The organism is Streptomyces sp. NPDC042100, assembly GCF_055582325.1.
Genome location: NZ_JBVJDK010000014.1, coordinates 133,320 through 222,251 on the forward strand (window position 1 = coordinate 133,320; position 88,932 = coordinate 222,251).

Genomic DNA, 88,932 nt, shown 5'->3' on the forward strand with positions numbered 1-88,932 from the left:
CGTGGACTCGCAGCTGACGAGTGAGCGGTCGCCGGACGGGCGGGTGGAGGTCTTCGCGATCAACGGGACCGTCGCCCAGCACCTCTGGCAGAGCGGCGTCAACGCCCCGTACGGCCAGTGGGTCGACTACGGCGGCGGCGGTACGGAGATCACGGCCGCCACGAACGCCGACGGACGCATCGAGGTGTTCGGAACCAGCCACGCCGGGGTCTACCACAAGTGGCAGACCGGCTTCTCGGCCTGGTCCGAGTGGGCCTGGCTCAACAGCACCTCCGGCCCAGCCGTCGACTGAGCCGTGAACCCGTGAACCCGTGAACCCGTAGGTCTGTAGATCCGTAGACCCGCGGTCCCGCAGATCCGCAGATCCGCAGACCCGTTGAACCGACGCCCCCGCGATCGGCCGGAGCAGCCTCGTACGCCCCGGCCGGCCGCGGGACCACCAGGAGACCCCGTCATGCATCCCCTCAGCCGCCGTGGACTGCTGCGCGCGGGCGTCGTGGCCGGTGCCCTCGGGCTTCCCGGTCTCCCCGGTCTCCCCGCCCTCTCTGGTCTCTCCGGCCTCGCGCCTGCCCCGGCCGTCGCCGGGACGATCCCGCCCCGCCGGTGGGTCGGCGCCGGCCCCTTCAGCCCCGTGTACGACCCCTCCGTCCCCGGCCGCCGCCGCTACCTCAACGACCACACCCTGATCCGGGCCGGAGGGCGCTGGCACCTGTACTCCATCGTCGGCGACAGCGCGGCGCCCGGCCGGAACCCGGACAGCTCGGCGGAGACGGCCTTCGCCCACGCCTCCGCCCCGGACCCGTACGGCCCCTGGACCGCCCACCCCGACGCCCTGACCCTCGACCGCGACTACTTCGGCGAGGAGCACCTGTGGGCGCCGCACGTCATCGAGGTCGACGGCGCCTACCGGATGTTCTACGCGGCGGGCGGCGCCGACGGCGCGGCGATCTGCCTCGCCACCTCCACCGACCTCGCCACCTGGACCCGGCTGCCCTCGGGCCCGCTGTTCCGGGGGCGGGCGGCCCGCGACCCGATGGTGACGCGGATCGACGGCAGGTGGGTCATGTACTACACGGAGGTTTCGGCGACGGACGGCCGGCACCTCGTGTGCCACCGGGTCTCCGACGACCTGCTGCACTGGAGCGAGCCCGGCACCGCCTACGCCGACGAGACCACCGAGGCCACCGGGGTGTCGGTCACCGAATCGCCCTTCGTCCTCGAACAGGACGGCTGGTACTACCTGTTCATCGGCCCCCGGGTCGGCTACGAGGGCACCGACGTGCTCGCCTCCCGCGACCCGTTCCGCTTCACCCTGGACGGGTATGCGGGGCACGTGCCCGGACATGCCGTCGAGATCATGACGGACATGACGGACATGACGGATGTTGCGGACGTGGCGAATGGGGCTGGTGAGACTGGTGGGTCCAGCAGGTCCGGTGGTGTCCAGCGGTACGCGAGCGCGGCCGGCTGGTTCGGGCGCGGCCTGTCCGTGGCCCCGCTGCTGTGGCGGACCACCCCGCCCTCGTGGCAGAGTCCGGACAACCCGGCCGTCTCCCTCGACGTCGACGGGCGGCTGAACGTCTTCGCCCTGGACGCCGCCGACCGCTCGATGCTGCGGCGCGTCCAGCTCGGCCCCGGCGCCGACGCCTGGTCGGAGTGGGAGCGCTTCGGCGGCCCCGCCGGTGCCGTGCCCACGCTCGCCCGCGACGCCGACGGACGCCTTGAGGTCTTCTCGCTCGCCCCCGGCGCGGTCAATCTGCACCACCGGGCGCAGCGGGCGGACGGGAGCTGGGGCGACTGGGAGGAGTTCGGCGGTCCGGCCGCCGCCGCGCCCGCCGTGGCCCGGAACGCCGACGGGCGCCTTGAGGCGTTCGCGCTCAGCCCCGACGGCTCCGTCGTGGCCCGGCGCCGTCAGACCGCCGCCGGGTCCACGGCCTGGGACCCCTGGGACGCGGGATTCGGAGGGCCCGCGGGCGCGCCGCCCGTGGTCGCCGCCAACGCGGACGGGCGCCTGGAGGTCTTCGTCCTCGCGCCCGGTGGCACCGCGATCCGGCACCGCTGGCAGCTCGCCCCCGGCGGTGCCTGGTCGGCCTGGAGCGTGTTCGGCACCGCCGCGGGCAACGCGCCCCGGGTGGCCCGGGACGGGAGTGGCCGGCTCAGCGTCGCCGCCGTCGCCCCGTCCGGGGTCGGCTCCTTCCAGCGCCGCCAGTCCGTGCCCAGCGGCGGCTGGGACGCCTGGCAGCCGCTCTTCGGCTGGTCGGCCGCCGCCCCGCTGCTCGTCGCGGGCGCCGACGGGTGCCTGGACGCCTTCGTCCTCGCCCCCGGCGGCGAACGACTCGACCGCCGACGCCAGTCCGCGCCCGGTGGATCCTGGGGACCCGCCGAGGAGTACGGCGAGCCCGGCGTCCCGCTCGCCGCGACCCCGGCGGGCGCGCTCGACGCCTCCGGCCGCCTCCACCTCTTCGCCGTCGCCTCGGACGGCCGGATCCGCTGCCGCGTCCAGGGCGGGACCGGCGGGGCACCGCTGCCGTGGGCCGCCTTCGGCGACCGCGCGGTCGCAACGCTCCGCTCCGGCACCCCCACTCCCTGACTGCTCGTCACGAACGGCACATGCGGGGCGAACCCGCACGTAGGGGCCGCGTACCGGGCCGTGGAAGTGGCCGATGCCACTCGGTGCATCACCGGTTGCACCCGGTAACGTTCGGGGTGTCGGACAGCGACAGCGGTCGGCACGCGGGACGGGGGACCGGTGAGCGGAATTGTCATCCACCTGCCGCAGGGCAGCGGCGGAGGCACGGACGGGACAGCGGACGACGGCGCCGTGACGCTGCGGCTCGGGCCCGGGCAGCGGGCCCGGTTCGGCCGGGGCTCGGCCGGCACGCCCGTCGAGCTCCGGCTGGCCGACGCCGCCATCTCCCGTCTCGCCGGAGAGATCCGGGCGACGGACGACCACTGGCAGCTCAGCAACCTCAGCACCACCCACAGCTATCTCGTCGAGAACCCGGAGGGCGCGGGGGAGTACCTGCGGGTCCCGCCGCGCCGCTCCGGCGCGCCCATCCCCTTCGAGTTCTCCCGCGTGGTGCTGCCCACCCGAGGCGACACCGCCGTGTCCTTCCAGGTGTTCGCGCCCGACCACGTCTACCTGGACCCGAGGGGCATGGGCGGACCCGGCGGCAGCCGCACCCTCACCGCGTACTCGCTGGACGAGACCGCCACGTACTTCCTGGTGCTCGTCGCGCTCTGCGAGCCCTGGCTCCGCGACCGCTCGCCCGCCGCGGTGCCGACCACCCCGCAGGTCGTCGAGCGGCTGCGCGGCCACCCCGCCTGCGCGCGGCTGACGGCCCGCGCGGTCAGCTCGCACATCGACTACCTCGCCGACGAGAAGCTGCGGATCGGCGGCCCCGGCACCGACGACGCGGGCCGCGCGGACCGCAGGAACGGCAAGCGGGAGGCCGTCGTCGGTCTCGCCCTCAAGTTCGGCATCGTCCGCGAGGAGCACCTGCCGCTGTTACCCCCGGGCGCCGAACCCGCCGAGCGGGGACGGTAGGGGCGTGGTGCACGTGGAGGAGCGGACCGTCTCCTGGGGCAGCGGACGGCCGGAGCCCCTGGCGCCGGGCCACCGGGTCGGGCCCTGGGCCGTCACCGAGCCGATCGGCTCCGGCGGCTGGGCGACCGTCTACGCGGCGCGGCCCGCCGAGCCGGCCGGGGAAGGGCCCGAAGAGGTCGCGCTCAAGATCATGCCGACCGCCGGGCTCGCCCCGCGCCAGGCCCGCGACGTCGCCGAGGCCGCCGCCCGCGAGGTCGCCCTCGGCCGCCGCGCCGCCCACCCGCGCCTGATCCGGCTGCTGGACTCCTTCGTCCTCGAAGCCGCCGGGGACCCCGTCCTGGACGGCGCGATCGTCCTGGTCATGGAGCGGGCCCGGGGCAGCCTGCGCGAGCTCCTCGACGCCGGAGTGGGGGAAGCGGAGGGGGCCCGGCTCGTCAGCGGGATCTGCGAAGGGCTGGCCCATCTGCACGGGGCGGGCTGGGTGCACACCGACCTCAAGCCCGAGAACGTCCTCATCGGCCGCGACGGCACGGTGAAGCTCTCCGACTTCGGCTTCGCCATCGAGCTGACCGGCACCCACGGCTACACGCCCCCGATGGGCACCCTCGACTACCTGCCGCCCGAGCGGGGGCGCGAGCCGCTCGGCGAGCGCGGCGTGCGGGTCCGGCCCAGCGCCGACGTCTGGGCGCTGGGTGTCGTCGTCCACGAGGTGTTCGCCGCCGGGGCCTCCCCGTTCCCCGGCGCCACGCCCGCCGCGCGCTCCGCCGCAGTGCGGGAGTACGCGGAGGGGCGCGCCCCGCTCCGCATGGACCACGCGGTTCCCGCGTTCTGGCGGGCGTTCGCGGCCGACTGCCTCGCGCCCAGCCACGAGGCGCGCGCCGCGCACACGGCCGAAAGCCTGCTGGCGCGGATCGCGGCCCGGCCCGCCCCCGCCGGGCACCGCCCCCGCCCGGGACGGGGCCCGCGTCGGCCGCTCGGCGCCCTGCTCGCGATCGCGGCCGCGGTCTGCGTGGCGGCGGGCACCGCGCCCTGGTGGTACCCGGACCTGACCGGGGCGGCCGGGTCGGGCGGTGCGGGCGGCCGCTCCGCCGACGCCCCGCTGCCGGTGCGGGTGTTCAACGCCGAGCGCGGCTGCCAGGGGCGCGCGGACCGCGACCGGCAGTGCAGCCTCGGCCTGGCGATCGACCCGCTGCGCCCGTACACCGCGAGGAACGTGGTGCCGACCCGGGTCTGGCACGGCGACGTGCTGGAGGCGGAGTGCCGGCTGCCGGACGGACTGCCCGTCATCGACGAGGAGGACCGCACCTCCACCCTCTGGTACCGCGTCCGCCTCCCGGGAAGGGGTCCGGGGGGTCCGTCAGCGTCTCCCGGGGCTCCCGCGACGGCGTGGCTGCCCGCCGTCCGTACCAAGGACCGGCCCGCGTTGCCCCCTTGTGCGCACCCCGTCCCCACGGGCCCCCGAACCCCCGCCCCGACGACGGCCGCACGCCCCTGACCATGACGAACGTGTGACATTCACGTCCCTTATGCGTGAAACCTTCCTGACGAGTCGGCCGTCCTTCCTTCTGGGATACGGTCAGGAACCTACGGGGAGTGGGCATTCCATGGGAGAGAAGCGCAAGTACACCACGCACATAGCGGTGGTGGCGTCGGCGATAGGTCTGAGCCTGGCGGCGTGGGGCGCCGCCGCGCTGACGGATCCGGGAGCGGCGACGACCGGAGGCGGGGCCGCGCCGGGCACGAGCGCGCCCGGGGAGCGGGGCGGGCAGACGGACAAGGGGCCCGCGCAGGTGCGCCCGGAGCAGGTGCCGGTGAGCATCGCGCACGCCGCCGAGGCGGGCGGCTCCGCCGTCAACATCACGATAGACGACGGCCCCGATCCCCGGTGGACCCCCAAGATGCTCGACATCCTCAAGGAGAACGACGTCAAGGCCGTGTTCTGCATGGTCGGCCCCAGCGCCAAGGCCCACCCCCAGCTGGTGAAGCGGATCGTCGCCGAGGGCCACCGGCTCTGCGACCACACCATGGACCACGACACCTCGATGGACAAGAAGCCCGTCGCGTACCAGAAGAAGCAGATCCTGGACGCGAAGAAGCTGATCGAGGAGGCGGCCGGCGGCGCGAAGGTGGAGTACTACCGGGCCCCGGGCGGCGCGTTCACCCCCGACAGCCGGCGCATCGCCGCGGCCGCCGGGATGCGCCCGCTCGGCTGGAACGTCGACACCAAGGACTTCGAGCGCCCGGGCACCGCCTCGATCGTCCGCACCGTCAAGAACGAGCTGTCCAACGGCCCGACGATCCTGTTCCATGACGGCGGCGGCGACCGGAGCCAGACCGTCGCCGCTCTGGACCAGGTGCTGCCCTGGCTGAAGCAGCGCGGCCACACTTTCAGTTTCCCCGTGCGGACCACTCCCTGAGGACGGTCACCAGCCGAAGCGGCGGTCGACCAGCGCCGCGAACTCCGCGAAGCTGAGTACCCGGTCGCCGTTCTGGTCGGCCTGGTCGAACAGCGCGGACGAGGCGTCGTCGTCCCCCACCCCCCAGACCGGGATCACCCCCTGGGCGGCGAGCGTCGGGCCCTTGGCGCGCAGCGCGCCGATCACCTCGGCCCGCGTGAGCGCGCCGTCCTGGTCGAGGTCGAGCGCGTCGAAGAGGATCCGAGCCTTCTCGCTCATCGTCTGTTCCCGTTCCCTGGTCTGCTCCATGAGCGGCGTGGCCCTGCGCCCCCGCTGAGCGGAAGGACGCGCGGGCCGCCCGGGAAGTTGCCTTCCCCGGCGGCCCGTGTCGTACGGGCTCGGGCGCCCCGTGCGGCGTCAGATGATCCGTACCGCCTCCCGGACCCGCCCCAGCGCCTCGGTCAGCACGTCCGTGTCCGGGGTGTCCAGGGCGCGGGAGCGGCGTCGGCGCGTTGAGGGGCAGGTCCGCGAGGACGGCACGCGTGTCGCGACGGTCACGAGCACCGTCACCACCCTGCGGGGCGGGCGGGCGGGCGGCCGAGCAGGCGGGCGACGGGACGGGGAGGTGGGCGGGGCGGGGCCCCGACGGCCCGGGGCCGGAAGGCCGGGGTCTGGACGGCTCTCTTGCGGACGGCCGTGGTCCGGAGTTATCCACAGGCCGCGGCGGACGGTCCGGGGGTGTCGGTCCGGGCGGCTAGGCTTTTCGAATGGCCCTCACCGACGCTTCCCCCGAGACCTCCGACGCGCTGCGCGTGCTGCACCGCGTCTTCGGTTACGGCTCCTTCCGCGGCGAGCAGGAAGAGATCATCGATCAGGTCGTCGCCGGCGGCGACGCCCTCGTGCTCATGCCGACCGGCGGCGGCAAGTCGCTCTGCTACCAGATTCCCGCGCTGGTCAGAGAGGGTACCGGCGTGGTCATCTCGCCGCTGATCGCGCTGATGCAGGACCAGGTGGACGCGCTCACCGCGCTCGGGGTCCGGGCCGGCTTCCTCAACTCCACCCAGGACGGATACCAGCGGCAGGAGGTCGAGCGGGCGTTCCTCGCGGACGAGCTCGACATCCTCTATCTGGCGCCCGAGCGGCTGCGCACGGAGGGTATGCAGCGGCTGCTCGACCGGGGGAAGATCTCGCTCTTCGCGATCGACGAGGCCCACTGCGTCGCCCAGTGGGGTCACGACTTCCGGCCCGACTACCTGGCCCTGTCGATGCTCCAGGAGCGCTGGCCCAAGGTGCCGAGGATCGCGCTGACCGCGACGGCGACCGAAGCCACGCACGCCGAGATCGCCGGGCGGCTGGGCCTCCAGGAGGCCCGGCACTTCGTCGCCAGCTTCGACCGGCCCAACATCCAGTACCGCATCGCGCCGAAGAACAGCCCGCTCAAGCAGGTCCTCGACCTGATCCGCACCGAGCACGACGGGGACGCCGGCGTCGTCTACTGCCTGTCCCGGGCCTCGGTCGAGAAGACCGCCGCCTTCCTCGTGGAGAACGGCGTGGACGCGGTGCCGTACCACGCGGGCATGGACGCGGCGACGCGCGCCGCCAACCAGTCGCGGTTCCTGCGCGAGGACGGCGTCGTGGTCGTCGCGACGATCGCGTTCGGCATGGGCATCGACAAGCCGGACGTGCGCTTCGTCGCCCACCTGGACCTGCCGAAGTCCGTCGAGGGCTACTACCAGGAGACCGGCCGCGCGGGCCGCGACGGGGCGCCCGCCACGGCCTGGCTCGCGTACGGGCTGCAGGACGTGGTCCAGCAGCGCAAGCTCATCGACGGCTCCGAGGGCGACGAGGCCCACCGCCGCTCCCTGGCCGCCCACCTCGACGCCATGCTCGCGCTCTGCGAGACCGTCGAGTGCCGCCGGGTCCGGCTGCTCGCCTACTTCGGGCAGCAGGCGGAGCCTTGCGGGAACTGCGACACGTGTCTGACCCCCGCGGAGTCCTGGGACGGCACGGTCGCCGCGCAGAAGCTGCTGTCGACCGTGTGGCGGCTGGCCAAGGAGCGGCGCCAGAAGTTCGGCGCGGGCCAGATCATCGACATCCTCCAGGGGAAGAAGACCGCCAAGGTCATCCAGTTCGACCACGACGCGCTGTCCGTGTTCGGCGTCGGCGCGGAGCTGGGCACGTCGGAGTGGCGCGGCGTCGTGCGCCAGCTGCTGGCCCAGGGCCTGCTCGCGGTGGAGGGCGACTACGGCACGCTCGTCCTCACCGACGGCAGCGGCGAGGTGCTCGGCGGACGCCGCAGCGTCCCCATGCGCAAGGAGAAGGCCCCGGCCGCGAGCTCCCGCAAGGAGTCCGGCTCCCGCTCCGCGAAGGGCGCCAAGGTCCCGGTGGACCTTCCGGCCGCCGCCGTCCCGGTCTTCGAGGCCCTGCGCGCCTGGCGCGCCGCGGCGGCCAAGGAGCAGGGCGTCCCGGCGTACGTCGTCTTCCACGACGCGACGCTCCGGGAGATCGCGACCCGCCTGCCCGGCACCATCGAGGAGCTGGCCACCGTCGGCGGCGTCGGTGAGGCGAAGCTGACCAAGTACGGCCAGGGCGTCCTCGACGCGCTGGGGGAGCACACCGCCGACGCCCCCGCGCCGGCCCCTGCCCCGGCTTCCGCCGAGGCCCCGGCGGCCCAGCCCCCGGCCGCCGCGCCCGCGAGCGCCGGGCGGCAGACCACCGCGCGGCCGACGCCGCAGGACGAGGGCCCGTCGTTCGACCCGGACGAGGAGCCCCCGTTCGACGAGGAGGAGCCGCCCTGGGACGACTGGCGCTAGCCGGGGTCCCGCGACGCCACACACGAAGGGCCCGCCCGGCCGGACAGCAGGCCGGTCGGGCCCTTCGTGCCGCGCGGTCGCCGCCCCCGCCGGTCGGGCCCTTCGCGCCGTCCGGCCGCTCCGCCGGGCGGTCCCTTCGTGCCGCGCGGTCGCCCCGCCGATCGTCTCCGGCTCTTGTCCGGCCACGTTCCGGCCACCTCCGGCCCCGCTCCGGCCCCGCACCGCCCCCGCTCCGGCCCCGCTCCGGCCCCGCTCCGCCCCCGCTCCGCCCCCGCTCCGGCCCCGCTCCGCCCCCGCTCCGCCCCCGCACCGGCGCGCCCCGCCGGTGCCCCCGGCGCGCGCCCGCTGTTGGGATGCAGTCGGCGGGCGCCGGGCTGCGGCTCCCCGGCGCCCCGTCCACCGGCTGGTATCGATGGGCGCGGGCCGGTCGGCCCGGAACCTTCCCCGCCCGGCCCACGACCCCCACCCATGGCGTGGCACCGAAGGAGAAGAGCATGGAGACCACCGCGGAGAGGACCCTGGACGTGCCTGTCGACCGGGCCCCGGAACGGACCGGCGGGCAGCCCGCCGGTCCGTTCCGGGGGACCGGAGCCGGAGCGCCCAGGGGGCCGTCATGATGGTCCGCGCCGCCAACGTGCGCCGCATCGACGCCCTGTTCCAGGCGATGGAGACCGACTTCCTGCTGCGCGAGCAGTTCATCACCGGCCCGTCCCGGATCCTCACCGAATACCTCGACGTCCCGCCGGTCACCGCCCCGCAGGCGCTCCTCACCGACCGGCTCGTCTACACCGTCTTCGCCAACCCGCGGCTGGTCCGCTGGCTCCAGGACTACGTCCACGAGCACACCGACCGGGTGCCCACCGCCGCCGCCTTCCTCACCGACTTCTGCGCGGCGACGGTGAGCCACGGCGGCGAGGACGTCGTCGCCGCCCTCCTGGAAGGCTGCGCGGCGGAGACCGGCATCCACGGCCTGACCGAGGACCTGCTGCACTACTTCGTCAACCTGCACGCCGCGCACACCCTCTGCGGCGACGAGCACACCCGGCCCGACGGGGAAGCGGCCCGCGAGGGCACCGCGATCGAGCCGCGCGGCATCACACCGCTCACCTCCATCACCTGGACCACCTGGATCAGGACCACCCAGGTCGAGGAGGTCCACGCGATCGGCACCGACTTCGCGCCCCCGTACGTCACGGTGACCCTCGACGGGCTCGCCCGGTACGCGGTCGAGCTCCGCGCCCGCGGCGCGTTCCGGCTCGGGTGACGCGGGTGGGCGGCACGTGGGAAGCCGGTCCGGTGGTCGCCCGGGTGCGGGCGGCCACCGGCTCCGGCCGCACGAAGGAGCGGGCACGCGCCCTCGCCGACGCCCTGCGGGCCGGACCCGCGGACCCGGCGTCCCACCGAGAGTCCGTCCTGCTCCTGCTCGCCGCGGGACGCTGGGACGAGGCCGCGGAGGATCCCGCCGTGGCGGGGGCGGGCCCGCTGGAGGACTGGCTGCCGGACGCCGTGACGGCGGCCCTGGAGCAGCGCGACTTCGCCCTCGCGGAGGGCTGCGCCCGGCTGTTCGCGCGGCTGCGCTGGGGCGCGGACGATCCGGCGGCGCGTTCGCTGGTGCCGCTGAGCGTGCCCAAACTGCGGCACGACCTCGCCCAGTTCCGGTATCTGAAGGCGCTGGGCGTGCTGGGTCCCGAGTACGCGGAGGTCATCACCGCGTACGAGGACGCGCACGCGCGGCTCGCGGCGCGGGGCCCCGACGCACGGGAGCGGCTCGACCCCGAGGCGCACCCGGGCATCGCCGGCGCCTACAACCGGCTGCTGCACGTCCGGGAGACCCCGCGTGTGGACCGGGCGCTGTCCGCCCGGTGGGATCCGGCGGCCGTCCAGCGGGAGTACCTGGCGAACGCGCCGGGCGTGGTCACCGTCGACGACTTCCTGACCGAGGAGGCGCTGGAGGGGCTCTACCGGTTCTGCCTGGAGTCGACGATCTGGTTCGGCAACCGCTACGACCACGGCAGGCTCGGCTCGCTCATGCAGGACGGGTTCGTCAACCCGCTGCTCATGCAGATCGCCGAGGAGCTGCGGGACGCCCTGCCGCAGCTGATCGGCGAGCGCTACCCGCTGCGCCAGATCTGGGGCTTCAAATGCGGCCCCGAGGTGCCGGCCGACGTCACGACGCACGCCGACTTCGCCGCGGTCAACGTCAACTTCTGGATCACGCCGGACGACGCCAACGCCGACCCGGACTCGGGCGGCCTCGTGGTGCACGACGTGGACGCCCCGCTGTCCTGGGGCTTCGACAGCTACAACGGACGGCAGGACCTGATCCGCCCGTTCCTGCGCAGCCGCCGCTCCCGCAGCGTCACCGTCCCGTACCGGCGCAACCGGGCGGTGATCTTCAACTCCGACCTGTTCCACGCCTCGGACACGGTCCGCTTCCACCCCGGCTACGAGAACCTGCGGGTCAACGTGACCATGCTGTACGGGGACCGCGAGGCCGAGACCCACCACCCCCGCCTCTCGGGCCCGGCGACGGCGGGCCTCCGCCCCGCCTGGCGCTCGGCGGCCTTCTCCCGCAGCCGCGCCCGGGTGTGAGGACGGGTCACACCGCCGACGGGTCCTGGGCCGCGGTCTCCGCGATCGCGGCCAGGGTGGCGCGCATCCCGGCCCGGTTCAGGGCGATCCGCCGGGCCGGGTTCGTCCCGGCGAACACCGTGCCGAGCAGGTCGGCGGCCCGGCCCCGGGGACCTCCGGAGCGCAGGTCCTCCCAGAACTCGGTGACGAGGGTGCCCTCGTCCGCCGGCTCGAAGCGGTAGCCCCAGCGGGCGATCGGCAGCCCGAACACGCCGACGTCGAAGACGAACTCCCGCTCCGGCACCGCCTCCACCACCCGCCCCACGGTGAACCAGACGAACGGCCCCCGCCGGTTGAAGCCGACGAACCGCGTCCCGGATCCCGCTCCCGGCCGCACCCACACGGCACGGCACTCGGGACTCCAGCGCCCCATGTTCCGTAGCTCCGACACGAGCGCGTACACCCGCGCGGGAGAAGCGCCGACCACGGCACTCTCCTCAAGCCTCCGCCGCCGCTCCATCGCCCTCACCCCTCCACCCCCGTACGGGGAAGTCCGAGTGACGGCCCCACCGCCCCTACTCGCCGGTACGGTAGCGGGTCGGCGGCGCGGCCGGGGCGGGACCCGTCAGCTCCCCTCCGCCGCCAGGACCACGAAGTCGGCGTTCGACGGGTCGAGGCAGACCGCCAGGCGGCCCACGCCGGGCACGTCCGCCGGGCCCATCTGGACCGTGCCGCCCGCGCCGGTGGCCGCGGCGACGGCCGCGTCGCAGTCCGTGACGGCGAAGACCGGGTGCCAGTACGGACGTCCGCCCGCGAGGGCCAGCTGGTCCGAGGGGAGCTGGAGCAGACCGCCGTGCATCCGCTCGGCGGGGAGCCCGTCGGGGGTGATCAGGGTGTACGTGCCCTCGCCGCCCGGCATCTCCATGTCGCTGTACCACCAGCCGAAGACGTCCGCGTAGAACCGCTTGGCCGCCTCCGCGTCGCTCGTGTACAGCTCGGTCCACGACAGCGAGCCCGGTGCGTCCAGCAGCTCGGCGCCCTTGATCTCGCCCGGCTGCCAGACGGCGAACTGGCCGCCCAGCGGGTCGCTGTACTGGGCCATCCGGCCCCATCGGTCGAGGTCCCGGGGCGGCACCCGGACCGTGCCGCCTGCCGCCTCGACCGCCCGGGTCGTGGCGTCGGCGTCCACCACGCTGTAGTAGATCATCCACGCCGAGCGCGCTCCCGGCTCGGTGAGCCGGCCGAGCCCGGCGACGACCCGGCCGTCCTTACGGAACATCCCGCCCTGGGCCTCCTCGCCGGCCCCGACGGACTCCGGAGCCTCCATGGGCTCGTACTCCCAGCCGAGCACCGCCCCGTAGAAGGCCGCGGCGCCCGGCACGTCGGGGCTGCCGAGGTCGAGCCAGCAGGGGGCGCCGGGGGTGAAGTCGGTGGTGATCACGGGACAGTCCCTTCCACGGTGCGCGCGGGCGCGCGCGGGTGAGGTCCCCCTCCTCAGCCTGGCACCCCGGGCCGCCGCCCGCCCATCGGACGGCGGCCCGCGGCGGCGGGACGGACTACGGGACCCAGTGGTTGCCGGATGCCGTGATCATGACCTGGAGCTGGATGCTGACCGAGAAGTAGCTTCCGGTGTCGATCGGCGTCGCCACCATCTTGTTCCACAGCGCGTCCAGCCACGCCTGGCTGCCCGGGTCGGTCATCGCGGCGAGCGTGAACGGGGCGAAGAACGCCGCCTCGCTGCCCGAGGAGATCTGTGTCCCGTTCAGCTTGTAGCCCACGGCGATCTTCTTCGGGTCGCCGCCCGTCTTGCTCTTGATCCAGGTGTTCATCTTGCGGGCCTGTGCCAGGGACTTGCTGTCGCCGCTGGTCACGGCGTCGTCCGCGATGCGCCACGGGGTGCGGCAGGCGTTCCACCAGTAGGCGCCGTCGTTCGCGTCCTCCAGGACCTTGCCGGGCGCCGGCTTCGGTGTGCTGTTCGTGTTGACGACGAAGTCGGGCAGCAGGCCCGTGTTCGGGGCGTACGACTGCTGCAGTTTGGTGATCTGGTTCTGGTGGGCGCTGATGACGCCGTCCCAGGTGGAGTCGCCGGAGGCCGTGCGGAAGGCACGGAAGTGGTCGACCATCCAGTCCGAGGTGCGGGAGATGTAGTAGTACTGGTCGCCCGAGCTGCTCCAGTCGCCCAGCTTCAGCAGCTTGGTGGTGGGGTTGAGCTCGTCCTTCTTGATGGCGGCGATGTGCTTCAGGGCCAGCGCCTTGTAGTCGTAGGTGCCGGAGCTGCCCCACTGCTTGTCCGCCAGCAGCAGCCCGTACGCCACGTCCAGGTCGCCGTCCGTGGCGGCGTCGCCGCCGTTGACGCTCTTGCAGGAGGTGTCCTGCTCGGCGGCGAGCAGATCACGGTTGATCGAGGACGGGTGGTCGATCACCCACTTCGTCAGCCCGTCGAAGATCTTCTTCGCGTCCGGGTCGGCCCCGGCCATCGTCGCGGCGATGACCATGCCGTAGCCCTGCGCCTCGGCGACGTAGGGGTGGTCGGCGTCGGGGGAGATGACCTGGTACCAGCCGTTGCCGCAGTTCTGGCGGACGAAGGCCGATTTCCACTTGTTGTAGTAGTCGACCACCTTCTGGTCGAGTGTCGCCTGGGCGCCGGAGGGCTTCAGGATTCCGGCGGCGTAGGGCCGGGTGTGGCTGCCGAACGGGACGGCGGGACCGGCCGTCGGGGCGGCGCCGGCGGCCGGCCCGAGCGCGGAGAGCCCGGCGAGGGCGGTGGTGGTGACGACGAAGCCCGCGAGGGGGCGGCGCCAGCTACGGCCGTGATGTGCGGAGCGGTGCTGATGTGCCTGTGACATCGGACGTCCTCGGGTGAAGTGGTGCACCAGTGGGGGGCTGATCGGGTGCGGATCCCGGCGGGGGCCTAATGGTTAGGAAATATTCCTAACCATTAGGCCGGACAGTAGAGACCCGCGCCCGGCCGCGCAAGACCGCCGACGAGATCCGGTGCCGGGATCCCCTCCCCAGGACGTGGGTCAGCGCTTGGCGGTGCGGCCGAAGGCGGTGCGGGCCCAGAGGAAGCCGGCGAGGCTGAGACCGAGGCACCAGGCGAGCGCGAGATAGCCGCTGTGGCCGATCGGGGTGCCCATGAGGAGCCCGCGCAGGGTCTCGATGACGGGGGTGAAGGGCTGGTACTCGGCGAACCAGCGCAGCCCGGTCGGCATGGTGTCGGTCGGCACGACGGCGCTGCCGAGCAGGGGCAGGAAGGTGAGCGGCAGGGGCGCGTTGCTGGCCGACTCCGGGGTCCTGGCCACCAGGCCCATGCCGGCGGCGAGCCAGGTGAGGGAGAGGACGAGCAGGGTCAGCAGGCCGAGGGCGGCGAGCCATTCGACGGCGGAGGCGTCGGGCCGGAAGCCGATGGCGAGGGCGACCCCGATGACCAGGCCGACCGCGATCAGCGTCTGGATGACGTTGCCGACGACGTGCCCGGTGAGGAACGCGGCTCGCGATATCGACATCGTGCGGAAGCGGTTGACGATCCCCTCGGTCATGTCGACGCAGACCCCGACCGCCGTGGCGACCGCGCCCGCGGTCGCGGCCATCAGGATGATGCCGGGGGCGACGTAGTCGATGTAGGTGCCGTCTCCGGCTCCGGTGATCCCGGCCCCGATGGCGCCGCCGAAGGCGTAGTTGAACATCAGCAGCATCATCACGGGCATGATGACCGTGGAGACCGTCATCGACGGATAGCGCTGGGCGTGCTTGAGGTTGCGCCGCAGCATGGTCAGGGAGTCGCTGACCGCGTAGGTGAGGGTGCCGCTCATCGGGCCATCTCCGTCGTGGAGTCGGGCGTCCCGTGGCCGGTGAGGGTCAGGAACACGTCGTCGAGGTCGGGCGTGTGCACGGTCAGCGACTCGGCCCGCAGTCCCGCCCCGTCGAGCACGTCGAGGACGGCCCGCAGGGTGGGGACGGTGCCGTCGCCGGGGACCCGGAGCGTGAGCTGTTCGGGGTCGCGCGCCGCGGCGCCGAAGTGGCGGGCGGCGGAGTCGAGCGCGTCGAGGTCGGCGAAGACCAGCCGGATGTGCCCGCCGGGGATCAGCCGCTTGAGCTCGTCCGGGGTCCCCTCGGCGACCAGCCGGCCCCGGTCGAGGACCGCGACGCGGTCGGCGAGCTGATCGGCCTCCTCCAGATACTGCGTGGTGAGGAAGACGGTGACGCCCTGGTCGGCGACCAGACCGCGGATGATCTCCCACATGGTGCGGCGGCTGCGCGGGTCGAGGCCGGTGGTCGGCTCGTCGAGGAAGATGATCCGGGGCTCGCCGACCAGCGTCATGGCCAGGTCGAGCTTGCGGCGCATCCCGCCGGAGAAGGTGGAGACCGGCGCGCGGGCGGAGTCGGCGAGCTCGAAGCGGTCCAGGAGCGCGGCGGCCCGGCGGCGGCCCTCGGCGCGGGGCAGATGCCGCAGGTCGGCCATCAGGAGGAGGTTCTCCTCCGCGGTCAGCAGCGCGTCGACGGCGGCGAACTGTCCGGTGACGCCGATCGCGGAGCGCACCCCGTCGGGCTGCTCGGCGAGGTCGTGGCCGGCGATCCTGGCCCGCCCCGCGTCGGGCTCGATGAGCGTGGACAGGATCTCGACGGTGGTGGTCTTCCCGGCCCCGTTGGGGCCGAGGAGGGCGAAGACGGTGCCTTCGGCGATGCTCAGGTCGACGCCGGCGAGGACGGTCTTGTCCCCGTACGCCTTGTGGAGGCCGTGGGCGGAGATGGCGGGCCGGGCCGTGGTGACGGCTCCGCCCGCGGTGGTCGCGGTCATGGGCGGCGCTCTCCCTTCCTGGGAGCTCAGGCGCGGCGGATCACGATGTCGCCGACGCTGGTGCGGGCGTGGATCTCGACGGTCTCCTCGGAGGGGCCGGGGTCGGCCGCCGCGTCGAGGGAGTTGCGGAGGGTGCCGAACTTGGAGTGGGCGTCGAGCCAGGCGGCGGTGGACCCGGGAATGCCGATCTCCAGGTCGCCGACGGAGGTCTGGAGGTTGACGACGCCGCGGGTCACCCGGTGGACGCCGATGGCGCCGTTGGCCGCCTTGGCATCCACGGAGCCGTGCGCGACGCCGACGGTGATGCGCCCGTTGGACGAGTTCGCCTTGAGATCGCCGGTGATCTCGCCGATCACGGTCTCGCCGTTGCCGTTCTTGACGGTCGCGGTGCCGGTGACCTCGCCGATGTCGACCCGGCCGGCCCCGTGGATCTCGGCGTCGCCCACGGCCCGGTCGATCCGGATGTCGCCGAAGTCGGTGCGCAGGTTCACCGAGGCGGCCTCGTCGATCCGGATGTCGCCGAAGCTGGTCCTGATCCGGCACTCGCCCAGCGGCCCCTCCGTCACGTAGTCGCCCATCGGCGCGTTGCTGTGGAGGTGGGAGCCGGCGGGCAGTTCGATGGTGACGTCGATGGAGCCCTGCTTGCCGAACAGGCCGCGCTTCTTGGGGCCCTTGAGGGCGAGGACGCCGTTGGCGAAGGTGACCGAGGTCTGCTGCGCGGCCCGCGCGTCGGCGTCGTCGGCGCCGTTGCTCGGCTGCACCTCGACGACCGTCGTGCCGCGCTTGCTCGCGGTGAGCCGCACCTTGGCCACCTCGAAGTCGAGGACGGCACTGATGGGTTCGGGGGTGTCGTAAGAAGGCATGGCTGTCCCGTCCTCTTGGCTCTGTTGGGTGATTCCGCAGGTGGGGAGGTGAGTGGGGTGAGGTGGTGACGTGGTGGGGCGGGAGGGGCCCGGCCGGGCGGCCCCGGCCGGTGGCCCGGCCCCGGCGGCGGGCCGCCGCTAGCGGATCCAGCCCTGGTAGCTCTGGCCGTGTCCGGCGGCCCGGGGGGCCGGTCCGGCCGCGCCCGCGCCCGGCTCCAGGGCGGCGCCGACCGCCCGGACGAGCCACGCGTTGACCGAGAGGCCGTCCCGGCCCGCCGCCTCCTCGACGCGCGCCTTGAGCGGGGCGGGGAGCCGGAAGTTGATCCGGGCGGTCGTCCCGTCGTCGGCGTCCGCCAGGGACGGCGCCACGGGGGCCGCCGGTGGTGCCACGGGTGGCGCCATGGGCGATGCCCTCGGGGTCGTGAGGCTGGCCGGGTCCACACCCAGGGACTCCGAGCCGGGCGGTGCCGTCACCACGAACTCGGGGTCGAGCCCCCGGAGCCGCACGTCCACCGAGCCCGGGGCCAGGTCACGGGTGATCTCGTCCGAGGCCGCCGACAGCGCGTTGAGCAGGGTCAGGCGCGCGGCCGACTCCAGCGGCGCGGTGAGCCGCTCGGCCAAGGCGCGGGCCTCGTCCCCGCCGGCGTTCGCGGCGACCGCGAGCTCCCGGCGGAGGTGATCGACGAAGGGGGTCAGGTCCATGTGCACCATAGTGGCATCAGGGTGGCGCCATAGCAAGCCCTTCATGGCGCCAAGTGGCGCCATATGGTGTCACCGCTGGTGTCACCCCACACCGCAGTGCCGCAGTGCCGCAGTTCCGCCCCGCAGTTCCGCCCCGCAGTGCAGTGCCGCGCGAGCCCCTCAGGCCGCCGGCTTGCCCGGCTGGTCGTGGGTGGCGCAGTGGATGCCGCCGCCGCCGGAGGCGATCGTGTCGATCTCCAGTTGCACCACCTCCCGGCCGGGGAAGTGCTCCTGGAGGATCCCCTTCGCGCGGGCGTCCGCCCGCGCGTCGCCGAACTTGGGGAGGAAGACCGAGCCGTTGGCGACGTAGAAGTTCGCGTAGGTCGACACGAAGTCATGGCCCTCGCCGGTGATCTTGTCCAGATCGGGCTGGGGCAGCTCGACGATCTCGAAGCGCCGGCCCCGGGCGTCGGTCGCCTTGGACAGGACCGAGCGGGCCTGGTCGGCCGAGCGGGACCAGGAGTCCGGGGGAGTGCCCGGGAACGCCTGGTCGAGCAGGACCACGCCGGGCGCGGTGAACCGTACGAGGCTGTCGACGTGCGCGTCCGTGATGTCCTCGCCTCGGACGCCCGCCAGCCACACCACCTTCTCGACGCCCAGGGTGTCGATCAGCTCGGCCTCGATCCGCGCCCGGCTCTTCCCCGGGTTGCGGTTGGCGTTGACGATCGAGCTCTCGGTGACGAGCAGCGTGCCCTCGCCGTCGGTCTCGAACGAGCCGCCCTCGGCGACGAGCGGGGCCTGCTCCCGGGGGATGTGGTAGCGGGCCAGCAGCTTGCGGCCCACCTGCGCGTCGTTGGCGTGCTCCTGTTTGCCGCCCCAGCCGTTGAAGTTGAAGTCGACGCCGATGAGCTCGCCGTCGTCCTCCACGAAGACCGGCACGGTGTCGCGGGCCCAGAGGTCGTCGACGGGCAGCGGGATGACCTCGACCTGCGCGCCGCAGGCCCGCTGCGCCTCGGCCACCTGCTCCGGGCGGGCCATCATCACCACCGCCTCGAACTCCGCCACCGCGCGCGCGATCCCGGCGATGTCCTCCCGTACGGACGGCAGGTCGTCGCCCCACACCGAGGAGAGCGCCGGCCAGGACATGAACGTACGGGTGTGGCTGTCCCATTCGGCGCCGAACCGGCGCTTCCCGCCGGGCCCGACGGTCGCGGCCGGGCTGCTGGGCGCGCCCGTCGGGCCGGGGTCGGCGGCCCCCTCGGGCCCGCAGGCGGCGGCGCCGAGCGCGACGGCCCCGCCGAGCCCGGCGAGGGCGCGCAGGGCGCCGCGCCGCGACACGAACAGCGGACCGGCGGCCGGAGACCGGCCCACCGCGTCCCGGCCCACCGCCTCCCGGCCCGGCGAGCCGGGCGCCGGAGACGAGCCGGGCGCCGGAGACGGGCCGCGCTCCGGAGACGGGCCGGGCTCCAGGGACGGGCCGGGCGGTTCAGGGGGGAAGGGCAGGGACACCTGGGCTCCGATGTGCTCCGACGTCCTCCGACGTCCTCCGAACGTGGCTCGCGACGCTAACCGACGCCGCCCGAGCGGACGCGGAGACGCGCACGGCGCCCGGCGGTCCGGTCCCGCGCTTCACACGGGCGGAGGTGTCATCGGGATTTCATCGCCCTTCCCTAGCCTGGCCGCGTTCGGACGCGCCCCGTCGAGCGGGCCGCGAAACCAGGCGGCGCCCGTAGGCCGCCACCCACGGGAAGGACGGCTCGATGGCGCGGAGGAGAGCACGGGTGAGGCTGCCGATCGCGGTCATGGCCGCCGTCGCGGTGATGGGCACGACGGCGCTCGCCGGACCGCCCGCGGGCCCCGCCGAGGAGGGGCCGGACAAGCCGACGATCCGCTACACCGAGTACGGCATCCCGCACATCACCGCCTCCACCTGGGAGGGCCTGGGCACGGGCTACGGCTACGCGGCGGCCAAGGACAACATCTGCACCCTGGCCGACACGTACGTCATGGTCAACGCCCAGCGTTCGCGGTATTTCGGCCCCGACGGCAAGGCCAGCCCCGGCCAGAGCCAGAACAGCACCACCAACCTCAACAGCGACCTGTACTTCCAGCGCGTCAACGACGACCGGGTGGTGGAGCGGCTGCTCGCGCAGCCCGCCCCCAACGGGCCCGAGCCGGAGGTGAAGGAGGCCATCCGGGGCTATGTCCAGGGCTACAACCGCTATCTGGCCGAGACCGGCGTGGACGGCATCACCGACCCGGCCTGCCGGGGCGCCGCCTGGGTGCGCCCCCTCACGGAGCTCGACGTCTACCGGCACGCGCACGCCGAGATCATCATGGGCACCGCCGACCCGCTGCTCGACGGCCTGGTGACCGCCGCCCCGCCCGGCGCCTCCGCCGCGGCCGCGGCCGCCGCGAAGCCGCCCACCGCCGCGCGGCGCGCCGAGGACGCGCGGGAGACCGCCCGGAAGATCCGCGACGCCATGGCGGCGAGCCGCCGCGACGGCCTGGGCAGCAACGCGCTGGCCGTCGGCTCCCAGGGCGTCTCCGGCGGTACGGGGATGCTGCTCGCCAACCCGCACTTCCCCTGGCAGGGCAAGAACCGCATGTGGCAGAGCCAGCTGACCATCCCCGGCAAGGTCAACGTCTCCGGCGCCAGCCTGCTCGGCCTGCCCGCCGTGAACATCGGCCACAACGACGACGTCGCCTGGACCCACACGGTCGCCACCGTCGCGCCGTTCGGGCTCTTCGACGTCCAGGTGGACCCGTTCAACCCCACGTCCTACCTGGTCGACGGCGCCTGGGAGAAGATGACCTCCCAACGGGTCACCGTCCAGGTGCGGAACGCCGACGGTTCCCTCGGCACCGTCTCCCGGACCCTGTGGTCCACCCGGTACGGCCCCGTCACCGCCTCCGTCCAGGGCATCGCCCTGCCGTGGGTGGTGAGCGCCCACGCCGTGCGCGACGTCAACATGGACAACCTGCGGGCCCTGAACACCTGGTTCCACCTCGACCAGGCGAAGGACGTCCGGGACGTGGTGAACACCCTGGAGACCACCCAGGGCGTGCCCTTCTTCAACACCGTCGCCGCCGACCGCGAGGGCGACGCCCTCTACGCGGACATCCAGGCCACTCCCAACATCACCGACGAGCACGCCGCGTCCTGCCTGACCGAGACCGGCAAGCTCCTCTTCCACCAGACGCTCCGGCTGCCGAACGTGCCACCGGTCTCGATCTTCGACGGCAAGCGCGCCGCCTGCGACTGGCCGAACGACCCCGCCGCGGTCGCCCCCGGCCTGCTGGACCCGCGCAAGCAGCCGCGCCTGATCCGCTCCGACTTCGTGGGCAACGCCAACGACAGCGCCTGGCTGGCCAACCCCGAAGCGCCGCTGTCCTTCCCGCGCGTCATGGGCGACACCGGCGCGCCCCGTTCGCTGCGCACCCAGGAGCTGATCCTCACCGCGCAGAACCGGATCAACGGCAACGACGGGCTGCCCGGCCGGGGCTTCACCCCGGAGAACATGCGCCAACTGCTGTTCGCGGACAACAGCCGGGCCGCCGACCTGGCCCTCAACGCCACCGTGAAGGCCTGTCAGGACACCCCCTTCGGGCTGGTCCTCGTCGACGGCAACCTGGTCAACATCAGCGAGGCCTGCCCGGTCCTCGCCGCCTGGAAGAGCCACGACTTCACCCTGGACAGCCGAGGCTCCTGGCTGTTCGAGAACTACTGGTACCGGCTGGCCGGCGGCAAGGGCGTCGAGGCGCTGCCGTGGAAGGTCCCCTTCGACCCGAAGGACCCCGTGCACACGCCGAACTCGCTGGACCCCGGCAACAACGCCGTACGCGACTCCCTCGCCCGCGCGGTGCTCGCGATGCGCCAGGCCGGCATCCCGCTGAACGCGGCCCTGTCCGAGGTCCAGACGGTCACCCGCGGCGGCGAGCGGATCCCGGTCCACGGCGCCGTCCACGAGCTGGGCGTACTCAACGTCGTCACCCCCGGCCAGGTCGACGGCCGGATGGACATCACCTTCGGGTCCAGTTTCATCCAGCAGGTCCGGTTCACCGCGGACGGCCCGCCGCAGACGTCGTCCCTCCTGGCCTACTCCCAGTCCGCCGACCCGACCTCGCCCCACTACGCCGACCAGACCCGGCTGTTCTCGGCGGGCCGGTGGGTGACCGAGCGCTTCACCGAGGAGCAGATCGCCGCCTCGCCCGTCCTGCTGACCAAGGTCCTGGACTGACGCCGGACCGACGAAGGGGAACCCCATGAGAAGCACAGCGCACACGTCCGGCACCTGGCGCCCGGTGGTGGCGTGGCTGGTCGCCGCCGTGGCCGTCGTCCTGCCGGCGGCGGGCCCGGCCCAGGCCGCCACCGCGCCCGCCACCGCTCCCGCCACGGGAACCGCCACCGCGCCCGCCGTCTCCGACGGCACCGCGCCGCCGCCGATGACCGACGGCTTCGGCCTCACCCAGGTGGAGGCGGTGAAAGGCGACGCGACCGAGTTCCACCTCACCGTCACCACACCCGAGGTGACGGGCAAGCACCACATCAAGATCATCCTGCCGAAGAGCTACTACACCGACCCGGACCGGCGCTACCCGGTCCTCTACTTCCTGCACGGCTCGCCCGACGACCCGGTCGCGCAGAACTACCCGGCGCTGCGCACCTCCGACGCGATGATCACCGTCATCCCGGACGGCGGCGCCCGTGGCTGGTACGCGAACTGGCTCAACCAGAAGACCGCCCTCGGCGCCCAGAACTGGGAGAACTTCCACCTCAAGCAGGTCATCCCGTTCATCGACGCCAACCTGCGGACCATCGCCGCCAAGAAGGCCCGCGCCGTCGCCGGCGTCTCCATGGGCGGCTTCGGCGCCCTCCACTACGCCCAGGCCCGCCCCGACCTGTTCGGCCAGACCGCGTCCCTGTCCGGCGACATCGACCTGTCGGCCAAGTCCATGGACCTGCGGTTCGCCGTCGTCGCCTCGCTCATCGACGCGACGGGAGCCATCTGCGCCTCCTCGTCCGGCTCCTGCGACCCGAACGAGTCCCCGTACAAGCCCGGCGTGGACAGCGACGCCGCCTTCGGCTCCCCGTACCCGGTCTTCAACGCGGACTGGCGCTGGAACGAGGTGAACCCGGCCGCCCATATGGACCGCCTCAAGGGCGTCGGCGTCTCGATCTACGTCGGCAACGGCGCCGGGGTCCCCACCGAACCCGAGTTCTGGCTCGAAGGCGCCGCCAAGCACGCCAAGGCCGGCCTCGACGCCCTCGGACTGCCCTACTACTACGTGAACTACGGCGACGGATCCGCCTGGGGCACCAACTGCAACGGCGGACACAACGCCTGGTGCTGGGAGGCCGACCTCAGGGACCTGATCCCGCGGCTGGAACGCTCCTTCGCCTCCTGACCGGCGCCCGGCGCGGGGGCGGGGCCCGGATCGGCCCCGTCCCCGGCCCCGTCCCCGCACAGCACCAGTCGCCGCGTCCGCCGCAGCATCCCGCCCGGCGCCACCCCCAGGTCCTCGGCGAGCCGCCGCGACGCCCGGTCGAACACGGCCGCAGCGTCCCCCCGCCGCCCCTCCCGGCACAGCGCCCGCATCAGCAGCGCGGCCACCTGCTCGTTCAACGGGTGCGCGGCGAACAGCGAGGTCAGCTCCGCCACCGCCTCGGCGGACCGGCCCAGCCGCCCCAGGAGCTCCGCCCGCCGCCGCGCCAGGACGATCCGGCGCTCCGTCAGCCGCAGCCGCTCCCGCTCCGCGAGCGGCCCGGGCAGCCCCGCCAGCGGCTCGCCCCGGAACAGGCCCAGTGCCCGCCCGTACAGCCGCACCGCCTCCGCCGCCCGGCCCGCCCGCTCCGCCGCCCCCGCCCGGCCGGCCAGCTCCTCCATCCGGACGGCGTCCACCTCGAACGCGCCCGCCACCAGCCGGTAGCCGTGCCGGTCACGCGCGATCAGCGCCTCGGGGTCCCCGTCACCCGCGCCGAGCATCCCGCGCAGCCGGTACACGTACACCGGCACCACGTTCGCGGCCGGCGGCTCCGTCCCCCACACGCCCTCCAGCAGCTCCGTCCGGCTCAGCGTCCGCCCGCCGCCCAGGGCCAGCGCCGCCAGCACCGCCTGCCGGCGCAGATGCCCGGGACCCAGCGGACGCCCGTCCCGCCGGACTTCCAGCGGCCCGAGCACCGACACCCGGATCAGCGCCCCCGCCGCCGGACCGCCGTCCGCGTCCGCCGCGGGACCGCCGTCCGCCCCCGCCCCCGCCGCCGGACCGCCGTCCGCCGCCCCGGCGGGCCGGGAGCGCGGCCCCCGCCCCGGCAGCACGAGCCCTCGGTCGAAGGCGTGCACGATGGCCGCCGGACGGTCCCGCAGCCCCAGCCGCGCCAGCAGCCCCGCGAGCCGCTCGGACACCGCCGCCTCGGGCACGCCGAGGAAGGCGGCGATCTCGTCGTCCCGCAAGCCGCAGCCCACCGCCGCCAGCAGTGCGCGCTCCCGGTCCCCGAGCGTGGTGACATGCGCCCGCATCGCTGCTCCCCGGTCCGCGGATCGGCCGCCCAGGCGGACGCCGCCGACACCGTAGGGGCGCGGGCACCGGACCCGGCACCCGGAAGGATCCGGAGTGACCGGCGCCGCCGTCGGCCGGTACGGGATCACCCGGGCGGGCGCGCGGTGCCGCCGCGCCGCCCGGCGGCGGCCGGGTTACGGTCGCCACCATGGCGCAGGAGCGGCGGCAGGGCTGGACGAGGTGTCTGCTGGGCGGGCTGGTGTTCGTCGTCTGCATGACCGGGACGACGCTGCCGACCCCGCTCTATCCGCTGTACCAGGAGAAGTTCGGCTTCTCCGAACTCACCGTCACCGTCGTCTACGCCGTCTACGCCTTCGGGGTCATCGCCGTCCTCCTCCTCGCCGGGAACGCCTCCGACACCGTCGGCCGCCGCCCCGCGCTCTGGGCGGGCCTGGCCTTCGCCGCAGCCAGCGCCGGCTGCTTCCTCGCCGCCGACTCCCTCGGCTGGCTGTACGCGGGACGGCTGCTGTCCGGCGTGTCCGTCGGGCTGTTCACCGGCGCCGCCAGCGCCTACGTGATGGAGCTCGCCCCACCCGGCGGCGCCTCGGGCGCCACGCTCGTCGCCACCGCCGCCAACATGGGCGGCCTCGGCTGCGGTCCGCTGCTCGCCGGGCTGCTCGCCGAGTACGCGCCCGAACCCCTGCTGCTGCCCTTCGCCGTGCACCTGGGCCTGGTCGCGCTGTCGGCGCTGCTCCTGGCCTTCCTGCCGGAGACCGTGCCGGACCGGCGCCCGCTCAGCGCCGTACGGCCGCGCCGCCCGGCGCTCCCGGCGGGGGTGCGGGCCGTGTTCGTCCCGGCCGCGGTGGCCTCCTTCGCCGGATTCGCGCTCTTCGGCGTCTTCACCTCCGTCAGCCCCGCCTTCCTCGGGCGCTACCTGCACGTCGACAACCACGCCGTGGTCGGCCTCGTCGTCGCCCTCGCCTTCTTCGCCTCGACCGGCGGACAGGTCGCCGCCGGCCGCCTCGGCACCGCCCGCTCGCTGCCGCTGGGCTGCGTGGTGCTCCTCGCGGGCCTGCTGCTCCTCGGCTGCGCGCTCGTCACCGACCTGCTGGTCTTCGTGGTGCTCGCCGCGCTCGTCGGCGGCACCGGCCAGGGCCTGGCCTTCCGCGCCGCCCTCTCGGCCGTCGCCGCCGCCTCGCCGCCCGACCGGCGGGCGGCGGTCATCTCGGCCCTGTTCGTCGTCGCGTACGCGGGCATCTCGATCCCCGTCATCGGCGTCGGCCTGCTCGCCGACCCCCTCGGCCTGGAGGGCGCCGGACTCGTCTTCATCGGCTGCATGGCCCTGCTGGTCACGGCCGCGGCCGGGTACCTCAGCCGCCGTCCGGCCCCGGCCGGGAGCTGAACGCCCCGGCCGGCGAGGGACGTCGGTCCCCCTCGGCCGGCCGCCATCCCCACACCGTCAGCATCCCGGCCGACAGGGCGGCGCAGCCGTCGGAGGCCAGATAGGCGACCGCCGCGTCGACACCCGCGTCGTCGATCAGGCCGGTGGCCGTCATCGCCTCCCGGCTCCGCGACCAGGTGTCCGCCCAGAAGCGGCTGAGCGGGCTGCCGGGCAGCAGCGGCGGTACGTGGAGTTCGGCTCCGATCCGGGTCAGCCCCGCCTCCGCCAGCAGCCGGGGATACCCGGGGACCCACGACACGTCGGTGCCGATCGTGTCGCCCAGCCCCCGCCACATCGCCCGCATCGCCCGCGCGTACGGCGTGTCGGGCGTGGCGCCCGTCGTCAGGTCCACGGCGTCGCTCAGGACCAGCACCCCGCCCGGCTCCACCAGCCGGGCCAGCGTGCCGATCAGGCGCTCGCGCTCGGCCAGGTGCATCAGGACGAACCGCGCGTGCACCAGCCGGAAGCGGCCCGGCACGGCGCCCGGCGCGGTGACGTCGGCCTCCAGCACCTCCAGGCCGGGGACCGGGTGTTCGGCGAGGAAGCGGGTGTCCCGGTCCACGGCCAGCACACCGGCCACCCCCGCCTCGGTGAGCAGCGCCCGCGAGACCGTGCCCGTACCGGCGCCCACGTCCAGGCAGCGCCACCCCGGGCCGGCCCCCAGCTCCCGCAGCCGGGCCAGGGTCACCGCGTCGTACGCGAGGGCCCCGAAGTCGATCCGTTCGCCCTCACCGGCCTGCTCCGGGCGGAACACGGCCTCGCCGTACCGCCCGTCCGACGACGGTCCGTTCTCCATGCCGGTGGCCCCTCTCCCGTTCCGCGCTGACGTCCGGCCGATCCTGCACCGGGCGCCCGCGCGGCCCGCCCGGACGCGCCGGACCCCGGCGGCCCGGCCCACCGCACGGCTCAGTCCGCGGCCACCTGCCGGACGCCCGTCACCAGGTCGGGCCGGATCCGCACCACCTGGTCCAGCGCCCGGTCCGTCCACGGCTGGATCGCGGCCCGGTAGCGGGCCGCCTCCCTTGGATCGGTCACCAGCCGGCAGAAGCCCGTCACCACCACGCTCCAGCCGAGCCGGGCGTCCACGTCGATCTCGTCCGTCTCGTACGCGACGACCACGCCCCGGTCGTCGTCGGCGCCCGAGCGGGCCAGCACCGCCAGCTCCGTGTCGTCATGGGTGCGGACGAAGATGTCGCCGCCGTCCACGAGGTGGTTGACCGGCCGTACGGTGGGCAACGCCCGCCGGGTGAACACGATCCGGCCCAGCGGCACCGAGCCGAGCAGCCGCAGCGCCTCGGCGGCGTCCAGCCGCAGGGTGCGCCGGGCGCCGGCGGGGGAGTGCGGGACCGGGACGGGGGCGAGAGGGGCGTCGTCGTTCACGGTGCCTTCCAGGGGAGGAGAGGGGGGACTTCTCCGCAGTACATGCCCCAGGAAGCGGCGGGGGAAGGGCCGTTCGGCCCCGCTCGCCCCTGCCGACCGGCCGGTGGACGCCGCCGGGACGCACCGGCCGGCGGCGGCCCGGGGGACGGCCGGGCCGCGCCCGGAGCCGGTGCGTCCGGGGCGCGAGCAGAGTCGACCACGGGCGGCGGCGGCCCGCACAGGGCCTTTCGGCCCTGGGGGCCCAGGGCCGAAAGGCCCTGCCGTCCCGATGCCATACTGACGCCGCCTCAGCTCCCGCCCCTGCCCCAGGAGACCGCCCGTGAACCCCGCCCCGCCCATCCGGGTCTTCCTCCTCGACGACCACGAGGTCGTCCGGCGCGGGGTCCGGGACCTGCTGGAGGCCGAACCCGACATCGAGGTGGTCGGCGAGGCGGCGACCGCGCGCGAGGTGCTCGCCCGGGTGCCCGCCGCGCGGCCCGACGTCGCCGTGCTCGACGTACGCCTCGGCGGTGTCGGCGGCGACCACGAGGGCGTGGAGGTCTGCCGGGAACTGCGGGCGGCCATGCCGGAGCTCGCGTGTCTGATGCTGACGTCCTTCGACGACGACGAGGCCCTGTTCGACGCCATCATGGCGGGCGCCGCCGGATACGTCCTCAAGCAGATCGGCGGCTCCGACCTGGTGCACGCCGTCCGCACCGTCGCCACCGGCAAGTCGCTCCTCGACCCCCGGATGACCAGCCGGGTGATGGCCCGCATCCGGGGCCCCGAGCCCGCGCCGGAGCCCGCGCCCGGTCCGCGCGCCGACGCCACCGCCGACCTCGAACGGCTCTCGCCGCGCGAACGGGAGATCCTCGACCTGATCGGCCTGGGCCTGACCAACCGGCAGATCGCGGAACGCCTCTTCCTCGCCGAGAAGACCGTCAAGAACCGGGTCTCCGCCATCCTCGGCAAACTCGGCGTCGGCCGCCGCATCCAGGCGGCCATGCTCGTCGAACGCCTGCGCACCCCGTAGCCCGTAGCCCATGGTCCGAAGTCCGTACGGCGGCCGCCCCCGGGGCCGGCCGGTCAGTCCTCCTGGTGCGGCAGCGGCACCGTCCACACCAGGCGGGTGCCGACCCCCGGGTCCTGGAGCTCCAGCGTCCCGCCGTGCTGCTCCGCGCGGGAGCGCAGGTTGAGCAGCCCGCCGGTCGGCCGGGCCGCCCCCGGGCCGATGCCGTCGTCCGTGACGGTGAGCACCAGCCGGTCGGCCGTCTCCGGCACCGACAGCACGACGTCGGCGCGGCTCGCGCGGGCGTGCCGGGCGCTGTTGCTGAGGGACTCGGCCGTCACGGCCAGCACGTGCTCGGCCAGTTCGTCCGGGACGGCGGAGTCGACCGGGCCGACGATCCGCAGCGAGGGCGGGAAGCCCAGCGACTGGGCGGCCAGCCGCGCGGTCTCCGCCATGCGGCGGCGCAGCGCGGGCCCGCCCCGGTCCTCGTCCGCCGTGCGCAGCTGGAGGATCGTGGAACGGATGATCTGGATCGTGGCGTCGAGGTCGTCCACCGCCCGCGCCACCCGGTCCGCCGCGCCCCGGTCGGCGATCAGACGGGTCGCGCTCTGCAGGGTCATGCCGGTGGCGAAGAGCCGCTGGATGGCCAGGTCGTGCAGGTCGCGGGCGATCCGGTCGCGGTCGTGCAGCACGGCCAGCTCCTCGGACTCGGCCCGGCGGCGGGCCAGTTCCAGCGCGATCGCCGCCTGGTCGGCGAAGCCGCTCAGCAGCTCGACCTCGGCGGCGTCGAACTCGGCCCGTCCCACCCGCCGCGCCAGCCGCAGCGCCCCGCACACGGCGTCGTCCACGGGCAGCGGGACGGCGACGACAGGACCGTACGCGCCGGAGTCGTACGGGTCGGAGCCGTGCGCCCCGGAGTCGTGTGCCCGCGAGCCGTGTGCCCCGGAGCCATGTGCTCCGGCACCGTGCCCACCAGCACCGTGCGCCCCCGCACCGGCGTCCGCGCGCAGCGCCCGGGCCCTGGTGTCGGCGCGTACGTCCGCGGTGACGGCGGGGCGCCGGGTGCGGGCGGCGAGGCCCGCGAGCGAGCCGTCCGCCGGGAGGCGGGCGCCGAGCACCGCGTCGGCCGCGTCCCCGTCGGCGACGTGCACGGCCAGCTCGCCGGAGCGGCCCGCCGGGAGGAGGACGGCGGCCAGGTCGGCGTCGGCGACCTCCCGGGCCCGGCGGGCGATCAGCCGCAGCACCCGGTCCGGGCCGGTCCCGGCGAGCAGCGCCCGGGTGATCTCCGCGAGCGCCTCCAGCCGGTGCTCCCGCCGCCTGCTGTCGTGGTACAGGCGCGCGTTGTCGATGGCGACGCCCGCCGCTGTCGACAGGGTGGTCAGGACCGCCTCGTCGTCGGCGTCGAAGCCGCCCGAGCCGCGCTTCTCCGTCAGGTAGATGTTCCCGAACACCTCGTCCCTGACCCGGATCGGCGCCCCCAGGAACGTACGCATCGGCGGGTGGTGCGCCGGGAAGCCGAAGCTGCTGGGGTGCCGGGCGAGGTCGTCGAGGCGCAACGGGACCGGGTTGCGGATGAGTTCGCCGAGGATGCCGTGCCCGCAGGGCGCCGGGCCGATCCGGGCGGCCAGTTCGGCGGCCATGCCGACCGGGAGGAACTGCGAGAGCCGGTCGCCGTCGCCGATGACGCCGAGCGCCCCGTACTCGGCGTCGGTGAGGGCGACGGCCGCCTCCACGATGCCGTGCAGCACCTGCGGGAGTTCGAGGTCGCGGCCGAGGTCCATCACGGCGGCGAGCAGCGCGTGCATCCGCTCGGGGACGAGCCGGGGCATCGGCGTGCCCGGCGATGGTGCTGTGTCGGACATGCCTGCCTGCTCCGCCGGGTGCTCATCGTGCCTCTTCCTTCGGCAGGTTACGGCACGGGTGAGGGCCGCTCGCAGGGGCCGTTCGGCCCTGCCGCCGCGCCCCGGAGGGGACTGTTCGACCCTGTCGGGCGCCCGGCGGCGGCGCGCAGCATGGGCGGCGGCCGGGAGGCGGCCCCGTCATCCCCCGTGTGGAGCCTCCCGGCCACCCCGATCGTGATGCGTACAGGGAGGTCGTCGTCCGGTGGGCGAGGCACAGAGCAGGGAACGGCGGACGCGGCAGGCGCGACAGGTGCGCCGGGCGCGGCAGGTACGGCCGGAGTGGCCGGAGTGGCCGGAGTGGCGGACAGCCGGCCCGGCGGCCGGCGAAGGCGCGGCCCGCCCGGCGCGCGCCGCGTGGGTGGACTGGCTGACCACCACCGACCACAAGCGGATCGGCACGATGTACCTGGTCGCCGCGCTGTTCTTCTTCTGCGTCGGCGGTGTGATGGCCCTGGTGATGCGGGCCGAACTGGCCCGCCCCGGCACCCAGATCATGTCGAACGAGCAGTTCAACCAAGCGTTCACCATGCACGGCTCGATCATGCTGCTGCTCTTCGCGATGCCGCTGTTCACCGGCTTCGCCAACTGGATCATGCCGCTTCAGATCGGCGCGCCCGACGTGGCCTTCCCGCGCCTGAACATGCTGGCCTTCTGGCTGTACCTGTTCGGTTCGCTGATCGCCGCGGGCGGCTTCCTCACCCCCGGAGGGGCGGCGGACTTCGGCTGGTTCCTCTACGCGCCGCTCTCCGACGCCGTCCACTCGCCCGGTCTCGGCGCCGACCTGTGGATCATGGGCGTGGCGCTCTCCGGCTTCGGGTCGATCGCGGGTGCGGTCAACTTCATCACCACGATCCTCTGCATGAGGGCACCCGGGATGACCATGTTCCGGATGTCGATCTTCACCTGGAACGTGCTGCTGACCTCCCTGCTCGTCCTCCTCGTCTTCCCCGTCCTCGCGGCGGCGCTGTTCGCCCTCGAATGCGACCGGAAGTTCGGCTCGCACGTCTTCGACGCGGCCAACGGCGGGGCGCTGCTGTGGCAGCACCTCTTCTGGTTCTTCGGGCACCCGGAGGTGTACATCCTGGCGCTGCCCTTCTTCGGCATCGTCTCCGAGATCATCCCGGTCTTCAGCCGCAAGCCGATGTTCGGCTACATCGGCCTGGTGGCCGCCACGATCGCGATCGCCGGTCTGTCCGTGACCGTGTGGGCCCACCACATGTACGTCACCGGAGGCGTACTGCTGCCGTTCTTCTCCTTCATGACGTTCCTGATCGCCGTGCCGACCGGCGTGAAGTTCTTCAACTGGATCGGAACGATGTGGAAGGGCTCGCTGTCCTTCGAGACCCCGATGCTCTGGGCCACCGGCTTCCTCATGACCTTCACCTTCGGCGGTCTGACCGGCGTCATCCTGGCCTCGCCGCCGATGGACTTCCACGTCTCCGACTCGTACTTCGTCGTCGCCCACTTCCACTACACGCTCTTCGGCACGGTCGTGTACGCCATGTTCGCGGGCTTCCATTTCTGGTGGCCGAAATTCACCGGCAGGATGCTCGACGAGCGGCTCGGCAAGATGACCTTCTGGACGCTCACCGCGGGCTTCCACGCCACCTTCCTCGTCCAGCACTGGCTGGGCGCCGAGGGGATGCCCCGGCGCTACGCCGACTACCTCGAAGCCGACGGCTTCACCGCCCTCAACACGATCTCCACGATCGGCTCCTTCCTGCTCGGGCTCTCCTTCCTGCCGTTCTTCTACAACGTCTGGAAGACCGCCCGGTACGGGAAGCGCGTCGACGCCGACGACCCCTGGGGCTACGGGCGCTCCCTGGAGTGGGCGACCTCCTGCCCGCCGCCCCGGCACAACTTCCGCGCCCTGCCCCGGATCCGCTCCGAATCCCCGGCCTTCGACCTGCACCACCCCGAGATCGCCGCCCTCGACCGGGCGGAGAACCGGGCGGGGAACCGTGCCGAGAACCGGACGGCGGAGACGGCGGGCACCCGGTGACCCCCGTCCTCGCCCTCGGCGCCGCCGCGCTGACCGCCGCCGGGTGCGTCTGGTACGTCCCCGCCCTCGTCGACCTGCGCGCCGGGGCCGACCGGCCGGCCTCCCGCCGCCTCGCGGCCACCGCCTGCGTCACCGGCTGGGGCACGGCCGCCCTGACCGCCCCGCTGATCCTCGCCGCCGTCCCCCCGGCGCTCCTCCTCGCCCTCCTGGTGGCCGGCGGCACCGCGAGCGCCACCGTCGGCACCTGCGCCTCGGTCCGGCGCCGGACCGAGGAGCGCGAGGCAGCGGCCTGCTGGGCGGCGCTGGCCGAGACCGCCCCGACCCACCCGCCCACCCCGGACGGCCGCCCCGCGCCAGGGCCGAACGGCCCCGGAGCGGGAGGGGCTTCCGGCCCCCCGGGAGGGCCGGACGGCGGTCCGGGCGCGGTGCGAAACTGACGTGCCTTCAGAAGTCAGCAGGGGAGAGACCGGCACGTGAGCGCCACCACGAGCGACAGCTACGACGAGTACCACGCCCTCCTCGCGCGGCAGGAGGCGATGCGGCTGCGCCGCACGATGCTCGCCCCGGCCCCCGGCCCGTACGACGGCCCCGGCGCCCCGTACGACGGCGCCGCCGACCGGGAGACGATCCTGCGGACGCTGCCGCTCGTCACCCCGTTCGACGCGCTCATCGACCACCTCTACCGGGCGATGTTCGCCGGACACCCCTACCTGCGCGGCCTGTTCCCGGCCTCCATGGCCTTCCAGCGGGCCCACCTGGAACAGGCCTTCCGCTTCCTCATCGAGCACCTCGACCGGCCCGACGAGCTCGCCGCCTTCTGCGCCCGGCTCGGCCGCGACCACCGCAAACTCGGCGTACGGCCCGTGCACTTCCAGGTGTTCGAGGCGGCGCTGGCCGAGGCCCTGCGGCGCAGCGCGGGGGACCGCTGGTCGCGGGAGCCGGAGGAGGCGTGGCTGCGGATGGTGCGGTTCGCCGTCTCCGCGATGCTCGACGGAGCGAACGCGGCGCTGACCGAACCCGCCTTCTGGAACGCCACCGTCACCGGCCACGAGGTCCAGGGCCCCGGCGTGGGCGTCCTCCGGGTCCGGCCCGCCGAGCCCTACCCGTACCGGGCCGGACAGTTCGCCACGGTCGAGTCGCCGCTGCTGCCGCACGCCTGGCGCCCGTACGCCGTCGCCTGCGCGCCCCGCCCGGACGGCGAGCTGGAGTTCCACGTCCGCCGCACCGCCCCCGGCGGCGTGAGCGACGCGCTGGTGACCCGCACCCGCGTCGGCGACACCCTGCGCCTGGGCCCCGCGCAGGGCGGCACGCCCCCGGCCGGGGCCGGGCAGGGGCGGGAGGTCCTGGTCGTGGCGGCCGGGACTGGCTGGGCCGCCGCCAAGGCGCTCCTCGACGACCTGGCGCTCAGCAGGCCGCCGTACCCCAGGGCCCGGCTCTTCCTCGGCGCCGCCGGGCCGGCCGACCTGTACGACACCGACGCCCTCGCCGAGCGGGAGCGGCGGCACACCTGGCTGCGTGTCGTCCCGGTGCTCGGCGCGGGCGCGCCCGACGGCGCGGCACTGGCCGAAGCGGTCCTGCGGCACGGCGACTGGTCGCGGCACCTGGCGTGGGTGTGCGGCCCCCGGGAGACGGTCACGACGGTCGCGGGACGGCTGGCGGAGGCGGCGGACCTCCCCGCCGACCGGCTCCACACCGTCGAGACCGGCTGACGGACCCGGGTGGTCCCGGAGGTGGCTCGTCGGCGCGCCAGAAGGCCAACTCCCTTCTCTCGTCAAGCGGTTCGGAGGTGATTGCCCCCTTCCGGTGAACGCGGCGGACGGCCCCGTGGGCCGGGGCGCTCCGCCCCGATCATGAAACGGCCCCTCACCAACGCTCCCGGACGAGAGAAGGACACCCAGCGATGAGCACGTACGACGACGACCAGACCCAGCCGACCCCGATCACCGACGCGCAGCTGGCGCGGATCGACAGCGCGGGCCTCTGGGCCTCCACCACCTCCGTCTCGCCCGAGGCCACCGCGGTGAGCGAGGCGCTGCTCGCCACCCTGAGCGGCTCCACCGAGCAGGCGCTGCTGCCCGCCGCGTTACAGGAACTGGTCGACGCCCTGCGGCCGAAGGCCGCCATCGGCTTCCCCCGGATCACCGCCGACGACGGGGTCAGGCTCTCCGCGTTCACCATCACGCTCCACGGCGACCAGCCGCGCCCGGTCGTCATCGTCCCGGCCGGCTGGACGCCGCTCGGCTGGGCGATGTTCCCGACGCTCTACCTGAAGCTGGCGCTGCGCGGCTACCACGTCCTGGCGTACTCGCCGCGCGGCATCGGCCAGACCTTCGAGGTCCCCGGCGGCGGGTTCGTCGACGCCCCGTTCACCTCGGGCGGCACCGTGGACGTGGCCGGGCCGCTGGACTGGGCCGACGGCTCCACCGTCATCGACTACGCGCAGCAGCACTTCGAGCCGAGCCGGGTCGCCTTCCTCGGGGAGTCCTACGGCTCGGGCATCAGCCAGCTCGTCGCCGCCCACGACCCCGCCGCCCGCGTCGACGCCGTGGTCGCGCTGAGCACCTGGGGCGACCTGGCGGAGGCCCTGCTCGGCAACGGGACCCGGCACCTGGCCGCCGTCGACGTACTGGCCGGGTTCACCGGCGGGCCGGAGCGGCGCAAGTTCGACCAGGCCACCCAGCGGCTGCTCAAGAACTTCCGCGACGGGGAGGAGCGCGAGGAGGTGCTGGCCTGGGCCCAGGAGCGCTCCCCGTCGGCATACGTCGACCAGACCAACGCGCGCGGAATCCCGACCTTCTTCTCCAACACCTGGCACGAGACGCTGTTCCCGGTCAACGGCCTGCTCGACCTCTTCGAGCGGCTGACCACGCCCAAGCACCTCAACCTGTGGATCGGCGACCACGCCGCCCCCGAGGGCGCCGGGCTCACCCTGCCCGGCCCGAACGTCCCCCTCGACGAGGCCCTCGCCTGGCTCGACCACCACATCCTGGGCACCGCCGACGACGTGCCCTCCTGGCAGCCGGTCAAGAGCCAGGTGATGTTCGCGCCCGAGGTCCGCGAGTCCCGCGCGAGCTGGAGCGACGTGACGGAGCGCGTGGAGCGGCTGTACCTGGACGGGGCCGTGGGCAAGGACGGCACGCTCGGCGCCGAGCGGCCGGCCGCCGCGTGGCGGACCACGGTCACGGCGGGCGAGCTCACCGAGGCCAAGGCCGTGGACGAGCTGCTGGTGACGGGCCAGCAGGAGTGGCGGGGCAACCCCCTGTCCTACGAGACCGGGAAGTTCGACCGCGCCCGCCTCGCCGTCTGGACCTCGCCGGCCGGGGCGCGGCGGGTGCGCGGCGTGCCGGTGGTGCGGGTGACGCTCACCCCGCCCGCGGCGAAGGGCACGCTGGTGGCGTACCTCTTCGACGTCGCGCCCGACGGCACCGCGCACATCATCACCCACGAGCCCTGCGGCTTCGACGGCGTCGAGGCGGGCACGGCGACGGCGCTGGAGTGGCGGCTCCAGGCCGCCGCGTACGACGTGGCCGAGGACCACCGGGTGATGCTCGTGATCAACGCGAAGGACGCCCTGTACTCCGACGACAACGAGGCGCTCGCCACGCTGGAGCTCGGCGGATCGGCGGACGCCGAGGCGTACCTGGAGCTGCCGCTCGGCTGACCGGCGCGCGTCAGCGCTGGAGGCGGACCCGGAAGCGCTCCGGGTCCGCCGGGTCCCGGTCCACCACCTGGACCGGGGCCCAGGCCCACTGCCACACACCGATGCCCGGCACCCGTGCGAAGCGGACCGGCCCCCGGCTGCCCTCGACCGCCACCCGGGGCCACGCGGCGGCGACGGCCGCGCGGTCGGTGCCGTGGGCGCGGAAGACCTCGGCCAGGACGGTGACGGTGTCCCAGCCCTCGTACGCCACGAACGACGGCGCCTCGCCCAGCAGGGCGCCCAGCTCCCGGCCGACCCGCGCGCCCAGGGGCCCCGGATGCGCGGGCTGATAGCGCAGGAACGGGACCCCGGCGCCGTCCGCGCCGAGCGCCGCCGCCCATCCGGCGAACTCCGGCTGTCCGGCCGGGGCGCCGATCAGCAGCTCCGTGAGCCGGGAGTCGCGCCGCACGGCCCGGACCAGCGGGACCGCCGGCTCCGGCTGGCCGGTGAGCAGGAGCAGCGCCGTCGCCTCGTGCGCCACGAGGGCGTCGCACAGGGCACCGGGGCCGAGGGCGTTCGCGTCGAGCTCGACGAGGGAGCCGCCGTGCGCGGCGAGCCGCTCGCGCACAATCCGGGTCCCGGAGGCCCAGTACACGCTCGGCTGGACCGCCACCGCGACGCGGTTCCGCCCCTCGGCGAGCAGGAAGTCCGCGTACGTCCGCCAGCCGTGCGACTGGGCCGGGGGCAGCCGCGCGACCCACTCGGCGGGCTCCTCGGTGAGCGTGTCGAGCACGGCCGACGAGCAGAGGAACGGCACGCCGACGGCCTCGGCGCGGGCGGCGGCGGCCCGCGCGACGACGCTGTGGTACTCGCCCGCCACCGCCGCCACGCCCCGCGCGGCGAGCTCCGTCACGGCCGCCTCGGCCCGCGCGGGATCGGCCGCCGTGTCGCGGACCAGCAGCTCCAGCGGCCGGCCCGCGATCCCGCCGGAGGCGTTCACCTCGCGTACGGCGAGCTCAAGTCCCGCCAGCAGGTGTCGCCCCGCCTCGGTCCAGCCGGGCGGGGTCAGCGGAGCGAGAGCGCCGACGCGGATCGGTGTCGGCTGCGGCGTCGTGGAGGTCATCGGCGGTCGTCTCCCCCGGGGGGCGGGCGGTTCGCGGGCCGGGCGGCGCGCGATCGGATGATCATCACAGAGGCCCCGGGAGCCGCTCGCGAGGGGGTGGTCCGGGAACGGTCAGGATCCGAGAAGCGCCGGGCGCCCCGCGGCTCCTAGCGTGGAGGACATGGCAACCACCACATCCTCCGCGTCCACCGCCGCCCTCTCCGCCGTCACCCTGGAGGTGACCGACCCGGCCGCCGCGGCCGCCTTCCTCGCCGCGCTCGGCCTGGACACCCGGATCGCCCTGCGGGCCACCGAGGCGCCGTCCCGGGGCTTCCGCGGCTGGGCCCTGGCGCTGACCGTCGCCGGGCCCGCCACCGTCGACGCCTTCGTCGCCGACGCCGTCGCCGCGGGCGCCACCGTCGTGAAGCCCGCCGCCAAGTCCCTCTGGGGCTACGGCGGAGTCGTCCAGGCGCCCGACGGCACGCTCTGGAAGATCGCGACCGGAACGAAGAAGGACACCGGCCCGGCCACCCGCGCCATCGACGAGATCGTCCTGCTGCTCGGCGTCGAGAGCGTGAAGGCGACCCGCGAGTTCTACGTCTCCCAGGGCCTCACCGTGGCCCGCAGCTTCGGCGGCAAGTACACCGAGTTCGCGGGCACGCCCGGCTCCGTCAAGCTCGCCCTGTACAAGCACCGCGCCCTCGCCAAGGAAGCCGGCGTCCCCGCCGAGGGCTCCGGCTCCCACCGCCTGACCCTCACCGGCACCGGCACGTCCTTCACCGACCCGGACGGCTTCGCCTGGGAGGCCTGAGAGCCGGGGCGGGTCCGGCCCGGTGGTGACGGGGGGCCTAATGTCCGGAGGGTGGACTGGACGCGGATGCCCGACGCCTCCGGGGACGTCGATCGCGTCCCCGTGCTTCTGGAGCGGCCGGAGTGCGGGGACGACGCCGAGGCGTGGACGGAGCTCGACCACCGGCTGGTCCTGGAAGGCGACCTCGTCTTCCCGGCGAGCTTCGCCGCCCTGCCGCGTCTGATGCGGCTCGCCTCCCGGAGCGCACCCGCGCGCGGCCTGGCGGGAGCGATTCTGCGGCGCGCGGCCGGGCACCACGGCTGCGACGACCTGCTGGCGGGGTGCGCCGACGCGGTCGCGGAGTTCCGTGCCCTGCTGGACCGGCACCTGCGGGCGCGGCCGGACGACTACCCCGCCGTCTTCCTCGACGCGCTCGCGGCCAGGGGCGCGTACCACTGGAGCGCGGTCCTCGGGGACTTCACGGACGACTTCTACGAGCTGGACTGCCCGGGCTGCGCCGCGGAGGTCACGGTCGCCATCGGCGGGTACGGCCGCTACTCGGCCGTCCGGGACTGGGACCTGGGCGACATCGACCGCCGTGCCCTCCGGCCGGCGTCCCCGGAGACGCTGTCCGGCACGGGCCGGTGGATGTACCGGACCACCGTCCGCGACGGTCAGCAGGCACTCGCCGCCGGGATCCTCCACCTCTTCGGCGAGGCGGAGTGCCCGCGCTGCGGCGGTGTGTTCGGCATCGCGGACGAGTACGCGGCCGCGAACCGCCCCGTCCTCGGCCGGGGGTAGGCCGGGGGACGCGGCGGCGGCCTCACCCGCCCTCGTCGCCGCCCAGCCCCGGTGCGCCCCACAGCGGGAACCAGCGTTCCAGGTCCGGTTCGATCGGGAGGTCGCCCGTGAGGAGGGACCTGATCTGGAGTTCCAGGGGGTTGTCGCGGCGCGGGGTGCCGTCCGGGCGGGGGGCGAAGGGGTAGAACGTGCCGCGTTTGTAGAGGTAGACGAGGGCCAGGTCGGGGGCGGCCGGCGGGGTGTGGAAGGCCGTCAGCGAGCACAGCAGGTGGGGGCCGAAGCCCGCCTCCTGGAGGAGGGTGTTCACCGTGTGCAGGTCGTTCACCAGCGACACCAGGTCGTCGGCGGCCCGCCGGGCGCGCAGCCAGGTGTAGCCGTACGCGTCGTGGGAGAACGTGACCGGGGAGGTGCCCGACGCCGGGTCCACGTCCAGGAGTTCGCGGACCTCCTCCTTCAGACGGGCGAACGCGCCGCCCTCCACGCCCGCGAAGCACACCGAGCCCTCGCCGGTCGGCACATGACCGGTGCCCGCCTGGAGGGTCAGCGCGGCGGACGGGAGGGCGAACAGGCGGTCCAGGTCCGGCCGTACCGGCTTGTCGCGGCCGAGGATGCTGTCGAGGAGTCCCACGGGGGCCGCCCCTCAGACCTGCCCCAGCCGCTCCGAGATCCGGGCGAGCTGGTCGAGACGCTGCTCCAGGGGCGGGTGGGTCGCCAGCAGCCGGCCCAGGCTCTCCTTGGAGGAGAAGGCGGGAGCGAACCAGAAGGCGTTGTACGGCTCCGCCTTGCGCAGGTCCTGGGTCGGGATCCGGGCCATCTCCCCGGACACCTTCGTCAGCGCCGAGGCCAGCGCCGACGGGCGGCCGGTGAGCAGCGCGGCGGCCCGGTCGGCCGCCAGCTCGCGGTAGCGGGAGAGCACCCGGGTCAGCAGGAAGCTGAGCACGTACACGGCGCCGCTGACGACCGGCACCAGGATCATCGCGGCGGCCGCGTTGGCGTCCCGGCTGCGGCCCAGCCCGCTGTAGAGCGCCACCCGCGTCATCATCCCGGCCAGCACCCCGAGGAAGGAGGCGATCGTCATCACCGCCACGTCCCGGTGCGCCACGTGCGACATCTCGTGGGCGAGGACCCCTTCCAGCTCCTCCGGCTCCAGGCGGCGCAGCAGCCCGGTGGTGACGCACACCAGCGCGGTCCGCTCACCCCGCCCGGTGGCGAACGCGTTGGGCACGTCGCTGTCGGCGATGGCCACCCTCGGCTTCGGCATGTCGGCCAGCGCGCAGATCCGGTCGACCGTGCCGTGCAGCTCGGGCGCCTGCTCGCGGGTCACCTCGCGCGCGCCCATCCCCAGCGCCGCGATCCGGTCGCTGAACCAGAACTGGGCGACGAACAGGCCGCCCGCGATCAGCAGGACGACCGGCCAGGAGCCGCGCAGCAGCACCAGCAGGACGCCGACGAAGACCACGTACAGCAGCCCGATCAGGAACAGGGTCGTCGCCATACGGGTCGAGAGCCCCCGGTCGGCGGCGTACCGCGACCGGCTCCGGGTACGGGGCATCCGGACACCTTCTTCCGGGCCTGCGGGCGCGCGACGCACGCGCCCCCACAGCCAGTGTGCCGCAGCCGGACGCCGTGCGGAGGCCACGGAGCCCCAAGACGTCCCCCGGCAGTCCCCCCCCGCCGTCCCCCCCTGCTGTCCCCCCCCTGCCCTCCCCCCCCCGCCGTCCCCCGGCCGTGGCGCCGGGTCCAGCGGTCCGATCCTGGGCATAGTAAGGGCGTGATCACCAAACGTGACGAGGCGGCCGAGGTCATCGTCGTGGGCGCCGGACCGGCGGGTTCCGCCGCCGCCGTCCACCTGGCGCGCGCCGGGATCGACGTACTCCTCCTGGAGAAGAGCGGCTTCCCCCGCGAGAAGGTCTGCGGCGACGGCCTGACCCCGCGCAGCGTCCTCCAGCTCGTCCGGCTCGGCATCGACATCGACGCCCCCGGCTGGATGCGCAACAAGGGGATGCGCTGGGTCTGCGGCGGCCATCAGGTGGAGATCGACTGGCCCCGGCTCGGCACCGTGCCCGACTTCGGCCTCACCCGCACCAGGCACGACTTCGACGACCTGCTCGCCGGCCACGCGAGCGCCACCGGGGCGCGGCTGCGCACCCACGTGAAGGTGACCGGCCCGCTCACCGACCCCGCCGGGCGCGTCGTCGGCGTCTCCGCGGTCCGCGGCCCGGACGCGGAGCCGGTCTCCTACCGCGCCCCGCTGGTCCTCGCCGCCGACGGCGCCTCGGCGCGCACCGCGCTCGGCCTGGGGCTCGTACGGGACGAGAAGCGGCCCGTGGCGGCGGCGGCCCGGCGCTACTACCGCAGCGAGGCCCGCACCCACGACCCGTACCTGGAGCTGTGGGCCGACCTGCGCTGCCCCCGGACCGGCGGCGACCTGCCGGGCTACGGCTGGGTGTTCCCGCTCGGCGACGGGCGGGTCAACGTGGGCCTCGGCGCCCTGCCCCAGCAGCGCCGCCGACGGCCCGTGGACCTGCGGGCGGTGCTGGAGCACTGGCTGCCCCGGCTGCCCGAGGAGTGGGGAGTGCGCGAGGAGAACGCCGACTCGCCGCTGCGCGGCGCGCCCCTGCCGATGGGCCTGAACCGGCGCCCCCAGTACCGCCGGGGCCTGCTGCTCGTCGGCGACAGCGCCGGGATGGTCAGCCCGTGGAGCGGAGAGGGCATCGCCCAGGCCATGGAGGCGGCCGAGGTCGCCGCCGAGACGATCGCCCTCGCGCTGGCCCGGCCCGCCGGACCGCGCCGCGAGCACGCGCTGCACCAGTACCCCGTGGAGATCCAGCGCCGCTGGGCGCGCTACTTCCGGCTCGGGAACGCCGCGGGCGACCTGCTCTTCTCCCGCTTCGGCTACCGGCCCGTGCTGCACCCCCGGGTGATGGCCTCGCCCAGGCTCCTCGCCGTCCTCGCCCGCCTGCTCACCCACGTCGGCGACGAGCCGGCCCAGGACGGCGTGGACCGGCTCCTGCACGGGCTGCTGCGGATGGTTCCCGTGTCGCGCCGGTAGGGGGCAGTCGATAGGGGACGGTCATAGGGGACAGCGATAAGGGACAGCCATAGGGGACAGCCATGGGGCACTGCCGGTAGGGGACAGCCATGGGGCACTGCCTGTAGGGGACAGCCGACAGCGCATCCGGCGGCCGGATCAGCGGCGGGCGCGGCGGCGGTAGGCCAGGAACATCCCCATGACGATCCCGACGACGAGCGTCACCGTCAGGACGATCCACAGGGGCAGGGTGACCTCGGGGATCCAGAGGCGGATCGTGACCGAGCCGGTGTTCGCGGCGATGAACCACACGGCCAGTGCCGCGAGCACGAGCAGGCCGAGGGTGCGGATCCGGACGTCCCGCCCCTTGACCGTCAGGGTCGGCGGAGCGTGCGGCTTCTCGGTGTGCCGGGACATAGGTCCAGTATGCGGAGATACGCCCGAATGGGCGACCTCGGCCGCGCCGTGCCGCACCCGGCGGACGCCCGGGTCGCCGGGCGGCCCGGCGTCGAGTCCAATGGCGGGGACCGGTCGGGGCGGGAGAGGCCAGGGAGGCGCGATGTCGTTGGCGGCCCGGATGCGCGGGCTCCGGAGCGCGGCCGAACGCCGCTTCCCGGTGCTCGCGGAACTGACGGGCCGCCTGGTCGGCGGCAACCTCCTCGACGCCGCCACCCGGCTCGCCGCCCAGGCCTTCCTCGCCGCCGTGCCCCTGCTGTTCGCCCTGGCCGCCTTCGCCCCGCTCGGCGTGCGCGACCAGCTCCAGGAGTCGCTGCGCGCCATGTTCGGTCTCTCGGGCGACTCCGACACCCAGCTGCGGCAGGTGCTCGACAGCTCGGCGTCGGACGGCCTGCGCGAGACCACCGGCATCGTCGGCGCCTTCGTCGCCCTGGTCTCGGCCACGAGTTTCAGCCGCGCCATGGCCCGGGTCTGCGAGCGGGCCTGGGGACTGCCCAAGGCGAAGACCCGGATCGCCGCCTGGCGGTGGACCGTCTGGCTCCTCGCGCTCTGCCTCGTCGTGCTGTTCCAGGCCCCGATCCGCGACGGCTTCGGCGCCGGGGCGTGGCTGGGCACCCCCGTCTACTTCGTCGTCGGCGTCGGCGTCTGGCTGTGGACCCAGCACCTGCTGCTCGCCAACCGGGTGGCCTGGCTGCCGCTGCTCCCCGGCTCGCTGCTCGCCGCCGCCGCGACGACCGCCCTCGCCCTCACCGCCCGCGTCTACATGCCGGCCGCGCTGAACCGGGCCCTCGCCGAATACGGCTCGCTGGGCCTGGTCCTGACGATGCTCTCGTGGCTCATCGGGGTGTGCGCCGCCCTCACCTTCGCCGTCACCATCGGCGCCGTACTGGCCCAGGAACCGCCGCTCGACCGCTACCTCATGACCGTGCGGAACCGGCCTCCGGAGGCCTGAGGGGGCAGATTTTGCCCGCCCGTGGTTGCCGCCCCGACGGCTCCGGCGGAGCCTTGGTCACCGTGCCCTCGGGCACCGGTTCTGCTGGTCACGGGGGGTGTACGGGGCCCTCCGCCCTGAGCGGGGAATGGGCATGCACCTCGAGTTCCGGCACCTCCGCGTCCTGCTCACCGTCGCCGAGGCCGGCAGCATCCGCAAGGCCGCGGCACGGCTGCAGCTGTCCCAGCCGGCCACCAGCGCGCAGCTGAGACGCATCGAACACGAGCTGGGCGGCCCGCTCTTCGTCCGCAGCGCCGAGGGCGTGCGGCCGAACGCGAACGGACAGTACGTGCTGCGCTGCGCCCGCGACCTCGTCGGCGGCTTCGACCGGCTCCGCGCGCACGCCCGTTCCGCCGCCGAGGCGCAGGGGGAGACCGCCGCGCCGCTGCGGGCCGGCGGCACCGCCGGGCCCCTGGTCTCCCTCCTCGTCCCCGCCCTCTTCGAGCTCGTCCCGGAGCGCCGGCTCGGCATCGACGCCGGCCGCTCCGTGCACACCCTGGTCAAGGCGCTGGCGCGGGGGAGGTGCGACATCGCCGTCTTCGGGGAGTTCCCGGGCTTCCCGCCGCCCGTCGCCGAACCCGTCGCCACCCGCACCCTGCTGCGCGAGCCCGTCTTCGTACTGCTCGCCGAGGGCCATCCGCTGGCCCGCCGGGACGCCGTCTCGCTCGCCGACCTCCGGGACGAGGAGTGGGTGATGCCGGAGGCGGACGAGAGCGGCGTGCACGCCTACCTCCATCTCACCTGCCAGGCAGCCGGGTTCACCCCGCGCATCGCGCACGTGACCTCGGACCTCTCGGTGGCCCGGATCCTGGTGGCCGGGCGGCGCGCCGTCTGCGGGGTGTGGCCCACCGCGGACGTGCCCGGCGAGGGCACCGTGCTGCGGCCCCTGGCCGACGTGCCGTTCCACCGGCGGCTGCGGCTGGCCTGGCGCCCGGACGCGGTCTCCGGGGAGCTGGCGGAGGCGGTCGGCGAGCGGCTGCTGAGCGCCTATCTGGCGCTGGTCCGGCGCCGCCCCGCCTATCTGGCCTGGTGGGAGGCGGGCGGCGCGGAGTTCGCGCGGGGCACGGACGACTGAGCGGGCGGGCGCACCGGCTGAACGGCCGGGTGCGGCGACGGGGCGGCCGGATGCGCCGGCTGAGCGGGCGGGTGCCCGCCCGAGCGCCGGGGACCCGGCGCCGCCCCCCTATAACTCTCCGGCTATATCCCAACTGGGATCACGTCAGGAGCATGTCATCAGGTGAACACTTCGCGTCGGCGTCCCCGTCCCAGGACGTCGTCACCCCCCACGACGAGCGAAGGAACACCGCGTCATGCAGCGTCCCCTGCTTGCCCTTTCCACGATGGTCGCCGCCGGAGCCGTCGCCACCGGCGTCCTCGCCGCGCCGGCCTGGTCCCAGCCCCACGCCGCGCCCCACGGCATATCCGTCCGCGCCGACGCGATAGCCCGCGCCCAGGCGAACGTGACCCGGCACCCCGACGCCTTCGGCTTCGGCACCGGGCAGGCCCTCCAGGTCAAGGACGTCGTCCTCGACGCCGACGGCACCCAGCACGTGCGCTTCGAGCGCACCTACCGCGGCCTCCCCGTCGTCGGCGGCGACTTCGTCGTCCACCAGAAGGCCGACGGCGCCCTCAAGGGCTCCAGCAACGCCCGCGCCCACCGCGTGGCGCTCGCCTCCGTCACCCCCGCCGTCGGCGCCCAGGGCACCGCGGCCGGCGCCCTCCAGCGCGCCCGGGGCCAGGTCCGCGCCGCCCGCTCCACCCCCGAGCTGATCGTCTGGGCCGCCGACGGCAGCCCGCGGCTCGCCTGGCGCACCACCGTCCAGGGCCTGGGCGACAAGGGCCAGCCGCACGGCGAGGTCTTCGTCACCGACGCCTCCAGCGGCGCCGCGATCGAGCACTACGACACCGAGCGCGAGGCCACCGGCACCGGCCACTCCGAGTACACCGGCGACGTCCCCATCGACACCACCCAGCAGGCCGGCGGCGGCTACGCGCTGATCGACCCGGTCCGCAAGCACGTCACCAGGGACGCCCGCAACGCCAACGCCTCGTCCCTGAACAGCTCCTCGGGCACGCTGTTCACCGACGCCGACAACATCTGGGGCGACGGGCGGAAGTTCTCCACGGACCGCTCCACCGCCGCCGTCGACGCGCACGTCAACACCGCCAAGACCTTCGACTACTACAAGGCCGTCTTCGGCCGCAACGGCATCAAGAACGACGGCCGCGGCGCCACCGTCTTCGTCCACGTCGGCACCAAGTGGGACAACGCCCAGTGGTCCGACTCCTGCTTCTGCATGATGACCGGCGATGGCGACGGCACCACCGACCCCGAGCAGGTCGACCTCGACACCATGGGCCACGAGATGACCCACGGCGTCACCTCCGCCACCGCCAACCTGCGCTACAGCGGCGAGTCCGGCGGGCTCAACGAGGCCACCAGCGACATCCTCGGCACCATGGTCGAGTGGTACGCCAACAGCCCCGTCGACACCCCCGACTACCTCTTCAGCGACCAGTCCACCCCGCCGTGGCTGCGCCGCTTCGACAAGCCGTCCCTCGACGGCGCCTCCGCCGACTACTGGTCCAAGTCCGTCGGCCGGCTCGACGTCCACAACTCCTCCGGCGTCGGCAACCACTGGTTCTACCTCGCCAGTGAGGGCAGCGGCACCAAGACGATCAACGGCGTCACGTACAACAGCCCCACCTACAACGGCTCCACGGTCACCGGCATCGGCAACAAGAAGGCCTCCGCCATCTGGTACCGGGCGCTGACCGTCTACATGACCTCCACCACGGACTACAAGGGCGCCCGCGCCGCGACCCTCAACGCGGCCAAGGACCTCTACGGCGCCACCAGCGCCGAGTACGCCACGGTCGCCGCCGCCTGGACCGCCGTCAACGTCGCCTGAGCCACCGGCCCCGCCACGGCCGGCCCCGCCACGGCCGGCCGTGCCTCAGCCCGGCCCGACCAGCCCGCACTCGTACGCGAAGATCACCGCCTGCACGCGGTCCCGCAGCCCCAGCTTGGCCAGCACCCGGCCGAGGTGCTTCTTCACCGTGGGCTCCGCGAGCCCCAGGGCGGCGGCGAGTTCGGCGTTGGTCAGGCCCCGGGCGGCCCCCAGCAGGACCTCGCGCTCGCGCGCGGTCAGCACGCCCAGCCGCTCCCCTCCGTCGTCCCGCGCGCCGGCGGGGAGCCGGTGCGCGAAACGGTCCAGCAGCCGCCGGGTCACCCGGGGGGAGACCACGGCCTCGCCCCGGGCCACGTCGCGGACCGCCGCCAGCAGCTCCTCCGGCCGGCTGTTCTTCAGCAGGAAGCCCGAGGCCCCGGCCCGCAGCGCGTCGAAGGCGTACGCGTCCAGGTCGAAGGTCGTGAGCACCAGCACCCGCGTCCCGGGCACCTCGCGCAGCAGCCGCCGGGTCGCCTCGATCCCGTCCGTGCCCGGCATCCGCACGTCCATCAGCACCACGTCGGGCCGCAGCCGCCGCGCCAGCTCCACCGCCGCCGCCCCGTCGGCCGCCTCCCCGACCGGCTCCATGTCCGGCTCGGCGCGCAGGATCATGCCGAACGCCAGCCGCAGCAGCTCCTCGTCGTCCACCAGCAGCACCCGGACGCTCACGGCGCGCCCCCGGGATCCAGCCGTACGAGGACCCGCCAGCCGCCGCCCGGCAGCGGCCCCGCCTCCAGCGTCCCGCCGAAGGCCGCGGCGCGCTCCCGCATCCCCGTCAGCCCCCGCCCGGACCCGGCCGGGCCCGGCCGCCCGGCCCCGCCGGCAGCCCTGGTGCCCCCGGCGCCCCTGGTACTCCTGGTCTCTCTGGCCTCCCTGGTCTCTCTGGCCTCCCTGGCCCCTCCGGCCCCTCTGGCCCCTGCGGTCTCTCTGGCCCCTGTGGTCTCTCTGGCCCCTGCGGTCTCTCCGGCCCCTCTGTCCCCTCCAGACCCTCCGTCGTTCGTCACCTCGACCGTGACCTCCCGTCGTGAGCAGCGGACCCGCACCTCGGCGCGCGTGCCCTCCGGCGCGTGCCGCAGCGCGTTCGTCAGCGACTCCTGGACGACGCGGTGCACCGTCAGCTGAGCCGCCGCCGGCACCCCGGCGGCGGCGCCCTCCACCCGCAGCCCGGTCGGGAGCCCCGCCGCGCCCATCCGCTCGCACAGCGCCCCGAGCTGCCCGAGCCCCGGCGGCGACCGCCGGTCGTCCCCGGGGCCGGTGCCGGGAAGCGCGTCGGGCCCGGCGTCCTGGAGCAGGCCCAGGGCCCGCCGCATGTCCGTCAGCGCCTGCCGCCCGGTCTCCGCGATGCGGGCCGTCACGTCGGAGGCGTCGGCCGGCCGGGCGTACCCCAGCGCGTCCGCCAGCGCCACCACCACCGACAGGCCGTGCGTCACGCTGTCGTGCAACTCCCGCGCGATCCGCGCCCGTTCCTCCTCCACCGCCCGCCGCTCCCGCTCGTCGCTGTCCCGTTCCAGCCGCGCCAGCCGCTCCGCCCGGGCGGCCCGCCGGATCCGGACGTTCGCCCCGAGCAGCGCGCTCGCGGCGACCGCCGCCGTCATCGCGGCGGCCGAGGCGAGGAACCGGCCCTCCGGCGCCCAGCGCGCCGCCGCCAGCACCGCCCCGGCCACCGCCACGAGACCGGCCGCCCAAGCGGACCGGCGCGGCGCCCGCGCGGCGACCGTGCCGAGGGCGACCAGCAGCGCCGCGTCGGCCGGCAGCTGGACGCCCAGCAGCCACTGCGCCAGCGCCGCCGAGGCGATCGCCCCGAACACCGCCCGGGGCGCCCGCCGCCGCCACACCAGCGGCAGCACCAGCGCCGTCTGGAGCGCGAACCCCGTACCGTCCGCCACCCGCCCCGGCCCGAGCGTCACCAGGAACAGGCCCGCCGCGAGGGCGGCGTCCGCCACCAGGGGCGGCACCCGCCCCGACAGCCCGGCGACGGCGCCCGGCGGGCCCGTCCCCGTCCGCACCACGGCGGTCTCACCCATCGTGTCCGTCCTCGTTCGTGCCGTCGCCGTCCGGGGGCGCGGTCCCCGATCCAGGGGCGCCGCTCCGGGGCCGGGGCGCCGCTCCGGGGCCCCGTCCGGGTCCCACGCTAGGGCCCCGCGTCCGCGAGGACGTCCCTCCTCCGGCCGACGGCGGGGGAGACCCCGGTACCCCGGGCCTCCTCCGCGCGACGGAGCGGGCGCGCCCCCGGGCGACCCGCGCCCACCGGGCGGATCGTCCCCGGGCAGGGCGCCCCGGGCGCCCCGGCGGCGGAACCCTGGGGACGACCCCGCAGCCGTACCGCCCGAGGAGCCCGCCCATGCCCCCGACCCGCCGCACCCTGCTCGGCACGCTCGGCGCCGCCGCGCTCGCCAGTGTGACCGCCGCCCCCGCCCGGGCCGGGGGAGCCCGCCCCGGCCCCGTCCGGCTGCGGCTGCCCGCGCCCACCGGCCCGTATCCCGTCGGCACCGTCGCGCTGCACCTGGTCGACGACGGCCGCCCCGACCCCCTCGTCCCCGCCAAGCCCTACCGGGAGCTCATGGCCGGGCTCTGGTACCCGGCGGAACCCGCCGCCGGACACCCCACGGCCCCCTGGCTGGCGCCCGCCGCCGCGGCCGACTGGGACGCCCACTCCGCGCCCGCCCTCGGCGTCCCCGCCGGAGCGGCCGACTGGCCGGGGCTCCGGACCCACGCGCGGACCGGCGCGCCCGTCGCCCGCCGCGCCGGACGGCTGCCCGTGGTGCTGTTCTCCTCCGGCGACGGCGGCTCCCGCGCCCTCGGCACCACCCTGGTCGAGGAACTGGCGAGCCACGGGTACCTGGTGGTCGCCCTCGACTCCACGTACGAGGCCGAACAGGTCGAGTTCCCCGGCGGCCGGGTCGAACGGGCCCTCCCGCTCCCCGACGTCCTCACCCCCGAGGTCATCGCCGCCCTCCTCGCCGGCCACGCCCGGGCCCGCCTCGCGGACGCCCACTTCGTCCTCGGCGTACTCGACCGGCTCGACCGGCTCGACCGGCCCGCCTGGGGCCGCCGCCCCGGCGCCGCGCCCGGCCCGCTCCCCGACGGCCTCGCCGAGGCGGCCGACCCCTCCAGGACCGGCGTGCTCGGACAGTCCCTCGGCGGCTCCGTCGCCGCCCAGCTCGCCCACGACGACCCCCGGGTCCGCGCCGCGGCCGACCTCGACGGCGCCCTCCTCGGACCCGTCGCCGACAGCGGCCTCGCCACGCCCTTCCTGCTGATGGCCTCCGGTACGAAGACCCTGCGCACCGAACCGGGCTGGGCCTCCTGCTGGGCGGCGTCCACCGGCCCCCGGCACGCCCTGCGGCTGCGGGACTCCGCCCACGGCTCGTACACCGACCTCCAGGTCCTCCTGCCGTTCCTCGCCCGCCGCCTCCCGGTCCCGGACGCGGCCGGACTCGTCGGCACCGTCGACGCCCGGCGCTCCCTGGCCGCCCAGCGCGCCGCCGTCACCGCCTTCTTCGGGCGGTATCTGCGGGGGCGGCCCACCGGCTTCCTGGACCGGCCCGGCGCCGACTGGCCGGAGCTGGAGGTGCTGCGCTGAACCGGCCCGCCCCGCGCCCCACGCGCCGCCGGGCGGCACGTGCGTCCGGCCGGTAGCGTGGCGCGCGCGGGGCGGGACGGGATACGGAGCCGGCGCGACCGGAGGACGGACGGACCCCTGTGCCCTCCCGCGACCCCGGCGCCGCGAGCGGACCACCCCGGCCGGGCCGCGCCGGTCCGCCCGGCGCCCCGCGCCGCCCGCTCGGCACCTGGCCCGCCGTCGCCCTCGCGGTCGCCGTCCTCGCCGCCGCCAACGTCCTCATCCACCGCTGGTCCGGCCCCGTGGGCGTCCTGACGTCCGTGGCGGCCTGCGCCGCGCTGTTCGGGGTGCTCCGGCTGGCGGGCGGCACCCGCGCCGACGCGGGTCTCGCCCCCAGCACCCTCGCCCGGGGCGCCCGCTGGGCCCTGGCCCTGACCGGCCTGGTCGCCCTCGTCTACCTGGCCGGGGCGCTCCTCCCGGCCACCCGGGGGCTGTTCGAGGACCGGCGGTACGCGGGGATGGACGCCGCCCACGTGGCGCTGCGCGTCCTCGTGTCCGTACCCCTCGGCACCGTCCTGCTGGAGGAGACCGCCTTCCGCGGCGTGCTCTACGGCCTGGTCGCGCGGGAGCGCGGGGCCCGCTGGGCGACCGCCCTGTCGAGCCTGCTGTTCGGGCTGTGGCACGTGCTGCCCTCGCTGGGCCTGGCGACGGCCAAGCCGGCGCTCACCACCGTCTTCGGCGGCTCCGCGGCGGGCGCGGTCCTCGCGGTCGGGGCGGCGGTCCTCTTCACCGCGGCGGCGGGTGTCGTGCTGTGCGCGCTGCGCCGCCGCGCCGGTTCCCTGCTCGCGCCGATGGGCCTGCACTGGGCGGTCAACGCGCTCGGCTACGTCGTCGGCTTCCTGCTCCGCTGACCGGCCCGGCTCACTTCGGCGGCGAGACGATCTCCTTCAGCCGGTCCAGGTCCTGCGGGGTGACTCCGGCCGGGCGCATCACCGCGTTCCAGCCGTCCACGTACGCCGCCCTGTAGACGTGCCCGTGGCCGTCCGGCACCCCGGTGGAGAACGGCAGGTCGGCGGTGACCTGCCAGAAGGTGACGAACGGGATCCAGACCGTCTCGCCGAGCACGTCGGTGCCGGACGTCTCGCGGATCCAGTCCGGTTCGGAGAACGCCAGGTCCGGGCTCCACCAGACGATCGGGTCCGACGGGTGCATCAGGTACAGCACCCGGGTGCCGTCCCACGGGCGGTCCGGCGGGGGGATCGTGGCCGCCGGGTCGTCGGTGAAGCGGACGGTCCGCCCCTCCTGGTACACCGGCTCGATCTCCGGGCTGCCCGGCTCGCGGTGGTCGCTGAACTCGCGGAACAGCGTGTTGAAGTTGGGCGGCCCCGCGAACAGCGTCCCGGCGGTGCGGTTCCTCAGGTCGTACTCGCCGCTGAACGCCGCCTCGCCGCCGAACGAGCCCAGGCTCTCGCCCGCCACGAACAGCCTCGGCCGGCGGTCCTGCGGCAGCTTCGACCAGACGTCGTAGACCGTGTCGAACAGCCCGCGCCCGGCCTCGCGGGCCTTCGACTGGTCGACCAGGTAGGACATCCACGAGGGCAGGTGCGAGTACTGCAGGGAGACGATCGCGGTGTCCCCGCCGCCCAGGTACTCGAAGGAGTCCACCGCCGCCGGGTCGACCCAGCCGCTGCCGGTGGTGGTGACGACCAGCAGGTTCGCCCGCTCGAAGCCGCCCGCCCGCCGCAGGTCGGCGACCGCGCGCTCCGCCCGGCCCTCGGCGCTGTCGGCCGTGTCCAGGCCCGCGTACGCCCGCACCGGCTCCTTGGCCGGACGATGGGTGAACGCGCCGATCAGCTCCGCCGTCGGCCCGCCGCCGGTGAAGGCCCGGCCCTGGTAGCCCAGGGTGTCCCACGGCACCAGCGAGCCCGGACCGCCCGAGCGCAGCGCGGAGACCGGCCGGGTCACGCCCGGCGGCGTCTTGGCGTCCCGCACCGAGAACGCCTCGTTCATGGCGCTCACGAAGCCGCTGAGCAGCACGCCGCTGACCAGGCCCCAGGCCAGGGCCGCCACCAGCGCCCAGCCGACCACCCGGGCCGCCTTCGGGCCGATCCAGCGCCCGAGCAGCCGGGCCGCCGCGTGATAGGCGCGCCGCAGCCCGCGCCCGGCGAACAGCAGGAGCAGGAAGACCAGGACGGCGACGAACGGGCAGGCGACCGTGGTGAGGAGGCTGTAGGCGGTGACGTCCATCAGCTGCCGGATCCGGTGCTGCCAGTACTGCCCGAGCCCGAACGCGAGCCCGAACAGCACCACCGCGGCGACGGCCAGCACCAGCCAGGAGCGGCGCGCGGGGGTGCGGGGCTCCCGGTCGGCGAAGGCCCGCCACACACAGGCGGCGACGACGCCGAGGGCGTAGCCGATGGCACCGCTGATGCCGGCGATCAGCCCTTGCAGGAGGCCGCCGCGGGGGAGCAGCGACGGCGTGAAGGAGAGGCAGGCGAGGAGCAGGGCGCCCCAGCAGCCGGGCACCGTGAGCCGGGGCCACCACCGCCTCCGCCCGCTGCCGGGCGTGGTCTCGGCGGCGCCCCCGTCGGGCGCGGGATCCGGCCGGTCAGGACACATGGGCTTCCTCCGCGGTCATGGTCCCCCGGCCCCGGCACCGCTGCCACCGGGACCGCCGTCGACGGATCCGCCGTCGCCCGCGCGGGCGACGGCGTCCAGGGTCCTGCGGGAGCGCCGCTCGACCAGGATCGGGAGGTACGCCGTCACCCGCGCCCCGGCGAAGTGCCCGTACGCGCCGGCCACGGCCGCCTCGACGGCGGCCGTGTCGAGCGAGGGATAGGAGGCGGCCAGCCGGGCCACCAGGGAGGGGACGGAGAGCGACCCGTCCGGCTCCGGATCCGTGTCCGGCGACCGCTCGTCGACCGTCATGGCCTCATTGTCGGCGGACCCCGGCAAGATCGCCCTCGGGGACGGGGGCCTCGCGGGCGCGGGGCGAGCGGTACCCGTCCCTCGTCGGGCGGAGCGGGACGGCTGCCGGAGGCGCCGTGGCCGGGACCGGGGCTCGCCCGGCCACCTCGGCGTCCGGGTGCGCGGCCGGTGGGCGGCGAGGCTGTCCGGAACGAGCCGTCACACCCGCCCCGCCCGTCCCGTTCACTGCTGGGAAGCACGGGGGCGGGTCGAGGGAGGCGCGGTGGGCAGAGCCGGGTGGCTGGTGGCGGGCGGGGTTGGGGCGGTCCTGACGGCGGGCGTGGTGGCGGCGGCGCACGGCGGCGGACGGCTGCCGCTCGCGGTGGCCCTGTGGGCGGACGGCCTGCTCGCGGCGGGCTGGTGCTGGGCGGGCGCCGCCTGGGCCCGCCGCCGCAGGGGCGGCGCGGACCGCTCCGACGGGCCGTCCGGCGCCGGGGCCCGGCACCGGGCGGAGACCGAGCCGCTGGCGCGGGACCGCTGGGGCAACCGGCAGCGGCGCTGACCGGTCGCCGGCCCGGCACCGACCGGCGCGGCGAGGGCCCCACCGGAACCGGCCAACGTCGGCACCGGGCACCCCGCCCGGGGACGGCTTCTGCCACGATGACCGCGGATTCCCTGGAATACGGCGGAAGCGCGACGGACGTACGGCGGAAGCGCGACGGACGTACGGCGGAAGCGCGACGGACGTACGGCGGAAGCGCGACGGACGTACGGCGACAGCGCGCCGATTTACGGCGGAAGCGTGACCGGAGTACGGCGACAGCGCGCCGATGTACGGCGGAAGCACGGCGGAGGGAGAGCGGCGGTGCCGACGGTGCGCCTGAGTTCGGCGGTCATGACCCATCCCGTACGTCTGGAGCAGGCCCGTGAGCTGGCCGGACGGCTCCGGCTCGACGGGCTCGCGCTCGACCCCGCGCCCGACGGCCCGCCCTCGGCGCTGCGCACCGCCCTGGTCGCGTGGGCCGCCGCGGCCCCCGGGGCGAGCCACCACCTCGTGGTACAGGACGACGTGTCCGCCCCCGAGGAGCTGACGGCCCTCGTCGGCCGCGCCGCCGGACGCTTCCCCACCGAGGCGCTCGTCTTCTACACCAACTGGCACGCCCGCAACGGCGGGGCGGCCCGGCTGGCCGCGCTCGCCGGGGCGGGCTGGGTGCGGGCGGTGCCCGACGAGTTCACGCCGTCCCTCGCGGTCTGCCTGCCCGTGGACACGGCCGGGGAGTTCCGCCGCTTCGCCGGGGACAGCGCCGAGCGGCACGACGACGAACTGCTCTCCGTCTTCTTCCGCGCCCTCGGCCGGATGAGCCTGATCGCGGTGCCCAACGTGGTCGAGCACATCGGAACCAGCAGCATCAACGGCCACGCCGCCCAGGGCATCCGGCTCGCCGTCTGCCCCCTGGACGCGGCCGACGCCGCCCCGCTCCTGGACCGGGGCCGGGTCCTGGAGGAGCCGGGCTGGATCCCGTACATGCGCTACGGGGAGGGGTACGTGCGGCTCGTCGGGCAGGAGCGCGCGCCGGACGGGGGCCGCGGCCACCACCCGTGGCGCCAGGCCCTGCCGCACACCGGGATCGCCGCCGAGGACGTGCGGGGCGCGGTCGCGGACGCGATGCCGAAGGAGCTCGCGGACGAGGTCGCGCACCGCTTCGGGCGGGCCTTCGCCGAGGAGCTGTGGATCCACTGCCTGCTGCTCGGCCGGCAGGCCGCCGGGGCCGCGCGCCGCCTCGGCACCTCGGGCGGCGCCGACGACGGGGTCCCGGCGGACGCCCTCGCCCGGATGCGCGAGGCCGCGGTGGCCACCGCGGGCCCCGCCGGACTGCCCCCGGAGCGGCGCCCCGAGGCCGGTCCGGACGAGGTGCGGCTGATGGCCGCCTTCGCGTGGACGGCGGTCAGCGCGGCGGAGTTGCTTCCTCCGGCGTGACCGGGTGGGTGATCCAGACCCCGGGCTCCCAGTACGAGCCGAGGTCCCGCGAGTGCTCCACCACCAGCGGCGACAGCCCGCCCGGGAAGACGTACGAGCCGTCCTCGGGGAAGGCGAGGCCCGTCCAGCCCTCCCACTCGGCGACCGTCCCGGTGATCCGCGAGGAGCGCTCCGAGGTGCCGGCGACCGTGCCGCCCGCCCCGACCTGGGTGCGGATCCACGGGTCGAGCGGGCTGCCGTCCTCCCGGGTCCAGGTCGCGTACCGGCCGATCGGCACCAGCGGATAGCGGTCCTTCCAGGTGGGCCGCACCGGCACCAGGACCGTCGGGAGCCCGGCCCGCCGCGCCACCGTGCGCATCGCGCCCAGCAGCACCGAGGACAGGCCCCGGCGCTGGTAGTCCTCCGCCACCTCGATGCCCAGGGCGCACAGCGCGCCGGGCGCCCGGCCCGCCGCGCGGTCCGCGAAGGCACGGGCGATGGAGTCGTCGAGCCCCGGGCCCAGGTCCACGGCGGAGCCGTCCCAGCCGCGCGGCAGCGACCGGCCCGCCCCGGCGACCTCCCCGCGCTCCTCGTCGTACAGCACGAACTGGTACGCGGGAAACTCGTCGAACAGGCGTTTCCAGTAGGTGTCGTTGACGTCGCCGTGCAGGTTGTACTCCGGCACCACGCCCGCGAACCGCTCGGGCATCCGCTCCCACAGTTCGGGGCGTTCCTCGTGGGTCACCACCACCAGGGCCATCCGGCTCCTCCTCTCTCCTTCGGCTCTCTTCTTCGGCGCTTCTCCGGCGGACGGTCTACGCGGGGACCTCGACGTCCCAGACGACGACGATCGGCAGGTCCCGCCAGGCGGCCAGGGCCGCGTCGGCGATGAACTCCTCGTACCCGCCGGGCGCCAGCCGCCCGTTGAACAACGGCTCGTGGCAGGCGCGGACCCGGAGCCCGGCCGCCGCGAACGCCGCGAGGTAGGCGCCCGGCAGGTGCACGTGGTTGCGGACGAAGGCCAGCCGGTCCTCGCCGTCCACGAAGACACACTGGCCCTGGAGCGCGATGACGAACGGGTGCAGGTCCGACACGAGGATCCGCCCGCCCGGCCGGACCACCCGGGCCAGCTCCGCCACGCCCTCGGCCAGGTCCGGCAGATGGGTCATGGCCAGCGAGCAGACGGCGAGGTCGACGGAGTCCTCGTCCAGGGGCAGCGCCTCCAGACGCCCGGTGCGGAACGTGCCGCCCGGCACCCGCTCCCGCGCCTTCGCCAGCATCGCGTCCGACTGGTCCACCCCGATCACCCGGTGCCCGCGCGCGGCGAGGGCGGCCGCCTGGCGCCCGGTGCCGCAGGCGGCGTCGACGGCGGTGCCCGGCGGGAGACCGTCGAGGATGCCGTGCAGCACCGGCTCCTCGACCTCGATGTACGAGCTGGGCAGCGAGTCGTACCGCGCCGACCAGGAGGCGTAGCCCGCCGCCGCGTCGAGCTCGCTCACCTCGGTGCCGCCGCCGGGCAGCCGCTCGTCGCCGGAGACGAAGCGCCGGATCTCCTCCACGCGCTCCTTCAGGAACTTCTCGTCACCGTCCAGGGAATGGCGCAGAAGCGCCAGTCCCTCGATTCCCAGGATCAGTTCCCGTACGCGGAATTCACCGCTCATGCGAGCCCCTTGTCTGTGGTGTCGGCAGCAGGATGTGACGGGCGGTTCCGCACTACCCGGAATTTCCGAGACGGATTCCGCCGCCCCGCGCCCTGTCCGAAAGGAAGCTTGGAATGGCCGGTTCGCGGCACCGTTGCCCCGCATTTCCGTGGTGTCTAGCCTGGCGCGATGATCGAAGGATATCTGGGCAGCGAAAGCGTCCGATCCGGCGGAGAACTCGCCCTCCACGTCTCCACCGACGCGGCGGGATTCCGGCCGAGGTTCTACCGCCTGGGAAAGGAATTGCGCCACGTCGGCACCGGGGAGCGGATACCCGGAGGGGAACACCGGCCGCCCGCGCACCCCGACGGCGTCCCCGGCCGCGCCTCGCCCGCCGAGGACTGGAACTGGCCGGCGCACACCCTGCGCGTCCCCGAGGAGTGGACGCCCGGGATGTACCTCGTCGAACTCGTCGAGGACCGGGCCGACGGCACCGCGCCGCCGCCCCTCGACGCCTCCGGGATCGAGGGCCACGGCCGCGAGTTCTTCGTGGTCAGGCCCCGGCGGGCGGGCAGCCGCTCCCGCATCCTCTACAAGAAGTCCACCTTCACCCGGCACGCCTACAACCGCGCCGACCGGCCCGGCGCCGACCGGGGGGCCAGCCTCTACGACCACCCCGTGTACCGCGAGGGCGCAGCCGGCACCCCGCGCGGCCACCAGGTCAGCCTGCGCCGCCCCGGCGGAGTGATCGACCTCGCCTACTGGGACGCCCCCTTCATCGCCTGGCTCGAACGACACGGCTATCCCGTCGAATTCTGCACCGACCTCGATCTGCACGAGGACCCCGAACTGCTCGCCTCCTACGACCTGCTGCTCAGCGTCGGGCACGACGAATACTGGAGCGAGGCGATGCGCGACCACGCCGAGGAATTCGTGCGCGAGGGCGGGAACATCGCCTTTCTCAGCGCCAACACCTGCTGGTGGCGGGTGCACCCCACCGACCGGAACACCGCCTTCGTCTCCGACACCGACCATCATGTCGGAGACGTTTATCCGCACGTTCCCGCCACCGACCAGTGGTGGGCGCCTCGGCCCGACGGGGCGGGCCGGCCGGAGAACTCCCTGACCGGTGTCAGTTTCCGCACCGGCGGAATGTGGCCGAGCACCGAATGGCCCGGCGACCGGCCCCGCGCCGGCTACACCGTCCAGCACGCCGAGCACTGGATCTGGGCCGGCACCGGACTGCGCGACGGCTCCGGCGGGACGGAACCGGACCGGCTCGGCGCCGGCACCCCGCTCATCGGCTACGAGTGCGACGGCGCCGACCTCGCGTACGACGAGCACGGCACCGCCCGCCCCACCGGCGCCGACGGCACCCCCGCCTCCTTCCTCATCCTCGGCCTCCACCTCCTGGAGCCGTTCCACGACGACTTCCACGCCTTCATGTGGGGCCACTGGAACGGCCCGGCCCGCGAACCGCACCTGACCGGCCCGCGCGCCGCCACCATGGGCCTGTACACCGCCGGCGGCACCGTCTTCACGGCCGGCACCACCGACTGGCCCGTGGTCTGCGGCCGCGAGGAGGACCCCGGCGTCGTCCGGGTCACCCGCAATCTGCTGGACCGGCTGCGGCACCGGGCCCCGGCCCCCTGAGCGGCTCCCCGAGCAGCTCCGCGAGTCCCCGGATCCGGACCGCCCCCGGCGGCAGGGGCGGCTCCGGACCGGTCACCGCCGGGTCCGGCCGGCACAGGTGCGCCGCCCGCATCCCGGCCGCCAGCGGACCCCGCACGTCGGGCGCCCACATGTCGCCCACGAACAGCACCTCCGCCGGGGCCGCCCCGCACCGGGACAGCAGCTCCCGGTAGATCAGCGGATGCGGCTTGCGCGCCCCCGCCCGGGCCGAGCCGACCACCACGTCCACGCGGTCGGCCAGCCCGGCGGCGGCCACGCACTCCTCCAGGTCCCAGAACCAGTTGGAGCAGATCCCGACCAGCAGCCCCCGGGCGCGGAGCTCCCCGAGGACGCCGGGGACGTCCGCGAAGAGCTCCAGCCGGACCGCCTTCATCGCCGAGTCGATCTCCTCGACCAGGCCGTCCAGCGCCGCCTCCGGCACCCCGCAGCCCCGCGCCCGGCGCCGCAGCCGGGCCCGCTCCCACCGGGTGTACGCCGCCTCGCTCACCGAGTGCGCCGCGTGCTCCTCGCCCTCGGCCGGGCCCACCGCCCACCGGTCGCCCCAGCGGGCGCCCTGGGCGGCGAGCCCATGGCGTACGAAGATCTCCCGGTGGTCCGGCGGCAGCGGCTCCACCATCCGCACCAGCGTCCCGTAGAAGTCGAACACGACGGCCCGGATCCGCGGCTCCTCCCGCACCGGCCCGGCCTCAGTAACGCCCGTACCGGCGCGGGAAGTAGTCCTGGAGGGTGCCGTCCCGCTCGATGTCCACGGTCGCGCAGTGCAGCCCGCCGCCGAACGGGCCCACGGCCCGGAACGGCACCGGCACGATCTCGAAGCCGTACGAGGACAGCTGCTCGGAGAGCCGCACCTCGTTCTCCTCGACGCACAGCGTGTTCTCGTCCAGGTTCAGCATGTTCCCGGCGAGCCACGGGCTGCAGAACGACAGCTTCGGCGGATGGTCCCAGCTCGCCGGCTGCACCGCCTCCACGATCTCCCAGTCGTTCCGCCTGAAGAACTCCATCAGCTCGGCGTCCGCCAGCCGCTCCCCGCAGTGCAGCACGAGGCCCGGGCGCAGCGGCACCCAGGTCGCGTCGATGTGCAGCGGATGGGTGTTGGTCGAGGTCACCACGTGCACCCGGTGGTCCGGGAAGTGCCGCTTGAGCCACCGGTAGCCGCTCTTGTTCGTCACGAACGACAGCTGCACGAACAGGTCCTTGCCGAAGCGCGCCACGTCGGCCGCGTCGAACAGCGGCTCCGCCTCGGTCAGCACCAGGTCGTAGTCCCGCACCCGGGCCAGCTGCTCCTCGGTGGACAGCTCGTTGTACGTGTCCCAGAAGCCGGTGTTGTACGAGGCATCCGTGAGCCGGGGCTTCGGCGCCGCCTCCCAGCGCATCCGCTCGTCGGAGTCGAACAGCTCCTGCAGCACCGGCCGGTAGCACAGGTACTCGTGCCAGCGGGCCCGGTACGACATCGTGGCCTCCAGGACCTCGTTGCCGACGGTCAGCAGCAGGTCGCGCGGCGGCATGCACCCGAACATCGAGTCGTGCGTCCACTCGGGCGTGCTCACCGGCCGGTCGAAGGCGACCGGGGTCGGGCGGTCCACCCGGACGCCGCGCCGCCGCAGCATCGCGGCGAAGGCGTCCAGCTGCTCGTCGGCCTCCGCCACCATGTCCTCGGGCATCGGCCCGAACGTGCCCAGCGGGAAGCCGTCGTCCGGATAGTCCCGGCGCACCGCGTGCTCCGGCGCCTGGACCACGGTGCCCTCGGCCCGCCCGACGATCACATGGCGCAGCGGGTCCCAGCCGTTCCAGGAGTTGACCCGTACCGGCCGCGCCGGGGTGTCGGGGGTGGCATCGGACGCGGTCGTCGTCTGCTCGGTCACGTACAAGCCCTTCGATCGGGGTCGTGTGGGTGACGCAGAGGCCCAACCTGAGGGTGCGGTGGCGGGGGCGTCAAGGTCGCCCTCCGTTCGCGGGACAGCGAGCGGCTTCTTCCGGCCGAATGTCCGTGTCCTCGCGACTCATCCGTGTCCGCGGGGTAGGCAGGACACCGTCCCCGAAGCCCGCACGGAGGAATCCATGGCCCTTCGCATGTCCCGCAGGCCCGTCGTCCTGGCGCTGCTCCTGTCACTGGCCGCCGCCGGATGCGGGTCGGGGGGAGCGGGCTCGGGAGGAGCGGACGCGGGGAAGGGCGGGAAGCTGACGGTCTGGCTCGCCGTCGACGCCAAGGAGAGCTGGCCGGAGCTCGTCGACGACGTCGGCAAGCGCTTCGCCGCGGCCCACCCCGGTGTCGAGGTCGACGTCCAGTACCAGCAGTGGACGACGAAGAACCAGAAGCTGGACGCCGTCCTCGCCGGCCGGAACGTGCCCGACGTGGTGGAGATGGGCAACAGCGAGACCACCAATTACATCGTCAACCGCGCCTTCGCCCCGCTCGATCCGGCCGCCTTCGAGCAGTCCGGCCGCTGGCTCCCGGCGCTCGCCGACGCCTGTCGCGACGGCGGCACGACCTACTGCGTGCCCTACTACGCGGGCGCCCGCGTCGGCGTCTACCGCACCGACTACCTCACCCGCGCCGGCGTCGCCGGGCCGCCCCGCAGCTACCCCGAGCTGATCACCGCCCTCGACCGGCTGAAGAGCACCTTCGGCGCGAAGGACCCCGGCTTCTCCGCCTTCTACATGCCCGGCCGGTACTGGTACGCCGCCATGGCCTTCGTGAAGGACGCCGGCGGCGAGATGGCCGTCAAGGACGGCGACCGCTGGAAGGGCGCCCTGTCCTCCCCCCGCTCCGTCGCCGGGCTCACCACCTGGAAGCACCTCATCGACACCTACTACGTCGGCGACCGCGCCAAGGACAACGGGGACCAGCCGGCCGTCGTCGGCCAGGGCCGCGTCGGCGTCTTCTACGGCAACACCTGGGAGGCGGAGGCCGCCGCCGACGCCCGCTCCGGCGGCGACCCCAAGCTGAAGGGGAAGTTCGGCACCTTCGCCTTCCCCGGCCCCTCCGGACAGGTCCTGCCGCCCTTCCTCGGCGGCTCCACCCTCGCGGTGCCCGCCAAGTCGGACCGCAAGGAGCTCGCCACCGCCTGGATCAAGCTCTTCACCGACCGGAAGTCCCAGCAGACGCTGATCGCCGCCAACACCCTGCCCAACAACACCGCGCAGCTCGCCGACGTCGCCGCCGGCGGCATCAACGGGCCCGCCGCCCAGGCCGCCGCCCGAGGCTGGGTCACCCCGCTGGCCCCCGGCTGGACCTCGGTGGAGAAGTCCAACGTGCTCCCCGAGATGCTCGAACGCATCGCCACCGGCAAGGCGTCGGTCGCGGACGCGGCCAAGGAGGCGGACCGGCGGATCGACGAAGTGATCAATGAGCGCTGACCGGGCGCGGCGACGGTCCCCGGCCCTCCTGCCGTACCTGCTCATCGGCCCCACCGTCCTCGCGCTCGTCCTCGTCCTCGGCTACCCGCTCGTCGACATGGTCGCGCTCGCCTTCCAGGACATGACCCGCGAGCAGCTCTTCAGCGGCACCGCGCCGCCCTGGGCCGGGCTCGACCAGTTCGAACGGATCCTCGGCGACGGCTTCTTCTGGACGGTCGTCGCCCGCACGGTCCTGTTCACCGTCGTCTGCGTCGTCCTCACCATGCTCAGCGGACTGTTCACCGCGCTGCTCATGCACCGGGTCCGCCCCTGGGTGCGCGCCGTCATGGCGGGCGTCCTCGTCACCGTGTGGGCGATGCCCGTGATGGTCGCCGGCTCGATCTTCCGCTGGCTCTTCGACGCCGACTACGGGGTGGTGAACTGGACGCTCTCCACGCTGCCCGGCGTCGACCTGGAGCGGCACAACTGGTTCACCGACCCCTGGCAGGGCTTCGCCGTCATCGTCGCCGTGGTCGTCTGGGGCTCGCTGCCCTTCGTCGCCATCACCCTGCGCGCCGCGCTCGCCCAGGTCCCGCCCGAACTGGAGGAGTCCGCCGTCCTCGACGGCGCCCGGCCGATGCAGATCCTGCGGCTCATCACCCTCCCGGTGATCAAACCCGTCTTCCTCCTCGTCACCACGCTCACCGCCATCTGGGACTTCGGCGTCTTCAACCAGATCTGGCTGCTGCGCGGCGGCCAGCCCGAGCGCGAGTACTACCTCCTCGGCGTCTACTCCTTCATCGAGTCCTTCGCCGTCAACCGCTACAGCACCGGCGCCGCCATCGCCCTCGTCACCGTCGTGCTGCTGCTGGCCGGCTCCGTCGTCTACCTGCGCCAGATGCTGCGGACGGGAGAGATCGAGTGAGGCGACGGCCGGCCCTCCGCCACGACCTGCTCGGCCTGCTCGTCGCCGCCGTGACCGGATTCCCCGTCTACTGGATGGTGCTCACCGCCTTCCGGCCGGCCACCGACATCCTCAGCCTGCCCCCCGCGTTCTGGCCCGCCCGGCCCACCCTCGACAACTTCGCCCGCGCCCTGTCCACCGAGACCTTCTGGGCCAACGTGCGCTCCAGCGTCGTCATCGGACTCGGCACCGTCGCCGTCTCCCTCGTCGTCGGCACCCTCGCCGCCTACGCCCTCGCCCGCTTCCGCTTCGCCGGGCGCAAGGCCTTCGTCCTGGTGCTGCTCACCGTCCAGATGATCCCGCTCGCGGCCCTGATCATCCCGGTGTACCTGCTGCTCAACGACGCCGGGATGACCGACAGCCTCGCCGGAGTCGTCCTCGTCTACCTCGTCTTCACCCTGCCGTTCACGGTGTGGATGCTGCACGGCTTCGTCGTCGCCGTCCCCGTCGAACTGGAGGAGGCCGCCCTGGTCGACGGCTGCGGCAGACTCGGCGCCTTCTGCCGGGTCACCCTGCCGCTGCTCGCCCCCGGCCTCGTCGCCACCTCCGTCTTCGCCCTCGTGCAGGCGTGGAACGAGTACGTCCTCGTCTACGTCCTGCTGTCCACGCCGGAGAAGCAGACCGTCAGCATCTGGCTGGTGTCCTTCCAGACCGGCTTCGGCACCGACTACGGCGGGCTCATGGCGGGCGCCACCCTGACCGCCCTGCCCGTCGTGGTCTTCTTCCTCGCCGTCCAGCGCAGGATCGCCTCCGGCCTCGCCGTCGGCGCGGTCAAGGGCTGAGCCCGACCGCAGGAGGCGTCCGGCCGCCCGGCGGCACCCTTCCCATGTCCTCAGGAGGATCCCGTGACGCACGACCGCCTCGACCTCGTCTCCAAGCTGTACCAGCCGGCCGGCTGGCCCCGCGTCCTGCAGGCCGCGTCCGGTGCCCCGTCCAGCGCCCCGCTCGTCGTCGACCTCGACCCGACCACCTTCTGCGACCTCGCCTGCCCCGAGTGCATCAGCGGCAAGCTCCTGAACCAGGGCCGCTTCACCCCCGACCGGCTCGCCGCCCTCGCCGAGGAGATCGTCGCCATGGGCGTCCGCGCCGTGGTCCTGATCGGCGGCGGCGAACCCCTCGCCCACCGCGGCACCCGCAGGGTCTTACACGTCCTCGGAGAGGCCGGTCTGGCCGTCGGGGTCGTCACCAACGGCACGATGATCCGCCAGAACCTCTCCGAGCTGGCCCGGTACGCCTCCTGGGTCCGGGTCTCCGTCGACGCCGGCACCGCCGCCACCTACGGGCGGTTCCGGCCCGACCGCAAGGGCCGCAGCGTCTTCGACAAGGTCATCGAGAACATGCGGCTGCTCGCCGCCGAGAAGCGCGGCGCCCTCGGCTACTCCTTCCTCGTGATGTCCCGCCAGGAACCCGACGGCAGCACCGTCACCAACCACCACGAGGTGCTGGCCGCCGCCGAACTCGCCCACGACATCGGCTGCGACTACTTCGAGACCAAGGCCATGTTCGACGACGACCACCACATCGTGCAGGTCCCCGGCGAACTCCTGGCCTCCGTCGACGCGCAGCTCGCCCAGGCCGCCCGGCTGGAGAGCGAGCGCTTCCAGCTCGTCAACTCCTCCACGCTCACCTCGCTGCGCAACGACGCCGGAGCCGCCCAGCCCAAGGCGTACGACCGCTGCCGGGTCGCCGAACTGCGCACCCTCATCACCCCGTCCGGGGTGTACGTCTGCGCCTACCACCGGGGCAACCCGCTCGCCCGCATCGGCGACGCCGTCACCGACGACCTCGCCACCCTCTGGCGGGACTCCGACCGAGGCATCGTCGACCCGAGCCGGGACTGCCGGTTCCACTGCGCCCGCCACCGCTCCAACCTGGAGCTCGAGCGCATCGCCCGCGGAACCGGCGAGCTCCCGCCCGTCGACGACTACGACCCCTTCCTGTAGGAGCCCCAGGGGCCGCTAGCCGCCCGGGACCGGCAGCGGGCCGCCGGTCCGCCGGGTCCCGGGCGCCGCCGTCGTCGGCAGCACCCGGGCCCCCGGGAAGGACCGGCCGAGCGCCCGGCCCAGCCGCTCCACCGTCTCCGCCAGCGCGTCCGCCCGGCAGACGCCGACCAGGGCACCCCCGCCGCCGGCCCCGCTCAGCTTCAGCGACAGGCCCGCGGAGAGCGCCGCCGCGCGCCGCAGCTCCTCCAGGAGCGGTGTCGACATGCCCTGGTGGTCCCGCATGGCGGCGTGCGCCTCGCCCATCGCCGCCCCGAGCGCCGGCAGGTCCCGGCCGCGCAGCGCCTCCCACACCCGCCCCGAGGCCCCGTCGGCCGCCCGCCGGTACGCCGCGAGCGCCCGGTCGCCGGCCGCGAGCCGGGCCCGCACGTCCCGGATGTGGTTCCGGGTGTCCTTGCGGGTGCCCGAGTCCACCACGACCACCCGCCACTCCGGCGGCAGCTCCAGCCGCTCCCGCACCACCGGCAGCCCCCGCTCCCGCCCGTCGAGCAGCAGCGCACCGCCCTCGACGACGGCCAGGTGGTCCATCCCGCCCCCGTTGAACCGGGCGAACTCGAACTCGTACGCCCAGCGGGCGAGCGTACGGTCCGAGGGCGGCACCCGGCCCGGCGCGCCCGCCGTCGCGAACGCCCCGAACAGCGCCACGATCAGCGCCGTCGACGAGGACAGGCCGCTCGCCTGGGGCGCCTCGCTGCGCACCCGGACCGGCGGCGGCACCGGGCCGAGCCCCGGCAGCCGGCCGCGCAGGAACGCCCACACCTCGCCCCGCCAGCCACCCGGCGGCTCCGGGGGACCGGTCGCCCGGGACGCCCGAGGAAGCACCTCCACCGTCGTCGGAAGGCCCAGCGCGAGACTCACCGAACGCCCCCCGCCCAGCCAGTCCAGATCCTCACCCGACAGACACGCCCGGCACGGCACCACCGCGCGTATCGGCCCCTGCTCTCCGCTCATCTCGCCTGGAACCTCCCGTCCCGCTGGAACGCCTGATACATCGACAGCACCACCCGCGTCGGCGGGTGCAGCGGATCCGGCGGCCCGTCCAGGGGCCGGAACCCCGCCCGCCGCACCTCGTCCGCACCGGGCGCGAGCTCCCCGGACCAGCGCCGGGCCACGAAGCACAGCGCGAAGCAGTGCGTGACGTCCCCGTTCGGGTACGTCAGGGTGTGCACGGCCGGGTCGGACAGCGAGCCGAAGGCCACCAGGTCCGCGCGGTCCACCCGCAGCCCGGTCTCCTCCGCCACCTCCCGCACCGCCGCGTCCGCGAAGTCGCCGTCCTCCTCGCAGGCGCCCGCGGGCAGCTCCCACACGCCGGTGTCGGCCCGCTGCTGGAACAGCCCCCGGCCCGCCGCGTCCAGCAGCAGCACCTGCGCACCGGGCACGAGCAGCTTCCGCCGGCCCACCCGCTGCCGCAGCTCCCAGATGTACGACCCGACGTAACCCATGCCCGCACCGCCTCCTGTGCCGTCGGCCGCGCCCCGCGCGGCCAGGGAGCCGCAGGGTGTCACGCGCGGTCCTCCACTAGCCAGCGCGGCATCGCCTCCGGCGTGGCGAGCAGCCAGCGCACATACCGCTCCACCCCCTCCGTCACGTCCACCCGGGCCCGCCAGCGCAGCAGCTCCTCGGCGCGCCCGGTGTCGGCGTAGCCGCCCAGCGGGTCGCCCTCGGGGCGCGGGGTGACGATCCGGCGGGCCTCCGGGAAGTGGCGCTGCACCAGGTCCGCGACCTCCCGGACCGAGGTCGGCACGCCCGTCCCGACGTTCACGGTCCGCTCCGCCATCCCCTCCTCGACCAGCGCCAGCGCCGTCGCCTCCGCCACGTCCTCGACGTGCACCAGGTCGCGGACCTGGACCCCGCCCCCGTTCAGCCGCATCGGGCGGCCCAGCCGCGCCTGGAGCGACAGCCAGGGCACCATCCACGAGTGACTGCCCGGCTTGGGGATCTGCGGCTCCCCGTACACCGAGAAGTAGCGGACGATGGCGTACTCGCAGCCCGAGTCCGCCCCGAGCATCAGCCGCGTCTGGTGCTCCGCCCACAGCTTGCCGTTCGCGTACACCGACAGGGGGAAGAGCGCCTGGTCCTCGTGGAAGACGTGCGGGCCCGGGGAGTCGGCGGGCCCGTCGCCGTACACCGACGCCGAGGACACCAGCACCAGCCGTCGCACCCGTGCCCGCGCCGCCTCCTCCAGGACGGTCTGGGTGCCCTCCACATTGGCCCGGAACGCGATGTCGGGGCGCCGGGTGCAGGCCGCCACGTCCGCGTAGGCGGCGGCGTGCACCACGAAGTCGGCGTCCGTGAACAGCCCGGCGACCGCCGCCCGGTCGCGGACGTCGCCCACCACCAGCCGGGCCCCGGAGCGCGCCGTGCCGAAGGTGGCGTGGGCGGACTCCGGATAGGCGTCCATCCGGTCCAGGACGGCCACCTCCGCGCCGGCCCGGCGCAGGAGGGTGACCAGCCGGCTCCCCACCAGGCCCCCTCCGCCGGTGACGACGACCCGGGCGTCGCGGAGCTTCTCCAGCCGGGACTCGACCGAGTCCCCGAGGGCGGCTCCCGTTCCGTTCGTGCCCTTCGTGCCGTTCGATAACGCGTGCGATCCAGCGGACATGAACGTCCCTTCCGGGGTCGACGACGAACTCGTGGGGCGAGCGGACGCGCCCGGAGGTCCCCGAACGGAGATCGTCCCCAGGCGCGTCAGGTCAGCATCCGTGGCCCTCCCGTCACTCCGCCAGAGGGCGGATTCGGCACTCTTGCGGGGCCCGGGAGCCCTCCGTACTGTCCGGATCCGGCGGGCCCGGAGCCCCGGGCGCGCCTCCCGGACCCCTTCGGGAACCCCTCGCGACCACCGGATCCGGCTACGGAAGAGGAGAGACCGCGTGACCCGTCATCGGCTCAGCGGGGTCGTCATGACCCACCCCAAGCGTCGTCGAGCCGCAGAGAGGACGGCCGAGGCGGCTCCGCCGGGCGCCCTGCGCGTGGTGATGGACCCCGACCCGACGGGCACCCCCTCGGTGCTGCGCACCGCGCTCGCCGCGTGGGAGGCGATCGAGGAGGGCGCCACACATCAACTGGTGGTCCAGGACGACATGGTGTTGTCCGAAACGTTCTTCGAGCGGGTGCGGCTCGCGGTGGACGCGATGCCGGACGCCGCCCTCGCCCTCTTCGCCCTGTGGGACTCCCGCAACGGCGCCGCCGTCCGCTTCGGCGCGCTGACCGGCGCCCGCTGGGTGGGCGCGGCCAACGAGTACTTCCCCTGCGTGGCGATCGTCCTGCCGAGGGCCGTCGCCGAGGGCTTCGCCGGCTACGGGCGGGCGCGCCTCGGCGGCTGGCCCGACGACATCCTCATGCACCGCTACCTGAAGGAGGAGGGCGTCCCCCGGTACGTCTCCGTGCCCAGCCTCGCCGAGCACGAGGACCGAGGCTCGATCTCCGGCAACGCCTTCCGGGGGCCCCGCCGTTCGGTCTGCTTCCTGCCCGGCGACCGCCCCGGCGACGAGGAGCGGCGGCTGACCGGACTGCGGGTGCTGCCCTTCTTCAAGCACGGCGTGGCCCGGTGCGCGGTACGGGTCCCGGGCCCCGGCCCCGAGCGCTGGCTGCACCTTGACGCCGAGCAGTACCTGCGCGGCCTGGGCCTGCCCGGGACGCTGCTGACGCCGCCCGGCCCGGGCGCCGACAGGCCCGACGTCCGGGGCACCTGGCTGACCGCCCTCGCCATGGGCCACGAGGCCGCCCGGCTCGGCGGCACCGCCCCGCACCCCGAGACGGCGGCCGAGGCACTGGCCACCATCGGTCCCGGCGGCATCAGCGACACCAGCACCGAGGAGCGGATCGCCGCCCGCCGCGACGCCCTCGCGGCGGTGGCCCGCCGAGCCCTCGACGCCGGGCGCGAGGCCGCCGCCGCCCCGGTCCGGCGCCGCGCCGCGGCCCCCGGGGCGGGCCGGGGACTCGTCGTGCGCGGCGGCGCCTCCCCGCTCGGCGAGCACCTGGCGCGCCGGCTCGCCGACCTGACCGGGGACGCGGCCCCGGACGCCGTGGTGGACCTCGGCGGACTGCGCGAGGGCGCCCCGGAGCGGGCGCTCACCGTCACCCCGGGTGGCGGGGGGCGCCCGTACACCCTGCGGGTGGGGGAGGTGTACGGACCGGGGTGCTCGCGCCACACGCCGATCGGCCGGATGGTGTGGGACGCCCTGCGCGGCCGGCCCGTGACCGTGCCGGGCGACCCGGAGCGCGAGGTGTACCCGGTGTACGTCGACGACCTGGCCGACGCCGTGGCGGCGGTGCTCCTGGCCCGGCCCGCCGTACGCGTGCTGACCGTGGCGGGGGAGAAGCCGGCGGTTCTGGGCGCGCTGGCGCGGGCCGTGCACTCCGCCGTCCGCCCCGTGCCGGTGCGCGAGGACCCGGCGGCGTCCGCCGGAGAACCCGCCGACCGGCCCGGGTTCGCGGACGCTCCCCGGCCGCCCGGCTGGGCCCCGGCGACCGGCGAGCGGAAAGGGCTGCACGCCTTCGCGCAGTGGCTGGCCTACGAGGGGGTCCTGCTGACGGCCGGGTGAGGGGACGGCTCCGCGCGGGGCTAGCATCGGCACTTCGCCGACAACTGGAGTTCACCGCCATGTCCTTGCCGCGCATCGGAGTCGTCATCGTCACCATGGGCAACCGCCCGCGGGAGCTGGAGGCGCTGCTCGCTTCGGTGGAGAAGCAGGACGTGCCCGCGGAGCGGGTGGTCCTGGTGGGCAACGCGACCCCCCTGACCGACGTCGCGACGGACGCGACGAAGATCCCGCTGGCGGAGAACCTGGGCTGCCCCGGGGGCCGCAACGTCGGCCTGGAGCTGCTGCGCGACTCGGGCGAGGTCGACGTCGTCGTCGAACTGGACGACGACGGGCTGCTCATCGCCGACGACGTGTTCCGCCGGGTCCGGGACCTGTTCGCGGCGGATCCCGGGCTGGGGATCGTGGGCTTCCGGGTCGCCGACGAGCACGGCCACACCGAGCGGCGCTGGATCCCCCGACTGCGGGCGGACGACCCGATGCGCGGCGGCGAGGTGACCGCGTTCCTCGGCGGCGGCCACGCCTTCTCGATGCCGATGCTCCGTCAGACCGGCCTGTGGCCCGGGGAGTTCTTCTTCACGCACGAGGAGTCCGACCTGGCCTGGCGGGCCCTGGACGCCGGCTGGCGGATCGTCTACGAACCGGAGCTGGTCCTCCAGCACCCGAGGACCTCCCCGGCCCGGCACGCCGTCTACTTCCGCAACACCGCCCGCAACCGGGTCTGGCTGGCCCGCCGCCGTCTCCCGCTCCCGCTGATCCCGGTCTACCTGGGCGTGTGGATCCTCATCACCCTGCTGCGCACCCGCGACGCGGCGGGCCTCAGGGCCTGGTGGGGCGGGTTCTTCGCGGGCCTGCGCACCTCCTGCGGCGAGCGGCGCCCGATGCGCTGGCGCACGGTCTGGCGGATGACCCGCCTGGGGCGCCCGCCGATCCTCTGACGGGAGCGGCGTGGTACGCATGTCCCGTACGGCCGAGCAACTGTGAACCGGAGGAATCGAGTACATGCGCACCCTGATCAGCACCGCCTTCGTCTCGCTCGACGGGGTCGTGGAGGGCCCGGGCGGCGAGCCCGGTTACCGGAACTCGGGCTGGACCTTCAAGCACACCGAGTTCCTTCCCGAGTCCTTCGAGATCAAGGGCCGGGAGCAGCAGGAGGCCACCGCCGTGCTGCTCGGCCGGGTCAGCTACCAGGCGTTCAGTCCGGTGTGGCCGGACATGGCGGAGTTCGCCGACTACAAGGAGATGCCGAAGTACGTCGTTTCCACCACGCTCACCGAGGACGACCTGGTGGCGAACTGGGGCGAGACGACGATCCTCCGTTCGCTCGACGAGGTCGCCGCGCTCAAGGAGACCGAGGGCGGACCGATCATCGTGCACGGCAGCGCGAGCCTGAACCGGGCGCTGTCCGACGCGGGCCTGATCGACCGTTACCACCTGCTGGTCTTCCCGCTGCTGCTCGGTGCGGGCAAGCGCCTGTTCAGCGCCACGGACAAGGACGTCCAGAAGCTGCGGCTGGTCGAGAGCGAGGCTTACCCGAACGGGCTGCAGAAGCAGGTCTTCGACGTCGTGCGCTGACGTCGTCCGCCGACGTCGGCGGGTGGACCCCGGCTCCGGGCCCCGGGCCCGGAGCCGTTTGCACGGAGACCGCAATCGACTGTCAAAGTCTTGCGGTCTTTGCGCTAGTCTTGCGTGTATGACGCGACGACTTGCTCAGGTGGCGAAGAAGGTGGGGGTCAGCGAGGCGACGGTCAGCCGGGTCCTCAACGGCAAGCCGGGAGTCTCCGAGGCCACCCGGCAGTCCGTGCTCACGGCCCTGGACGTGCTCGGCTACGAGCGGCCCACCCAACTGCGCGGCGAGCGCGCCCGGCTCGTCGGCCTGGTCCTGCCCGAGCTGCAGAACCCGATCTTCCCCGCCTTCGCCGAGGTCATCGGCGGCGCCCTCGCCCAGCAGGGACTCACCCCCGTGCTGTGCACCCAGACCAAGGGCGGCGTCTCCGAGGCCGACTACGTCGAGCTCCTGCTCCAGCAGCACGTCTCCGGCGTGGTCTTCGCCGGCGGGCTCTTCGCGCAGGCCGACGCCCCGCACGAGCACTACCACCAGCTCGCCGAGCGGAACATCCCGGTGGTCCTGGTCAACGCCTCCATTGAGGGGCTGGACTTCCCCTGCGTCGCCTGCGACGACGCCGTCGCCGTCGAGCAGGCCTGGCGCCATCTGTCCTCGCTCGGCCACGAGCGGATCGGGCTGCTCCTCGGCCCCGCCGACCACGTGCCCTCCCGCCGCAAGCTGCGGGCCGCCCGCGCCGCGGCCGACGCGGCCGGCGTCCCGCTGCCCGAGGAGCGGATCGTCCGCTCGATCTTCTCCCTCGAAGGCGGCCAGGCCGCCGCCAACGCCCTGCTGGAACAGGGCGTCACCGGCATCGTCTGCGCCAGCGACCCGCTCGCGCTCGGCGCCATCCGGGCCGCCCGGCGGCGCGGGCTGAGCGTCCCCGGCGACGTCTCCGTCCTCGGCTTCGACGACTCCGCCTTCATGAACTGCACCGAGCCGCCGCTGTCGACGGTCCGCCAGCCGATCGAGGCGATGGGCCGGGCCGCCGTCGACCTGCTCTGCTCCCAGATCCAGGGCCTCCACTCGCACCCGGGCGAGCTCCTCTTCGAGCCCGAGCTCGTGGTGCGCGGCTCCACCGCCCCGCCGCCCGCCCGCTGAGGCCCCCGGGAGCGCCCGAGCCGCTTCCTCCGCATAGGCACCGTTTCCTGCCGTCCTCCGACGGCTCCGGATGCGGTGCCTTTGTCATTTCCCTGTCAGTTCCGTTGACACGGTCGTCATCCGGTAGAAATCTGTGGCCCCAGAATCCGCAAAACATTGACTGTATTACTCAAAAGATTGCGAGTCACTGTGTACGGACGTCTGATCGGATCGCTCGGGCTGCCCGGGCTGCTCAGAGGGCTGCTGATCGTGGCCCTCGTCGCCCTCGGCCTGCTCCCGCCGCCCGCGTCGGCCGCCACGGCGGCCGACACCGACCTCGCGCGCGGCAGGCCGGCCACCGCCTCCGGCGCCCTCGGCGGCTACCCGGCGGCCAACCTCACCGACGGCAGCCAGGCCAGCTACTGGGAGGGCCCGGCCGGCGCCTTCCCGCAGTGGGCCCAGGTCGACCTCGGCGCCGCCGTCCGCGTCGACCGCGTCGTCCTCAAGCTGCCCACCGGCTGGGAGGCCCGCGACCAGAACCTCGCCGTCCTCGGCTCCACCGACGGCAGCGCCTTCACCACCCTGGCCCCGGCCCAGGCCCGCCGCTTCGACCCGGCCGCCGCCAACGCCGTCACCGTCACCCTGACCGGCACCCAGGTCCGCCACCTGCGCGTCCAGATCGGCGCCAACACCGGCTGGAACGCCGCCCAGCTCTCCGCCGTGGAGGTCTACGGCGAGGCCGGAACGGTCGACCCGCCCGTCGGCGGCACCAACCTGGCCCGGGGCAAGCCGGTCGAGGCGACCTCGGTCACCCAGAACTACCAGGCGGCCAACGCGGTCGACGACTCCACCGCCAGCTACTGGGAGTCGGCCGGCCTGCCCGCGAGCCTCACCGTGAAGCTGGGCGCGGACGCCGACCTCGCGGGCGTCGCCGTCAAGCTGAACCCCGACCCGGCCTGGGGCCCGCGCACCCAGTCCTTCGAGGTCCAGGGGCGGCCCGCCGGGGCCACCGCCTTCACCACCCTCAAGGCCCGCGCCGACTACGCCTTCAGTCCCTCCGCCGGGCAGAACACCGTGACCGTCCCGGTCAGCGGCCGCTTCGCCGACGTCCGGCTCACCTTCCACACCAACACCGGCGCCCCCGGCGCCCAGGTCGCCGAACTCCAGGTCCTCGGCACCGCCGCCCCCGCCCCCGACCTCGTCGTCACCGACCTCACCTGGACCCCGGCCGCGCCCACCGAGACCGATCCCGTCACCGTGCGGGCCACCGTCCGCAACGCCGGCACGGCGGCCGCCGCCGCGTCCGCCGTCGCCGTCAGCGTCGAGGGCGCGGTCGCGGGCACCGGCCAGGTCGCCGCCCTCCCCGCCGGGGCCTCCGCCACGGTCGACGTCCCCGTCGGACGCCGCCCGGTCGGGGCGTACACCGTCTCCGCCGCCGCCGACCCGGCGAACGCGGTCCCGGAGCTGGACGACTCCAACAACAGCCGCACCGCCGCCGCCAAGCTGACCGTCGGCCAGAGCCCCGGCCCGGACCTGATGATCACCGGGATCACCGCCAACCCCTCGGCCCCCGCCGTCGGCGCCCCGGTCTCCTTCACCGTCGCCGTGCTCAACCGGGGCACCGCCGCCGTCCCGGCGGGCACGGTCACCCGGCTCACCGCCGGGACCACCACCCTCAACGGCACGACCGGCGCCGTCGGCGCGGGCCAGACCGTCACCGTCGCCGTCCCGGGCACCTGGACCGCCGCCGCGGGCGCCGTCACCCTGACCGCGACGGCCGACGCGACCGGCACCCTCGCCGAGACCGACGAGACCAACAACGTCTTCAGCCGCTCCATGGTGGTCGGCCGCGGCGCCGCCGTCCCGTACACCGAGTACGAGGCGGAGAACGCCCGCTACCAGGGCACCCTGCTCACCGCCGACCGGCTGCGCACCTTCGGGCACACCAACTTCGCCACCGAGTCCTCGGGCCGCAGCTCCGTCCGGCTCGACAGCGGCGGACAGTACGTCGAGTTCACCTCGGTCAACCAGGCCAACGCCCTCACCGTCCGCAACTCCATCCCCGACGCCGCCGCCGGAGGCGGCCAGGAGGCCACGCTCAGCCTCTACGTGAACGACGTCTTCCTGCGGAAGCTGACGCTCTCCTCGAAGCACAGCTGGCTCTACGGCACCACCGACGACCCCGAGGGCCTGACCAACCGCCCCGGCGGCGACGCCCGCCGGCTCTTCGACGAGTCGCACACGCTGCTCGCGCAGTCCTACCCGCCGGGCACCCGCTTCCGGCTCCAGCGCGACAGCGACGACCGGGCCGCCTACTACGTCCTCGACCTCGTCGACCTGGAGCAGGTGGCCCCGCCGACGCCCCAGCCGGCGGGCTGCGTCTCCATCACCGAGTACGGGGCGGTGCCCAACGACGGCATCGACGACACCGACGCGCTCCAGCGGGCCGTGACCGCCGACCAGAAGGGCGAGATCGGCTGCGTCTGGATCCCGGCCGGACAGTGGCGCCAGGAACAGAAGATCCTGACCGACGACCCGCTGAACCGGGGGCAGTACAACCAGGTCGGCATCCGGGACGTCACCATCCGGGGCGCGGGCATGTGGCACTCCCAGCTCTACACGCTGACCCCGCCGCAGAACGCGGGCGGCATCAACCACCCGCACGAGGGCAACTTCGGCTTCGACATCGACGCCAACACCCGGATCTCCGACATCGCCATCTTCGGCTCGGGCACCATCCGGGGCGGAGACGGCAACGCCGAGGGCGGGGTCGGGCTGAACGGGCGCTTCGGCAAGGGCACGAAGATCAGCAACGTCTGGATCGAGCACGCCAACGTCGGCGTCTGGGTCGGCCGCGACTACTCCAACATCCCCGAGCTGTGGGGGCCGGGCGACGGCCTGGAGTTCACCGGCATGCGGATCCGCAACACGTACGCCGACGGCATCAACTTCGCCAACGGCACCCGCAACTCGACCGTCTCCGACTCCTCCTTCCGCAACACCGGTGACGACGCCCTGGCCGTCTGGTCCAGCAAGTACGTCAAGGACACCTCGGTGGACATCGGCCACGACAACCACTTCCGCAACAACACGATCCAGCTGCCCTGGCGGGCCAACGGCATCGCGATCTACGGCGGCTACGGCAACACCATCGAGAGCAACGTGGTCTCCGACACCATGAACTACCCGGGGATCATGCTGGCCACCGACCACGACCCGCTGCCCTTCACGGGGCAGACCCTGATCGCCGACAACGCCCTGTACCGCACCGGCGGCGCCTTCTGGAACGAGGACCAGGAGTTCGGCGCCATCACCCTCTTCGCGCAGGGGCAGGACATCCCCGGCGTCACCATCAGGGACACCGACATCCTCGACTCGACCTATGACGGCATCCAGTTCAAGACCGGCGGCGGAGTCATGCCCGGCGTCCGGATCAGCAACGTCCGCGTCGACGGCACCGTCAACGGCTCCGGGCTGCTCGCCATGAGCGGGGCCAGGGGCAGCGCCACCCTCACCGGGGTGACCTTCGCGCACACGGCCGAGGGCGACGTACTCGTCGAACCCGGCTCGCAGTTCGTCGTGAACCGGGGCTGACCAGGTCCCTCGGAACGGCGGTCCGCCCTCGGCGGTCCGCCGTTCCGGCACGCCCCTGACCAGGGAAGACACCGGCCGAACTCGCCCTGCCCAAGCGGTAGACGGTGCCACGATCCTCTGCAACTCTCTGAGCGTCCCGCGCAAGGAACCGACATTCCAGCGCGATTTCTGGACGCCCTCCACGAGTGAGAACAGAGGAGCGATGAGCATCCGCAACTGGAGATCACGGGGCCTGAGCGCCGCGATCGTCACGAGCCTGCTGGCACTCGGCGGTCCCGCGCTGACCGCCCAAGCCGCCGGCGGCCCCAACCTCGCCCTGGGCGACCCCACCGCGGCGAGCAGCGCGCTCGCCGGCTACGGCACCGCGAACATCACCGACGGCGACCAGGGCACCTACTGGCAGAGCTCCGGCTCCGCCCTGCCGCAGTGGGTGCAGACCGACCTCGGCACCGCCACCCGCGTCGACGAGGTGGTGCTCAAGCTGCCCTCGGGCTGGGAGAGCCGCAACCAGACGCTCTCCGTGCAGGGCAGCGCCGACGGCACCTCCTTCACCACCCTGAAGTCCTCCGCCAGCTACGCCTTCACCCCCGGCGCCGGGAACACCGTCACCATCGCCTTCCCCGCCACCCAGGCCCGCTTCGTCCGGGTGGACATCACCGCCAACACCGGCTGGGCCGCCGCCCAGCTCTCCGAACTGGAGGTGCACGGCGCCGACGGCAGCTCCCCGAACCTCGCCGCCGGAAAGACCCTCACCGCCAGCAGCACCACCCAGGTCTACGCCGCCGCCAACGCCAACGACGGCAACCGCGCCACCTACTGGGAGAGCGCCGGCGGGGCCTTCCCGCAGTGGCTCCAGGCCGACCTCGGCGCCGCCCTGCGCGTCGACCGGGTCGTGCTGAGGCTGCCCGACACCTGGGGGGCGCGCAGCCAGACCCTCAAGATCCAGGGCAGCACCGACGGCAGCTCCTTCACCGACCTGACCGCCGCCCAGGCGTACGCCTTCGACGCGGCGGGCGGACGCAGCGCCACGATCACCTTCGGCGCCACCACCACCCGCTACGTCCGCGTCCTCGTCACCGCCAACACCGTCCAGAACGCGGCCCAGTTCTCCGAGTTCGAGATCTACGGGCCGACGAGCGGCGACACCCAGGCGCCGACCGCCCCGGCGAACCTCGCCTACACCGAGCCCGCCTCCGGCCAGATCCGTCTGACCTGGACCGCGGCCACCGACGACACCGCCGTCACCGGCTACGACGTCTACGCCAACGGCACCCTGCTCACCAGCCTCGCGGGGAACGTCACCACCTTCACCGACACCCGCCCGGGCAACCAGACGGTCTCCTACCGGGTCAGGGCCCGGGACGCGGCCGGCAACCAGTCCGGCGACTCCAACACCGTCACCCGCGTCGGCGACTCCGGCGACACCCAGGCGCCGACCGTCCCGGCGAACCTCGCCTACACCGAGCCCGCCTCCGGCCAGATCCGCCTGACCTGGACCGCCTCCACCGACAACACCGGCGTCACCGGCTACGACGTCTACGCGAACAACGTCCTGCGCGCCTCCGTCGCCGGGAACGTCACCACCTACACCGACACCCAGCCCGCCTCCGCCACCGTCACCTACACGGTCCGCGCCAAGGACGCCGCCGGGAACCAGTCCGCCGCCGGCAACGGCGTGACCCGCAACGGCACCGGCGGCAGCGGCTCCAACCTGGCCGTGGGCAAGGCGATCAGCGCCTCCTCCAGCGTCTTCACCTTCGTCGCCGCCAACGCCAACGACAACGACCCGGCGACCTACTGGGAGGGCGCCGGCGGCAGCTATCCGAACACCCTCACCGTCAGACTCGGCGCCAACGCCGACCTCGACCGGCTCGTGCTGCGCCTCAACCCCGACTCCTCCTGGGGCGCCCGCTCCCAGACCGTCGAGGTCCTCGGCCGCGCCCAGGACGCCACCGGCTACACCGGGCTCGTCGCCGCGAAGAGCTACGCCTTCGACCCCGGCGGCGGCAACCAGGTGACGATCCCGCTCACCGCCCGGACCGCCGACGTGCAGCTCCGCTTCACCGCCAACACCGGCGCCCCGGCCGGCCAGCTGGCCGAGCTCCAGGTGATCGGCGTCCCGGCGCCCAACCCGGACCTGCGGGTCACCGGGCTCACCGTCTCGCCCGCCGCGCCCGTCGAGTCGGACCAGGTCACGGTCACCGCGACGGTCCGCAACGACGGCACGGCCGCCGCCGGGGCCAGCAGCCTGGCCGTACGGCTCGGCGGCGGCAAGGTCGCCTCGGCCGCCGTCGGCGCGCTCGCCGCGGGGGCGCAGACCACGGTGACCGCCTCGATCGGGGCGCGCGACGCCGGTTCGTACGAGCTGAGCGCCGTCGCCGACGAGGCCGACGCGGTCGTCGAGCAGAACGAGACCAACAACACGTACACCAGCCCGACCGCGCTCGTGGTGCGGCCGGTGGACAGCTCGGACCCGGTGGTCGCCTCGGTGGGCACCACGCCGTCCAGCCCCTCGGCGGGCGACGCGGTCACGTTCAAGGCCGTGGTCCACAACCAGGGCACCGTCGCCACCGCCACCGGCTCCCACCCGGTGACGCTGACGCTGCTGAACGCCCAGGGCGGCACGGTCAAGACCCTCACCGGCTCCTACTCGGGCGCGCTGGCCCCGGGGGCGCGGACCGAGGTGGCGCTCGGCCCCTGGACCGCCGCCGACGGCTCGTACACCGTGCGCACCGTCCTCGCCGACGACGCCAACGAGCTCCCGGTGAAGCGGGGGAACAACACCGCGAGCCAGCCGCTCTTCGTCGGGCGCGGCGCCCACATGCCGTACGCGATGTACGAGGCGGAGGACGGCGTCGCGGGCGGCGGCGCGAGCGTCGTCGGGCCCAACCGCACGGTCGGCGACATCGCGGGCGAGGCCTCCGGCCGCAAGGCGGTCAACCTGGACGCGACGGGGGAGTACGTCGAGTTCACCACCCGCGCCGCCACCAACACCCTGGTCACCCGCTTCTCCATCCCCGACGCCCCGGGCGGCGGGGGGATCGACGCGACGCTCGACGTCTACGTCGACGGGGTCCTCAAGAAGGCCATGCCGCTGACCTCGAAGTACGCCTGGCTGTACGGTTCCGAGACCGCGCCCGGCAACTCCCCGGGGGCGGGCGGTCCGCGGCACATCTACGACGAGGCCCAGCTGATGTTCGGGGAGACCATCCCGGCCGGCAGCCGGATCCGGCTCCAGAAGGACGCGGCGAACACCACCACGTACGCGATCGACTTCGTCAACCTGGAGCAGGTCGCGCCGGTGCCGAACCCCGACCCGGCCGCGTACGCGGTCCCGGCGGGCTTCGGGCACCAGGACGTGCAGAACGCGCTGGACCGGGTCCGGATGGACACCACGGGCACCCTGGTGGGCGTCTACCTGCCGGCCGGCGACTACCAGACGTCCAGCAAGTTCCAGGTGTACGGCAAGGCCGTGAAGGTGGTCGGCGCCGGGCCCTGGTTCACGAGGTTCCACGCCCCCTCGACGCAGGACAACACGGACGTCGGCTTCCGGGCCGAGGCGGCGGCGAAGGGCTCGCTCTTCAAGGGCTTCGCCTACTTCGGCAACTACACCTCGCGGATCGACGGCCCCGGCAAGGTCTTCGACTTCGCCAACGTGTCGGACATCGTCATCGACGACGTCTGGAACGAGCACTTCGTCTGCCTCTACTGGGGCGCCAACACCGACCGGATCACGATCAAGAACGCGCGGATCCGGAACCTGTTCGCCGACGGGGTCAACATGACCAACGGCTCGACGGACAACCTGGTGACCAACAACGACGCCCGGGCCACCGGCGACGACAGCTTCGCGCTCTTCTCGGCGGTCGACGCGGGCGGCGCGGACATGAAGAACAACGTCTACGAGAACCTGACCAGCACCCTCACCTGGCGGGCGGCGGGTGTGGCCGTCTACGGCGGCTACGACAACACCTTCCGCAACATCCACATCGCCGACACCCTGGTCTACTCCGGCATCACCATCTCCTCGCTGGACTTCGGCTATCCGATGAACGGATTCGGAACCGGTCCGACGACCTTCGAGAACATCTCGATCGTCCGTGCCGGCGGGCACTTCTGGGGCGCGCAGACCTTCCCCGGCATCTGGGTCTTCTCCGCCTCGAAGGTCTTCCAGGGCATCCGGGTCAACCACGTGGACATCGTCGACCCCACCTACAGCGGGGTGATGTTCCAGACGAACTACGTGGGCGGCCAGCCGCAGTTCCCCATCAAGGACACCGTCTTCAGCGACATCTCCATCACGGGGGCGCGCAGGAGCGGTGACGCCTTCGACGCCAAGTCCGGCTTCGGCCTGTGGGCCAATGAGCTGCCGGAGGCGGGCCAGGGCCCGGCGGTGGGCGAGGTGACCTTCAACGGGCTGCGGCTGAGCGGCAACGCCGTCGACGTCCGCAACACCACCAGCACGTTCAGGATCAACGTCAACCCGTAATTCCCTCGCCCTGTCGCAGATTTGCGAAATCAGCGCGATATCTTGCGTTCATCTGTCGCGGGTGGTTGAGTGTGGCCCACCCCGCTCACCCACCCGCGCATCGCCCGAAGGGGACCCACCCATGAGAAGTGCCAGGCTCCGCCGTACCCGCAGACCCGCCGCCGTCGCCCTCGTCTCCGCGCTCGCGCTGACCGCCCTCGCCGCCTGCGGCACGAGCAGCAGCGCCGGCGGCGACGACAACGGCGGAGCCGGCGCGGGGTCCTCCGACCCCTCGGCGCCGCTCGACCCCAAGACCAAGGTCACGCTGACCATCGACTGCATGCCGCCCGCCGCCAAGGCCGCCGAGCTCAAGGAGTGGAAGGAGGACGTCGCCGCCTTCAACAAGACCTACCCGAACGTCACCGTCGAGGGCCGCTCCACCGCCGGCCAGTGCCTCGAACCCCCGCGCTTCACCGCGATGCTCAAGGCCAAGTCGCAGCCCGACGTCTTCTACACCTACTTCACCGACCTGCCCCAGGTCCTCTCCGAGGACGGCGCCGCCGACATCAGCGCCTACGTCAACGACAAGACCGTCCCGGCGCTGGCGGACATCGACCCCAACGTCCTCGGCTCCCTCAAGCAGGACGGCAAGCTCTACGGCCTGCCCACCAGCAACTACACGATGGGCCTGCTGATCAACCGCAAGCTCTTCAAGGACGCCGGCCTCGACCCCGACAGCCCGCCGCGCACCTGGGAGGAGGTCCGCACCGCCGCCAAGAAGATCGCCGGACTCGGCGGCGGCGTCGCGGGCTTCGGCGAGTACAGCGCCGGCAACACTGGCGGCTGGCACTTCACCGCGCAGATGTACAGCCTCGGCGGCGACGTCGTCGACGCGAGCGGCAAGAAGGCCGCCTTCAACAACGACCTCGGCAAGCAGGTCGCGAAGAACCTCCACGCCATGCGCTGGCAGGACGACAGCATGGGCAAGACCCAGCTGCTCAAGTGGGGCGACCTCCAGAAGCAGATCGCCACCGACAAGCTCGGCATGTTCCTCGCCGCCCCCGACGACATCGCGTACATGGTCCAGCAGCTCGGCGCGAGGTACGAGAACTTCGGCATGGGCCCGATACCCGGCGGCAAGAACACCCTCGCCGGCGGCAACAACTACATGATCAAGAAGGGCATCTCCGGCGACAAGATCAAGGCCGCCGTCGCCTGGCTCAACTTCAAGAACCTCACCGTCGGCAAGGGCCAGTTCGACTGGGCCCGCGCCAAGGCCGACGGCCTCCCGGTCGGCGTCCCGCAGCCCAACTTCTGGCTGAACGACGCCAAGGCCAAGGACGACGCGGGCCGCGTGCGGAACGCCACCATGCCCGTCGCCAACTTCAAGGCCTTCATGGACAACCCGGTCGCCGGCAAGGCCGAGCCGCCGAAGGCCCAGGAGGTCTACAAGGTCCTCGACAACGTGATGTCCGCGCTCCTCACCGACAAGGACGCCGACGTCGACAAGCTCCTCGCCACCGCCGAGACACAGGTCAACCAGGTCCTGTCCCACCAGTGAGCCGACCGGGCGGCGGCGGACCCCACCAGGTCCGCCCCGCCCGTCACACCCTCAGCAGCGGCACCAGCACCAAGGAGCGACGATGCCGGCCCTCCGCACCACCCTGCGGCGCAACCTGACCGCCCACGGCTTCCTCATCGGCGCCGTCCTCTGCTTCGCCCTCTTCTCCTGGTACCCCATGGTCCGCGAGGTCCTCCTCGCCTTCCAGCGGACCGAGAACGGCCGGACCACCTGGACCGGCCTCGACAACTTCCGCACCGTCGCCGACGACCCCGCCTTCTGGCAGGCCTGGGGCAACACCCTCCTCTTCACCGCCCTCGCCCTCGTCCTCGGCTTCGCCGTCCCCTTCGTCGCCGCCCTCGTCATCAACGAGTTCCGGCACGCCCAGGGCTACCTCCGGCTCCTCGTCTACCTGCCGGTCATGCTCCCCCCGGTCGCCGCGGTCCTCCTCTTCAAATACCTCTACGACCCCGGCTACGGACTCCTCAACGAACTCCTCGGCCTCCTCGGACTCCCCGCCCAGCAGTGGCTCCAGGACCCCGACCTCTCCATGCTCTCCGTGGTCCTCGCCGCCACCTGGATGAACATGGGCGGCGCCACCCTCATCTACCTCGCCGCCCTCCAGTCCATCCCCGGCGAGCTCTACGAGGCCGCCGAACTCGACGGCGCGGGACTGTTCCGCAAGATCTGGCACGTCACCATCCCGCAGACCCGCCTCGTGCTCTCGCTGATGCTCCTCATGCAGGTCATCGCCACCATGCAGGTCTTCGTCGAACCGTTCCTGCTCACCGGCGGCGCCGGACCCCAGGGATCCACCACCACCGTCGTGTACCTCATCTACCAGTACGCCTTCAGCTTCAACGACTACGGCGCCGCCGCCGCGCTCGGCCTCATGCTGCTCGTACTCCTCGCCGGATTCTCGGCGGCGTACGCCCGGCTCAGTCGCGCCGAGGACGCGTAGCACCCGGGGGGAGACACCCATGTCCACACGCACGCTCATCGCACCCGCCCGGCTCGCCCGGCCCCGCGGCAAGGCCCTCTACCGGATCGTCCTCGGCCTCGTCCTCGTCCTCTTCACCCTCGCCTTCCTCGGCCCGCTCTACTGGCTGGCCTCCAGCGGGCTCAAGGACGCCCAGGAGGTCGTCGCCACCCCGCCCACCCTGATCCCCGGCAGCTTCACCCCCGGCAACTACACCCGGGCCTGGGAGGTCATGGACCTCGCCACCCTCCTGCTCAACACCCTCTTCTACGCCTTCGGCGCCCTCGCCTTCCAGCTCGTCCTGGACGTCGCCGCCGCCTACTCCCTCTCCAAGCTCCGCCCCGTGCTCGGCAAGGCCGTCCTCGGCATGATGCTCGCCACCCTGATGATCCCGGCGACCGTCCTCATCGTGCCCCAGTACCTCACCGTGCTCGACGTGCCGCTCGTCCAGCGCAACCTGCTCAACAGCCCCTGGGCGATCTGGCTGCCCTCCGTCGCGAACGCCTTCAACATCTTCCTGCTGAAGCGGTTCTTCGACTCCATCCCCGGCGAGCTCCTGCACGCCGCCGCCATCGACGGCGCCGGCCCCCTGCGGATCCTCTGGTCGATCGTCCTGCCCATCTCCCGGCCGATCCTCGGCGTCGTCTCGATCTTCGCGGTCGTCGGCGTCTGGAAGGACTTCCTCTGGCCGCTGCTCACCCTGCCCGACCCCGCCAAGCAGACCCTCAACGTGGGCATCTACTCGCTCTCCAACGGCGTCCCGGTGAACGTGCTCATCGCCGCCCTCACCATCGCCTCGCTGCCCACCCTCATCGTCTTCCTGATCTTCCAGCGGAACATCATGGGCGGCCTCACCGCCGGCGGCCTCAAGGGCTGACCGGCCCGCGCCACCCCGCGCCGCGCGCCCTCCCCGCACCACCACCGCACCCGTCCCTGCCCGAAAGGACCCTCACGTGGCAGCCCCCAACCCGACCCGAGACGCCGACTGGTGGCGCGACGCCGTCATCTACCAGGTCTACCCGCGCAGCTTCGCCGACGGCGACGGCGACGGCACCGGCGACCTCGCGGGCGTCCGGGCGCGCCTGCCCCACCTCGCCGCCCTCGGCGTCGACGCCGTCTGGTTCACCCCCTGGTACGCCTCCCCGATGGTCGACGGCGGCTACGACGTCGCCGACTACCGCGCCATCGACCCCGCCTTCGGCACCCTCGACGAGGCCGAGAAGCTCATCGCCGAGGCCGCCGCCCTCGGCCTGCGCGTCATCGTCGACATCGTCCCCAACCACGTCTCCGACCGGCACGCCTGGTTCACCGCCGCCCTCGCCGCCGGCCCCGGCAGCCCCGAGCGGGACCGCTTCCACTTCCGCCCCGGACGCGGCGCCGACGGCGAACTCCCGCCCAACGACTGGCCCTCCCAGTTCTCCGGCGACACCTGGACCCGCGTCCCCGACGGGGAGTGGTACCTCCACCTCTTCACCCCCGAACAGCCCGACCTCAACTGGGCCCACCCCGACGTCCGCCGCGAACACGAGGACGTCCTGCGCTTCTGGTTCGACCGAGGCGTCGCCGGCGTCCGCATCGACTCCGCCGCCCTGCTCACCAAGGACCCCGAGCTCCGCGACTTCGTCGAGGGCGTGGACCCCCACCCGTACATCGACCAGGACGAGATCCACGACGTCTACCGTTCCTGGCGGGCCGTCGCCGACACCTACGGCGGCGTCTTCGTCGGCGAGGTCTGGCTGCCCGACGCGGAACGCTTCGCCCGCTATCTGCGCCCCGACGAACTCCACACCGCCTTCAACTTCAACTTCCTCGCCTGCCCCTGGGAACCCGGCCGGCTCCGCCGCACCATCGACGACACCCTCGCCGAACACGCCCCCGTCCACGCCCCCGCCACCTGGGTCCTCTGCAACCACGACGTCACCCGCACCGCCACCCGCTACGGACGCGCCGACACCGCCTTCGACTTCGCCGCCAAACGCTTCGGCACCCCCACCGACCTGGAGCTCGGCACCCGCCGCGCCCGCGCCGCCGCCCTCCTCACCCTCGCCCTGCCCGGCTCCGTCTACCTCTACCAGGGCGAGGAACTCGGGCTGCCCGAGGCCGACATCCCCCGCGACCGCATCCAGGACCCCATGCACTTCCGCTCCGGCGGCACCGACCCCGGCCGCGACGGCTGCCGGGTCCCCCTCCCCTGGGAGGCCGAGGCCCCCGCGTACGGCTTCGGCTCCGGCACCGGCGGCACCTGGCTGCCCCAGCCCGCCGACTGGGCCCGCTACGCCGTCGACCGGCAGAGCGCCGACCCCGGCTCCATGCTCAGCCTCTACCGCGAGGCCCTCGCCCTGCGCCGCACCGTCCCCGGCTTCGGCGACGGCCCGCTCCACTGGCTCCCCGCGCCCGACGGCGTCCTCGCCTTCACCCGCGACCACGGCCTGAGCTGCCTCGTCAACCTCTCCGACACGCCCGTGCCGCTGCCCGCGCCGGCCGGACTCCTCCTCGCCAGCGGCCCGCTCGGCCCCGACGGGACGCTGCCGCCCGACACCGCGGCCTGGCTCCGCACCGCCTGACCCCCGCCCGCGTCCCCGCCCGCGCCCGACCGAGAGAAACGAGGCCCCATGGCCCGCCCGCACGGGAGGGCGCAGGCGCTCGCCGCCGCCCTCCTCGCCCTCGGCACCACCCTCACCGCGCTGACCGGCACGGCCGCCGCCACCCCGCCCGGAGCGCCCCCGGGCCCGGCCCCCGCCGTCACCCGCGCCGGGCTCGACCCCGCCCTCACCGCCGGGCGCGGGGCGGCCGTCGCCTTCGACGAGCAGGAGGCCGAGAACGCCCGTACCGACGGCACCGTCATCGGCCCGGACCGCACCCCGTACACCCTCCCCTCGGAGGCCTCCGGCCGGAAGGCGGTACGGCTCACGCCGGGGCAGTACGTGGAGTTCACCCTGCCCCGCGCCGCCAACGCCCTCACCGTGCGCTACAGCATCCCCGACGCCCCCGGCGGCGGCGGGACCACCGCCCCGCTCGCCGTCTCCGTCGGCGGACGCCACCAGGACACCCTCACGCTGACCTCGGCGTACTCCTGGCTGTACAACCAGTACCCGTTCACCAACGACCCCGGCGCCGACCTGCTCCACCCGGACTGGTGGCTCGCCGAATGCTCCTGCGTCCCGGCCGCCACCACCCCCGCCCCCGTCATCGCCAAGCCCTTCCGCCCCACCCACTTCTACGACGAACAGCGCCTCCTCCTCCGCACCACCCACCGGGCGGGCGAACGCGTCCGCCTCACCGTCCCCGCCGGCAGCACCGCCGCCTGGACCGTGATCGACCTCCTCGACACCGAACGGGTCGCCCCGCCGCACGTGGAGCGTGGCGGGCTCGACATCCGCGCCTTCGGCGCCGACCCCACCGGCCGCCGCGACGCGGCCCCCGCCATCGAACGCGCCATCGCCGCGGCCCGCCGTGCCGGCCGGCCCGTCTACCTGCCGCCGGGCACCTTCCGCGTCGACCGGCACATCGTCGTCGACGACGTCGCCCTCGTCGGCGCGGGCAACTGGCACACCGTCCTCAAGGGCCGCGAGGTCGCCCTCCCCGCTCCCGCGCCCGACGGCTCCACGCACACCGGCGTCGGCCTGTACGGCAGGAGCGCCGCCGAGGGAGGCAGCCGGAACGTGCGCCTGTCCGGCTTCGCCATCGAGGGCGACGTCCGCGAACGGATCGACACCGACCAGGTCAACGCCATCGGCGGCGCGTTCAGCGACTCCACGATCTCCGGCCTCCACCTGCACCACACCAAGGTCGGCATCTGGCTCGACGGCCCCATGAGCCGGGTCCGGATCACCGACAACGTCATCGCCGACCAGATCGCCGACGCCCTGAACCTCCACACCGGCGTCACCGACTCGCTCGTCCGGAACAACTTCGTCCGCAACACCGGCGACGACGGCATCGCCCTCTGGTCCGAGAAGACCGCCGACGCCCGCAACACGATCGCCCGCAACACCGTCCAGTCGCCCACCCTCGCCAACGGCATCGCCGTCTACGGCGGCACCGACACCACCGTCGCGGGCAACCTCGTCGCCGACCCCGTCCGCGAGGGCAGCGCACTGCACGCGGGCGCCCGCTTCGGCGCCGTCCCCTTCACCGGTGCGCTCCGCTTCACCGGCAACACCACCGTCCGCGCCGGCGGACTCGACCTCAACTGGCGCATCGGCCTCGGGGCGCTCTGGCTCTACGCCCTCGACGGCTCCATCGACGCCGACGTCCGCGTCACCGGCGACCACTACCTCGACTCCACCCACAACGCGGTCATGCTGGTCAGCGAGTACGGCGTCAAGGACCGCTACGGCATCCCGGCCGTCCACTTCAAGGACATCCGCGTCGACGGCGCCGGCAACTCCGTGCTCAGCGCCCGCACCCAGGGCTCCGCCACCTTCGAGAACGTCGACGCCCGCAATGTCGGAGCCGTCGGCGTCAACAACTGCGGCTCCTTCCACTTCCCCGCCACCGGCTCCGAGTTCTCCCTCACCGACCTCGGCGGCAACGACGGCGGCTGGCTCGCCCCCTGGCTCCTGCCGAACACGATCACCTGCGACGACCGCCCGCCGGTCGTCGCACCCCCGGCCCCCGCGCCCTGGTCCTGACCCCGGGGCGCGGGACCCCCGCGCGGCATTTCACAGCAATCGGCCCCGTTTCGCCTGGTGCCTGCGACGCGTCGCGCGGAGGGCCGTCCGCCCTCCGGTAGCTTCGGAAGAACCGCAGGTCACAGAAGTGACGACTGCTCCTTCCCGACCAAGTGAGGCGCGTTCACCATGACCCTGTCCATCCGTAACCAGCTCCCCGGCACCGTCACCTCCGTCACCGCGGGCGAGGCCATGGCCTCGGTGAAGGTGACCCTCGCCGGCGGCCAGGACATCACCGCCGCCATCACCACCGAGGCGGTCAAGGACCTCGGCCTGGCCGCCGGCTCCGAGGTCAAGGCCCTGGTGAAGTCGACCGAGGTCGTCCTCGCCACCGGCCCGGTCGAGGGCATCTCGATCCGCAACCAGCTCCCCGGCTCCGTGACCGAGGTGGCCACCGGCGGCGCCATGGGCTCCGTCAAGGTCTCGGTCCAGGGCGGGGAGCTCACCGCGGCCATCACCAAGGAGGCCGTGGAGGAGCTCGGCCTGAGCGCCGGGACCTCCGTCGTCGCGCTCATCAAGTCGACCGAGATCTCGCTCGCCTCCGTCTGACCCCCTCGGGGCAGGCGGCGTGCCCCCCCCTGGCGGACGCCGGCGGGGGGCGCCGGTCACAGCGCGACGAGGGTCACCTCGGTCGCCTTCACGCCCGCCCACACGGACACCCCGTCCGCGAGCCCGAGTTCGGCGGCGGCCTGCGGGGTGATCTCCGCGACCAGGTCCGGCGTCCGCGCGGACGTCACCAGCACCCGCAGCCGGCTCCCGCTCGCCGTGATCTCGCGTACGGTCCCGGGCCAGACGTTACGGGGACTCCCGGCCGGCTTCTCGCGGTGCAGCGACACCGCCTCGGGCGCGACGATCGCCAGCGCCCGGGTCCCGGCGGGCGGCGGCTCGGCGGCGACCAGGACGCCACCGCCGTCGAGCGCGAGCCCCTCGGGGGAGGCGGTGCCGGGCCAGGCGTTGCGGCCGAGCATCCGGGCCACCCAGGGGGAGCGGGGATGCCGGGTCACCTCGGCCGGGGCCGCGTCCTGGAGCGCCCGGCCGTCCTCCAGCACCAGCACCCGGTCGGCCAGCGACACGGCCTCCACGGGATCGTGGGTGACGATCAGACAGACGCCGCCGAAGCCCGCGAGGTGCCCGCGCAGGGTGTGCCGGACGTGCGCCCGGGTCGTCTGGTCGAGCGCGGCCAGCGGCTCGTCGAGCACCAGCAGCCGGGGCCGGGCGGCCAGCGCGCGGGCCAGCGCGACCCGCTGGGCCTGCCCGCCGGAGAGCTGCCCGGGGCGCCGGTGCGCCAGATGCCCGACGCCGAGGCGGTCGAGCCAGAGCCGCGCCTCGCGGCGGGCCTCGGCGCGGCCGACGCCCTGGGCGCGCAGCCCGTAGGCGGTGTTGGCGAGTGCCGTCAGGTGCGGGAACAGAGCGCCGTCCTGTGGCACCCAGGCGACCCGCCGCCGGTGCGGGGGCAGCGCGGTGACGTCGGTGCCGCCGAGGGAGAGCTCGGCGTGGGCGCGGGGGGTGAGCCCGAGCAGGGCCCGCAGCAGGGTGGTCTTCCCGGCGCCGTTCGGGCCCACCACGGCGATGGTCGTGCCGGGTTCGGCGTCCAGGGTCAGCCGGGTGAAGCCGGTGACGTCCGCGCGCAGCGCCCAGCGCGCGTCGGGCGCCGGGGCCGACACGCTCCCGTCGGCCGGGGTCCCGGCGGGCGCGGTGTCCGGGGCGTCCGGGGAGTCGGGTGCGGGCGCCGGGGTGCGGGCCCGGTCGGCGGGCGTGCCGGTCCAGCGGCCCCGGAGCGCGATGAGCACCGTCATGGCGATGGCCAGGAGCAGCAGCGAGACCGAGGTGGCCGCCTCCGGCTCGTCCTGGAGCAGCAGATAGACCTGGAGCGGGAGGGTCTGGGTGGTGCCCGGCAGGTTCCCCGCGAAGGTGATCGTCGCGCCGAACTCGCCCAGCGCGCGGGCCCAGGTGAGCGCCGCGCCCGCGATGACGCCGGGCGCCACCATCGGCAGCGTGACGGTGAAGAAGACCCGGACCGGCGAGGCGCCGAGGGAGGCGGCGGTCTCCTCGTACCGGGGCCGCAGCCCGCCCAGCGCGCCCTCCAGGCTGATGACCAGGAACGGCATGGCGACGAAGGTGGCCGCGAGCACGGCGCCGGAGGTGTGGAACGGCAGCGTGATGCCGAAGGTGGACTCCAGCCAGGGCCCGAGGAGGCCGCGCCGCCCGAAGGCGAGCAGCAGGGCGACGCCGCCGACGGTCGGCGGGAGCACCATCGGGAGCAGGACCAGCGAGCGGACGAACGCCTTGCCCCGGAAGGGGACCCGGGCCAGTAGCCAGGCGAGCGGCACGCCGAGCAGCAGGGAGAGGCCGAGGGCCCAGAAGGACACCAGGAGCGACAGCTTCAGCGCCTCGACGGTGCCGGGCGAGGTGAGGTGGCCGGCGAGCTCGCTCCACTCGGTCCGCACCAGGATGCCGAGGAGGGGGAGGGAGAGGAAGACCACGGCCGCCAGCGCGGGCAGCGCGAGCAGCAGGGGCGGCCGGGCACCGGAGGCGCGGAGGCCTGCTCGTTTCATCGAAGATCCCGAGGGCGGGGGAGTGGGGCGGAGGGGCCGTCCGTTCCCCCGGGACGGACGGCCCCGCGTGCTGGCGGGGTCACGGCTTCTGGAAGCCGGCGTCCTGGAGGATCTTCTGGGCTTCGGGGGTGCTGAGCCAGGTGACGAAGGCGGTGGCGGCTTCGGTGTTCTTGCTG

74 protein-coding genes are annotated in these 88,932 nt (G+C 74.2%); 43 read left to right on the forward strand and 31 right to left on the reverse strand.

Going from position 1 to position 88,932, the window contains the following annotated elements:
- The 5 genes from ACZ6J5_RS28625 to ACZ6J5_RS28645 form a co-directional block, all read left to right on the forward strand.
- Window positions 1-292 (forward strand): DUF8189 domain-containing protein (locus ACZ6J5_RS28625; protein WP_469396259.1); only part of this gene is annotated, 292 nt, incomplete at its 5' end.
- Between the two features lie 162 nt (window positions 293-454).
- A complete protein-coding gene (locus ACZ6J5_RS28630) occupies window positions 455-2,590 on the forward strand; it encodes a DUF8189 domain-containing protein (protein ID WP_469396261.1) in 2,136 nt (711 codons plus the stop codon).
- Window positions 2,591-2,749: 159 nt separating this feature from the next.
- On the forward strand, window positions 2,750-3,547 hold the full coding sequence (locus ACZ6J5_RS28635; protein WP_469396263.1) for a serine/threonine protein kinase: 798 nt from the start codon (window positions 2,750-2,752) through the stop codon (window positions 3,545-3,547).
- A gap of 4 nt (window positions 3,548-3,551) precedes the next feature.
- Entirely contained in the window at window positions 3,552-5,042 is a 1,491-nt protein-coding gene (locus ACZ6J5_RS28640) for a serine/threonine-protein kinase (protein ID WP_469396265.1), read from the forward strand.
- Window positions 5,043-5,151: 109 nt separating this feature from the next.
- Window positions 5,152-5,964 carry a polysaccharide deacetylase family protein gene (locus ACZ6J5_RS28645; protein ID WP_469396267.1) on the forward strand — a complete coding sequence of 271 codons (813 nt, stop codon included), beginning with the start codon at window positions 5,152-5,154 and terminating at the stop codon, window positions 5,962-5,964.
- Between the two features lie 6 nt (window positions 5,965-5,970).
- On the opposite strand, the gene ACZ6J5_RS28650 is transcribed toward ACZ6J5_RS28645, so the two are convergent.
- Together ACZ6J5_RS28650 and ACZ6J5_RS28655 are read right to left on the reverse strand one after the other, a co-directional pair.
- Complete coding sequence (locus ACZ6J5_RS28650; RefSeq protein WP_469396269.1) at window positions 5,971-6,222, reverse strand: EF-hand domain-containing protein; 252 nt, start codon at window positions 6,220-6,222, stop codon at window positions 5,971-5,973.
- A gap of 138 nt (window positions 6,223-6,360) precedes the next feature.
- Window positions 6,361-6,501 (reverse strand): hypothetical protein, encoded by a 141-nt coding sequence (locus tag ACZ6J5_RS28655; RefSeq protein ID WP_469396271.1) that lies wholly within the window; start codon window positions 6,499-6,501, stop codon window positions 6,361-6,363.
- 209 nt (window positions 6,502-6,710) lie between these two features.
- Here ACZ6J5_RS28655 and recQ point away from each other — a divergent pair, with 209 nt between their 5' ends.
- From recQ to ACZ6J5_RS28670, 3 genes are all read left to right on the forward strand, one after another.
- Complete coding sequence (gene recQ / locus ACZ6J5_RS28660; protein ID WP_469396273.1) at window positions 6,711-8,756, forward strand: DNA helicase RecQ; 2,046 nt, start codon at window positions 6,711-6,713, stop codon at window positions 8,754-8,756.
- Between the two features lie 613 nt (window positions 8,757-9,369).
- Window positions 9,370-10,020 carry a hypothetical protein gene (locus ACZ6J5_RS28665; RefSeq protein ID WP_469396275.1) on the forward strand — a complete coding sequence of 217 codons (651 nt, stop codon included), beginning with the start codon at window positions 9,370-9,372 and terminating at the stop codon, window positions 10,018-10,020.
- Window positions 10,021-10,025: 5 nt separating this feature from the next.
- Window positions 10,026-11,348 (forward strand): phytanoyl-CoA dioxygenase family protein, encoded by a 1,323-nt coding sequence (locus ACZ6J5_RS28670; RefSeq protein WP_469396276.1) that lies wholly within the window; start codon window positions 10,026-10,028, stop codon window positions 11,346-11,348.
- 7 nt (window positions 11,349-11,355) lie between these two features.
- Here the strand turns inward: ACZ6J5_RS28670 and ACZ6J5_RS28675 are convergent, their stop codons facing one another.
- The 8 genes from ACZ6J5_RS28675 to ACZ6J5_RS28710 all read right to left on the reverse strand — a co-directional run bounded on the left by ACZ6J5_RS28675 (window position 11,356) and on the right by ACZ6J5_RS28710 (window position 19,040).
- Window positions 11,356-11,847, reverse strand: coding sequence for an SRPBCC family protein (locus ACZ6J5_RS28675; RefSeq protein ID WP_469396278.1), 492 nt, complete (start codon window positions 11,845-11,847; stop codon window positions 11,356-11,358).
- A gap of 105 nt (window positions 11,848-11,952) precedes the next feature.
- Window positions 11,953-12,768 carry a VOC family protein gene (locus ACZ6J5_RS28680; RefSeq protein ID WP_469396280.1) on the reverse strand — a complete coding sequence of 272 codons (816 nt, stop codon included), beginning with the start codon at window positions 12,766-12,768 and terminating at the stop codon, window positions 11,953-11,955.
- A 115-nt stretch (window positions 12,769-12,883) separates the two neighbouring features.
- On the reverse strand, window positions 12,884-14,173 hold the full coding sequence (locus ACZ6J5_RS28685; RefSeq protein WP_469396282.1) for a glycosyl hydrolase family 8: 1,290 nt from the start codon (window positions 14,171-14,173) through the stop codon (window positions 12,884-12,886).
- A gap of 177 nt (window positions 14,174-14,350) precedes the next feature.
- Window positions 14,351-15,139, reverse strand: a complete 789-nt coding sequence (locus ACZ6J5_RS28690; protein WP_469396283.1) for an ABC transporter permease — start codon at window positions 15,137-15,139, stop codon at window positions 14,351-14,353.
- Window positions 15,136-16,125 (reverse strand): ATP-binding cassette domain-containing protein, encoded by a 990-nt coding sequence (locus ACZ6J5_RS28695; RefSeq protein ID WP_469396284.1) that lies wholly within the window; start codon window positions 16,123-16,125, stop codon window positions 15,136-15,138. The genes ACZ6J5_RS28690 and ACZ6J5_RS28695 overlap by 4 nt, the downstream gene beginning before the upstream one ends.
- A gap of 26 nt (window positions 16,126-16,151) precedes the next feature.
- On the reverse strand, window positions 16,152-16,988 hold the full coding sequence (locus ACZ6J5_RS28700) for a DUF4097 family beta strand repeat-containing protein (protein ID WP_469396286.1): 837 nt from the start codon (window positions 16,986-16,988) through the stop codon (window positions 16,152-16,154).
- A 138-nt stretch (window positions 16,989-17,126) separates the two neighbouring features.
- Window positions 17,127-17,690: a hypothetical protein gene (locus tag ACZ6J5_RS28705; protein WP_469396288.1), complete on the reverse strand. Its 564-nt coding sequence runs from the start codon at window positions 17,688-17,690 to the stop codon at window positions 17,127-17,129.
- A 159-nt stretch (window positions 17,691-17,849) separates the two neighbouring features.
- Window positions 17,850-19,040 (reverse strand): agmatine deiminase family protein, encoded by a 1,191-nt coding sequence (locus ACZ6J5_RS28710; RefSeq protein WP_469396290.1) that lies wholly within the window; start codon window positions 19,038-19,040, stop codon window positions 17,850-17,852.
- Window positions 19,041-19,450: 410 nt separating this feature from the next.
- Between ACZ6J5_RS28710 and ACZ6J5_RS28715 the strand changes: the two genes are divergently transcribed.
- A complete protein-coding gene (locus ACZ6J5_RS28715; RefSeq protein WP_469396292.1) occupies window positions 19,451-21,910 on the forward strand; it encodes a penicillin acylase family protein in 2,460 nt (819 codons plus the stop codon).
- A gap of 25 nt (window positions 21,911-21,935) precedes the next feature.
- The gene (locus tag ACZ6J5_RS28720) at window positions 21,936-23,078 is read left to right on the forward strand and encodes an alpha/beta hydrolase (protein ID WP_469396294.1); all 1,143 of its coding nucleotides are present in this window, start codon (window positions 21,936-21,938) and stop codon (window positions 23,076-23,078) included.
- Here the strand turns inward: ACZ6J5_RS28720 and ACZ6J5_RS28725 are convergent.
- The gene (locus ACZ6J5_RS28725) at window positions 22,964-24,190 is read right to left on the reverse strand and encodes an AfsR/SARP family transcriptional regulator (protein WP_469396295.1); all 1,227 of its coding nucleotides are present in this window, start codon (window positions 24,188-24,190) and stop codon (window positions 22,964-22,966) included. The two genes, ACZ6J5_RS28720 and ACZ6J5_RS28725, sit on opposite strands and share 115 nt — an antisense overlap.
- Before the next feature lie 188 nt (window positions 24,191-24,378).
- Here ACZ6J5_RS28725 and ACZ6J5_RS28730 point away from each other — a divergent pair, with 188 nt between their 5' ends.
- On the forward strand, window positions 24,379-25,572 hold the full coding sequence (locus ACZ6J5_RS28730; protein WP_469396296.1) for an MFS transporter: 1,194 nt from the start codon (window positions 24,379-24,381) through the stop codon (window positions 25,570-25,572).
- On the opposite strand, the gene ACZ6J5_RS28735 is transcribed toward ACZ6J5_RS28730, so the two are convergent.
- Window positions 25,541-26,407, reverse strand: coding sequence for a methyltransferase domain-containing protein (locus ACZ6J5_RS28735; RefSeq protein ID WP_469396299.1), 867 nt, complete (start codon window positions 26,405-26,407; stop codon window positions 25,541-25,543). The genes ACZ6J5_RS28730 and ACZ6J5_RS28735 overlap by 32 nt on opposite strands.
- 110 nt (window positions 26,408-26,517) lie before the next feature.
- Window positions 26,518-26,991 carry a pyridoxamine 5'-phosphate oxidase family protein gene (locus ACZ6J5_RS28740; protein WP_469396300.1) on the reverse strand — a complete coding sequence of 158 codons (474 nt, stop codon included), beginning with the start codon at window positions 26,989-26,991 and terminating at the stop codon, window positions 26,518-26,520.
- Window positions 26,992-27,310: 319 nt separating this feature from the next.
- Between ACZ6J5_RS28740 and ACZ6J5_RS28745 the strand changes: the two genes are divergently transcribed.
- Complete coding sequence (locus tag ACZ6J5_RS28745; RefSeq protein WP_469396302.1) at window positions 27,311-28,003, forward strand: response regulator; 693 nt, start codon at window positions 27,311-27,313, stop codon at window positions 28,001-28,003.
- A 53-nt stretch (window positions 28,004-28,056) separates the two neighbouring features.
- On the opposite strand, the gene ACZ6J5_RS28750 is transcribed toward ACZ6J5_RS28745, so the two are convergent.
- On the reverse strand, window positions 28,057-29,841 hold the full coding sequence (locus ACZ6J5_RS28750) for a sensor histidine kinase (RefSeq protein ID WP_469396304.1): 1,785 nt from the start codon (window positions 29,839-29,841) through the stop codon (window positions 28,057-28,059).
- Window positions 29,842-30,130: 289 nt separating this feature from the next.
- Between ACZ6J5_RS28750 and ctaD the strand changes: the two genes are divergently transcribed.
- The 4 genes from ctaD to ACZ6J5_RS28770 all read left to right on the forward strand — a co-directional run bounded on the left by ctaD (window position 30,131) and on the right by ACZ6J5_RS28770 (window position 35,543).
- A complete protein-coding gene (ctaD, locus tag ACZ6J5_RS28755; protein WP_469396379.1) occupies window positions 30,131-31,882 on the forward strand; it encodes an aa3-type cytochrome oxidase subunit I in 1,752 nt (583 codons plus the stop codon).
- Window positions 31,879-32,319, forward strand: a complete 441-nt coding sequence (locus tag ACZ6J5_RS28760; RefSeq protein ID WP_469396306.1) for a hypothetical protein — start codon at window positions 31,879-31,881, stop codon at window positions 32,317-32,319. The genes ctaD and ACZ6J5_RS28760 overlap by 4 nt, the downstream gene beginning before the upstream one ends.
- A 36-nt stretch (window positions 32,320-32,355) precedes the next feature.
- Entirely contained in the window at window positions 32,356-33,591 is a 1,236-nt protein-coding gene (locus tag ACZ6J5_RS28765) for a globin domain-containing protein (protein WP_469396308.1), read from the forward strand.
- Window positions 33,592-33,782: 191 nt separating this feature from the next.
- Window positions 33,783-35,543, forward strand: coding sequence for an alpha/beta fold hydrolase (locus tag ACZ6J5_RS28770; RefSeq protein WP_469396310.1), 1,761 nt, complete (start codon window positions 33,783-33,785; stop codon window positions 35,541-35,543).
- Between the two features lie 10 nt (window positions 35,544-35,553).
- On the opposite strand, the gene ACZ6J5_RS28775 is transcribed toward ACZ6J5_RS28770, so the two are convergent.
- Window positions 35,554-36,645 (reverse strand): ABC transporter substrate-binding protein, encoded by a 1,092-nt coding sequence (locus ACZ6J5_RS28775; RefSeq protein WP_469396312.1) that lies wholly within the window; start codon window positions 36,643-36,645, stop codon window positions 35,554-35,556.
- A 160-nt stretch (window positions 36,646-36,805) separates the two neighbouring features.
- Here ACZ6J5_RS28775 and ACZ6J5_RS28780 point away from each other — a divergent pair, with 160 nt between their 5' ends.
- Together ACZ6J5_RS28780 and ACZ6J5_RS28785 are read left to right on the forward strand one after the other, a co-directional pair.
- Window positions 36,806-37,435: a VOC family protein gene (locus ACZ6J5_RS28780; protein ID WP_469396314.1), complete on the forward strand. Its 630-nt coding sequence runs from the start codon at window positions 36,806-36,808 to the stop codon at window positions 37,433-37,435.
- Between the two features lie 51 nt (window positions 37,436-37,486).
- Complete coding sequence (locus ACZ6J5_RS28785; protein WP_469396315.1) at window positions 37,487-38,215, forward strand: hypothetical protein; 729 nt, start codon at window positions 37,487-37,489, stop codon at window positions 38,213-38,215.
- Between the two features lie 22 nt (window positions 38,216-38,237).
- On the opposite strand, the gene pspAB is transcribed toward ACZ6J5_RS28785, so the two are convergent.
- Together pspAB and htpX are read right to left on the reverse strand one after the other, a co-directional pair.
- Window positions 38,238-38,843: a PspA-associated protein PspAB gene (gene pspAB, locus ACZ6J5_RS28790; protein ID WP_469396317.1), complete on the reverse strand. Its 606-nt coding sequence runs from the start codon at window positions 38,841-38,843 to the stop codon at window positions 38,238-38,240.
- 12 nt (window positions 38,844-38,855) lie between these two features.
- On the reverse strand, window positions 38,856-39,767 hold the full coding sequence (gene htpX, locus ACZ6J5_RS28795) for a zinc metalloprotease HtpX (protein WP_469396319.1): 912 nt from the start codon (window positions 39,765-39,767) through the stop codon (window positions 38,856-38,858).
- A gap of 219 nt (window positions 39,768-39,986) precedes the next feature.
- Between htpX and ACZ6J5_RS28800 the strand changes: the two genes are divergently transcribed.
- The gene (locus ACZ6J5_RS28800) at window positions 39,987-41,267 is read left to right on the forward strand and encodes a geranylgeranyl reductase family protein (protein WP_469396320.1); all 1,281 of its coding nucleotides are present in this window, start codon (window positions 39,987-39,989) and stop codon (window positions 41,265-41,267) included.
- 138 nt (window positions 41,268-41,405) lie between these two features.
- On the opposite strand, the gene ACZ6J5_RS28805 is transcribed toward ACZ6J5_RS28800, so the two are convergent.
- Window positions 41,406-41,663, reverse strand: coding sequence for a LapA family protein (locus tag ACZ6J5_RS28805; RefSeq protein ID WP_469396321.1), 258 nt, complete (start codon window positions 41,661-41,663; stop codon window positions 41,406-41,408).
- A 142-nt stretch (window positions 41,664-41,805) separates the two neighbouring features.
- Between ACZ6J5_RS28805 and ACZ6J5_RS28810 the strand changes: the two genes are divergently transcribed.
- The 3 genes from ACZ6J5_RS28810 to ACZ6J5_RS28820 all read left to right on the forward strand — a co-directional run bounded on the left by ACZ6J5_RS28810 (window position 41,806) and on the right by ACZ6J5_RS28820 (window position 45,605).
- The gene (locus ACZ6J5_RS28810; protein ID WP_469396323.1) at window positions 41,806-42,654 is read left to right on the forward strand and encodes a YhjD/YihY/BrkB family envelope integrity protein; all 849 of its coding nucleotides are present in this window, start codon (window positions 41,806-41,808) and stop codon (window positions 42,652-42,654) included.
- A gap of 133 nt (window positions 42,655-42,787) precedes the next feature.
- Window positions 42,788-43,768, forward strand: a complete 981-nt coding sequence (locus tag ACZ6J5_RS28815; protein ID WP_469396325.1) for a LysR family transcriptional regulator — start codon at window positions 42,788-42,790, stop codon at window positions 43,766-43,768.
- A 235-nt stretch (window positions 43,769-44,003) separates the two neighbouring features.
- Window positions 44,004-45,605 (forward strand): M4 family metallopeptidase, encoded by a 1,602-nt coding sequence (locus ACZ6J5_RS28820; protein WP_469396326.1) that lies wholly within the window; start codon window positions 44,004-44,006, stop codon window positions 45,603-45,605.
- 45 nt (window positions 45,606-45,650) lie between these two features.
- Here ACZ6J5_RS28820 and ACZ6J5_RS28825 read toward each other — a convergent pair whose 3' ends face one another.
- Window positions 45,651-46,313: a response regulator transcription factor gene (locus ACZ6J5_RS28825; protein WP_469396328.1), complete on the reverse strand. Its 663-nt coding sequence runs from the start codon at window positions 46,311-46,313 to the stop codon at window positions 45,651-45,653.
- Window positions 46,310-47,668: a sensor histidine kinase gene (locus ACZ6J5_RS28830; protein ID WP_469396330.1), complete on the reverse strand. Its 1,359-nt coding sequence runs from the start codon at window positions 47,666-47,668 to the stop codon at window positions 46,310-46,312. The genes ACZ6J5_RS28825 and ACZ6J5_RS28830 overlap by 4 nt, the downstream gene beginning before the upstream one ends.
- 317 nt (window positions 47,669-47,985) lie before the next feature.
- Between ACZ6J5_RS28830 and ACZ6J5_RS28835 the strand changes: the two genes are divergently transcribed.
- Both ACZ6J5_RS28835 and ACZ6J5_RS28840 read left to right on the forward strand, forming a co-directional pair.
- Window positions 47,986-49,227, forward strand: a complete 1,242-nt coding sequence (locus tag ACZ6J5_RS28835) for an alpha/beta hydrolase family protein (RefSeq protein ID WP_469396331.1) — start codon at window positions 47,986-47,988, stop codon at window positions 49,225-49,227.
- A gap of 119 nt (window positions 49,228-49,346) precedes the next feature.
- Window positions 49,347-50,117, forward strand: a complete 771-nt coding sequence (locus tag ACZ6J5_RS28840) for a lysostaphin resistance A-like protein (RefSeq protein ID WP_469396333.1) — start codon at window positions 49,347-49,349, stop codon at window positions 50,115-50,117.
- Between the two features lie 10 nt (window positions 50,118-50,127).
- On the opposite strand, the gene ACZ6J5_RS28845 is transcribed toward ACZ6J5_RS28840, so the two are convergent.
- Together ACZ6J5_RS28845 and ACZ6J5_RS28850 are read right to left on the reverse strand one after the other, a co-directional pair.
- Window positions 50,128-51,825, reverse strand: coding sequence for an alpha/beta hydrolase (locus ACZ6J5_RS28845; protein ID WP_469396334.1), 1,698 nt, complete (start codon window positions 51,823-51,825; stop codon window positions 50,128-50,130).
- Window positions 51,826-51,840: 15 nt separating this feature from the next.
- The gene (locus tag ACZ6J5_RS28850; RefSeq protein WP_469396336.1) at window positions 51,841-52,134 is read right to left on the reverse strand and encodes a three-helix bundle dimerization domain-containing protein; all 294 of its coding nucleotides are present in this window, start codon (window positions 52,132-52,134) and stop codon (window positions 51,841-51,843) included.
- A gap of 262 nt (window positions 52,135-52,396) precedes the next feature.
- Here ACZ6J5_RS28850 and ACZ6J5_RS28855 point away from each other — a divergent pair, with 262 nt between their 5' ends.
- A complete protein-coding gene (locus ACZ6J5_RS28855) occupies window positions 52,397-52,675 on the forward strand; it encodes a hypothetical protein (RefSeq protein ID WP_469396337.1) in 279 nt (92 codons plus the stop codon).
- A gap of 303 nt (window positions 52,676-52,978) precedes the next feature.
- Entirely contained in the window at window positions 52,979-54,091 is a 1,113-nt protein-coding gene (locus ACZ6J5_RS28860) for a hypothetical protein (RefSeq protein WP_469396338.1), read from the forward strand.
- Here the strand turns inward: ACZ6J5_RS28860 and ACZ6J5_RS28865 are convergent.
- On the reverse strand, window positions 54,060-54,830 hold the full coding sequence (locus tag ACZ6J5_RS28865; protein WP_469396340.1) for a GNAT family N-acetyltransferase: 771 nt from the start codon (window positions 54,828-54,830) through the stop codon (window positions 54,060-54,062). The genes ACZ6J5_RS28860 and ACZ6J5_RS28865 overlap by 32 nt on opposite strands.
- Window positions 54,831-54,885: 55 nt before the next feature.
- Window positions 54,886-55,731, reverse strand: a complete 846-nt coding sequence (locus ACZ6J5_RS28870; RefSeq protein WP_469396342.1) for a class I SAM-dependent methyltransferase — start codon at window positions 55,729-55,731, stop codon at window positions 54,886-54,888.
- A gap of 168 nt (window positions 55,732-55,899) precedes the next feature.
- Between ACZ6J5_RS28870 and ACZ6J5_RS28875 the strand changes: the two genes are divergently transcribed.
- Entirely contained in the window at window positions 55,900-57,363 is a 1,464-nt protein-coding gene (locus tag ACZ6J5_RS28875; protein WP_469396344.1) for a N,N-dimethylformamidase beta subunit family domain-containing protein, read from the forward strand.
- Here the strand turns inward: ACZ6J5_RS28875 and ACZ6J5_RS28880 are convergent.
- Both ACZ6J5_RS28880 and ACZ6J5_RS28885 read right to left on the reverse strand, forming a co-directional pair.
- On the reverse strand, window positions 57,314-58,078 hold the full coding sequence (locus tag ACZ6J5_RS28880; RefSeq protein ID WP_469396345.1) for an HAD family hydrolase: 765 nt from the start codon (window positions 58,076-58,078) through the stop codon (window positions 57,314-57,316). The genes ACZ6J5_RS28875 and ACZ6J5_RS28880 overlap by 50 nt on opposite strands.
- Before the next feature lie 10 nt (window positions 58,079-58,088).
- Window positions 58,089-59,264, reverse strand: a complete 1,176-nt coding sequence (locus ACZ6J5_RS28885) for a serine/threonine protein kinase (RefSeq protein ID WP_469396347.1) — start codon at window positions 59,262-59,264, stop codon at window positions 58,089-58,091.
- A gap of 196 nt (window positions 59,265-59,460) precedes the next feature.
- Between ACZ6J5_RS28885 and ACZ6J5_RS28890 the strand changes: the two genes are divergently transcribed.
- From ACZ6J5_RS28890 to ACZ6J5_RS28905, 4 genes are all read left to right on the forward strand, one after another.
- Window positions 59,461-60,759: an extracellular solute-binding protein gene (locus ACZ6J5_RS28890; protein ID WP_469396349.1), complete on the forward strand. Its 1,299-nt coding sequence runs from the start codon at window positions 59,461-59,463 to the stop codon at window positions 60,757-60,759.
- On the forward strand, window positions 60,749-61,663 hold the full coding sequence (locus ACZ6J5_RS28895) for a carbohydrate ABC transporter permease (protein WP_469396351.1): 915 nt from the start codon (window positions 60,749-60,751) through the stop codon (window positions 61,661-61,663). The genes ACZ6J5_RS28890 and ACZ6J5_RS28895 overlap by 11 nt, the downstream gene beginning before the upstream one ends.
- Entirely contained in the window at window positions 61,660-62,484 is an 825-nt protein-coding gene (locus ACZ6J5_RS28900) for a carbohydrate ABC transporter permease (RefSeq protein WP_469396352.1), read from the forward strand. The genes ACZ6J5_RS28895 and ACZ6J5_RS28900 overlap by 4 nt, the downstream gene beginning before the upstream one ends.
- A 63-nt stretch (window positions 62,485-62,547) precedes the next feature.
- Complete coding sequence (locus ACZ6J5_RS28905) at window positions 62,548-63,645, forward strand: radical SAM protein (protein WP_469396354.1); 1,098 nt, start codon at window positions 62,548-62,550, stop codon at window positions 63,643-63,645.
- 15 nt (window positions 63,646-63,660) lie between these two features.
- Here ACZ6J5_RS28905 and ACZ6J5_RS28910 read toward each other — a convergent pair whose 3' ends face one another.
- The 3 genes from ACZ6J5_RS28910 to ACZ6J5_RS28920 all read right to left on the reverse strand — a co-directional run bounded on the left by ACZ6J5_RS28910 (window position 63,661) and on the right by ACZ6J5_RS28920 (window position 66,304).
- Window positions 63,661-64,560: a mevalonate kinase family protein gene (locus tag ACZ6J5_RS28910; protein ID WP_469396355.1), complete on the reverse strand. Its 900-nt coding sequence runs from the start codon at window positions 64,558-64,560 to the stop codon at window positions 63,661-63,663.
- Between the two features lie 89 nt (window positions 64,561-64,649).
- Window positions 64,650-65,144 (reverse strand): NUDIX domain-containing protein, encoded by a 495-nt coding sequence (locus tag ACZ6J5_RS28915; RefSeq protein ID WP_469396357.1) that lies wholly within the window; start codon window positions 65,142-65,144, stop codon window positions 64,650-64,652.
- 59 nt (window positions 65,145-65,203) lie between these two features.
- Complete coding sequence (locus ACZ6J5_RS28920; protein ID WP_469396358.1) at window positions 65,204-66,304, reverse strand: NAD-dependent epimerase/dehydratase family protein; 1,101 nt, start codon at window positions 66,302-66,304, stop codon at window positions 65,204-65,206.
- A gap of 268 nt (window positions 66,305-66,572) precedes the next feature.
- Between ACZ6J5_RS28920 and ACZ6J5_RS28925 the strand changes: the two genes are divergently transcribed.
- From ACZ6J5_RS28925 to ACZ6J5_RS28980, 12 genes are all read left to right on the forward strand, one after another.
- Complete coding sequence (locus ACZ6J5_RS28925) at window positions 66,573-68,246, forward strand: hypothetical protein (protein ID WP_469396359.1); 1,674 nt, start codon at window positions 66,573-66,575, stop codon at window positions 68,244-68,246.
- A gap of 59 nt (window positions 68,247-68,305) precedes the next feature.
- Complete coding sequence (locus ACZ6J5_RS28930; protein WP_469396361.1) at window positions 68,306-69,181, forward strand: glycosyltransferase family 2 protein; 876 nt, start codon at window positions 68,306-68,308, stop codon at window positions 69,179-69,181.
- Window positions 69,182-69,245: 64 nt separating this feature from the next.
- Entirely contained in the window at window positions 69,246-69,818 is a 573-nt protein-coding gene (locus ACZ6J5_RS28935) for a dihydrofolate reductase family protein (RefSeq protein WP_469396362.1), read from the forward strand.
- Between the two features lie 118 nt (window positions 69,819-69,936).
- Window positions 69,937-70,947: a LacI family DNA-binding transcriptional regulator gene (locus ACZ6J5_RS28940; RefSeq protein WP_469396364.1), complete on the forward strand. Its 1,011-nt coding sequence runs from the start codon at window positions 69,937-69,939 to the stop codon at window positions 70,945-70,947.
- Between the two features lie 219 nt (window positions 70,948-71,166).
- Entirely contained in the window at window positions 71,167-74,520 is a 3,354-nt protein-coding gene (locus tag ACZ6J5_RS28945) for a CARDB domain-containing protein (RefSeq protein ID WP_469396381.1), read from the forward strand.
- Between the two features lie 202 nt (window positions 74,521-74,722).
- A complete protein-coding gene (locus ACZ6J5_RS28950; RefSeq protein WP_469396365.1) occupies window positions 74,723-79,009 on the forward strand; it encodes a discoidin domain-containing protein in 4,287 nt (1,428 codons plus the stop codon).
- A gap of 121 nt (window positions 79,010-79,130) precedes the next feature.
- A complete protein-coding gene (locus ACZ6J5_RS28955; RefSeq protein WP_469396366.1) occupies window positions 79,131-80,549 on the forward strand; it encodes an extracellular solute-binding protein in 1,419 nt (472 codons plus the stop codon).
- 82 nt (window positions 80,550-80,631) lie between these two features.
- Window positions 80,632-81,510, forward strand: a complete 879-nt coding sequence (locus ACZ6J5_RS28960) for a carbohydrate ABC transporter permease (RefSeq protein WP_362478904.1) — start codon at window positions 80,632-80,634, stop codon at window positions 81,508-81,510.
- Window positions 81,511-81,529: 19 nt separating this feature from the next.
- On the forward strand, window positions 81,530-82,405 hold the full coding sequence (locus ACZ6J5_RS28965; RefSeq protein WP_469396368.1) for a carbohydrate ABC transporter permease: 876 nt from the start codon (window positions 81,530-81,532) through the stop codon (window positions 82,403-82,405).
- Window positions 82,406-82,481: 76 nt separating this feature from the next.
- Window positions 82,482-84,092 (forward strand): glycoside hydrolase family 13 protein, encoded by a 1,611-nt coding sequence (locus ACZ6J5_RS28970; RefSeq protein ID WP_469396369.1) that lies wholly within the window; start codon window positions 82,482-82,484, stop codon window positions 84,090-84,092.
- A 48-nt stretch (window positions 84,093-84,140) separates the two neighbouring features.
- Window positions 84,141-86,162, forward strand: a complete 2,022-nt coding sequence (locus tag ACZ6J5_RS28975; protein ID WP_469396370.1) for a glycosyl hydrolase family 28-related protein — start codon at window positions 84,141-84,143, stop codon at window positions 86,160-86,162.
- Between the two features lie 168 nt (window positions 86,163-86,330).
- Complete coding sequence (locus tag ACZ6J5_RS28980) at window positions 86,331-86,750, forward strand: TOBE domain-containing protein (protein ID WP_469396372.1); 420 nt, start codon at window positions 86,331-86,333, stop codon at window positions 86,748-86,750.
- A 56-nt stretch (window positions 86,751-86,806) separates the two neighbouring features.
- On the opposite strand, the gene ACZ6J5_RS28985 is transcribed toward ACZ6J5_RS28980, so the two are convergent.
- Together ACZ6J5_RS28985 and ACZ6J5_RS28990 are read right to left on the reverse strand one after the other, a co-directional pair.
- Complete coding sequence (locus ACZ6J5_RS28985; RefSeq protein WP_469396374.1) at window positions 86,807-88,756, reverse strand: ABC transporter permease; 1,950 nt, start codon at window positions 88,754-88,756, stop codon at window positions 86,807-86,809.
- A gap of 79 nt (window positions 88,757-88,835) precedes the next feature.
- On the reverse strand, window positions 88,836-88,932 hold a 97-nt coding region (locus tag ACZ6J5_RS28990), incomplete at its 5' end, for a substrate-binding domain-containing protein (RefSeq protein WP_469392175.1).

Coding starts and splice junctions, on each gene's coding strand:
- ACZ6J5_RS28890 (WP_469396349.1), top strand. CDS start 59,461: ATGGCCCTTCGCATGTCCCGCAGGCCCGTCGTCCTGGCGCTGCTCCTG.
- ACZ6J5_RS28985 (WP_469396374.1), bottom strand. CDS start 88,756: ATGAAACGAGCAGGCCTCCGCGCCTCCGGTGCCCGGCCGCCCCTGCTG.
- ACZ6J5_RS28685 (WP_469396282.1), bottom strand. CDS start 14,173: ATGTCACAGGCACATCAGCACCGCTCCGCACATCACGGCCGTAGCTGG.
- ACZ6J5_RS28950 (WP_469396365.1), top strand. CDS start 74,723: ATGAGCATCCGCAACTGGAGATCACGGGGCCTGAGCGCCGCGATCGTC.
- recQ (WP_469396273.1), top strand. CDS start 6,711: ATGGCCCTCACCGACGCTTCCCCCGAGACCTCCGACGCGCTGCGCGTG.
- ACZ6J5_RS28770 (WP_469396310.1), top strand. CDS start 33,783: ATGAGCACGTACGACGACGACCAGACCCAGCCGACCCCGATCACCGAC.
- ACZ6J5_RS28805 (WP_469396321.1), bottom strand. CDS start 41,663: ATGTCCCGGCACACCGAGAAGCCGCACGCTCCGCCGACCCTGACGGTC.
- ACZ6J5_RS28675 (WP_469396278.1), bottom strand. CDS start 11,847: ATGGAGCGGCGGCGGAGGCTTGAGGAGAGTGCCGTGGTCGGCGCTTCT.
- ACZ6J5_RS28845 (WP_469396334.1), bottom strand. CDS start 51,825: ATGTGTCCTGACCGGCCGGATCCCGCGCCCGACGGGGGCGCCGCCGAG.
- ACZ6J5_RS28820 (WP_469396326.1), top strand. CDS start 44,004: ATGCAGCGTCCCCTGCTTGCCCTTTCCACGATGGTCGCCGCCGGAGCC.
- ACZ6J5_RS28915 (WP_469396357.1), bottom strand. CDS start 65,144: ATGGGTTACGTCGGGTCGTACATCTGGGAGCTGCGGCAGCGGGTGGGC.
- ACZ6J5_RS28895 (WP_469396351.1), top strand. CDS start 60,749: ATGAGCGCTGACCGGGCGCGGCGACGGTCCCCGGCCCTCCTGCCGTAC.
- ACZ6J5_RS28830 (WP_469396330.1), bottom strand. CDS start 47,668: ATGGGTGAGACCGCCGTGGTGCGGACGGGGACGGGCCCGCCGGGCGCC.
- ACZ6J5_RS28955 (WP_469396366.1), top strand. CDS start 79,131: ATGAGAAGTGCCAGGCTCCGCCGTACCCGCAGACCCGCCGCCGTCGCC.
- ACZ6J5_RS28960 (WP_362478904.1), top strand. CDS start 80,632: ATGCCGGCCCTCCGCACCACCCTGCGGCGCAACCTGACCGCCCACGGC.
- ACZ6J5_RS28690 (WP_469396283.1), bottom strand. CDS start 15,139: ATGAGCGGCACCCTCACCTACGCGGTCAGCGACTCCCTGACCATGCTG.
- ACZ6J5_RS28870 (WP_469396342.1), bottom strand. CDS start 55,731: ATGAGCGGTGAATTCCGCGTACGGGAACTGATCCTGGGAATCGAGGGA.
- ACZ6J5_RS28810 (WP_469396323.1), top strand. CDS start 41,806: ATGTCGTTGGCGGCCCGGATGCGCGGGCTCCGGAGCGCGGCCGAACGC.
- ACZ6J5_RS28935 (WP_469396362.1), top strand. CDS start 69,246: ATGCGCACCCTGATCAGCACCGCCTTCGTCTCGCTCGACGGGGTCGTG.
- ACZ6J5_RS28735 (WP_469396299.1), bottom strand. CDS start 26,407: ATGGAGAACGGACCGTCGTCGGACGGGCGGTACGGCGAGGCCGTGTTC.
- ACZ6J5_RS28980 (WP_469396372.1), top strand. CDS start 86,331: ATGACCCTGTCCATCCGTAACCAGCTCCCCGGCACCGTCACCTCCGTC.
- ACZ6J5_RS28775 (WP_469396312.1), bottom strand. CDS start 36,645: ATGACCTCCACGACGCCGCAGCCGACACCGATCCGCGTCGGCGCTCTC.
- ACZ6J5_RS28930 (WP_469396361.1), top strand. CDS start 68,306: ATGTCCTTGCCGCGCATCGGAGTCGTCATCGTCACCATGGGCAACCGC.
- htpX (WP_469396319.1), bottom strand. CDS start 39,767: ATGCCCCGTACCCGGAGCCGGTCGCGGTACGCCGCCGACCGGGGGCTC.
- ACZ6J5_RS28700 (WP_469396286.1), bottom strand. CDS start 16,988: ATGCCTTCTTACGACACCCCCGAACCCATCAGTGCCGTCCTCGACTTC.
- ACZ6J5_RS28835 (WP_469396331.1), top strand. CDS start 47,986: ATGCCCCCGACCCGCCGCACCCTGCTCGGCACGCTCGGCGCCGCCGCG.
- ACZ6J5_RS28695 (WP_469396284.1), bottom strand. CDS start 16,125: ATGACCGCGACCACCGCGGGCGGAGCCGTCACCACGGCCCGGCCCGCC.
- ACZ6J5_RS28650 (WP_469396269.1), bottom strand. CDS start 6,222: ATGAGCGAGAAGGCTCGGATCCTCTTCGACGCGCTCGACCTCGACCAG.
- ACZ6J5_RS28920 (WP_469396358.1), bottom strand. CDS start 66,304: ATGTCCGCTGGATCGCACGCGTTATCGAACGGCACGAAGGGCACGAAC.
- ACZ6J5_RS28780 (WP_469396314.1), top strand. CDS start 36,806: ATGGCAACCACCACATCCTCCGCGTCCACCGCCGCCCTCTCCGCCGTC.
- ACZ6J5_RS28875 (WP_469396344.1), top strand. CDS start 55,900: ATGATCGAAGGATATCTGGGCAGCGAAAGCGTCCGATCCGGCGGAGAA.
- ACZ6J5_RS28815 (WP_469396325.1), top strand. CDS start 42,788: ATGCACCTCGAGTTCCGGCACCTCCGCGTCCTGCTCACCGTCGCCGAG.
- ACZ6J5_RS28965 (WP_469396368.1), top strand. CDS start 81,530: ATGTCCACACGCACGCTCATCGCACCCGCCCGGCTCGCCCGGCCCCGC.
- ACZ6J5_RS28730 (WP_469396296.1), top strand. CDS start 24,379: ATGGCGCAGGAGCGGCGGCAGGGCTGGACGAGGTGTCTGCTGGGCGGG.
- ACZ6J5_RS28940 (WP_469396364.1), top strand. CDS start 69,937: ATGACGCGACGACTTGCTCAGGTGGCGAAGAAGGTGGGGGTCAGCGAG.
- ACZ6J5_RS28630 (WP_469396261.1), top strand. CDS start 455: ATGCATCCCCTCAGCCGCCGTGGACTGCTGCGCGCGGGCGTCGTGGCC.
- ACZ6J5_RS28725 (WP_469396295.1), bottom strand. CDS start 24,190: ATGCGGGCGCATGTCACCACGCTCGGGGACCGGGAGCGCGCACTGCTG.
- ACZ6J5_RS28750 (WP_469396304.1), bottom strand. CDS start 29,841: ATGTCCGACACAGCACCATCGCCGGGCACGCCGATGCCCCGGCTCGTC.
- ACZ6J5_RS28850 (WP_469396336.1), bottom strand. CDS start 52,134: ATGACGGTCGACGAGCGGTCGCCGGACACGGATCCGGAGCCGGACGGG.
- ACZ6J5_RS28720 (WP_469396294.1), top strand. CDS start 21,936: ATGAGAAGCACAGCGCACACGTCCGGCACCTGGCGCCCGGTGGTGGCG.
- ACZ6J5_RS28665 (WP_469396275.1), top strand. CDS start 9,370: ATGATGGTCCGCGCCGCCAACGTGCGCCGCATCGACGCCCTGTTCCAG.
- ACZ6J5_RS28705 (WP_469396288.1), bottom strand. CDS start 17,690: ATGGACCTGACCCCCTTCGTCGATCACCTCCGCCGGGAGCTCGCGGTC.
- ACZ6J5_RS28645 (WP_469396267.1), top strand. CDS start 5,152: ATGGGAGAGAAGCGCAAGTACACCACGCACATAGCGGTGGTGGCGTCG.
- ACZ6J5_RS28865 (WP_469396340.1), bottom strand. CDS start 54,830: ATGGCCCTGGTGGTGGTGACCCACGAGGAACGCCCCGAACTGTGGGAG.
- ACZ6J5_RS28975 (WP_469396370.1), top strand. CDS start 84,141: ATGGCCCGCCCGCACGGGAGGGCGCAGGCGCTCGCCGCCGCCCTCCTC.